This window comes from Mongoliitalea daihaiensis, assembly GCF_021596945.1.
GTDB classification, from domain to species: domain Bacteria; phylum Bacteroidota; class Bacteroidia; order Cytophagales; family Cyclobacteriaceae; genus Mongoliitalea; species Mongoliitalea daihaiensis.
The window spans coordinates 1,107,559-1,222,901 of the sequence record NZ_CP063779.1; the positions used below are offsets into that span (position 1 = coordinate 1,107,559).

At 39.6% G+C, this 115,343-nt stretch carries 99 protein-coding genes (1 of these 99 running past the window's edge); 68 read left to right on the forward strand and 31 right to left on the reverse strand.

The annotated features are described in order from the left end of the window. Positions 1 to 52 precede the first annotated feature (52 nt). Complete coding sequence (locus IPZ59_RS04565; RefSeq protein ID WP_236138699.1) at positions 53 to 2,254, forward strand: alpha/beta hydrolase family protein; 2,202 nt, start codon at positions 53 to 55, stop codon at positions 2,252 to 2,254. A gap of 1,025 nt (positions 2,255 to 3,279) precedes the next feature. Here IPZ59_RS04565 and IPZ59_RS04570 read toward each other — a convergent pair. After that, positions 3,280 to 5,604, reverse strand: a complete 2,325-nt coding sequence (locus IPZ59_RS04570) for an acyl-CoA dehydrogenase family protein (RefSeq protein ID WP_236138700.1) — start codon at positions 5,602 to 5,604, stop codon at positions 3,280 to 3,282. A gap of 333 nt (positions 5,605 to 5,937) precedes the next feature. Beyond that, on the reverse strand, positions 5,938 to 6,468 hold the full coding sequence (locus IPZ59_RS04575) for an ATP-binding domain-containing protein (protein ID WP_236138701.1): 531 nt from the start codon (positions 6,466 to 6,468) through the stop codon (positions 5,938 to 5,940). Positions 6,469 to 6,701: 233 nt separating this feature from the next. Between IPZ59_RS04575 and IPZ59_RS04580 the strand changes: the two genes are divergently transcribed. After that, complete coding sequence (locus tag IPZ59_RS04580; protein WP_236138702.1) at positions 6,702 to 7,664, forward strand: SMP-30/gluconolactonase/LRE family protein; 963 nt, start codon at positions 6,702 to 6,704, stop codon at positions 7,662 to 7,664. Positions 7,665 to 7,703: 39 nt separating this feature from the next. Here the strand turns inward: IPZ59_RS04580 and IPZ59_RS04585 are convergent, their stop codons facing one another. The 12 genes from IPZ59_RS04585 to IPZ59_RS04640 all read right to left on the reverse strand — a co-directional run bounded on the left by IPZ59_RS04585 (position 7,704) and on the right by IPZ59_RS04640 (position 25,426). Beyond that, entirely contained in the window at positions 7,704 to 8,618 is a 915-nt protein-coding gene (locus IPZ59_RS04585) for a hypothetical protein (protein ID WP_236138703.1), read from the reverse strand. Positions 8,619 to 8,846: 228 nt separating this feature from the next. After that, positions 8,847 to 9,038 (reverse strand): hypothetical protein, encoded by a 192-nt coding sequence (locus IPZ59_RS04590; RefSeq protein WP_236138704.1) that lies wholly within the window; start codon positions 9,036 to 9,038, stop codon positions 8,847 to 8,849. A 365-nt stretch (positions 9,039 to 9,403) separates the two neighbouring features. Next, positions 9,404 to 11,827 carry a S9 family peptidase gene (locus tag IPZ59_RS04595; RefSeq protein ID WP_236138705.1) on the reverse strand — a complete coding sequence of 808 codons (2,424 nt, stop codon included), beginning with the start codon at positions 11,825 to 11,827 and terminating at the stop codon, positions 9,404 to 9,406. Positions 11,828 to 11,979: 152 nt separating this feature from the next. Beyond that, positions 11,980 to 12,177, reverse strand: coding sequence for a CsbD family protein (locus IPZ59_RS04600; protein WP_236138706.1), 198 nt, complete (start codon positions 12,175 to 12,177; stop codon positions 11,980 to 11,982). Between the two features lie 203 nt (positions 12,178 to 12,380). After that, complete coding sequence (locus IPZ59_RS04605; protein WP_236138707.1) at positions 12,381 to 14,891, reverse strand: hypothetical protein; 2,511 nt, start codon at positions 14,889 to 14,891, stop codon at positions 12,381 to 12,383. A 69-nt stretch (positions 14,892 to 14,960) separates the two neighbouring features. Continuing rightward, positions 14,961 to 18,155 carry a CHAT domain-containing protein gene (locus IPZ59_RS04610; RefSeq protein WP_236138708.1) on the reverse strand — a complete coding sequence of 1,065 codons (3,195 nt, stop codon included), beginning with the start codon at positions 18,153 to 18,155 and terminating at the stop codon, positions 14,961 to 14,963. After that, the gene (locus IPZ59_RS04615) at positions 18,152 to 18,892 is read right to left on the reverse strand and encodes a tetratricopeptide repeat protein (RefSeq protein WP_236138709.1); all 741 of its coding nucleotides are present in this window, start codon (positions 18,890 to 18,892) and stop codon (positions 18,152 to 18,154) included. The genes IPZ59_RS04610 and IPZ59_RS04615 overlap by 4 nt, the downstream gene beginning before the upstream one ends. Beyond that, positions 18,885 to 19,460 (reverse strand): RNA polymerase sigma factor, encoded by a 576-nt coding sequence (locus IPZ59_RS04620; protein ID WP_236138710.1) that lies wholly within the window; start codon positions 19,458 to 19,460, stop codon positions 18,885 to 18,887. Before IPZ59_RS04620 ends, IPZ59_RS04615 begins: the two co-directional genes overlap by 8 nt. 123 nt (positions 19,461 to 19,583) lie before the next feature. Beyond that, the gene (locus IPZ59_RS04625; protein WP_236138711.1) at positions 19,584 to 21,755 is read right to left on the reverse strand and encodes a hypothetical protein; all 2,172 of its coding nucleotides are present in this window, start codon (positions 21,753 to 21,755) and stop codon (positions 19,584 to 19,586) included. An 11-nt stretch (positions 21,756 to 21,766) separates the two neighbouring features. Then, a complete protein-coding gene (locus IPZ59_RS04630) occupies positions 21,767 to 22,945 on the reverse strand; it encodes a serine hydrolase domain-containing protein (protein WP_236138712.1) in 1,179 nt (392 codons plus the stop codon). A 196-nt stretch (positions 22,946 to 23,141) separates the two neighbouring features. Next, positions 23,142 to 23,762 carry a hypothetical protein gene (locus tag IPZ59_RS04635; protein ID WP_236138713.1) on the reverse strand — a complete coding sequence of 207 codons (621 nt, stop codon included), beginning with the start codon at positions 23,760 to 23,762 and terminating at the stop codon, positions 23,142 to 23,144. Next, a complete protein-coding gene (locus tag IPZ59_RS04640; protein WP_236138714.1) occupies positions 23,759 to 25,426 on the reverse strand; it encodes a hypothetical protein in 1,668 nt (555 codons plus the stop codon). The genes IPZ59_RS04635 and IPZ59_RS04640 overlap by 4 nt, the downstream gene beginning before the upstream one ends. A gap of 185 nt (positions 25,427 to 25,611) precedes the next feature. On the opposite strand from IPZ59_RS04640, the gene recQ reads away from it, so the two are divergent. Next, a complete protein-coding gene (recQ, locus tag IPZ59_RS04645; RefSeq protein WP_236138715.1) occupies positions 25,612 to 27,744 on the forward strand; it encodes a DNA helicase RecQ in 2,133 nt (710 codons plus the stop codon). A gap of 47 nt (positions 27,745 to 27,791) precedes the next feature. On the opposite strand, the gene gldJ is transcribed toward recQ, so the two are convergent. Both gldJ and mfd read right to left on the reverse strand, forming a co-directional pair. Then, on the reverse strand, positions 27,792 to 29,015 hold the full coding sequence (gene gldJ, locus IPZ59_RS04650) for a gliding motility lipoprotein GldJ (RefSeq protein ID WP_236138716.1): 1,224 nt from the start codon (positions 29,013 to 29,015) through the stop codon (positions 27,792 to 27,794). 172 nt (positions 29,016 to 29,187) lie between these two features. After that, positions 29,188 to 32,538, reverse strand: coding sequence for a transcription-repair coupling factor (gene mfd / locus IPZ59_RS04655; RefSeq protein ID WP_236138717.1), 3,351 nt, complete (start codon positions 32,536 to 32,538; stop codon positions 29,188 to 29,190). A gap of 139 nt (positions 32,539 to 32,677) precedes the next feature. On the opposite strand from mfd, the gene IPZ59_RS04660 reads away from it, so the two are divergent. Further along, positions 32,678 to 33,286, forward strand: a complete 609-nt coding sequence (locus IPZ59_RS04660; RefSeq protein ID WP_236138718.1) for a cytochrome c oxidase subunit 3 — start codon at positions 32,678 to 32,680, stop codon at positions 33,284 to 33,286. 7 nt (positions 33,287 to 33,293) lie between these two features. Continuing rightward, positions 33,294 to 33,737, forward strand: coding sequence for an SRPBCC family protein (locus tag IPZ59_RS04665; protein WP_236138719.1), 444 nt, complete (start codon positions 33,294 to 33,296; stop codon positions 33,735 to 33,737). A 10-nt stretch (positions 33,738 to 33,747) separates the two neighbouring features. Here IPZ59_RS04665 and IPZ59_RS04670 read toward each other — a convergent pair whose 3' ends face one another. Further along, complete coding sequence (locus tag IPZ59_RS04670; RefSeq protein WP_236138720.1) at positions 33,748 to 34,218, reverse strand: Fur family transcriptional regulator; 471 nt, start codon at positions 34,216 to 34,218, stop codon at positions 33,748 to 33,750. Positions 34,219 to 34,416: 198 nt separating this feature from the next. On the opposite strand from IPZ59_RS04670, the gene IPZ59_RS04675 reads away from it, so the two are divergent. From IPZ59_RS04675 to IPZ59_RS04695, 5 genes are all read left to right on the forward strand, one after another. Further along, positions 34,417 to 35,664, forward strand: a complete 1,248-nt coding sequence (locus IPZ59_RS04675; RefSeq protein WP_236138721.1) for an aspartyl protease family protein — start codon at positions 34,417 to 34,419, stop codon at positions 35,662 to 35,664. Positions 35,665 to 35,761: 97 nt separating this feature from the next. Then, positions 35,762 to 39,043 (forward strand): PAS domain S-box protein, encoded by a 3,282-nt coding sequence (locus IPZ59_RS04680; RefSeq protein ID WP_236138722.1) that lies wholly within the window; start codon positions 35,762 to 35,764, stop codon positions 39,041 to 39,043. Positions 39,044 to 39,107: 64 nt separating this feature from the next. Then, positions 39,108 to 39,698, forward strand: a complete 591-nt coding sequence (locus tag IPZ59_RS04685) for a LemA family protein (protein ID WP_236138723.1) — start codon at positions 39,108 to 39,110, stop codon at positions 39,696 to 39,698. A 9-nt stretch (positions 39,699 to 39,707) separates the two neighbouring features. Beyond that, positions 39,708 to 40,142 carry a TPM domain-containing protein gene (locus IPZ59_RS04690; protein ID WP_236138724.1) on the forward strand — a complete coding sequence of 145 codons (435 nt, stop codon included), beginning with the start codon at positions 39,708 to 39,710 and terminating at the stop codon, positions 40,140 to 40,142. Positions 40,143 to 40,150: 8 nt separating this feature from the next. Beyond that, on the forward strand, positions 40,151 to 40,942 hold the full coding sequence (locus IPZ59_RS04695) for a TPM domain-containing protein (RefSeq protein WP_236138725.1): 792 nt from the start codon (positions 40,151 to 40,153) through the stop codon (positions 40,940 to 40,942). Here IPZ59_RS04695 and IPZ59_RS04700 read toward each other — a convergent pair whose 3' ends face one another. Then, positions 40,943 to 41,635: a ComF family protein gene (locus IPZ59_RS04700; protein ID WP_236138726.1), complete on the reverse strand. Its 693-nt coding sequence runs from the start codon at positions 41,633 to 41,635 to the stop codon at positions 40,943 to 40,945. Between the two features lie 79 nt (positions 41,636 to 41,714). Between IPZ59_RS04700 and IPZ59_RS04705 the strand changes: the two genes are divergently transcribed. The 32 genes from IPZ59_RS04705 (at position 41,715) to IPZ59_RS04860 (ending at position 76,665) form a co-directional block, all read left to right on the forward strand. After that, positions 41,715 to 42,065: a carboxymuconolactone decarboxylase family protein gene (locus IPZ59_RS04705; RefSeq protein WP_236138727.1), complete on the forward strand. Its 351-nt coding sequence runs from the start codon at positions 41,715 to 41,717 to the stop codon at positions 42,063 to 42,065. 2 nt (positions 42,066 to 42,067) lie between these two features. Then, a complete protein-coding gene (locus tag IPZ59_RS04710; RefSeq protein WP_236138728.1) occupies positions 42,068 to 42,430 on the forward strand; it encodes a hypothetical protein in 363 nt (120 codons plus the stop codon). A 27-nt stretch (positions 42,431 to 42,457) separates the two neighbouring features. Continuing rightward, a complete protein-coding gene (locus tag IPZ59_RS04715; RefSeq protein WP_236138729.1) occupies positions 42,458 to 43,219 on the forward strand; it encodes an exodeoxyribonuclease III in 762 nt (253 codons plus the stop codon). A 35-nt stretch (positions 43,220 to 43,254) separates the two neighbouring features. Beyond that, positions 43,255 to 43,653 (forward strand): ATP-binding protein, encoded by a 399-nt coding sequence (locus IPZ59_RS04720; protein ID WP_236138730.1) that lies wholly within the window; start codon positions 43,255 to 43,257, stop codon positions 43,651 to 43,653. Between the two features lie 4 nt (positions 43,654 to 43,657). Beyond that, on the forward strand, positions 43,658 to 44,089 hold the full coding sequence (gene ybeY / locus IPZ59_RS04725) for an rRNA maturation RNase YbeY (protein WP_236138731.1): 432 nt from the start codon (positions 43,658 to 43,660) through the stop codon (positions 44,087 to 44,089). A 67-nt stretch (positions 44,090 to 44,156) separates the two neighbouring features. Then, complete coding sequence (gene mnmG, locus IPZ59_RS04730; protein ID WP_236138732.1) at positions 44,157 to 46,022, forward strand: tRNA uridine-5-carboxymethylaminomethyl(34) synthesis enzyme MnmG; 1,866 nt, start codon at positions 44,157 to 44,159, stop codon at positions 46,020 to 46,022. After that, a complete protein-coding gene (locus tag IPZ59_RS04735; protein ID WP_236138733.1) occupies positions 46,022 to 46,912 on the forward strand; it encodes a class I SAM-dependent methyltransferase in 891 nt (296 codons plus the stop codon). Before mnmG ends, IPZ59_RS04735 begins: the two co-directional genes overlap by 1 nt. 71 nt (positions 46,913 to 46,983) lie before the next feature. Continuing rightward, positions 46,984 to 48,618: an Ig-like domain-containing domain gene (locus IPZ59_RS04740; RefSeq protein WP_236138734.1), complete on the forward strand. Its 1,635-nt coding sequence runs from the start codon at positions 46,984 to 46,986 to the stop codon at positions 48,616 to 48,618. Positions 48,619 to 49,291: 673 nt separating this feature from the next. After that, positions 49,292 to 51,049, forward strand: coding sequence for an AMP-dependent synthetase/ligase (locus IPZ59_RS04745; protein ID WP_236138735.1), 1,758 nt, complete (start codon positions 49,292 to 49,294; stop codon positions 51,047 to 51,049). 566 nt (positions 51,050 to 51,615) lie between these two features. Continuing rightward, a complete protein-coding gene (locus IPZ59_RS04750) occupies positions 51,616 to 52,092 on the forward strand; it encodes a MarR family winged helix-turn-helix transcriptional regulator (protein ID WP_236138736.1) in 477 nt (158 codons plus the stop codon). 15 nt (positions 52,093 to 52,107) lie between these two features. Beyond that, complete coding sequence (locus IPZ59_RS04755; RefSeq protein WP_236138737.1) at positions 52,108 to 54,513, forward strand: 3-hydroxyacyl-CoA dehydrogenase/enoyl-CoA hydratase family protein; 2,406 nt, start codon at positions 52,108 to 52,110, stop codon at positions 54,511 to 54,513. A 90-nt stretch (positions 54,514 to 54,603) separates the two neighbouring features. Beyond that, positions 54,604 to 54,975 (forward strand): four helix bundle protein, encoded by a 372-nt coding sequence (locus IPZ59_RS04760; RefSeq protein ID WP_236139770.1) that lies wholly within the window; start codon positions 54,604 to 54,606, stop codon positions 54,973 to 54,975. Positions 54,976 to 55,050: 75 nt separating this feature from the next. Continuing rightward, entirely contained in the window at positions 55,051 to 56,226 is a 1,176-nt protein-coding gene (locus IPZ59_RS04765; RefSeq protein ID WP_189581948.1) for an acetyl-CoA C-acyltransferase, read from the forward strand. Positions 56,227 to 56,364: 138 nt separating this feature from the next. Further along, positions 56,365 to 56,721 carry a four helix bundle protein gene (locus IPZ59_RS04770; RefSeq protein ID WP_236138738.1) on the forward strand — a complete coding sequence of 119 codons (357 nt, stop codon included), beginning with the start codon at positions 56,365 to 56,367 and terminating at the stop codon, positions 56,719 to 56,721. A 61-nt stretch (positions 56,722 to 56,782) separates the two neighbouring features. Continuing rightward, positions 56,783 to 58,582, forward strand: a complete 1,800-nt coding sequence (locus IPZ59_RS04775; protein ID WP_236138739.1) for an acyl-CoA dehydrogenase family protein — start codon at positions 56,783 to 56,785, stop codon at positions 58,580 to 58,582. A 427-nt stretch (positions 58,583 to 59,009) separates the two neighbouring features. Continuing rightward, the gene (locus IPZ59_RS04780) at positions 59,010 to 59,555 is read left to right on the forward strand and encodes a hypothetical protein (protein ID WP_236138740.1); all 546 of its coding nucleotides are present in this window, start codon (positions 59,010 to 59,012) and stop codon (positions 59,553 to 59,555) included. Between the two features lie 286 nt (positions 59,556 to 59,841). Next, the gene (locus IPZ59_RS04785) at positions 59,842 to 60,906 is read left to right on the forward strand and encodes a PDDEXK nuclease domain-containing protein (protein ID WP_236138741.1); all 1,065 of its coding nucleotides are present in this window, start codon (positions 59,842 to 59,844) and stop codon (positions 60,904 to 60,906) included. Positions 60,907 to 61,168: 262 nt separating this feature from the next. Further along, a complete protein-coding gene (locus IPZ59_RS04790) occupies positions 61,169 to 61,693 on the forward strand; it encodes a hypothetical protein (RefSeq protein WP_236138742.1) in 525 nt (174 codons plus the stop codon). A gap of 336 nt (positions 61,694 to 62,029) precedes the next feature. After that, complete coding sequence (locus IPZ59_RS04795; RefSeq protein WP_236138743.1) at positions 62,030 to 63,415, forward strand: sensor histidine kinase; 1,386 nt, start codon at positions 62,030 to 62,032, stop codon at positions 63,413 to 63,415. A 38-nt stretch (positions 63,416 to 63,453) separates the two neighbouring features. Then, positions 63,454 to 64,524, forward strand: a complete 1,071-nt coding sequence (locus IPZ59_RS04800) for a methyltransferase (RefSeq protein WP_236138744.1) — start codon at positions 63,454 to 63,456, stop codon at positions 64,522 to 64,524. Between the two features lie 58 nt (positions 64,525 to 64,582). Beyond that, a complete protein-coding gene (locus IPZ59_RS04805; protein WP_236138745.1) occupies positions 64,583 to 65,467 on the forward strand; it encodes a pirin family protein in 885 nt (294 codons plus the stop codon). 301 nt (positions 65,468 to 65,768) lie between these two features. After that, a complete protein-coding gene (locus tag IPZ59_RS04810; protein ID WP_236138746.1) occupies positions 65,769 to 66,026 on the forward strand; it encodes a DUF6364 family protein in 258 nt (85 codons plus the stop codon). Then, positions 66,023 to 66,439: a type II toxin-antitoxin system VapC family toxin gene (locus tag IPZ59_RS04815; protein ID WP_236138747.1), complete on the forward strand. Its 417-nt coding sequence runs from the start codon at positions 66,023 to 66,025 to the stop codon at positions 66,437 to 66,439. Before IPZ59_RS04810 ends, IPZ59_RS04815 begins: the two co-directional genes overlap by 4 nt. An 11-nt stretch (positions 66,440 to 66,450) precedes the next feature. After that, a complete protein-coding gene (locus IPZ59_RS04820) occupies positions 66,451 to 67,800 on the forward strand; it encodes a flavin monoamine oxidase family protein (protein WP_236138748.1) in 1,350 nt (449 codons plus the stop codon). Between the two features lie 216 nt (positions 67,801 to 68,016). Continuing rightward, complete coding sequence (locus IPZ59_RS04825) at positions 68,017 to 68,220, forward strand: hypothetical protein (RefSeq protein WP_236138749.1); 204 nt, start codon at positions 68,017 to 68,019, stop codon at positions 68,218 to 68,220. A gap of 152 nt (positions 68,221 to 68,372) precedes the next feature. Further along, positions 68,373 to 69,494 carry a 6-bladed beta-propeller gene (locus IPZ59_RS04830; RefSeq protein ID WP_236138750.1) on the forward strand — a complete coding sequence of 374 codons (1,122 nt, stop codon included), beginning with the start codon at positions 68,373 to 68,375 and terminating at the stop codon, positions 69,492 to 69,494. Between the two features lie 286 nt (positions 69,495 to 69,780). Then, positions 69,781 to 70,611 carry a hypothetical protein gene (locus IPZ59_RS04835; RefSeq protein ID WP_236138751.1) on the forward strand — a complete coding sequence of 277 codons (831 nt, stop codon included), beginning with the start codon at positions 69,781 to 69,783 and terminating at the stop codon, positions 70,609 to 70,611. 72 nt (positions 70,612 to 70,683) lie between these two features. Then, positions 70,684 to 70,863: a hypothetical protein gene (locus IPZ59_RS04840; RefSeq protein WP_236138752.1), complete on the forward strand. Its 180-nt coding sequence runs from the start codon at positions 70,684 to 70,686 to the stop codon at positions 70,861 to 70,863. Positions 70,864 to 71,024: 161 nt separating this feature from the next. Beyond that, complete coding sequence (locus tag IPZ59_RS04845) at positions 71,025 to 71,861, forward strand: DUF6671 family protein (RefSeq protein ID WP_236138753.1); 837 nt, start codon at positions 71,025 to 71,027, stop codon at positions 71,859 to 71,861. Between the two features lie 85 nt (positions 71,862 to 71,946). Then, positions 71,947 to 72,327, forward strand: a complete 381-nt coding sequence (locus IPZ59_RS04850; protein ID WP_236138754.1) for a PH domain-containing protein — start codon at positions 71,947 to 71,949, stop codon at positions 72,325 to 72,327. A 458-nt stretch (positions 72,328 to 72,785) separates the two neighbouring features. Beyond that, on the forward strand, positions 72,786 to 76,190 hold the full coding sequence (locus IPZ59_RS04855) for a PAS domain S-box protein (protein WP_236138755.1): 3,405 nt from the start codon (positions 72,786 to 72,788) through the stop codon (positions 76,188 to 76,190). 43 nt (positions 76,191 to 76,233) lie between these two features. Next, a complete protein-coding gene (locus tag IPZ59_RS04860; RefSeq protein WP_236138756.1) occupies positions 76,234 to 76,665 on the forward strand; it encodes a response regulator in 432 nt (143 codons plus the stop codon). Positions 76,666 to 77,149: 484 nt separating this feature from the next. Here IPZ59_RS04860 and IPZ59_RS04865 read toward each other — a convergent pair whose 3' ends face one another. Further along, the gene (locus tag IPZ59_RS04865) at positions 77,150 to 78,850 is read right to left on the reverse strand and encodes an amidohydrolase (protein ID WP_236138757.1); all 1,701 of its coding nucleotides are present in this window, start codon (positions 78,848 to 78,850) and stop codon (positions 77,150 to 77,152) included. Between the two features lie 175 nt (positions 78,851 to 79,025). Here IPZ59_RS04865 and IPZ59_RS04870 point away from each other — a divergent pair, with 175 nt between their 5' ends. Together IPZ59_RS04870 and IPZ59_RS04875 are read left to right on the forward strand one after the other, a co-directional pair. Beyond that, the gene (locus IPZ59_RS04870; RefSeq protein ID WP_236138758.1) at positions 79,026 to 79,676 is read left to right on the forward strand and encodes a YdeI/OmpD-associated family protein; all 651 of its coding nucleotides are present in this window, start codon (positions 79,026 to 79,028) and stop codon (positions 79,674 to 79,676) included. Positions 79,677 to 79,694: 18 nt separating this feature from the next. Next, positions 79,695 to 80,060: a DUF2200 domain-containing protein gene (locus IPZ59_RS04875; protein ID WP_236138759.1), complete on the forward strand. Its 366-nt coding sequence runs from the start codon at positions 79,695 to 79,697 to the stop codon at positions 80,058 to 80,060. A gap of 11 nt (positions 80,061 to 80,071) precedes the next feature. Here IPZ59_RS04875 and IPZ59_RS04880 read toward each other — a convergent pair whose 3' ends face one another. Then, positions 80,072 to 80,884, reverse strand: a complete 813-nt coding sequence (locus IPZ59_RS04880; RefSeq protein ID WP_236138760.1) for a hypothetical protein — start codon at positions 80,882 to 80,884, stop codon at positions 80,072 to 80,074. Positions 80,885 to 81,644: 760 nt separating this feature from the next. Then, a complete protein-coding gene (rlmH, locus tag IPZ59_RS04885; protein ID WP_236138761.1) occupies positions 81,645 to 82,118 on the reverse strand; it encodes a 23S rRNA (pseudouridine(1915)-N(3))-methyltransferase RlmH in 474 nt (157 codons plus the stop codon). Positions 82,119 to 82,304: 186 nt separating this feature from the next. On the opposite strand from rlmH, the gene IPZ59_RS04890 reads away from it, so the two are divergent. After that, positions 82,305 to 82,805 (forward strand): fasciclin domain-containing protein, encoded by a 501-nt coding sequence (locus IPZ59_RS04890; protein WP_236138762.1) that lies wholly within the window; start codon positions 82,305 to 82,307, stop codon positions 82,803 to 82,805. A 308-nt stretch (positions 82,806 to 83,113) separates the two neighbouring features. On the opposite strand, the gene IPZ59_RS04895 is transcribed toward IPZ59_RS04890, so the two are convergent. Further along, positions 83,114 to 83,587, reverse strand: a complete 474-nt coding sequence (locus tag IPZ59_RS04895) for a YcxB family protein (RefSeq protein WP_236138763.1) — start codon at positions 83,585 to 83,587, stop codon at positions 83,114 to 83,116. Positions 83,588 to 83,743: 156 nt separating this feature from the next. Here IPZ59_RS04895 and IPZ59_RS04900 point away from each other — a divergent pair, with 156 nt between their 5' ends. Further along, a complete protein-coding gene (locus tag IPZ59_RS04900) occupies positions 83,744 to 83,971 on the forward strand; it encodes a hypothetical protein (RefSeq protein ID WP_236138764.1) in 228 nt (75 codons plus the stop codon). Here the strand turns inward: IPZ59_RS04900 and IPZ59_RS04905 are convergent. Further along, the gene (locus tag IPZ59_RS04905) at positions 83,968 to 84,387 is read right to left on the reverse strand and encodes a Fur family transcriptional regulator (protein WP_236138765.1); all 420 of its coding nucleotides are present in this window, start codon (positions 84,385 to 84,387) and stop codon (positions 83,968 to 83,970) included. The genes IPZ59_RS04900 and IPZ59_RS04905 overlap by 4 nt on opposite strands. Before the next feature lie 99 nt (positions 84,388 to 84,486). Next, positions 84,487 to 87,015, reverse strand: coding sequence for a zinc-dependent metalloprotease (locus IPZ59_RS04910; protein ID WP_236138766.1), 2,529 nt, complete (start codon positions 87,013 to 87,015; stop codon positions 84,487 to 84,489). Positions 87,016 to 87,091: 76 nt separating this feature from the next. On the opposite strand from IPZ59_RS04910, the gene IPZ59_RS04915 reads away from it, so the two are divergent. Further along, positions 87,092 to 88,249 carry an NAD(P)/FAD-dependent oxidoreductase gene (locus tag IPZ59_RS04915; RefSeq protein ID WP_262912280.1) on the forward strand — a complete coding sequence of 386 codons (1,158 nt, stop codon included), beginning with the start codon at positions 87,092 to 87,094 and terminating at the stop codon, positions 88,247 to 88,249. Here the strand turns inward: IPZ59_RS04915 and IPZ59_RS04920 are convergent, their stop codons facing one another. Continuing rightward, a complete protein-coding gene (locus IPZ59_RS04920; RefSeq protein ID WP_236138768.1) occupies positions 88,250 to 89,143 on the reverse strand; it encodes a UbiA family prenyltransferase in 894 nt (297 codons plus the stop codon). It abuts the gene before it with no gap. A gap of 82 nt (positions 89,144 to 89,225) precedes the next feature. Between IPZ59_RS04920 and IPZ59_RS04925 the strand changes: the two genes are divergently transcribed. From IPZ59_RS04925 to IPZ59_RS04935, 3 genes are read left to right on the forward strand one after another with little or no spacing between them, the layout of a single operon-like run. Then, positions 89,226 to 90,302 carry a type III polyketide synthase gene (locus IPZ59_RS04925; RefSeq protein WP_236138769.1) on the forward strand — a complete coding sequence of 359 codons (1,077 nt, stop codon included), beginning with the start codon at positions 89,226 to 89,228 and terminating at the stop codon, positions 90,300 to 90,302. Next, positions 90,299 to 91,012: a methyltransferase domain-containing protein gene (locus IPZ59_RS04930; RefSeq protein ID WP_236138770.1), complete on the forward strand. Its 714-nt coding sequence runs from the start codon at positions 90,299 to 90,301 to the stop codon at positions 91,010 to 91,012. Before IPZ59_RS04925 ends, IPZ59_RS04930 begins: the two co-directional genes overlap by 4 nt. Before the next feature lie 32 nt (positions 91,013 to 91,044). Continuing rightward, positions 91,045 to 91,890 (forward strand): mechanosensitive ion channel family protein, encoded by an 846-nt coding sequence (locus IPZ59_RS04935; protein ID WP_236138771.1) that lies wholly within the window; start codon positions 91,045 to 91,047, stop codon positions 91,888 to 91,890. A gap of 249 nt (positions 91,891 to 92,139) precedes the next feature. Here the strand turns inward: IPZ59_RS04935 and IPZ59_RS04940 are convergent, their stop codons facing one another. Both IPZ59_RS04940 and IPZ59_RS04945 read right to left on the reverse strand, forming a co-directional pair. After that, complete coding sequence (locus tag IPZ59_RS04940) at positions 92,140 to 92,319, reverse strand: hypothetical protein (protein ID WP_236138772.1); 180 nt, start codon at positions 92,317 to 92,319, stop codon at positions 92,140 to 92,142. Between the two features lies 1 nt (position 92,320). Next, positions 92,321 to 92,767 (reverse strand): hypothetical protein, encoded by a 447-nt coding sequence (locus IPZ59_RS04945; RefSeq protein WP_236138773.1) that lies wholly within the window; start codon positions 92,765 to 92,767, stop codon positions 92,321 to 92,323. 180 nt (positions 92,768 to 92,947) lie between these two features. Here IPZ59_RS04945 and IPZ59_RS04950 point away from each other — a divergent pair, with 180 nt between their 5' ends. The 5 genes from IPZ59_RS04950 (at position 92,948) to IPZ59_RS04970 (ending at position 96,990) form a co-directional block, all read left to right on the forward strand. Beyond that, a complete protein-coding gene (locus IPZ59_RS04950; protein WP_236138774.1) occupies positions 92,948 to 94,717 on the forward strand; it encodes a MutS-related protein in 1,770 nt (589 codons plus the stop codon). Positions 94,718 to 94,873: 156 nt separating this feature from the next. Beyond that, complete coding sequence (locus tag IPZ59_RS04955; RefSeq protein WP_236138775.1) at positions 94,874 to 95,026, forward strand: lmo0937 family membrane protein; 153 nt, start codon at positions 94,874 to 94,876, stop codon at positions 95,024 to 95,026. 60 nt (positions 95,027 to 95,086) lie between these two features. Beyond that, positions 95,087 to 96,238: a 5-(carboxyamino)imidazole ribonucleotide synthase gene (locus tag IPZ59_RS04960; RefSeq protein ID WP_236138776.1), complete on the forward strand. Its 1,152-nt coding sequence runs from the start codon at positions 95,087 to 95,089 to the stop codon at positions 96,236 to 96,238. Next, positions 96,235 to 96,750, forward strand: coding sequence for a 5-(carboxyamino)imidazole ribonucleotide mutase (gene purE / locus IPZ59_RS04965; protein ID WP_236138777.1), 516 nt, complete (start codon positions 96,235 to 96,237; stop codon positions 96,748 to 96,750). The genes IPZ59_RS04960 and purE overlap by 4 nt, the downstream gene beginning before the upstream one ends. A gap of 87 nt (positions 96,751 to 96,837) precedes the next feature. Continuing rightward, the gene (locus IPZ59_RS04970; RefSeq protein WP_236138778.1) at positions 96,838 to 96,990 is read left to right on the forward strand and encodes a hypothetical protein; all 153 of its coding nucleotides are present in this window, start codon (positions 96,838 to 96,840) and stop codon (positions 96,988 to 96,990) included. Here the strand turns inward: IPZ59_RS04970 and IPZ59_RS04975 are convergent. After that, positions 96,987 to 97,439, reverse strand: coding sequence for a hypothetical protein (locus IPZ59_RS04975; protein ID WP_236138779.1), 453 nt, complete (start codon positions 97,437 to 97,439; stop codon positions 96,987 to 96,989). The two genes, IPZ59_RS04970 and IPZ59_RS04975, sit on opposite strands and share 4 nt — an antisense overlap. 70 nt (positions 97,440 to 97,509) lie before the next feature. Beyond that, positions 97,510 to 97,869 carry a DUF3127 domain-containing protein gene (locus IPZ59_RS04980; RefSeq protein ID WP_236138780.1) on the reverse strand — a complete coding sequence of 120 codons (360 nt, stop codon included), beginning with the start codon at positions 97,867 to 97,869 and terminating at the stop codon, positions 97,510 to 97,512. A gap of 154 nt (positions 97,870 to 98,023) precedes the next feature. Here IPZ59_RS04980 and IPZ59_RS04985 point away from each other — a divergent pair, with 154 nt between their 5' ends. Next, positions 98,024 to 98,626: an RNA polymerase sigma factor gene (locus IPZ59_RS04985; RefSeq protein WP_236138781.1), complete on the forward strand. Its 603-nt coding sequence runs from the start codon at positions 98,024 to 98,026 to the stop codon at positions 98,624 to 98,626. Further along, positions 98,601 to 98,834, forward strand: coding sequence for a hypothetical protein (locus tag IPZ59_RS04990; RefSeq protein ID WP_236138782.1), 234 nt, complete (start codon positions 98,601 to 98,603; stop codon positions 98,832 to 98,834). The genes IPZ59_RS04985 and IPZ59_RS04990 overlap by 26 nt, the downstream gene beginning before the upstream one ends. 310 nt (positions 98,835 to 99,144) lie before the next feature. On the opposite strand, the gene IPZ59_RS04995 is transcribed toward IPZ59_RS04990, so the two are convergent. Beyond that, positions 99,145 to 100,005, reverse strand: coding sequence for an alpha/beta hydrolase (locus IPZ59_RS04995; protein ID WP_236138783.1), 861 nt, complete (start codon positions 100,003 to 100,005; stop codon positions 99,145 to 99,147). Between the two features lie 92 nt (positions 100,006 to 100,097). Here IPZ59_RS04995 and nth point away from each other — a divergent pair, with 92 nt between their 5' ends. Genes nth through IPZ59_RS05010 form a run of 3 tightly spaced genes read left to right on the forward strand, consistent with a single transcriptional unit; the run spans position 100,098 to position 103,768 of the window. Continuing rightward, positions 100,098 to 100,775 carry an endonuclease III gene (nth, locus tag IPZ59_RS05000; protein ID WP_236138784.1) on the forward strand — a complete coding sequence of 226 codons (678 nt, stop codon included), beginning with the start codon at positions 100,098 to 100,100 and terminating at the stop codon, positions 100,773 to 100,775. Between the two features lies 1 nt (position 100,776). After that, on the forward strand, positions 100,777 to 102,558 hold the full coding sequence (asnB, locus tag IPZ59_RS05005) for an asparagine synthase (glutamine-hydrolyzing) (RefSeq protein ID WP_236138785.1): 1,782 nt from the start codon (positions 100,777 to 100,779) through the stop codon (positions 102,556 to 102,558). A 1-nt stretch (position 102,559) separates the two neighbouring features. Then, positions 102,560 to 103,768, forward strand: a complete 1,209-nt coding sequence (locus IPZ59_RS05010) for a glycosyltransferase family 4 protein (protein WP_236138786.1) — start codon at positions 102,560 to 102,562, stop codon at positions 103,766 to 103,768. Here IPZ59_RS05010 and gldB read toward each other — a convergent pair. Continuing rightward, positions 103,737 to 104,735, reverse strand: coding sequence for a gliding motility lipoprotein GldB (gene gldB / locus IPZ59_RS05015; protein ID WP_236138787.1), 999 nt, complete (start codon positions 104,733 to 104,735; stop codon positions 103,737 to 103,739). The two genes, IPZ59_RS05010 and gldB, sit on opposite strands and share 32 nt — an antisense overlap. A gap of 120 nt (positions 104,736 to 104,855) precedes the next feature. Here gldB and IPZ59_RS05020 point away from each other — a divergent pair, with 120 nt between their 5' ends. From IPZ59_RS05020 to IPZ59_RS05055, 8 genes are all read left to right on the forward strand, one after another. Beyond that, the gene (locus IPZ59_RS05020; RefSeq protein WP_236138788.1) at positions 104,856 to 106,205 is read left to right on the forward strand and encodes a fasciclin domain-containing protein; all 1,350 of its coding nucleotides are present in this window, start codon (positions 104,856 to 104,858) and stop codon (positions 106,203 to 106,205) included. A gap of 4 nt (positions 106,206 to 106,209) precedes the next feature. After that, positions 106,210 to 107,220 carry a radical SAM/SPASM domain-containing protein gene (locus IPZ59_RS05025; RefSeq protein ID WP_236138789.1) on the forward strand — a complete coding sequence of 337 codons (1,011 nt, stop codon included), beginning with the start codon at positions 106,210 to 106,212 and terminating at the stop codon, positions 107,218 to 107,220. A 165-nt stretch (positions 107,221 to 107,385) separates the two neighbouring features. After that, the gene (locus IPZ59_RS05030; protein WP_317208037.1) at positions 107,386 to 110,016 is read left to right on the forward strand and encodes an SLBB domain-containing protein; all 2,631 of its coding nucleotides are present in this window, start codon (positions 107,386 to 107,388) and stop codon (positions 110,014 to 110,016) included. A 2-nt stretch (positions 110,017 to 110,018) separates the two neighbouring features. Then, positions 110,019 to 111,086 (forward strand): GumC domain-containing protein, encoded by a 1,068-nt coding sequence (locus IPZ59_RS05035; RefSeq protein WP_236138790.1) that lies wholly within the window; start codon positions 110,019 to 110,021, stop codon positions 111,084 to 111,086. Between the two features lie 18 nt (positions 111,087 to 111,104). After that, complete coding sequence (locus tag IPZ59_RS05040; protein WP_236138791.1) at positions 111,105 to 112,421, forward strand: oligosaccharide flippase family protein; 1,317 nt, start codon at positions 111,105 to 111,107, stop codon at positions 112,419 to 112,421. Then, positions 112,378 to 113,316 (forward strand): glycosyltransferase family 2 protein, encoded by a 939-nt coding sequence (locus tag IPZ59_RS05045; protein WP_236138792.1) that lies wholly within the window; start codon positions 112,378 to 112,380, stop codon positions 113,314 to 113,316. Before IPZ59_RS05040 ends, IPZ59_RS05045 begins: the two co-directional genes overlap by 44 nt. Continuing rightward, positions 113,307 to 114,704, forward strand: a complete 1,398-nt coding sequence (locus tag IPZ59_RS05050; protein WP_236138793.1) for an O-antigen ligase family protein — start codon at positions 113,307 to 113,309, stop codon at positions 114,702 to 114,704. Before IPZ59_RS05045 ends, IPZ59_RS05050 begins: the two co-directional genes overlap by 10 nt. Beyond that, on the forward strand, positions 114,701 to 115,343 hold the 5' portion of the coding sequence (locus tag IPZ59_RS05055) for a glycosyltransferase family 4 protein (protein WP_236138794.1). 479 nt of this gene lie beyond the right edge of the window; 643 of the gene's 1,122 nt are visible here — the first part of the coding sequence; its start codon is at positions 114,701 to 114,703; its stop codon lies beyond the right edge, outside the window. The genes IPZ59_RS05050 and IPZ59_RS05055 overlap by 4 nt, the downstream gene beginning before the upstream one ends.

Below are 115,343 nucleotides of genomic sequence, written 5' to 3' on the forward strand. Positions count from 1 at the left end.
AAATGCAGTTCTTTGTTGGGATGTATTGAAATTAAAACCAACCAACAATCCCATGCAAAAACGCTCCATCCTTTTCTTCCTTTTTGCCAGCCTCTTCATCACACAACTTGTTTGGGGACAAAAAACCAACTTCACCGTCGAAGATGCAATTAAGGTCAAATCCATCGGCAGTACCACGCTTTCCCATGAGGGGAAGCTATTGGCGGGAGTCATCACGGATGGAAGCGCTCGTTTCGATGTGGATCATTTCCGCTTTCAAGACCCTTCTTACATCAATGTAATCCCTGGACAGTTTGTCATCATCGACACAGAGTCAGGGGCAATGACTTTTCCTTACGACAAACAATCACGAGTAACTTCTTTTGAATGGTCCCCTAATTCAACAGAATTGGCATTTTTGGAGCAAAAAGGAGACAAGCTGCACCTGATGATTTATGATGTCAACAGAAAACGTGTACGAGAGATCAAAATCGTGGGCAATCCTTTATTGGCTAACTCCAACCTGACTTGGACAGCTGATGGGCAAGCCATCTTGCTTCATGCCCGAGCAGAAGATTGGATGGGTAGAGCGATGGAACTCTACAATGCTGCTACCAAAGGACCCGTGGTCGTGTACGATGGCAGTAAACCTTTTCTGAATTGGGATGAAATTCGAAATACCAATGCACTGACACGGGTGATGCGTGTTGACCTATCTAAAGGTGCATCCCAAGAAATCCTCCCCGAAGCAAACTATGGAGGAGTGTACCTTTCAGAAGACAACCAATACCTGATCTTCAATGAAACTTTCCCTCTGAAAACTTCCTACGTGCGCAATGAAGGAACAGAATATCAAGTATCCTACAAAGTTCTGTCCAACCCAGATTCGACCCACATTCTTTACAAACGTAATAAGCAACGCAGAAACTACAATTGGTCCGATTCCAAAGACAAATTTGCTTGGGTAGATTCGGGATATGTATTTATTCAAAGTTTGGGAGACACAGTTATCCACAACCTGACCAAAGGAAAAGCCTATTCGGATGAAGAAAAGAAAAAAGAGGTGAAGTTTTCCATCACTTCCTGGTCCCCTTCCGAAAATCAGCTGCTTTTAAGTTCGGATAAAGGCTATTGGTTGGTAGATGCCAAAGGGGAGTCCTTGGAAATGGTATATGAATTCCCCAAAGACAAAGACAAAGCCCCGAACCTTAGTTTAGTACATTGGTCTTCAGACGAGCAAACACTCTTTTTCTCCTACAGTGAAAAAGAGCGTTGGAGGAGAGGTTTTGTTCGATTTGACCTGAATACCCGTGAAATGAAAGACATCATTGTTGATGAGCGCTTATATACGGGCATTCAGAAAGCCAAAAATTCTGATAGAATAGTCCTCAATCTGTCCGACGGAGATATGCCTTCGGATTTGGTAGCTACGGACTGGTCATTTGCAACTAAGCAGCCATTGACCAACCTCAATCCATGGTTATCAGAAAAGAAAATGACTCGCTCTGAATTGATCACTTACCGCAATGTAGATGGAAAAGAATTGCAAGGAATTCTTTACTATCCGGTGGATTACGAAGAAGGGAAAAAGTATCCTCTGGTATGTGAAGTGTACGAAAGCTTCTTTGCCAACGGCTATAACCGTAACATGAACCTCTTTGCCAATCAGGGCTATTTTGCATTGCGTCCTTCGGTGGATTTGGAAATGGGCTATCCTGGAGAAGCATGGGTCAAAGGCATTACAGCGGCTATCAACAAATTGGTCGATGAAGGGAAGGTTGACAATGATAAAGTTGGGGTACAGGGAGGAAGTTATGGTGGCTATGCTACATCGCTCTTAATCACCCAAACTGACCGCTTTGCAGCAGCTATCAACATCTCTGGAAAAGTTAACATCATCAGTTTCTTAGGCGACAGCCCAAAAATCGGTACGAGAAACTATACCGCCGCAGAGTATGGACAAGACCGCATTGGTGGAACACTTTGGAATGAACCTTTAAAATACTTAGCGACCACGGCCGTGCTTTATGCCGACCGCATCGAAACTCCGCACCTCATCTTAACAGGCGAAGGTGACTGGAATGTCCCGGGCACCAATTCCCGTGAACTCTTCTATGCCATGCGCAGACTCGGCAAAGACGTCACCTGGGTGAATTACCTCAACGGTGGACACGGCGCCGGTGCAGCAAGCAATGAAAGTGACTTCTACGATCATTGGAATCGGGTGTTTGAGTTTTACGAGAAGCATTTTAATAAGAAGGAGGATGGTGATTGATATTGATTGATATTGGATATTGGTGGATATTGGATATTTGTCAGTAATGCGATCGCCGTATGAATTGAAATAAGGTGGAAATAAGGTGGAAATAAATTGAAATATTAGAGAAGGGATTCGAAAACCAATTTTGCGTCAGCAAAAAAATCTGTGAATATCTGTGTTGATCTGTGGTTTAAATTGATTTTGGTAGATATTGGGATATTGATGGATATTGGATATTTGTCAGTAATGCGATCGCCGTATGAATTGAAATAAAGTGGAAATAAGGTGGAAATAAATTGAAATATTGGTGAAGGAGTTCAAATTCCAATTTTGCGTCAGCAAAAAATCTGTGTTGATCTGTGGTTTAAATTGATATTGGTAGATATTGGGATATTGATGGATATTGGATATTTGTCAGTAATGCGATCGCCGTATGAATTGAAATAAAGTGGAAATAAATTGAAATATTAGAGAAGGGATTCGAAAACCAATTTTGCGTCAGCAAAAAAATCTGTGCTTATCTGTGTTGATCTGTGGTTTAAATTGATATTGGTGGATATTGGGATATTGATGGATATTGGATATTTGTCAGTAATGCGATTGCCGATTGAATGGAAATAAAATTGAAATATTGGTGAAGGGGTTCTAATTCCAATTTTGCGTCAGCAAAAAAATCTGTGCATATCTGTGTTGATCTGTGGTTTAAATTGATATTAGTGGATATTGGGATATTGATGGATATTGGATATTTGTCAGTAATGCGATTGCCGATTGAATGGAAATAAAATTGAAATATTGGTGAAGGGGTTCTAATTCCAATTTTGCGTCAGCAAAAAAATCTGTGCATATCTGTGTTGATCTGTGGTTTAAATTGATATTAGTGGATATAGGGATATTGATGGATATTGGATATTTGTCAGTAATCCGATTACCGCTTCAATTGAAATAACGTGGAAATAAGGTGGAAAATCAAATTGAAATATTGGTGAAGGGGCCCCAATTCCAATTTTGCGTCAGCAAAACATCTGTGAAAATCTGTGTTAATCAGTGGCTTTAATAACACTTCCGTGGCTTCTGTGTTTTCTGCGAGCAATAGGAGCGGCGATGCAGCTTTCGGGGATAGCGAAGGCATCGGTGAGCGCTAAGGCATTTTTTCTGATTTCCCAACAAAGCTGATTGGCCTCCTTCCGGATAGCCTTGGTTTTCACTCCTTCCATATAGCCTTGCTCCAAATACCAACCGCTGTTTTTCTCAATGGTGTGTAATGCATATAACTGACAAAGCTGTGTCAAAGCATCTTGCACACCTTTGTCATGTGCTCCAATCACTGCTTTTTGAAACTCCTCCAAAATTACACGCTCAATATATGCTTGGCCCACATTGAGTAGGTGGTGCTGCACGACATTGAACGCATCAAAAGAGTCCATTCCCTCATCGATATGCCTTTTGATTCGTTTGGCGGCACTTGCTAAAATTGCCCGCTCCCGATAGCGGAAGGCACTGAGATGAAAATCAACATCCAATAAATGTGTTTTTTCAGTGCTTCTAATAATCAGTGGATTCTTTTCTGTGATAGTCGTTTTGGCCTGTTTGCTCACATAATTGAAAACAGTAAACAGATTCATATCACTGAATTCCTGTCTGAATTCAGTCAACCTATTTTTTGCTACCAATTGCATCAAGACTACATTATCTCCTTCAAAAGTGGTATACACATCTGTATCATTTTTGAGGGCATCGATTCTGTTTTCTGAAAGGTAACCTTTACCTCCACAGGTCTCTCTGCACTCCTGCAAGGTGGCAGTCGTAAACCAAGTGGTGTAGGCCTTCAAGCCAGCTGCCAGGGCCTCGATCTCCTGCGCATCATCCTCGGACCTTTTCAAAAAACGCTCAGTCAAATACCTCAAGGCAAAATGAAGCGCATAACTTGTCGCCAAAGGTGGCATCAATCTTCTTTGATGCATGCGGTAATTCAAGATTGGAACTTCCTCTCCACCTTCGGGACCAAATTGCTTCCGCTTTTCTCCATGTCTAATAGCTATAGTCAAACCTGTTTTTGAGGCAGCTAAAGCAGATCGAGGAATACCAATTCGACCACCAACCAACGTGCCTAGCATGGTGAAAAACCTTCGGTTGTCCGAGCTGATGGGACTCTCAAACTCACCTGCTTCATTTACCGAAGAAAACCTATCCAACATATCTTCTTGTGGAATTTCCACCTGATCAAAATAGATGACCCCATTGTCCACACCGTTCAAACCCATCTTTCGCCCACAATCTTCTATTCGAACACCTGAAACCAAATTCCCTTCAGCATCCCTCAACGGCACAATAAAAGCATTGACCCCAAAATCCTCCCCATCAATAATTAGCTTCGCAAAAACAGTGGCTTTTTGTCCATGCAAAGCTGCATTGCCGATATATTCCTTTCGTGCATCGGGGTTTGGCGTATGGATGGTAAACGTTTTCTTTTCATGATTGTAAGTAGCTGTGGTTTCTAAGCCTCTCACGTTGGAACCGTGTCCTGTTTCGGTCATGGCAAAACAGCCCGGTAGTTTGAGGCTGCCCACATCTTTCAGATACTTTCGGTGATGCTTTTCAGTACCTAGGAAGAAAATACTCATTCCCCACAAGCCAAACTGTACTCCAAATTTGATGACCATACTCAGGTCATGGTAGGAAAGCGTTTCCATAATGGCAAAATAGCCTTCCATATCATCCTTGCCATCCGCAAACTCTGGAAAAGCCCAAGCCCCAAATCCCTGCTTGGCCAATTCCTGACACCACAAAAGCGTTTGTTCTCGTTGATCGTGTAAACTTTCAAATTCCCTATAAGCAAAAGCGGGGTCAGCAATTACTTTTTTGACTCTATGAATCAGCTCCGCCTGAGAACCATCCAATAGTTTGGTCAACTCCGAAACATTAAAATTCTGTTCAGAATGTTGGATATTGGTAATGGTCTCATGACCTGATTTAAAGCTATAGCTTGCCTCTTTTCCCAAAATCCCTAAAGCCTGCTCCGTTTGTTCAAAATCTGTCATGACATCCTGTGGATAACTCACATCTGACTGATACTTTTGAGCCAACGCAATCCCTATTGCCGTCAAACTTTCTTGCTCGGTAGTTAGGGATATGATTTCTTTTCGCAGGTTTTTTAACACCTTGGGCTTGGGAGGCTTGCTAGAACTAAACTGTTCAAAAAGCCATTCCTTTTCCGTTGTGCTTAGCCAATATTGTCTGTGGATAAGTGCTTCAATTTCCTTTGATTCCGTAGTTGTCAACACACTATCCGCCCAAAGCGTGTAGTAGATGGGTAAAAAAATAGAAAGTTTTGGGTTCTCTTGAATGAAGTCGGATTGTAACATATGGCTAACGTGGGTTATGTTTAAATATACTGAAAAAATCCGTTGGAGGTTTGATAAAAATACTTTTACCATTGATCAAGCAAATTGAAAAGAAATACTATCTACTTAAAAGTCGGCTAAAATTGTAGGCTAAAAAACATTTCTCCCTAGATAGCTACGGGAAAATAACTTCCTCTCTTGGTATAAAGAACCCTTTGATGCAGTTTGGGTTCTTTATACAAATTTGAATATGACTTTTTTCAAATAATCCTGCACCTTCAAAAGCTGGATCACCTTCTGTAAAAACACCCCTAGTCGAGTCAAAAATCCTTGTGTTACTAAAACCATTCAGCTTCAATTACATAATATCAACTCCGGCAAAACAACCAACACCTCTTTTTCTGTTTCGGGATTTTTCCAATAAACCAACCAGTTCACCCGAACCTCTTGGATCACATAGCCTTTTTGTTCATAAGCGAGTAATGCTTGCTGAAATGCTTGCGAGAAACGGAGAACAGCTATTCCCTGACTATTCAAACAGTCTGAATCCACCACTTGAAGTATTTCTCCAGTTCTAAGCGCATGAGTAGCTTTCTGTCTGAATGTGGAAAACCCCAGGTTGACATCCCTCAAACCTAAATGAAGTATCAAAAGCTTTTGATCTTCTGGTATAAGGTCTACCGTAAATTTTTCTAAAGCTGGAGCTGTTACAGGATCTAAGTAATTTCCCCGATAATGAGTAGAAAGCCTAGATTTCGCACGGGTCATCCCCACATACAGCAGTCTTCGCTCAGAGTTATCCACACAGGTAGCATTACTTAACATTAAAAACACCTCATCAAACTCCTTTCCTTTGGCCTTATGGATAGTGGAAACTAGAACCATCAGCTTTTATTGCCCCAAAGTCCAGCAATTTGCCCGTTTGAGGATCTACTTCAACATCTAAGAAACAAATTTGAGGTTGCTGGGAGCTCATTTTTTCGAATTCAAATTAACTGCAACTATTGAGGAATTGACAGCTATTACAAGTATATTTAATTTCTTTGAAATCTCCACTAAATCCATCTCCGAAGATGAACCGTCAACTAATTTTCATCAGTTGTTTACTTATCTTTTCCATGAGCTGTCATTCACAGGACTTAAAAATAAAAGCAGACACATTTATAGAAATCTTAGATGAACGTGTACTAAACTTAATTGATCCTACTGAAGGATTTGAGATTCTGGCCGAAGCCTTCTCGTGGACCGAAGGACCACTTTGGATGGAAAGGGAACAGGCTTTGATTTTTTCAGACATTCCACAAAATTCCATTTTCAAAATAGACAACAAAGGAGCGTTGACCCTCTACCTAAAACCATCTGGTTACACCAAATCAGCAGAAAGAGGTGGAGAAACAGGGTCCAATGCGCTGATACTCGATAAGGAAGGAAACTTGGTGCTTTGTCAACATGGAGATAGAAGGATGGCTCGAATGAGTAGTTCGCTAGATGATCCCAAACCCAACTTCGAAACAATTGTGGATAACTATGAAGGAAAACGGCTCAACAGCCCCAATGATGCTGTGTATGACCGTCAAGGAAACCTGTACTTCACTGATCCTCCTTATGGACTTGAATTTGGTATGGAGGATCCAACCAAGGAATTGACCTTTCACGGAGTGTTTCAATTGAAAACAGATGGAAGTCTCTTACTATTGGATAGCCTAAGCAGGCCTAACGGGATTGCCTGGAGTCCCGATGAAAAATACCTGTATGTAGCCAATTCAGACCCCAACGAAGCAGTATGGTATCGCTATGAACGAAGTGAAGATGGATTTATCCACAATCGAACCGTATTCTTAGATGCTACCGAATTTGTAGGAAAATCCGGTTTTCAAGGACTACCTGATGGATTAAAGGTTCATAGTTCGGGTGTACTATTTGCCACAGGTCCTGGAGGCGTATGGGTGTTTGATTCCGATGGAATTGTTTTGGCAAGATTAAGAACAGGAGAAGCAACTTCCAATTGCGCCTTATCCACCGACGAAAAAACCCTCTACCTCACAGCCAACAGTTTCATCTTAAAGCTAAACTTGAAGTGAGCGATCAATCAGGCGGACCCAAGGGAACAAAAAGGATTTTTATCGAGCTAGACGAAATACCATATCTTCCACCGTGTGGATAACTTCTCCGTCATTCCCCATAGCTGTAAACCGAATGGTTCCTTCAATTACTTGCCTTCCATTCACCATAAACTTTCTATCGATGGTGAACTCCCCCTTTGTTTGAAATTCAAACCATTGATGGGCAGGGGCAATTGGTTGTTGATCTGCCCTGAAAGGACCAATAAACTGTCTTAACACAATCTTGTCCAAGAAATCAGTTTCAGAAAAGGAAGTTCGTCCAATCGGGTAATCCCAAATATCGTCAGCTGTTCTGAATAAAATACGGTAACCATTATTTGAAAAAAACCAGTGATGCTGAACGTTGGTGTCAAACTGTATCAAATGATTATTAATGTTTACAAAATAAAAATCATCTGAACGTACATACATTCGGGCAGGAACAAAACTACAAGGAATACTCAACAAGTTTTCAATTGAAAAACTTCCATTCAGTTCAATAACATTGGAATTATCAAACTCTTCAAAAAGCTTTCCCTCAAACCCGAAAACCAATGTGCCGAGTTGATGATTGTAGGAAAAGTTTTTAATCTCAAAAGTGGAAGCGGGGCTAAACGTTTGAGGCCAGTACATTTTTGGTCTAGAGCTGTTGATTGCATAATCACTCCCGATGAAATGTACCTCTTGCAAATAACCATCTTTGGTGAGGGTTAACCGCAACTTGTACTCTTTTCTTTGGCTATCCAGATAATCCAAACTCAGAAATATACTTTCACAGTTTTCGTTAGCAACAATTGCGCTTTCTGGAACCTTAACAGTCACACCGTCAACAGTAAGGTTAAATTGTTTGAGAGGCAAAGAATCAACTCCCTCGTCCATGCATCCCCAGAAAAAGAGGCCTACAAACACAAACACATATTTCGAAAAACGCATACTCTTTAAATTTTAAGTAAAAGTAAAATGCATTTACCTGTAAACCAACTAAAACCGTTCATAATCAATCAAGTTTCTGTGGATAACTTACTTTTTTGCAAATTATCCACAGAACTCATGGTAGACCTTAAAGTTGTACTTCAAGCAATACTAGTACTGATAAGCCAACTAGCTATTTTTTTATTCATTTAAAACAATCTATATCCTACGTGGCAAATCAATCTCTTGCTATTTTATATTGACAGAGCTTACATTATCTTCAGGGATACGATCGATGAGTTTATTGTACGGATCGATACCTGCCCTTGCTGGAATGCCCCCTGTCACACGGATTTCCAATTGATGACTGCCTGGCTTAAGTTTGTGCTTTTGGATATACAGGGGATTGGTGCGGTTTCTTCCTTTGACTAAAGTCTGCAAAATCGGTCAACTACTTCAAAAAGTGGATTAACTACTTTAAACAAAAAGACCTCCAGCTATGCTTAGCATACATGGAGGTCTTCGGAGCTTAGACCCTAAGGAACTCATCTAATTCAAGTTTCGATATAGATTATTAGAAATAATGCTTCTTTTCTGTCTTCCAAGTTTCTTGTTTATTTCTCGCAACGAGCGCAACGACAAAGCGCCACGCTCGCTACGAAAAACATTCTCAGACTACATCATTTCAACATCTAGTAACCCATTAATCTTGTTTCTTATCTCTTAATTTTAACATTTCATCCTTCATCCTTGGCCTTTGAGTCTCTCTTGCTCCTGCTTGCAGCAGGCAAGTCTAAAATCTAATCTCACTGCCTATTCTTCACATACTTCTCCAACCACTCATGCTGCTCATAAAGGGTGTGTAAAATAGATTCTTTGGCAGCATAGCCATGGCTTTCATGAGGTAAGAACACAAGTCTTGTAGTAGCTCCATGTCCTTTCAAGGCATTGTAATAACGCTCAGATTGGATTGGGAAAGTTCCAGAATTATTATCAGCTTCCCCATGAATCAATAAAATTGGAGTTTTCACTTTGTTGGCATGCATAAATGGAGACATATTGCTGTACACCTCAGGTGCTTCCCAAATCGTACGTTGCTCATATTGGAAGCCAAATGGAGTCAAGGTTCTATTATACGCACCGCTTCGTGCTATACCTGCCGCAAATAAATCAGAGTGTGAAAGTAAATTCGCTGTCATAAAGGCACCATAAGAGTGACCACCCACAGCAATTTTATTTCTATCGCCAATGCCTGTACTTACAATGTAATCAATGGCTGCCTCGGCATTCGCTACCAATTGTTCCAAGAAGAAATCATTTGGTTCATCATCACCTTCGCCTACGATTGGCATTTCTGTTTGGTCCATAATCGCATAGCCTTGCGTTACCCAATAGATAGGAGAACCCCAATTCAATCGAGTAAATGTGTACTGAGAGCCTCTTACTTGTGCAGCTACTGCAGCTGATTTGTATTCGCGCGGATACGCCCACATAACCACTGGAAGTGGTCCATCGGTCGTAGGATCATAACCTTCTGGGGTGTAAACAATGGCAGATAGATCCAGTCCATCGTTTCTCTTATACTTCACCAATTGCTTGTTGATTCCCTTGATGGATTCAAATGGATGTGCAAATTGAGTAATTTGTCTTGGTGCAATTCTTCTTCTGGTATTGACCAACCAGTAATTGGGCTGAATATCGGTGCTCTCCTTTAGGGTTACAAACTCGGTCGCATCAGCATTCAATACTTTCGCTACACGCTCATAAAAAGGAGCCTGTGATCTCCATAGAATCTTTTCTGTTTTGGTTTTTACATTGTAAGCAGAAAGATAAGGCATACTTCCCTGAGGTGAACCGCCATCTGAGGTCATAAAGACATCATCGCCTTTTCTCAAGATGACACTTCGTCCATAATCATTGGTCGTAAACACAGGGCTTCCCGGATCATTGTAAATATCATCCGAAGAACGCTCAATAACAACCGTCCCTTTTTGACCTGGTTTGGAAGGATTGATCAAACTGATTCGCTGCTGACGCGTAGCAGACCAACGCTCACTCAATAGGGCGAAATTATCATCAGACCAAAAAATTCCTCCAAATCTATAGCCAATTTTAGCTAAAACGATTGGTTCTGAGTTAAATGGGGCATCTTGCATATAGACGATCTCCCTGTCTTCCATCTTTACACGACCGTCACCACCATCCTGGGCTTCTACCCAAACCAAGGTCGCCGGCTTATCTGCTCTCCAACTGATACCTCTCTTGCCTGTAGAAACTGCATCGAAACCTGTTGGTCTCACTTCTGCCAAAGGAATCTCTGCAATTGTCGATACTTTGTTTCCTTTGATATCCCAGATTTCAACATCGTAAGGAAATGAACTTACAGGAACTAAATAGGAGAATGGCTTTTTCACGTAATTGATGCGGATATACTGTCCATCAGGAGAAAGGTTCATGGTGGAAATCAGCCCAGCATTAGCCAATGGTGTAGCAGTTCCATTCAAATCCAATAGCATCAATTGAGAACTCATGAAGTACTCAAACACATCTTCATCATAGGCATTGGTTAGCAAATCCTGATACGTTCGGGATGGAGCTGCATTGCCACTCGTCTCCTGTACGGTAGGACCTGCTGGAGCCAAAGGAGCTTTCGGATAGGTGCCTCTTTTTGGATTGATAGCACGATAGACAATCTTGTTATCTGGAGTCCATGACATATCTACACCCCCTACACCATTGACATTTTCTTGTGTCAATTGCTTTGCTTCCATAGTAGTCAAATCGACAAGCCAAAGGGCGATGCCTGTATTGCTGGTGTTCGTAAGGGCAATGTATCTTTCATCATTTGATAAAGAGAAAGAGCCTAATCGAGGATTTTCAGGCAATCCAGAAATACTTCTTTCCTCACCAGTCTTTGTGTTTTTGATAAGTACATTTTCAATAGACCCTCCTCTACTCGGTCCATTGGTCGCAGGATTGATTCGGATACCTGCGAGGCGCAACTCCGGTTGTGCTAATTCTTCGATGGAAGGATTCCCCGAACGCTCCAACACCATCATAAACTCTCCCGAACGGCTAAAGCTGACGGTGGGAGTAGGTGAGGCGTTGACTAAGTCTGCTATTTCTTTTGGCGGAGTTTGATAGGTCAATGCTTGCTGTGCCTGTGCAAGCCCCATGGCTAGAAAGCAAAAACATGCGATCGAAAGCCCTATTTTGTAAATTTTCTTCATGGTAAACGATAGAAATCTGTTTAGCTGTCAATATACACAAATCTGAAAAAATCTAAATTCTCATTTATTTGGATGCTTTGCTTATCTGTTTAAATGGAAAAAGCCAGGCAAAACCTGGCTCAATCGTTATCCATTATCTCAAAAGTCGCTTATTACTTTTCATCCTTTCCAAACAAAAACTTTGATAGTTCTTCCTTGGCTGCACCAGTTTTTTGTTGCAATTTCCCTAAAAGTTGATCCTCTTGACCTTCTGCGTACATCAGATCATCATCCGTTAGGTCCGCATACTTTTCTTTCAATTTTCCCTTCATTTCGTTCCAATTCCCTTTGATTTTTAGTTCTAAAGACATGATAATTTTGGTTTAGTTTAAAATATTATTTATTTAATAAATGCAATTTTTGTTCCAAAATAAATTTTTCATTATTTTTTTTAATTTATTGGGTAAATTTTTAAAGTATGAATTCTAAAAATCATATAATGTTGATTTCTTCGGGAAGTATCTCGAAGTATTTAAACTTGGGGATATACATTTTTCAATAAGGGAAAATCCAACTATTTTAATTTAATTTTGACCTCTATCATCCCTCCAAATGCCTTAAGCGCATTAAGTAAGTTTGGATTATGACCTTTGCCGCCAGCATTATTTAAAACCCAAACGCCAATTCGATTATCAGGGACAGATGTATGTCTACTAAAGTCAATATTTCTAGGTACTTCTTGGTCAGCTTTCCAAGTATGCGTTCTTCCTTCCACGCTGGGGATGGCTGTTTTTTTGAATCCAAAAAATCTCACCGTGTACGATTCATGATTATCCTTTTTAGGAAACGAGGCATTGAGCCAATTTGTAAAGCATCCATCGCAAGGGTTTGATACGGTTGTTGCTTGAAGGGGAACATATATAATTTTCCAGTTTTCATCATTTTCTATCTTCACAATAGCCTTCGCTTCTCCATAAAACTTTTCCTCTGTGGTACCCTTTTCCAATCTATAGACCCTGACAAATATTTCCTCTTCTGCTTTTTCTACCTCCTCATCCAGTGCCACGTACCGCACCAAATTATCCATAGTATTTTCGGTAACACTGTACCCGCCAAACAACCCATAATCTCCTTTGGTGCCCCACTCATAACGGTACTCAAATTCATCTGTGTTTTCAAGTTTCTTGGCTGATCCGGCTGTTTCTACATAGAGCTTGATCTCATTGGTTCCCCCATTTACTGGAGACAATGTTGTTCCATTGGGTTTTATTTCAAGTTTGATGGGCTTTACAATAATACTGACCGAATCCAAACCGATGGATGTCAGGTTTTCACCTTCTCTGATAAATACTTCTGCATATATTTTATCTTCAGCCTCTTCATCAACATTTGAAGGGTTGGATATCGCCCTGTAAAAAATTTTGGTGAAATTGGTCTCGATTTCCTTGCCTGTCCTACCTTCTTTGTCTCTCATGACACCGTATTCTCCTGTTGTCCACCATTTTATCCAATATGTCTGATTGTTGGGCAATTGCCCCAGTTTAGTGATTGTGAGCTCCTTTTGTTCATTGACGGATACGGCCGCATCTTTTGGTTCAAGTTTAAAAGGGATGTCATTGGCCTCAACTTTGAATATCTCTACCATATTTGCCCTGTTGACATCGATGCCCAACCAAGCCGCATTGATTGCCTTAAGCCCAAGATCTGCCACTTTGAGGGCCCTAGCAGCACCTTTTTTGGTGAAATCCTCTAAATCCGGGCCGGAGGTACCGTACTTTATTTTATAAGCTTTGATCAGCAGTTTCTCCAGGTTATCCTTCATGACTTCATCAGCTTTGGTACCAACAATAAAATCAAGCATTTCCAGGGAGAATTTCTTCAAATCTCCATATCTGGAAAACTCGTCTATGCTTTCCATTTTACCGATAAGCCCTCCCAGATGAGAAAAAACTTTTGCCAGTTCCTCACTGTCCTCCTTGATGACATCCGCAAACCCGCCTGTCAATTCAGAAATTGCCGGCCACACCAAGTCATAGAAAGTGGTTTTCCAGGTCAGGTCAATTGCCTTTTTTTCTTCCTCTCTTGTCATGGCAAAAGTAGTCTTGCCCCAAACCGGTCCCACTACGCGGACTTTGTAGATTGCCTGTGATTCGTCAGTTTCCAAGGGGATGTTGATGGGGTCAGTTTCCATGACAGCAAACTTCATCCCCCCCTGTTTGACCACATTTTTTAGTGATCCTAAAAATCCATCTATGTTAATAATAGGGTCTACTTTATGATCCGATTTGGCCTGTAACTGTCCGGAATATTCCGATTGTCTTATAAGGATAGTCTGCTTCCGGTCCCTGTCCTTGAAGGATTCCTTGTAGAGAAAGGCATGGGCGCGTCTCCTGAACCGATTGGTGATTGTGATACTCTGAAAGTCCTTGTCCGATACCTGAAGTCCGCTTTTGATGTCAGGTTCTGTATTTATCACTCTGGCGCGTATATCTACGGTTTCACCGGATTCTCCTAATTTTTCGATCACAGCACGGAGTTCCGGCTCGAACAGACCCTGGTCAAGGGCAAAAGGATTTGTTTTGAGTTTATTTTCCACATCTGATGTGAGCTGAGAAAGTTCCTCGAGAGATCCTGACTCGGTCAGGTACTTTTCCTTGACCTTGTTTCCATACACATAAAGCCCCGCCCCCAAATACAATAGGGCCTCTGCGGTACTTTGGGCTGAAATCTCAGTTTTCCCGTTTCCCAGAAAACCCATCATCATGAGCTTATCCTCGCTATCGGTCAAAAAAGCCAAGGTGAATTCACCATCTTTTACCGTGGCCTTGCTGCTCCCATTCGCCTGAACCGGTTGACCGATGATACCACTGTAAAGCATTGCGCCTTCAAGGTTAGCATTCATGCCTTCCAGAATTTTTACTGTGACAGGCATAGTGGGGAATTCAGATATTCCCGGTTCGGGATCAACAGTGGGGTCTCCCGGATCTTTTGTCACCGGTGGTAGATCAGGTTCTTCCACATCTTTACATGAATTGACGGCTAAGAAAATTGTGCAGAATAAAAAAAGATAAAATTTGGCTTTCATGATGATAAGGTTTTGGTTTACACTTACATCGAAACAGCTTAATTTTGTCATCAAAAAAAATGGAGGTAATTAACTTCGGTATTTAAAAAAGAGAAAAAGTAAAGCAAAAAATAAAGTAAACCCTAAAATCAAGTAAATCCTATTGTGTCCTTTTCTTAAATCTGAAATCGGTGTCACATCCCCTATCAATACCATTCCTGCCCAATATTGGGGAGAAAGTGTTCTTCCTTTTGCCGTGGAGAGGTATTTAAGTTTGGCTTCTTTCAATGCCCTATCCTTTGCCATTCCTTCGGACAGAAACTCCAAAAAGTAATCGGTGATTTCCATACTGGACTTCTCATCTACCTTCCATAGACTGGTCAGTAGACTTTCGGAACCCGCGAATTGGAAAGCATGGGAGAGAGAAACCATTCCTTCTCCTGGCTGAAAAACCGGTTTCCCGGTTTCGCATGCAGTGAGTAACGTCAGGTTTGACTGCATGTCAGTGTTGTAAATTTGATAGGCATAAAGGGCATTGTCTTCTTCCAAGGGATCACCATTTTTGGCAAAAATAAGTTTGGAAAAAACCGGACTTATATTGTTAGATTCGGCATGCGTGCCGATATGGATGATTTTGTTTTTGCCAGCCTTTTCTCGAAATGCTTTAGCCGTGGATTCTTCAAAGGCAAAGATGTTGCCCCCTAATGTTTGTGCGGCTTTGTTGGCCAAGTTGATGGTAAATGGCTGTGGCAAAAGAGAAAGATAGGCGTTATCCAAACTTAGGGAATCACGAACTGATTTGAGGTAATTTTCTTTCATCCTATCCAAAAATCCTGGAGTAAAAGCAACATAGTTGCTACGCATATTTTTCGAACTTTTGGTAAAACCAAACCACATACTATACTGGTAAGAGATATCATGTTTGACAAGCAAGCTATGCAAAAGAAACTCTTCATAAGTTTTGATTTCCTTGTCAGTCAACAAGTCGAAACTCAGATTAAACAACATCCCATCCGGTATGATCACTACATTGGAATCATTCAAATTACTGCCAAAAGGTTGCCAGAGCTGCTGATAAAGTTGGTAAGTAACAGCACCCAAAGCTTTTTGGTCATGCCAGAGGAAAGGAAGTTTTTTGATCAATTCGGGATTGAAATTCAATGAATAAAGTTGCTTTTTACCATTATTGATCACGATGGCTTTGAGATTTTCCTCTACAAAAAGATATCGGACAATTTGCTTTTCCTTTGGAAACACCAAGTCTCCTTCATAAATGTCCCCATACCTGGACTGATAATAGGCAGGGTAATCTGATTTGAGCATTTTTAAATGATTCTCCCATTTGGAAGAAACTGCCATAAATTCCTCGATATTTCCTTCCTCAGCAAGTATATATCCCAATTCATCCCTAATCAGGGAGCCTTCTTCAATGATAGACTCCGGAACACCACTGAATCTAACCTGCCTCTGTTGGTTGAGTTGGGCGCGGATTTTTGCATACACACTGGATTCATGGGTTGCGATCAATTGGTTTAGGTATTTTTCTTGCCCTGTCTTTTCATACAGTTCCAATTCGATCTGTTTGACAAAACTGATGAGTTCCTGATTTTGGGAAAGCAAAACCCCCAAATCTTGGCTGTCAGAAAGCATTGCCTTTCGTTTTTCTAAAAGTTTAATTCCATGCCTCAGTTCCTTTAACATTGATTCGAGGTAAGAAACGGATCGCTCTTGTGTAATTCTGTAATCTGACTTCCACTTGAGCAAATATGCCATAGGCTTTTCATATTCTATTCTCACTGAATCCGTAAGATTGGTGACGGACTCCAAAAGGTGTGTAAGAATTCCCATTCCCTCTTCCGCCTCTGTTTTGGCTGTAGCAAAACTTCCCAAATTGTAGGATACACGGCTTTTGTTGATTACCTGATGAAAGCCTGGCAGGGATTGGATACCATTGGTTTTTTTGGTGTATTCATAGCCCATTTTTGACAATTGCTGCGCCATATCAGGCTCTCCATGAAGAGAGAAAAAATCAGCAGCGTGGCCCAAAAAACCCAAGTAAACAAAATCCAAGGATTCTTGATTGGTCTGTTGAAAGTACTTCAAAGCTGTATGATGATACGTTTTTGCAGCATCAATTTCATTTTCACCTTCTGCGACCAAGGCAAGTGTGTAATAAATATCTGCCAATCGTAAAGGGAATTTTTCTTCCGTTGCATTGAGATCATCAATGGCCCGATTAAGGTATTTTTTTGCTTCTCCATAATTCATTAAATAACTATGGACTTGACCTACCATGATAAGGCTTTCTGTGATTTCGGGATGTCCTGCTGGGAAATATTTTTCTTTCTCCTTCAGGGTATGTTCATGGATATGAAGCGCTTGGAGATAGTTCCCCATGCTTTTATAGGTTATCCCCAAGTTCATCGAACTGTAAAAAATGGATAACATGGCCCGATCCCGCTTGGGATCATCTATTGCCTGATTTGCAAAGGCTTTGCTGTTTGCGATGGATGACTTGACCATTTTCACACTTTCATCCAATTTGCCTTTCACATCATATACAGCTGCCAGATTGCCCTCTATCATTGCCTTTCGGTACAGTTGATTGGTAGGATTATCCTCCATTTGATCCAAGTATGCTATACCCGCTTTCCAATAATATTCCGCAGAATCCCAAATAGAGGCATACCAGTAAGAAACTCCCAAATCATTGAGGATATTAAAGCGGCTTTCAGAACTGGTGTTAGGATCAAGATCAAATACCTCCAAGGCTTTGAGTGTATGAGTGCGGGCAAGTGCAAAATCATTTAATTGGGTAGCAAGCACACCGAGATTGCGTTCTATGATCGCCCATTCGGAAGGAGTATGATCGGGGATTTTATTCGTGAAGTCCAAGGCTCTTTTATTGGCGTCGTATGCCATTTGAATCTTACCTGCAAACATGAAATACCGATGTGATTCCAGGTGAGCTTGTCTTAATACTCTTGGATCCTGAGTTTTTCCGCTAAGAAAATCCAGCCAATATTGGACCCGGTCCATTCCATATTGAATGTCCTTTTGCTTGTTACCAATAAATCCTGCAAGGGGGACAAAATAGCTGAGGTTTAAATAATCAGCATTTTTAATGTAAAGGTTTGTGTATGTATCAAAGAAAATAATCGCACTGTCTAATTTGTCCTCGTTGATCGATTTTTGGACTTGGGCCAATCGCTCATCAATTGTTTGCCCGAGTAGAAGTATGGGCAAAAAAATCCATATGAGACCGATAAAAGTTGTCTTTTTCACTTTTTCGTTAGTTCTTTCAACAATTCAATAGCTTGGGGATCTTGGGTTTGACGCAGAACCTCTACCGCTCTGTCTTCTTTTCCCCCTAGGACATAAGCCAAGGCCAAATACCATACTGCGTCTTTTTGAAATTGTGAATTTTCATTGGTAGCTACAGCATCGAAATAAAAGATGGCAGGATCAGCTTTTTTGAGGGCCAAATGAGAGACCCCCAGAAAATATTGTATAGTGTCGTTTTCAGGTTTGTACTGAATTAAACTTTCCCATCGGGAAATTGCCTCCTGGTAATTACCTGATTTATAATCCACCATTGCTCTATCAAACTCATAATCGCTTTCAGAACTCATAGCTGTTATCAGGCCGGGATCTTCTTGGTAATACATGGCGAAAAGTTTTTCATAATGAGATTCTCGAGGATACAACACCCACCCTGCTGCTAAAATTAACAGCATAATAGCCGCAGCCGCCCCCATAATCCAAGGGCTTAGACTTTTCACTGACTTTTCTATTCCTACATCCGGCTCGATTTCTTGATGAAACTCTTCCAATGAAGCTCTAAAAGCACCCTCCTCTAAAGCCTCCATCAATCCCTTAACCTCCTGAAGCTTTGCTTCAAGGATAGGGTCTGATTGCAGGGCAACTTCGAATAATTCACGATCCTGTTCATTTAGTGTGCCCAGAATATAACTTTCTATTTGCTCAAACTCCTCTTGTGATATATTATATTGCTTATTCAAGTTCCTTATTGGTGTTAGTCTTCCACTTTTCTTTTAACTGCTGAATACAGCGATATTTATTGTTTCGGGCAGTTGCAGCAGTCCAATTGAATGCTAAGGCAATTTGCTCCATCGTTTCCTTCAGAAAATAAAATCGTCTCAGTACTTCTTTACAGTTTTTACCCAAATTATCAAATTCTTTCACAACCCACTGATGCTGTGCCTCCTGATCATGATTAGGTAGATCGTTTTCCAAAGATAGATTTGGATGTATTTCCACAGTAGTTTTATTCTTATTGGCTCTCAGTTTGTCCAACCACTTATTTTTAGCGATCTGATATAAGTAACCCGATATAGCTGTCCCATTTTCAGGTTGAAACCGATCCGATTTGACCTTTTTCCAAAGCACTACAAACGCTTCCTGATAGATATCCTTGGCGTCATCAGATGTTCCGTTATTTGCCAACACATATTGTTCTACCTTTTTGTATTGACTGGAATAGAACACCCTCAGAATCTTTGGATCATTGCTTTTGATCCCATGGATAATTTCCTCTTGGCTATATTTCTCAAAAGTATAGGACTGCATCTTTTTATTTGATGCAGTAATATACAACCTATTGGTATTTTGACCAATCTATAAGATGCTTTTACATTCCCTGTTTTTCATTCACATCGGAAAAAACAGGGAATGTCATCAAAGTAATCTGAGCTATTTTGGAATAACAGTTACTTCCAAAAAGGCATAAGTACCACTCACTGCACTTAGTTGTTCCATATATTTAGCCACTAAAATATCACGCTGTTGAGCATTAACAAAACTTATCGATGGGCTACCGATACTAATACCAAATTCATGCATTCCATTTATTATAGGAATTTGTGAGGGTGTTCTCGTCAAAGGTGCACCTGCTACTCCAGCAGAGTTCACGATTCTCAATTGATAACTTCTAGCATCATCTCTTTCTGGAAATTTTGCAATAAATCTAGGGCCAGCTACTACATATTCTCCTGGAAAAATATTTGAAACTGGAACATGGGGTTCAAATGGTACACTAAACACCCTGAGATTGGTGACACTCACAATTGTCTGTACCGTGCCAACTTTAGTCCGGTTGATTCCCTGCTTGATGTATGCCGTTACCGTCACCGTATCCTTGGCATTTTCAGGTATCCTCAGCCTGTCTGCATTGCAAAAGTAGTAAGCCTCATTCAGCGAACTGCTGAACATAGTCCCTTTATGGTCCCTTTCATCCCAGAGATATCCGTATTTCCCCGTAGTCTCCCATGCATATTCGATTACCTGATCGTCGGCAATGGTTGACAGAATGTTGACTTTCAGCTGTCTTTGGTTAATTGGACTGATCGAGAAGCGCTCCGGTATCATATTCATCGGTATCTCCCGTACCGTTAGCTCCCATTCCTCCCCATGGCTCGAGTTGGCTATGTGATACACCATACGCATGTAATCCGTGCTCTTGATGGCAAGGTCTGCTATCTGCAGCACTCGCAATACCTTCTTATTGATCTTGGAAAGCGAACCGTAATCAGGCAACTTAAACCTGCTCTCCAATACATCCAGCAATACCGAATTCACAACAACACTTAGATCCGATAAGGTCGCTTTCCCCGCTTCGGTCCATAAAAACGTCAGGTATTCCTTCGTAGCTCCGTTATAATCCCCTCGGGAGAGATACGGCTTCACGTTCTGAACTTGATCTATATTCGCAATCAAAAAACTGATGACCTGATCCCAACTCAATGGATCAAGTAAAACCGACCCATCCGATGGAGATATCACTCCCGCCACACTGATTGCATCTGTGATTATGGGTAGCAAAAAATCAAGCGCCATCGATTCCACCCACAACCTGAACAACTGCTTACGCTCATGCTCACTTAGGTTCACTTCCGATGTCGTCCCTGGGCCAATCACTCGCAAAACACTCTTAACCGAACGCTCATCTGACTTTAAAGGCAATACCAAATCATCCGTGTCCACAGATGCAGTCTCACTGATCTTGCCCACTAAAAAATCAACCAACGTGCCCGCAAAATCTTTCACTCCCGAAACAGGAGGTATCGTAATTACCTGATCAGGTGCCGAACTCGCTGAAATATCCTCAATCAATGTATGGCTGACCCCGGACTTATCCACATAGGAGGTCCTGTATAAAAACCCCTTGACCCTCCGACGGGCTCTGTGTGTAATCCTAAACCTGTTCAGCCCCGTATCAAATACCTGAAGATAACTCTTGATGTTAGCATCCACCAATACATCTCCAGCCACCTCTTCCTCTTCTCCCACACGCCCTGCTATACGACCCTCAGGCTGCGCCATGGCATAAATCTCAGAAACTGCCTTTCTAAGTGCATTCACATAGAGCCCCTTATCCAGCGTGTAAGGATCGGTTTTGTACAGCAACTCCAGTTCCGAAAGAAATGTATCAAAAACAGGAAGTTCTGAAACCTCTCGGATAAACTTTTCCCGTGCCATTCCGCCCTCTGCCTGCATATCAAAACCTAGAAACAGCAAATATTCTGCTGTACTCCGAACGGATAACTCTTTGCGGCTATCGGAAAGAAATCCCGCCAGTACCAAACGGTCTGATGTATCAAAAACAAATGCTGTAAAAGGCGCTCCTGGATTGTGTGAAACAGCCGAAACCCCCGATCCAGAAATACTATGGATCTGACCATAGGACATGACCTCTAGTTCAGCTATATCTAAACTCACTCCATCTGCCAGACGAACAGCAACCTCCATCTTGGGCAAAATAGCCTCAACTTCCGGGTCTTCTGCACCCCTTGGACGCTCTGCCTCATCCTTGCAGGATGATACCAACAGAAATACGAGTAAAAGAAATAAAGAATTAATTTTCATAGCTCGGGTTTTTAAAATTGATCAATATCCTGATAAGTAATTGTTGTGGAAGCCATAATTTCAAATATCTGACCTGCGATGGTATTAAGAGATAGGTTATAGTTTTCTGCGTACCCTGAATTCATCACAACGCTAACACAGATATTGTTAGGCAAAGAAATGGTGAGGGATTGAGAACCCACCCAAAACCCATCATGCCAAAAGGCCTGTCCCAAAGTTGGGTGATTGAGTCTGATGATACCTTTACCATAATTGCCTGAATTGCTTAATGGAGTTCTGCGTTGATCATTCAGTGTTGTTCCTAAAATAGATGGCCTATTTGGCTGTGTATCTATACTTGAAAAAATCATAGCAATATCCGCTGGAGTACTTACCCATCCTGCGGTAGCATCACTTCGGCCAATATTGTAGGTAGTATAGGGGTTGAAATTATTTTGACTGTAATACGTTGCTTCATTCAAGTGTTTTTGATTTTGTGCAGTACGCGCGAGAACAGTATTCGTTGCACCAACTTTGTCTAAAATATTTTCCTTTACATAGGTCTCATAACTTTTACCAGTCACCTGCTCGATGATTCTGCCTAATATCAGGTATCCAAAATTGGAATAATGATAGGTAGTTCCAGGGTTGGTTGCCTGCACCACATTATCTAAACCCCAAGAAATCAAATCTTCGGCAGAAAGGTTGATCGGTCCATCAAAAACAGGATCATCCATAAAGTTTCTCCAGCCTCCAGGTAAGTGGTGGAGTAAGTGATTGACGGTGATATTTCGAATGCGATGGGAATATGTATTTGAACCAAATCTGGTACCTAAAATAGCCCCATCTCCAAAGACTCTGTCATTCAAAGCCAATTTTCCTTCTTCTACTAATTGAAGGATTGCAATTCCGGTTATGGTCTTGGCTACAGATGAATACCGAAACTTAGTCTCCGTGTTCACTGACCGATTGCTTCCTTGATCCATCAATCCATAGCCTTTGGCATAGACTAACTTACCGTCCTTGGCAATTGCCAATGAAAGTCCAGGATAATTAAATTCGTCCATAAGAAATGCCATTTTGGAATCTATCTCTGGGATATCGTCTTGCACAATCTGCGGTTCCTGAGGCATCGGGTCCTCATCACTGGAACAAGAAAAAATGATTAGTAAAAGTAGTGCATAAATCGGAAGGTGTCTTAAATGTTTCATAGCTGAATATCTTGGTTTTAACAACACATTGCAGAGGAAGTAAAATGTCATCAAAAAATTTAAAATTTATTTTTAGCAAGTGACTTTTCTTGTGATTCTAAACATCAACACTTACTCAAAAATGAAAAAAACAGCCATAAACCATCGATTTACGGCTGTTGAGTTGCATTGTCACCCTATTCTAATCTCTTGTATCTTATGTTTGCGGCTTCCAATAAACCATGGAAACTACCCCTGCAAGCATCATCAATCCACCAAAAAGATAACGCCAATCTAAACTCTTAGAAGGATCATCAATTTGATAGGTAAAAATTGTCCTGCCAAAGGCATCCTTATCTATTTGGATATTAGAAGCAGATATGGGAAAATCCACGACTGTAGTCTGCTGTAATTGTCCTCCATATTCCATTGGACTATTGACAAACATATATTGTTTATCTCCGATTTTTGTGAGGTTGATATCTTTTTCCCCTGTCTCCAAAATTCTCCGGCCACGCTTATCTACCTTGGTGACACCATAAGCGGTGAGCGAGAGTTCAAAAGACCGCTCCATATCATTTCGATCTAATTTAAAATCGTCTAAGAAAAAACCAGGCATGCCTTTTTGAATTTCCCGTTTCAAAGCATTGGGGTTCGTTCCTGCGGTTGCCAGCCATTGTTGCCATTGAGATGCAGTCATTTTTTGCTGAATAAGCATGGCGGCATTTCCTCGCTCATCTACTTTCATGTTGATATGTTGATTGATAGCTGCCTGTGCAAGTAGCTGCAAACTGCCCAACATGCATAAAATTATCAGGAGAGATTGTTTCGTTTTCATCGGATAGAGTTAAAGATTGATGTAAGCATATTTTGTTGTTGAGCAAATGCGTATTCCGGAGATCCAACGGTAATTATTTCAAAACCAGCACTGGTTCTCCTAGATTTGGCAAACCACATGAAATTCCCATTCATATCAGTAGTCACGCCTGAGATTTGGCCTTGTGTATCACTTTTATAGTTAACCACCCCACCGAGACTTCCTATTTGAGCAGAAAGTATGTTCATGGCATCTCTCAGGTTGGAGGCTGGTAGGACAAATTTGCTAATAGAAATCAGACCATCTGGCGAGGCATGATAGCTCCTCAAACTGCTCAGTCCCGACATACTTGGGTCATATTGGTTCCAACCATTGGGAATCGAAACCATTAAACTAGTTGAAGTAGTGGTATTCCTATCTGGCTGAGCTGGCTCAGTGGGATAATTTGGCGGAGTAGTGTTGTTGGTATTGACAGCAGCTAGTTGTCGCTGCTGAGGTGCTTGGGGAGCATTTATTTGATTTTGTGGTGAAAAATTATCTGCAATTTTATCCACTTTTTGCCGCATAAACTCATCATCTTTCAAGCTCATGGGTGTCACACCAGCCATATTTAACTGATGAATATCCACAATGGTGTAGCGGGGGTCACCTTGCATGGCTTTTTGAAAAAACTCCTCCAACTGCTTCATACCTTGTTCCAATGCTTCTTGGGCAGAAGATATTTTCCCTAATCCTTCTCCTCCAATGCCTGTCGCTTCTATGGCATAGTACTGACCGTTCATCCTAAACCCAGGATAGGCATGTCCAGGAACTAAATAAATGACGGGCTCCAATCCTCCCGCTGACATCATACTTGCATAGAGCAAACTTAACTCCAAACAAAGTCCCGTATTGCCGGTAATAACTTCCCGTGGCAGGCGGTTATGTTGAGAAAGCTTGGAATAATCATTCAGGTTTTCAGGGATCATTTTCGTGCTACTGTACACCATGTGGGACATTAGGGTAGCTTCGTATATACCTGTCATAAAACGAACAGCATCTTTAGGGTCTTTGCTTACTCCAGCTGCATCTCCCTTCAAAATTTTCTCCTGAACTGTCTGCGTATAATATTTTACAATAGGATCATTGGGGGTGACAAAACATGCCAACAAAGCATTATTATCATAGATATCCGCCCAAGAAGCAATTTCTGATTGGGCTACAGAAGTAAACATGTAGGTATTTCTATCGACAATTTTGAAAGCAAATGATTCCTCCACTTTGTCTTTGTTACTTGCACCATCCCAATCAACTTGGATTTCGGCACGTTCCATGGATTCGGTCATTTTTTCCGTGATCTGATCACCAAATTTGGGATAACAAACAACTGATGCCGTCTGACCAGGGATCATTTCTCCAATAGTCTCCAAATCTGTCCAATCAACATATCCTGGAACCCGATAGCGAACTTTAACGCTTTCCAAGGTATTGTTTCCTTCATTGGTCAAAAGTACCTTGAATAGAAAATATTTACCATTGAGCGCTTCTTCATTGGCATATACCTGATGTGCTGCAGGCATAATATACGGAGCTTTTTCTACCTGAATTTTTAGATTTCCTTCCCCAGAATTTCCGAAGAAATTCACAATCAAAATCCCAGCTCCTACCAAAATCAATGTAAAGCCGATTACAATATTTTTTTTCATGCGTATGTGTGGTTAAAATATATCACTACATCGCAGTCCCTAACAGTTTGTCATCAATGTTATCATAAATTTTTTGTGGTGAAAAAAACTGGGTGACATTTAAACGCTTAAATAGTCGACTAGCAGCCGTATTCTTATTGGATTGATTAATTTTATGCCTCAGTTTTGATTAAACTTTTGATGATATGGAGGCAATTATTCAGACAAATGCTCGGGATGTTTTACAGCAATACTTTGGCTATCCAAGCTTTAGAGGAAATCAAGAAGCCATCATCTCCTCTATATTGGCCAAAAAAGACACCATCGTCTTGATGCCTACCGGTGGTGGAAAATCCATTTGCTACCAAGTCCCTGCAATTCTTTCAGAGGGTTTGACCTTGGTAATTTCTCCATTGATATCTCTTATGAAAGATCAAGTGGATGCCTTGAATGCCAATGGGATTTCGGCTGCTTTTTTAAATTCCTCCCAAAGCATCTCCGAACAGCGCCACATCTCCGAACAAATCAAAAAATCTGCAATCAAACTCTTGTATGTGGCACCAGAACGATTGTTTAATGGATCATATCCTTTGATGGATTTCTTGAAGGAAATCACCTTAGGCTTGGTTGCGGTGGATGAGGCTCACTGCGTATCCCAATGGGGACACGATTTCAGACCAGAGTACTTACGTATAGGAGAGCTACGAAGACAATTTCCTAAGGTTCCATTCATTGCCTTGACCGCCACTGCGGATAAACGTACCCGAGCAGATATTGCAGATAAATTGGGGCTTCATACACCCCAATGGTTTATATCCTCCTTTGATCGAAATAATATCACTTACCGAGTGACCACCAAACAAGACGCTATGGGGAAATTGATGGAGTTTTTGGACTTTCATCAAAAAGATTCGGGTATCATATACTGCCTTTCAAGAAAAAATGTAGAAGAAACAGCCGAACAATTACAGGCACGTGGACTTTCTGTGCTCCCTTATCATGCTGGACTAGCACGGGAAATTCGTGAAAAAAACCAAGAACTCTTTATCAAGGACGAGGTCAAAATCATTGTAGCTACTATTGCTTTTGGTATGGGCATCGACAAACCAAACGTTCGGTTTGTGGTACACATGAACATGCCACAAAACATCGAGGGCTATTATCAGGAAACAGGTAGGGCAGGGCGAGATGGGCTGCCAAGTGAAGCTTTGCTATTTTACTCCTACCAGGACTTCATGACCCTCAACCGCATGATGGAGCAAGCAGAAAACAAGGAATTTGTAGAAGTGATGCAAGAAAAACTGCTCCGAATGAATTCTTTTAGCCAAAGTAATATCTGCCGTAGAAAATATTTACTCAACTACTTTGGAGAAAACCATCCTGGAGAATGCGGCAATTGCGATGTCTGCTTTCAAAAAGGAAAACAGCAAGACATGACCATACCTTCCCAGATGCTTCTGTCCACCGTAGCAAGGTTGGGAGAATCTTACGGATTGGGCTATGTGATTTTAGTATTACGAGGCTCTAAGTCAAGTAAAATACAAGCATCTCATCAAGAGCTATCTGTTTACGGAATAGGAAAAGACCGACCGGAAGAGTTTTGGAAAACCCTGGGAGGCAAACTCCAACAGCATGGGTATCTTGCGGAAGCCGGAACAATCTACCCTACGTTCAAACTAACTCAGATGGCGTGGGAAAAATTGAAAGGAAAAGAAAAGATTCTTTTGCCAATGGAGGAAAGCTTAAGCAGTGGTAAGCGCAGTACCGTCGGTCACGAAGAAGGCTTGCTAGATGAATTAAAATCACTTCGCATACAATTGGCTAGAAAAGCAAATATTCCTCCTTATGCCATATTTGGAGACAACTCCTTGATAGAGATGGCCACCTACTTACCCATAGATACAGATGCATTTATGACCATCTCAGGTGTAGGACAAATCAAGGCAGCCAACTATGGCACTACTTTTCTTAAGGTTATCCAAGCATTTGTCAAAAAACATCAACTGCAACCTAAGCGTAAGCTAAGTTCTGCCAAACCCAAAACAACTGCAGGGTCAGGATCCGAAATCATCACTTTAAAACTATTCCAAAGTGGCAAAAAAATATATCAGATAGCCCAAGAGCGAGAACTCAATCATAGTACAATAGAAGACCATCTGATCCGAATGATTGAAGTAGGAAAATTGGAAGTAGATGAAGTTTTGAGCAAAGACGACTTACTAACCATCCGATTAGCATATCGCAGGCAAGGCTCTCATTACCTGAAACCTTTAAAAGAACATTTTGGTGATAGGTTTTCCTATTTTCAATTGAAAGCCGCCTTGGTAGGGGAGCGGTAAAAAAATTGGTTTAAAAAGAAAAAAGGAGCTTAAAAGCTCCTTTTTAGTTATTTTCCTCTTCCTCCAATCGAGATCATCGCACACCTAAAGCCGATGTGATTGGTAGCAGAGTCTTGATGCATAAATCTTCTCGTACCTGGAGCCATCCAGTAAGCCATGTCTCTCCAAGAACCTCCTTTATAGACTCGGAACTCATCTGTAATAAGGGTAGTTCCATACGTATCTTCCGTATCCAATATACCGTCTTTCCTCAATGGGTTCAAATCATCAAAATCCTGAAATGAAAGTGGACGATACACGTCGTTGACCCACTCATTCATATTACCTGCCATGTGATACAAGCCAAAATCATTTGGTGGCATATCATAGACATTGGTTGGAAGAATTTCTCCATCATTGGTTTTGGAACCTGCGATACCTGCATAATCCCCTCTACCTCTTTTAAAATTGACTAAGAAATCACCCTGACGCCCTTTTCTTTTAATATTGTATGGATTTCTCAATCCACGACCATCCCAAGGGTAAATTCTTCCGAATTCTTGATTTTCATCATTATACTGAGTACCGATCATCGCCTTAGCAGCATACTCCCATTCAGCTTCATTCGGTAACCTGTATTCTGCAATACCCACACCTCTTTCAATCAACTGACGCTTATTTAAAGTACTATCGATTTTATTCTTTTCTCTCAATAAGTTGCCCACAAACTCTGTTCTCCATTTAGAGTATGTGTTTGCCTGTACCCAAGAAACTCCTGCTACAGGATAAAAATTAAACCCAGGGAATCGGAAATAGTAAGTGTCATAAACATCATTGTAGGACATTTTATCTGCCCACACTCTGTCTCTTGGTTCTAGCTTTTGTATGGAATCCGCACTAACTTTTCTTGCCATGTAAAACAAGAATTCACGGTAATCCACATTGGTAACCTCTGTTTCATCCATGTAGAAGGATGCAATGGTAACTGTCCTTTCGACATTGTCACGAAAAGCCATGATATCTTGCTCTTGCGATCCCAAAACAGTCCTACCTCCTTGGATGTATTTCAATCTTGGTCCAATTTTTTGATCAGCAAATCTTGCTACAAAGAATTTGGTAGAATCATTCGCATCAAAACTAAAGTTGCCACCAGTAGAGGCACTGGTTTTACCAGGCTTAGCAGCTGTTCTCCGACCATATCCAGGCTGCTTATTGCAAGCTGAAAGAATTAAACCTCCTAACAAAAGGAAGGAAGCCATGGTCAATCCCCATTTTCTTTTTCCAAAAACCATTGTCAATTACTGTTTTTTGTGCACAATCTAAACGCTAATATATAATCTATAATATCTGATTCAAACAATATTTTTTTTGAGTACAACTCATAAAAATTGATTTTGAACCAAAATTCGATGAATACTGCATATTTTTCTAAAGCAAAAGCAATTATCAGGCCATTAAAAATTTTTAAGATTTCAAAATTCCTAACCATTTTTTTGCAACAGTGATGTTCTTAACATCCTCAACGATAAGTATTAACCGGGTTTTGACTTCTTTTATTTTGCAGCGCTTCCCATGACTTTGAATATTTTTGAGAATTGTACCAAAGACTGCGGACTTGTAATACTTCTCTTTGGAGGAAGGAACGAAGTAACATTTCATCTGATTATTTTTAAGCACCATCTTTTCAAATCCTAGATTTTCTGCTTCCCAGCGCAAACGCACTGTCTCAAATAAATCCTCTACTACCTTCGGAACCGGACCAAAGCGATCTCTTATTGTATTCAGGTAATTTTGCAGTTCGGTCTCCTCTTTGATACTATCCAACTTTGAATATAGCTGTAATCGTTCGGAAATATTGGTTACGTATTCCTCCGGAATCAGCAACTCGAAGTCTGTTTCGATGACACAATCCTGTACGAGAATTTCAACCTTTTCTTTTAAGTCCACCTCAAACAAGGCAGCAAACTCATTTTCCTTCAACTCCTGTACTGCTTCATCCAAAATCTTGTGATACATATCAAAGCCCAAGTCAGTAATAAAACCACTCTGCTCAGCACCTAGAAGATTTCCTGCCCCTCTTATATCCAGATCCCGCATAGCCACCTTAAATCCATCTCCTAAATCAGAAAATTCTTCTAAGGTTTGCAATCGCTTGCGAGCCTCTGGAGTCAAGTGTGTAGGATGTGCTGTGAGCAAATAACAGAAAGCCTTTTTATTACTTCTACCCACACGGCCTCGCATCTGATGCAAATCACTCAAACCAAACATATGCGCCCGATTGATGATGATGGTATTGGCATTTGGAATATCTAAACCAGACTCGATGATATTAGTCGAAACCAAAATATCGTATTCTCCTTCAATAAATTTTACCATTATTTTCTCCAGCTGCTTGCCATCCATCTGCCCATGCGCTGCGGCAATTCGTGCATCAGGAACCAACCGGAGAATAAGATTAGCAATAGAATCAATTTCACCCACTCGATTATGGACAAAGAAAACCTGACCACCCCTTCTTAATTCATAGGCGATCGCATCCCGGATAACCTCCTCTTGAAACGCATGGATTTCCGTTGTAACTGGCTGCCTGTTTGGAGGGGGAGTGGCAATCACAGACAAATCCCGTGCTCCCATCAAAGAAAAATGCAAGGTTCGGGGAATAGGTGTTGCGGTTAAGGTTAAAACATCTACATTCAGCTTAATTTCTTTCAACTGATCCTTTACCTTTACTCCAAACTTTTGCTCTTCATCGATGATCAAAAGACCCAAATCTTTAAATTTTACATCTTTGTTCACGATTCGATGGGTACCCACCAAAATATCAATTTCACCAGAAGCTACTTGCTGGGTTATCTGCTTGATTTCTTTGGCTGTACGAAATCTATTGATGTACTCGACTTTTACTGGAAAGTTTCCTATCCGTTCACTAAAGGTTCGAAAATGCTGCATGGCCAAAATCGTAGTAGGCACCAACACGGCGACTTGCTTTCGGTCGTTGACAGCTTTGAAAGCAGCCCTGATAGCAACCTCTGTTTTTCCGAATCCCACATCTCCACAAACAAGTCGGTCCATTGGGTGAGGCTTCTCCATATCCACTTTGACATCAGCAGTGGCCAAAGCCTGATCCGGTGTATCCTCAAAGACGAAGGAACTTTCCAATTCTACTTGCAAAACAGAGTCCGGAGAAAAACGATACCCTGAGGCAGTTCTTCGTTTAGCATACAAAGCAATCAATTCTTTGGCAATATCTTTAACCTGACTTTTGACTTTACGCTTTTTATTTTCCCACTCAGGACTTCCCAATTTGGACATAGATGGGATGGTACCTTCTTGGCCAGAATATTTTGAGATTTTATGCAAAGAATGGATATTGACATAGAGCAAATCATCATCTCTGAAAATCAAGCGGACGGCCTCCTGCTGCTTACCATTGATATCTACTTTTTCCAAGCCTGCAAACCTTCCTACACCGTAATCCACATGGACCACAAAATCTCCCGGGTGTAAGGTTTTCAATTCTCGAAGGGTAAGGGCTTTGGATTTACTTGTTTTACTTTTGGACTTATAGCGGTGAAATCGCTCAAAAATCTGATGGTCTGTGTAGCAAACTATTTTTTGTTTTTTGTCCACAAAGCCCTCTCTTATGCCCATTTGCAACGTTTGGTAGCGAAGTGTGGGATCCAATTCCTGAAAGATATTTTCCAAGCGTGTCAACTGCTTGTCACTTTCTGAACAAATAATATTCAACCAGCCTTCTTTTTCATTTTTTGCGAGATCCTCGACCAATAAATCAAAGTTTTTGTTGAAGGAAGGCTGTGGCTGAGATTGAAAGTCATGTTTAACAGCTCCTTTGAGATGGAAGGTGTGCCCAAACTCTAATCGGATCAAGTTTTCAGTCTTGGCCTCAAAGCTTTTGGCATTGTCAAAAAGATCTGTTGGCTTGAGGAGTAATTTGTCGTTTTGGATAGAACTAACAATCTGGTAAAACTGATTTTCAGCTTTTTTGAAATAATCTTCAATTGTATCCAAAGTAAATCCAAGATCTTTAAACCAGATGCATGTTTGTTCAGGTAAAAACTCCAGAAATGATTGTCGCTGCTCTTGCAATAACCTTGTTTGGACGTTGGGAATAATACTGATATGATCGATTGGATCAATAGAAAGCTGTGTTTCGGGATCAAAAGTTCGAATACTTTCAATTTCCCTCCCAAAAAGCTCTATGCGAAAAGGAATCTCGTTGGCATAAGAAAATACGTCCAAAATTCCACCTCGAATAGAAAACTGCCCGGGTTCATATACAAAATCCGTCTTTTCAAAATCATAGGTCATCAACAGTTCTGAAATAAACGCGATATCTACCTTTTCACCCACTTTCGCAGTAAATGTATGGTCTTTCAACGATCGCTTGTTGATGACTTTTTCATACAAGGCCTCTCCATAGGTCACCACTATTGTTGGTTCATCCGGAGCATCTAGGATTTTATTCAAAATCTCAGCCCTCATAAGGATGTTGGCATTTTCTATTTCGTCAAATTGATATGGACGTTTGTAACTCGAAGGAAACAAATAAACCTGTTGCCCATTGATCAACTCCTGAAGATCATTTGTCAAGTAAGCCGCTTCTTCTTTGTCGTGTGCAATGATCAGATGAAAACCACCCACCTGCTTGATCAAAGACAAAAACACAACCATATCCAAGCTTCCGGATAGGCCCTTCAGCTGAAATTTCTTTTCCTTCTTGTCTTGAATGTGTTGAGAAAGACTTAATATAAAAGGATCATTCTCGTAGAGAGAAAGAAATGCAGACTTTTCCAAAATAGGTGTCGTTGTTATGAAGCCACAAAGGTAAGAAAATGATTTCTTTTAATTCTTTGGGCCTGTAAAAGGAAATTATAAACCAAAAGCTGAACCGTCTACCGTTTAAAATGTTTACTGTAAAAACCAATATTGATATATGACTAAAACGACCGAAAGTTGGTTTAGAAAAATTGAAAAAATGCATCCCTATCAGACACTCATGTATTTAGGCATGTTTGGGAGCGGATTGATATTTCTATTTATGACTACTGCATTTTTGGCTTCCGATACCAGTATGGTAGAAGCAACGAAATTTAGAATGCCCAAATCATTTATATTAAGTACACTAGTGTTGTTGATCAGTGGATATACTGTAAGCAAATTACTTTTGCACTACAGAGAAGACAGTGTACAAAAATTAAAAAACAGTTTATTAATCACCTTCTTTTTAGGGGTTATTTTTACTGTATTGCAATTTATCGGCTGGAAGGAATTATCGCTGATGGGAGTTGATTTTAGAGGGCTTCCCAGTGGAAGTTTTCTTTATGTACTCAGCGGTATTCATATTTTTCACTTAATTGGGGCTATGATTTTTGCATTGATAATGGTCTATCAATACAGCCGTATCGAAAAAGATGAGATCAAAAACTTAGTCTTATTGACCAATCCTTTCGAACGCATGCGTATCGAGTTATTCACTATTTATTGGCATTTCATGGATTTTATCTGGTTGGTATTATTCATGATTTTTGTCTTTGTATTTTAACACATCTATGAAAATCACCATTGAATCGAGCGTTGAACAAAATTATCTTCAAGTGAAAGAAGGGTTTAATGAACAATTATTCACGAAACTCGCTCCCCCCTTCCCTCCTGTCAAATTGTTGCGTTTTGATGGATCCAAAAAAGGAGATGTGGTATCTCTTGAGTTAAATTTTCTTTTTTTTAAACAGCGCTGGACAAGTGATATTGTAGCAGACGAAACAACAGAAGAGGAGTTTTATTTCATTGATCAAGGAGTTGAATTGCCATTTTTTCTTAAAGCATGGGAACATAAACACCGAATTATCAAAAATGGGGAAGGTAGCATCATTCGGGATGAAATTACATACAAGGGACCTTTTGGTCTAATGACGATCCTACTTTACCCCGCATTATACCTTCAATTCCTTTATAGAAAACCAATTTACCGGAAAATCTTTCGCATCAAAAAGTAAAAGCTTGCACTTAGGCAAGCTTTAAATGATCACATTCAGGGATTTGACAATCTCCATAGAGTACCAAGGAGTGAGAAGTTATGCCCGAAAGAAACTCTTTTCCCATAGCTTCCTTGATTGCATTTAATCGCTCATCTGAAAATTCACGTATTTTTCTACATTGATTGCACACATGATGATCATGGTGCTTGTAGGTCAGCGCTTGTTCATACAAAGCAACTTTATCTTTAAATTGGTGTTTGACCGCCAGACCACACTCTACCAATAAATCAAGAGTGTTATAAATAGTTGCCCGGCTGATGCTATAGCCTTTATTGCGCATCATCAAAAAAAGCCCTTCTACGTCAATATGCTCATCTTGGGGAAGCGCATACAACTCATCAATCACTGAAAAGCGTTCGGGAGTTTTTCTGCTTCCTTGTCTTAACAGATAGTTTTCAAATATTTTTTTTGCTTTTTCGACTAAAGATTTCTCGGCCATAAGGAATAATTAAAAAATAAAGATGCAGGAATTTTTGGACTTAATCAAGTTTGTGGACTTGGATTGATGCATGTCAATAATCATGATTAATGGTAAAATTGCTATTTCAACCGATAAACAAATGGTTTATTTCTTCCGTTTTTAAAAGAATATAGCTAGCTTTTGCCTGAGTACGCGTAAGCTTAATCACCTCCCTGTATGAAAATGCGAATTTTCTTTTTTCTTATTTTCTTGAGCTTGCACATACCTGTTAAAGGTCAGGTGCCTGGTTTTTTTATGAAAGACCCATCAAAAAAAGTGGAGTTACCATTCATCTTGTCTGGTAATCTGATCATCATACCTATTTCAGTAAATGGATCAGAACCTGTTAATTTTTTATTAGATACCGGAGTCAAAACCAATATTTTATTTAGTAAAAGCATTGGAGATCAAATGAATCTCCAATACACCAGAAAATTGGAATTGGTCGGGGCAGATGGAAAAGCACTGCTGTCGGCTTCTGTCTCACCCAACAATCCGATGGACCTAGGTCCTGTTGAAGGACAGCTTCAAACATTGTTGGTATTGGATGAAGACTTTTTTGAGCTGGAGGCTGTACTAGGGTTACCAATTTATGGAGTGATAGGCTATGAATTTTTCAAATACAATCCTGTCAAAATTGATTATGATCGCGCAGTGATTACTTTTTACGATACCAATCGGGTCAAATGGAGACCCTTAGGATTTAAAAAATTAACTATTTCTATGGACAACAGCAAGCCTTATGTACAAGGGAAGGTAAAACAACTGTTTGGAGAAGAAGTAAACACCAAGTTATTAGTAGATCTAGGCGCAAATCATGGTCTCTTATTGAATTTGGAAACATCCAAAGATTTACAAATGCCTCCCAGATACTTGGAAAGTGAGCTTGGTAGGTCTTTGGGTGGGGATCTCGTAGGTTATGTAGGTAGAGTGAAGTCCTTGAAACTTTCTGGAATACGGTTTACAGATATCTTAACATCGTATCCTGAGGAAACTGAATTCAGTTACATAATCAAAGAGAGTGGACGCAACGGAAGCATTGGTTCAGAAATTTGGGGCAGGACACGCATGATTATCGATTATAGAAGGGATCGGATCTTTTTCAAGCGGGGAAGTACTTTTGGAAATCCATTTGAGTTTGACATGAGCGGAATCACCCCAAAGATGGTCAGTGCCGAAGACAAACGATTCTATATTGCAGGGGTGCGATATGGTTCACCAGGTTTTATGGCAGGAGTACAAGAGGGCGACGAAATCATCAGCATCAATAAAATTCCGATCGATTTTTGGGAATTATCAGATTTAATCAAGCTTTTTAGATCAGAAGAAGGAAGAGAAGTAAGCTTAGGCCTGAGGCGTTTCGATGAAGAATTAAAAGAGTTTGAAGACCTCACTGCTAATTTTAAGCTAAAAAGACAAATATAATAGTATCTTTAGACGGTAGGAAGATTGTTTTTGATAATTGCTATATTTGATCCTCATCTTAGTAATTTTCGATTTAGCCGTCTCCTTTACATAGCGTATGTCAAATATTGTTGTAGCTTCATCAAAAAACATATTACTTACTTTCAAGAAGCATCTGGACAGTAAGATTGAGCTATTGTACATATCTACGGAAGCGCGAAGTTATGCCGAAGAAGGCGAAAAGTTTTATAAAATAGAATTCATTGAATCGTTATTTCCTACCTTCAATGGTAGTTTTTTTTATACAATTTTTGATGAACTTGGAAAAGGAGATAAACCGACAGCTCCTATTTTAATTGGTAAAAATCACTATCAATTTGTAGAAATAGAAGGCTACGTAATTGCTATGGAGGATGGGTCATACTTGGTAAATGCCCTGATATCTCCTTTACGTTTCCCATCAGAAAATAAGTATGCATGGATCTTTCAAAACGATCAAAATAAAGTTTATAACGCATTAATCAACAAAGAAAAAGTTGAAGATGTCATTGGTTGGAAAAACTTTATAAAAGAATCTTTTGATTTTTTATCAGCCGATTCAATTGCACAGTTTGAAAAAGGCAATGAAGATGCTGTCATAACCTTGTTCCCTGGCTATCTCTATTTGACAAAAAAGAAGATATCAGCCAGCCATTGTTTGGTCAAGATAGAATACTCCAAAGAAAGAAATGTTCCTCAAGCGATCGATGAAGGTGCTGACAACTTTTATTATTATGAGTTAGATCAAGAATCCTTTCAATACAACTGGTCTGGACCTATTCATAAGCTACTCGGTTACACAGATGAATTTTTACGAATGATCAGTATTTCAGATTGGAAAAAACTGATTCATCCAGATGACCATCATATCTACGAAATGGGGCAAAGCCATGCAATCAACATGGTCTACAGAATTTTACATAATGACGGACACTATATTTTTATTAAAGATGATTTAAAAAAATTTACCAATTATAATACCAACAAAACGCTCGGAACGGTATCAGATATTACTACGCTTAAAAAAATAGAAAACGATCTGCTACAGAATAAAACTGTTTTGGAGGAATTAACGGGTGTAGTTCCTGGGATGGTTTATCTAATGAAAACTTTTCAAGATCTAACACATCAATTTATTTTTGTCAGTGAAGGATGCAAACAGTTGACAGAAATAGATGCAAACAACTTTATAGATCACGAAAGTACCTTATTTAAAATTATACATCCGGATGATTTAGAAATCTTATTGGAAGCTGATAGAGCTGCTTTTGAAAAAGATCAAAGCTTTGAATGCTACTTTAGAATTATTACGCCTAGTGGGAAAATAAAATGGATTTATGGCGCATCTGACCGATTGAAACAATATGAAAATGACTCCATTTGGGCAGGAATTTTTGTGGATGTAACACAATCTAAAGATAAAGAAGAGGAGGCTAATCTTCTGATGAATAGGTATCGGTTGCTTTTTGATGAAAGCCCACTTCCAATATTTCGGTTTACTAAAGAAGGCATCATCCAAGATGTCAACAAGAGCTTCACTGAAAAGATTGACATCACGGACAAAGAAATACTAATCGGAAAAAATATTTTTGACTTGATTGGAGATAATCCCATCAAACAGGCATATTTGGACTGTATAAACAAAGGCTTTGGTTTCTTTGAAGGGCCATACCTCAGTTACTTTAACCAAAAGCTTTTTCACCTGCGTGCAACTGCAAAGCCCATTGATAATGGAGAAAACTTTCAGGCAATCCTAGAAGATATTTCTGAGCAAGAATATGTTCATAATATCATATCAAAATTGACCGAACGAACATCTAAATTTAGTGGCCAAGAATTTTTTGATGCCTTAACTGAGTTTTTTTCACTAAACCTCCAAATGAGTGATTGCTTTATCGCAGAGATTGATAGCACAAAAAATGCTGCAAAAGTAATTTCTTATCACCAAAACGGGAAAAAACAAAAGAACTTTATTTACGATTTAGAACACACCCCTTGCAAGGAATGCCTATCATCAGGTACACCTTTAATTATCCCTAATCAAGCATATAAAAAATATCCATTGGATACATATTTGGTTGATCGGCAGGTCAATAGCTACATGGCATCACCCATTCATGATGCAGAAGGAAATCAACTAGGTCTATTGGTTATGTTTGATTGTGATAGTAAAGTTTATGGGGCAGGAAAAAAAGAATTTTTGAATGTACTTTCGGATCGAATTGGGGCGGAGCTCAATCGAATAAATTTTGAAAACAGACTCATTGAATCCGAGCAGCTCTTTAGAAGTATTGCTGAAAACTTTCCTAAAGGCATCGTAGAAGTGTTGGATAATAAACTCTTCTATGTGTACACCGATGGCAAAGAATACCATGATATGGGAATTGATCCGAACCAATTGGTTGGTACAGCCCACCTGTCTAAGTACGAAAGTTATATTTCAAATGAAGTTCGTAAACAACTCGATAAAGTACTTCAAGGAGAGTCTGTCATGTTTGAAGTTATCATTGGTGATCGATACTATCTAAAAAGCGGCGTTCCCTTGTACAATAAACAAGGGAAAATAGATAGAATCCTTTTGGTAACTCAAAACATCACTGAAACCAAAATAGCCGAGGAAGAACGAGAACAATTGATCCGTGATTTAAAATCGCAAAATGAAGAGCTTCAACGCTTTGCATACATTATTTCACATAATTTGCGCGCACCTATTGTAAATATTTCCTCCCTACTAGAACTCTACAATACAAAAAACCCATCAGATGTAGAAAACGAAGAAGTAATCCACAACCTAAAAATATCCACTGATATACTCAATGATACCTTGAAAGACTTGATTGAGGTGGTGTCCATCAAAAAAAATAAGGTACCCAAGATTGAAAATATTCAATTCAAAGATCTAACAACACGGGTCTTGACTTCGTTGGCAAACCAAATCAAGGAATCCGGTGCTATCATCACCAAGGATTTTTCGGAATGTAGTAACATTAGCTATATTTTTGCACATCTTGAAAATTTCCTTATGAACTTGACTACCAATTCTTTAAAATATAAACACCCTGATAGAAAACCAGAAATTTTTATTCGAACCTTTAAAGACTCAGAAGGTTTTGTGGTTTTGGAATTTAAAGATAACGGGATAGGAATAGACCTAGAACGATATGGAGATAGACTCTTCGGGTTGTATCAACGTTTTCATTCACATGTGGAAGGGAAAGGGTTGGGTCTATACCTAGTGAGAGAACAAATCAGGGCACATGACGGAAATCTAAAAATCAAAAGTAAAGTAGGGGAAGGTACCGTATTCCATATTTTCCTCAGAAACCTAAAACCTACAACCACAACCGTCGCGGTCAATTAATTGCAAAGCCCAACAATTAATCTTTATATTCGTACAAGCAATCATCAAATTACAGCATCAAACTATGAAAAAAGCGCTTATTCCTATTGTAGTCATCGCCATTTTAGGATTATTTCTCTACACAAAAGCCGTAGGTGTATATAACATGTTTGTTCAAAACGAGGAAACTGTCAATGGTACTTGGGCAGAAGTGGAAACCCAATACCAACGAAGAGCCGATTTGATTCCAAATTTGGTCAATACGGTCAAAGGGTATGCTGACTTTGAACAGTCAACTTTGACTGGGGTGATCGAAGCACGTTCCAAAGCTACCGGCATTACCCTTCAGGCAGATGACCTAAGCCCTGAGAAAATTGCTCAATTCCAACAAGCACAAGATCAATTGAGTGGGGCTCTAAGCAGATTATTAGTTGCTGTAGAACGCTATCCGGACCTAAAGGCCAACCAAAACTTCCTAGAATTACAGGCACAACTAGAAGGTACAGAAAATAGAATTGCTGTTGCCCGTAGAAACTTTAACCAAAATGTACAGTCTTACAATTCTAATCTGAGAACATTTCCCAACAATGTCTTTGCTGGTTGGTATGGCTTTGAGCGTAAAGGATATTTTGAAGCATCAGAAGGTGCAGAAAATGCACCTACAGTACAGTTTTAAATAAAAATCATGCCCAAGAGTTTATTTTCAGAAGAGGACAGAGGTTTAATTGTTAATAGCATACAAGCCGCTGAGCTAGTAACATCAGGAGAAATTCAGGTACATATTGAAAATCATTGTGCCGATGATGTGATGGACCGTGCAGCTGAAGTATTTGAGCTGTTAAAAATGCATCAAACCAGGCAGCGAAATGCTGTCCTTTTCTATTTGGCTGTTGAAGACCATAAATTTGCCGTTCTTGGAGACTGTGGTATCAATGCAGTGGTACCTCCTGACTTTTGGGAAAATATCAAAGAACTGATGATTACGGAATTCAAAGAAGGTAATTTCACCCAAGGATTAATAGCAGGAATTGACCAATGCGGATTACAGCTCAAAGCACACTTTCCTTTTGACAAAGAAAACGACACCAATGAATTGTCAGACGACATATCCTTTGGCTAAATCTACCCATGTATAAATCCATTTTAACCCTTTTCCTTGCAACACTCTTAAGCCTTGACATGTGGGCTCAAGGAGATTTTCCAGCGCCACCCAATCCACCAAAATTGGTTAATGATTTTTCCGAGTCTTTGAATGCAAACGAGGTACATGCATTGGAGCAGAAGCTCCGCGCCTACAACGATAGCACTTCTTCCCAGGTTAGTATCGTCTTGATACAATCAGTAGGTCCTTACGACATAAGTGACTACGCCTTTCAATTAGGAGATCAGTGGGGTATTGGACGAAAAGATAAGGACAATGGAATTTTGATCTTAGCTGCTATGCAGGACCGAAAGGTATTTATTGCTACTGGTTATGGCATGGAAGGAGTTGTCCCTGATATTTTAGCCAAAAGGATTGTAGAACAGCTGATTGTACCAAATTTTCGTATGGAACAATACTATGTTGGGCTAGACAAAGCTACCGATATGATTTTCAAATTGGCTAGTGGAGAGTATCAAGCTGATAAGGTAGCTTCCGGTGCAAATGATGGAGGTGCTATTCTCTTCTTCTTATTTTTCTTTTTACTGATTTTCATCATCGCTTCCAAAAATAAAAAGGATAATAACAACCACATGGGAGGCAGAGGAGGAAATGTAGACTTATTCACTACGATCATGCTTGCAAATATGCTCAAAGGAGGGAATAGAGGAAAGTTTGGAGATTTCTCATCCGGACGAGGTGGATTTGGAGGAGGTTCTTCATTTGGGGGATTCGGAGGAGGTTCTTTTGGGGGAGGAGGAGCCGGAGGCAGCTGGTAATCACCCCATTTTTCCAGCAGCAATCACGGCCAAATCCACCATGGAAGCCTTTGCTTCTAGAAGACTGTTAGCACAAGCAACCAACGTAGCTCCTGTAGTCATCACATCATCCACCAATAAAACCCGCTTGTTTTCAACCGAATTGACGACCTGAAATACATTTTCAACATTATCTAATCGCTGCGAGCGGGACTTTCTCGTCTGAGTTTCAGTATTTACAGATCGAATAAGAGAATTTACCAAAGGAATTTGAAGGCTATCAGCAAGGCCTTTTCCAAATTGCTCGCTTTGGTTGTAACCCCTCCTTTTTTGCTTGGAAGGGTGTAAAGGTACGGGAGTAATTTGATCCCAAGCATCTGCAAACGAATGTTGTATTAATAACTGACCATAGAGCTTACCCAAGGTTACTCCGATATCCGGTTTATTTTTATACTTGAGTTGATGCAATAGCCGCTGACTCATTCCCTTTTTCGTAAATCTCAAAAAAGACATGACACGGTAAACGGGCATTAGGCCAGTAACTTTGATAACTAAGTCATTGTTCTGCGGACGGAGGTGATAATCAGTGATCGGAAGGGCTCCTTCGCATACTTTACATAGTACATGCTCAAAATCAAATAAACTCCTGCTACAACCTGCACAGGTTCTAGGAAAGACCAAAGACAAAAAATCTTCTACAATGTTGAAACGCATTCGCAAAAAGGCTTGTTAGGACTGATTGACAGGAAAATACCTGCTATATTTGTCACTTGTAATTGATACCTAAAATTTAATGAATTTAATAGAAGAATTCAATAGCTATAGAGCCCAGATGAATGAGAAAATCATGGACTCTGACAATAAAGTAATCAAACGTTTCTTCAACTTGGATACGAACACGTATGCTGATGGAGCTGTGGATGTAAAAACCAAAGAAATGATCGGTTTGGCCTGTTCTATGGTCTTAAGATGTGATGATTGCATCAAGTATCATTTGGGCAAGTGCTATGAAGTAGGGTTGACAAAAACGGAGATCTTCGAGGTGTTCTCCATTGCCACTGTGATTGGAGGGTCTATCGTCATTCCACACTTAAGAAGAGCCGTGGAATATTGGGAATTATTGGAACAGGAGGCAAGTAAATAACCATGTTGAAACGAGACCTAGAGCTGGAGAGAAAGTGGAGTAAACTCTTGGGAGGACTGGAGGAGTTGATCGGAAAAAAACCAAAAGACCTCAATGGTGTTTTATTTTTGATTGGTGTACAGGAGCTGGGACAAGGCAATAAAAACTTTTCTAAGGAAGAAAAACAAGACTTGATGCACATCGCGATCTGTAAAGTCTTGAGTTTAGCTGGTTTTTATGAGTTGGATTATATCGATCAAGAAGGTTGGCCTCATTGGAAATTAATCAAGAAACTACCACACTTTGATATTTTAGAACAGGAAAAGCTCTTGAAAATACAGGTGATGGAATACTTTGAACAAGAATTTCAGATTGAAATCAAATAAATTTAGTCAATCATAGCACTTTCAGCAATGAAAATCGTATCCTACAATGTGAATGGTATTCGTGCAGCCCTCAACAAAGGTTTTGCAGACTGGTTACAGGCTGTAAATGCCGATGTAATTGGCCTACAGGAAATCAAAGCAGAAATCCATCAATTTGACCGCCGAATATTTGAAGACATGGGTTATGAACTCATTTGGTACCCAGCAGTCAAAAAAGGATATTCGGGTGTAGCCATTTTGACAAAGCTAAAACCACTAAATATTGTCTATGGAATGGATATGAGTGTTTACGATGATGAAGGAAGAATGGTACGAGCGGATTTCGAAGATTTCTCTTTTATATCGGCTTATTTCCCATCCGGCACCACAGGAGACGTCCGACAAGACTTTAAATACAAGTTTTTAGACGACATCTACGGGTATTCGCAGGATTTAAAGAAAAATATTCCTAATTTGATCATTAGTGGGGATTATAACATTTGTCATAAGGCAATTGATATCCATAATCCAATTTCTAACAAAAATTCATCTGGTTTTCTTCCAGAAGAACGTGCTTGGATGGATAAGTTTACTGAAAGTGGTTTTATTGATAGTTTCAGAGCATTCAATTCCGAAGCGCATCAATATACTTGGTGGAGTTACCGTGCCAATTCAAGAGCTAAAAATCTTGGATGGAGAATTGACTATCATATGGCCACAGCGGGAGCAATGCAAAAAATTAAAGGAGCAAGCATCTTAGCAGATGCACAGCATTCGGATCATTGTCCCATCATGATAGAATTAGAATAGGAAAAAATTATCTAAGTAAAATTAATTAAAGCTTGATGAAATCTATTAAAATTTCAATCCCTTCTCTGATCGACAACATTAAAGTCGTAGAAAGTTTTATTGATAACGCACGGGAACAATTTCCAATAGACGAAGATATCTATGGAAATATCATGATTTCAGTAACTGAATGCGTTACCAATGCTATTCTACACGGAAACAAAAAAGATAAAGAGAAGACAGTCGACTTGGAACTTCAATTTGATGAAGAGCAAGTAACTTTCATCATCAAGGACCAAGGACCAGGCTTTGATTACGAACATTTAGAGGATCCTACGTCACCTGAAAATTTAGAAAAATCAGGTGGGAGAGGAATATACATCATCAAACATTTATGCGATGAAGTAAAGTTTGAAGATAAAGGAAGTAGAACGCTTTTAACATTCTACATGTAAGTCTATGGCTATTCACTTTTTTGAAGAAGATATACAATTCAATTTAAAACCTAAGGCCACGTACAAAAAGTGGTTAAAAGAACTTGCACAAACTCACCAAAAGAAGATTGGTGAATTAAATTACATCTTCTGTTCAGACGAGTACCTCTACTCCATAAATGTTGAATACTTAAATCATCACACGTACACTGACATCATCACATTTGATAATTCAGAGTTGGATACTACAATAGAGGGAGATATTTTTATCAGCATTGATCGAATTAAGGATAATGCAAATAAGTTAAATATTCCATTTGAGACAGAATTACAACGCGTACTAAGTCATGGAATTTTACATTTACTCGGATACAAAGACAAAAAAGAAGAGGATCAAAAAATCATGAGAGCCATGGAAGAACAATCCATCGCTCTATTTCCAATATGTTCCACGTGAAACACTGGAATAAAAACAAAGAGAAAACAAGAACTGTTCCACGTGGAACACCAAACAAAAAAAAGATATGTTTCCACAATATGATGTGATTGTAGTAGGAGCAGGGCATGCAGGTTGTGAAGCCGCACATGCTGCTGCAAAGATGGGAGCAAAGGTACTCTTATGTACCATGAATATGAATACCATCGCACAAATGTCTTGCAACCCTGCAATGGGTGGAGTTGCCAAGGGTCAAATCGTGCGAGAAATTGATGCACTTGGAGGGCTATCGGGAATCATCTCAGATAAATCCATGATCCAATTTCGCATGCTCAATCGTTCCAAAGGTCCCGCCATGTGGTCTCCTAGAACTCAAAATGATCGCATGCGTTTTGCAGAAGAATGGAGATTAGCATTGGAGCAAACACCCAATGTGGACTTTTGGCAAGAAATGATTGCTGGATTAGTGGTGAAAGAGGGAAGGGTTACAGGTGTACGAACAGGAATAGGTATAGAAATAGAAGGTAAATCCGTTGTTTTAACCAATGGGACATTCCTTAATGGAATTATACATATTGGTGAAAAACAATTTGGCGGTGGACGAACAGGAGAATCCGCAGCTAAAGGAATCACCGAACAACTGGTACAACTAGGCTTCGAAGCTGGAAGAATGAAGACAGGAACACCACCACGTGTAGATGGAAGAAGCTTGGATTATAGCAAAATGGAAATTCAATATGGTGATGAAAATCCTGAAAAATTTTCCTATTCCGACGAAACAAGCCCACTCAAGGAACAACACAACTGTTGGATAACATATACCAATAAATCAGTACATGAAACTTTAGAAACAGGATTTGATCGATCGCCTATGTTTAATGGGAGGATCCAAGGCCTGGGTCCACGATACTGTCCCTCCATAGAAGATAAAATCAATCGGTTTGCAGAACGAGAACGGCATCAAATATTTGTAGAACCAGAGGGATGGAATACCGTAGAAATTTATGTCAATGGATTCTCTACATCCTTACCAGAAGATGTACAGTATAAAGCGATGAGATTAATTCCCGGATTCGAACATGCAAAAATGTTCAGGCCAGGATATGCGATCGAATATGATTTCTTCCCACCCACACAACTCAAACTAACACTCGAGACCCACTTGATCGAAAACCTTTTCTTCGCGGGTCAGATCAATGGTACCACAGGATACGAAGAAGCAGCATCCCAAGGGTTGATGGCAGGAATAAATGCCGCTTTAAAGGTTAAGGAACAAGATCCATTCATTCTCAAAAGATCCGATGCATATATCGGGGTATTAATTGACGATTTGATCAATAAGGGTACAGAAGAACCTTATCGAATGTTTACATCCAGAGCAGAATTTAGACTCTTACTGAGACAGGACAATGCAGATTTAAGATTAACAGAACAAGGATATAAAATCGGTTTAGCAGATGAGGTACGCTACCAAAAGATGCTTCACAAAAAATCAGAAACAGCTAAACTTATCAATGATCTTCGACAAAAAAGAGTAGCTCCAGAAGAGGTTAACACGGGTCTTGAATTTATTGGATCTGCCACCATAAAGGAAAAAGTTACTGTTGAAAAACTCTTAAAGCGTCCACAAATAGGAATGGAAGAACTGAAAAGCTTACATACCGACATAGCAGAGTACTTAAAGAAATATGCGAAAGATGTTCTTGAACAGGCAGAAGTACAAATCAAGTACGATAGCTATATTGATAAAGAACAGCAAATGGTAGAAAAATTAACCAATATGGAAAATTTCAGAATACCATTGCAATTTGACTATATGAAGATTCCCGCATTATCTGCAGAAGGGAAACAAAAGCTTCATAAAATCAAACCCGAAACCCTAGGCCAAGCATCCAGAATTTCAGGTGTATCTCCAGCAGATCTTTCCATTTTGACCGTTTACTTGGGTAGATAATGAGTTTAGAACGATTAAATAAATGCCCACTTTGTAAAAGTGGGCTTTTTCTTAATCACAGAGAGATCAAAGATCATAGCGTCAGCAAAGAATCTTTCATCTTGTGTGAATGTGCATCCTGTAACTTGGTATTTACAAATCCCCGTCCAAATCAAGAATCTATTCACACATATTACCAATCCGATGCATACATTTCACATCAGGATAAAATAACAAGTATCACGGATATCCTATACAAACTAGTACGAAAATATACACTACGAACAAAAATAAATTTACTCAACTCATTAAAACCCTCACAAGGATCACTTTTAGATATTGGCTGTGGGACTGGTTATTTATTAGAAGCAGCAAATAAAAAAGGATGGATTTGTGAAGGAATAGAACCTGGAAAGGATGCTAGGAAATTAGCAAAAAAGAAAGGCTTACGAGTAAATAAAAGTTTAGACGATTTAAAGGAAAAACAATTCGATTGCATAAGTCTCTTTCATGTACTAGAACACATACATCTACTTAGAAAAGATACCAAAAAAATACTTAGGCTTTTAAAAGAAACTGGATATTTAATCATCGCAGTTCCAAACAGAAATTCACTGGATGCAAACAAATATCAAGCTAATTGGGCTGCCTGGGATGTACCAAGACATCTCTATCACTTCGATCAACGCAGTTTCCAGAAATTCACAGAAGAGTTTGGACTAGAGATAATTGACCAAAAACCTATGATTTTTGATAGCTACTATGTTTCTATGCTATCTGAAAAGATTGTAGGATCCTCACCAACAAAAACACTTTGGAAAGGCTTAGTCAATGGGTATACTTCTAATAAATGGGCAGCCAATAATCAAGGAGATTATTCAAGTATTTTATTCATTTTAAAGAAAAAATGAGATATTTAATTCAAATATTTAGCATCTTATCAGTTTTTATAGTTTTATCATGTGCTAAACAAAGCACACCTATGGGCGGACCAAAAGATGAGGAACCCCCTGTTTTACTTTCTATAAACCCAGAAAATGAAAGTAGAAATGTCAGTCCAAGCATCATAGAATTGGTATTCAATGAATTTATATCTGTAGACAATCCAAATAAAAATATTCTCATAACTCCAAGAATCGACAAAGATGAAATGGAAGTGATTGCCAATAAAAAAACAGTAACTATTAAACTCAATCAAGATCTAGAAGAAAATACAACCTATGTATTCAACTTTCAAAAATCTATTCAAGACATCACCGAAAAGAATACACCAGAAAACCTTAAACTCGTTTTCTCTACAGGACCTGATATTGATAGCTTACGATTCAGCGGGAATGTCAAGTATATTTTCCCACAGAAAGAAAAAAACATCAAAGATGTATTAGTAGGATTATATGAGGTAAATGACACAACAAATGTTTTAACGGCACCACCTTATTACACCATCCAAACAGACAGTGCTGGAAATTTTAGGTTTAGCAATCTTAAAGTAGGTAAATACTTCACCTATGCATGGTTTGATGGTAACAATACACTAAAAGCAGAGGATAAAACAGAACCTTATGGTTTTATCTTAGATACATTGGTTTTGGACAGAGATATTTCAGAAGCTCAATTATACTTAAGTCTAGCTGACTTATCTGAATTAAAGATCAACCGAGCATCTAGCATAGGATCAAACTTTGATGTGATTCTTAGTAAAAATCCTGCTGAATTAATGGTAGAACATTCAGATTTAAATCAAGACCTCTATTATCGATTGAATGAAAAAAATGTTCGCTTTTACTCTAAAAAGTTTGTCAACGACAGTACAGAAATCCGATTGACAGTTAAGGATTCTGTAGGCTTTAAAATTGATACTACCTTCTACGCAAAATTTGTGGAAAGTGATAGGGCTAAAGAGAAGCTAGAAGTAACCACCAGTAATAAACCTTTCATTAAAAGAATTCAAGGTGAATTTAATTTCAACAAACCACTATTAAATGTAAAGTTTGATTCCTTGTATTTAGCATATGATTCAGCCTCAGTGATCCCCATAGACGCAAGTATGCTATCATTTCAAGATAGTTTAACGAGACGCAAGCTAGTAATTACCTATACACCTGTAGATACCATGCAGATTGAGAGTTATCAATTGATAGCAAAAGATTCTACTTTTTTTGATATAGATGGGATGACCAATGAAAAAGAACTTACTATAAACTTCCGAAAAGTTAAACCTGATGTACTAGCGGACGGTTTTACAATTACAGTAAATACGGAAGAATTGCCCATCATTCTACAAATTTTAAGTACCAGAGGGGAAGTTGTACATGAACGCTATTTAGAAGAGACAAATAAGACCACTTTTACACAAATAGAAGCAGGAACCTATAATATAAGAGCCATCATAGATCGAAACAAAAATAGACGCTGGGATACCTCCAATTATCTAGAAGGCAGACAAGCCGAACCTGTATACTATATGAAATCCCCTGATCCAGAAAAACCATTGGACATTTTAATCAAAGCTGGATGGGAACTTGATTTACCAATTGAACCAATAAAGGACGTAGGGATAGGTAAAGGAAAAAAGACTGAAGAGGAGGGAGAAGAAGCTTTAGAAGAAGGGCAATAGTAATGTAGCATGAGAAATGAAGAATTTAAAATGAGCAGTGAACAATTTACCAATGTGTACCGTGATACACAAAGCAATGACCAAATGAGTAGACAATGTGAAGTGGGAAGTTGCAAATCATTCTTCTACTCCAAAATTTCCAGTGAATTCTGCGCATTATGTGAGAAGCAAATCTAAAATATACCTTCTAAAATCGTAAATTTCTGTAGACAACTAGGTGATAAGCTGTGGATAATCATTGATTAACATGGGGACAAACAAACAATTTTCCCCACTTTAAAATCAATAAAAGAAATCAACAGATTCAGCAGGGGATAACAACTGAATCATACACAGTAATCCACAATTACACACACAGAAACTTGTATACAGTTATCTTAAAATTCTTACACACATTCTAACTGTTTTGAGCACAAATTGTCTTATAAATCAAAGCATTAAATAAATTATAAAAGTGAATAACTGGTGGATAAGAAATGGAAAAAGTATAATAACCGTGTGAAGAAATAAAAGTGATTTTTTTGTCCACAAATCCACAGTATAATAAGGACAACAAAAACTTTTTAAAAAATTAACCTATTTATACTATTAACGTGTGGGAAAAGTATTTGTACGTTAGTTGCATAGATAAAAGGTTTTAGCTATTTTCAACGGCTATTAAACCCGAATAACCATGCAAATCAACAGACTCTTTGACTTAATCCCCCATCAAATTGCAACTTATGATAAAGAAGTTGCCTTAGCCCAAAAATTAAACGGTACTTGGGTCACTTATTCTTCCAGAAAACTGAAAGAAATCGTAGACAATCTAAGTTTGGCTTTTTTGGCAGCTGGCATCGATAAGGATGATAAAGTTGCCATCATTTCTAATAACAGGCCGGAATGGAATTTTATTGATCTGGCTTTGCAGCAAATAGGAGCCATTTCCGTTCCAATGTATCCAACGATTTCTGCAGATGATTACAAGTATATTTTTGAACACGCCGAAGTCAAAAAAGCGTTTGTAGGAGATGCTGAAATCCATGAGAAAGCAATGGAAGCTTCCAAAGGCACATCTATACAGCTGGTATCTTTTGATAAAATATCAGGTTGTGATTATTGGGAAGATTTCATGGCTACAGGTGAATCAGGTGATGTAGCCTTATTGGAAGAAAAAAAGGAAAAAGTCAGCATGTCTGATTTATTTACGATCATCTATACATCCGGGACTACTGGAAGACCAAAAGGTGTGATGCTGACCCATGCCAATGTAATTCATAATCTCCATGCAGTAGAAGATCGAATTGTGGTGGAAAAAGGGATTGGAAAATCACTTAGCTTTTTACCACTTTGTCATATCTATGAGCGGACTGGTTCTTTTTGCTTCATGTATATGGGGATATCCATTTACTATGCAGAAAGTATGGAAAGTATCGGCGATAATTTAAAAGAAATCCAGCCTCATATATTCAATACCGTTCCGCGATTGTTGGAAAAGGTCTATGATAAAATTGTTTCCAAAGGCTATGAATTGACAGGAGTTAAAAAATCCTTGTTTTTTTGGGCGTTGAATTTGGGTTTGACATATGAACCTACCAAAGATCAGGGTGCCTGGTACAATTTCCAACTCAAAATGGCCAATAAGATTATCTTTAGCAAGTGGAGAGAGGCTTTGGGAGGAAATGTGGTACAGATTAATTCTGGAGCTTCTGCATTGCAGCCACGTTTAGCTAGAGTATTCTGGGCAGCACAGATTCCAGTGTGTGAAGGTTATGGTTTGACAGAAACTTCTCCTGTGGTATCTGCATCTGTTTGTAATCTTCAAGACATTCGTATCGGTATGGTAGGTAAGATCGTCAAAGAAGTAGAAGTTAAAATTGCAGCAGATGGTGAAGTCCTAGTGAAAGGTCCAAATGTCATGCAAGGGTACTACAAACAACCGGATTTGACTGCTGAGGTCATTGATTCGGAGGGTTGGTTCCATACAGGAGATATTGGTGAATTGCATGAAAAACATTTTCTAAAGATTACTGATCGTAAAAAGGAGATGTTTAAAACATCCGGTGGTAAATACATTGCTCCGCAGCCTATGGAGAATAAATTCAAGGAATCACCATTAATTGAGCAAATCATTGTGGTGGGGGAAAATAAGAATTATCCGGCTGCATTGATTGTACCTAGTTTGACTGGTTTAGCAGATTGGTGTAAGCATAAGGATATTCCTTATACCACCGATGCAGAGATGTTGGCCAAGCCGGAAATCATTGAAAAATTCCAAAAGGAGATGGATAATCTCAATAAGTATTTTGGTAAGTGGGAGCAAGTAAAGCGATTCAAGGTGTTGAATACTCAATGGGGTATCGAAACAGGTGAATTGACTCCAACAATGAAGTTGAAGAGAAAAGTGGTTCACACAAAGTTTGCGAAGGAAATAGAGGAGTTGTATTCTTAAGCTCTCGCAGAAAGCGCTGAATTCGCGGAAAAACTAAGAGAATAAACCTTTGAGGTCTTTCAGACCTCGAAGGTTTGTTTGTCCACGAATTTACACGAATGGGCACGAAAGTTTATGTTTTTCAAGTTGGATAGTAGGCAATAAGCACTGGAAACTTTAATCTGATCAAAGCTAGGTGCTCGCAAAGAATGCAACGGTAACGCGCAACGAGCGCAGAGTTTGATTCTCCTCAGATCAACAGTAGATTTCTATAAGGAGATTGCAAATCCCCTTTTATCCACTGACCGAGAATGTAAATCTCGGGCAGCCAACTATTTTTCTGCATTTTCTGAGAATTCTGCGAGAAACAAAAATCTAAAATCCCTCTCAAAATATTCTTCCAAAAAATCCGTGCTAAATCCGAATAAATCTCCTAAATCTACGAGAACCCCTCCGTATTTGAAATAAAATTTTTTGTTTCTCTAGTATCCCAACTTTAAATTTCCTCTGCATGCATAACTTTTTTTAAAAATAGTATGCATGCATACAATCTTTTTACTAAATTGGGCGTACTAATTATAATGCCAATGAAGAGAGAAGAGACAGTTGACTATCATATCAAGAGCGCTTGGCATGCTATCTCGCGGATGTACAACCAAAAAGCGGTGCTGGAAGACTTCACTACGGCTATCGGTTTTGTATTGATCAATATCAATTCCAAAGAAGGCACGCCAGCGACAAAAATTGCCCCTCTCATGGGATTGGAAGCAAGAAGCCTTACCCGCATGCTCAAAAGCATGGAAGAGAAAGGATTTATCTATAGAAAAGCAGATACCCAAGATAAGAGGAGTGTTCGAATCTATCTCACAGCAGAGGGTAAGCGCAAAAAAGAAATCTCCGTAGGTACGATCAAAGATTTCAATCTCCAAGTGAGAGAACTGGTGAGTGAGGAGGAGTTGGATACCTTTTTCACTGTTTTCAAGAAAATTAATCAAGTCATAGATCACATAAATTCAGAAACTGTAAACCCGGATACGTACGAAGACCAATTGTACGAACTCTAAAAACCAAAAAACTTTATGAAAAGAACAATCAAGAAAGTTGCCATTTTGGGTTCAGGGGTCATGGGATCGAGGATTGCCTGTCACTTTGCCAATATTGGCGTGCAGGTACTCTTACTCGATATTGTGCCATCAGAACCAACAGAGGATGAGAAAAAGAAAGGATTGACCTTGGAAAGCAAACAGGTTCGTAACAGACCTGTGAATACTGCCTTGGAAAATACCTTGAAATCCAAGCCTGCATCTTTGTATGATGCTGCTTCCATTTCACGCATTACTACTGGTAATTTTGACGACGATCTTCCAAAAATCAAAGACTACGACTGGATCATGGAAGTCGTGGTGGAGCGATTGGATATCAAAAAGTCATTGTTTGACAAGGTAGAAAAATACCGTAAACCCGGTACTTTGATTACTTCCAACACTTCTGGTATTCCTATGCATTTGATGTGCGAAGGAAGATCAGAAGATTTCCAAACACATTTTGTAGGAACTCACTTTTTCAACCCACCAAGATATTTGCGTCTATTGGAAATTATCCCTGGTCCCAAAACCAATCCAGAGATAGTCGACTTTTTGATGGATTACGGAGATAGATTCTTGGGTAAAGAAACCGTCTTATGTAAAGATACTCCAGCATTCATCGCTAATAGAATTGGTGTCTATGCCATCATCTCAGGGATGCATGCTATCGAGAAAATGGGTATGGGCGTATCTGAAGTGGATAAATTGACGGGTACCATCATCGGTCGTGCTAAGTCTGCTACCTTCCGTACCATGGATGTGGTAGGTTTGGATACCACCGTCAATGTATCTAATAACCTTTACAAAACACTGACCCACGACGAATCTCGTGATAAATTCCAATTACCGAATATCGTCAAGGTATTGTATGACAATAAATGGTGGGGAGATAAAACAGGTCAAGGGTACTTCAAAATGATCCGTCATAAGGATGGCAGCAAAGAGTTGAAGGAATTGGATCTGAAAACTTTTGAATACAAAGATGTAGAAAAACCAAAATTCAAGGCTTTAGAGGCTTCCAAGGAAATTGATGATTTGAAAAAGAGAATCAAGTTCTTGGTAAACTTCGATGATAGAGCTGGTGAATTCTACAGAGCTTCTTTTTACGATTTATTCAAATACTGCTCTAACCGTATTCCAGAGATTGCAGACGAATTATACAGAATCGATCAGGCAGTTTCCGCTGGTTTCGGTTGGGAACTCGGTCCTTTTGAGACTTGGGACGTGCTAGGTGTCAAAGAAACGGTGGAAAAAATGGAAGCAGCAGGCGAAAAAGCAGCAGCCTGGGTGCATGAGATGTTGGCAGCTGGACATGAGTCATTCTACAAGGTAGAAGGTGGCGTTCGCAAGTACTACGACATTCCATCCAAATCCTACCAAGCTATTCCAGGTACAGATGAATTCATTTTGTTGGATACCTTAAAAGGCGCGAATAAGAAATTGTGGGGCAATGCCGGTACGACCATCTACGATTTGGGAGATGATGTGATTGGTTTGGAATTCCATACCAAGATGAATTCCATTGGTCAGGAAGTGATCGAAGGAATCAACACGGCAATTGCCATGGCTGAAAAATCCTACAAAGGTTTGGTCATTGGTAACGAAGGAGGCAACTTCTCCGCCGGTGCTAACCTAGCCATGTTGTTCATGTTTGCTGGTGATCAGGAATTTGATGAGATCAACCTGATGATTGCAGGCTTCCAAAACACCATGATGCGGGCCCGCTATTCTTCTGTTCCGGTGGTAGTAGCACCGCATAACATGGCTTTGGGTGGTGGATGTGAACTTTCCTTGCATGCAGATGCCGTACAGGCACACGCAGAATTGTACATGGGATTGGTAGAATTCGGTGTAGGATTGATTCCTGCCGGTGGTGGTACCAAGGAAATGACCTTGAGATTTTCTAATGAAATCAAAAATGGTGATGTGGAATTGAACCGCTTGCAAGAGTACTTCATGAACATTGCCACGGCAAAAGTGTCCATGTCAGCGGCAGAGGCCAAAAACTTAGGGTATTTGCAGGCGAAAGACTCCATTTCCTTAAATAGAAAACGTGTATTGGCAGATGCAAAAGCGAAAGTTTTGGCATTGCATGAGGCAGGTTATACACAACCGGTGCAGCAGACCAATATCAAAGTTTTAGGAAAAACTTCCCTAGCCCTATTTGAAGCAGGAATCACAGGCATGTTGTACGGAAATTACATTTCCCAGCACGATGCCAAAATTGCCCGCAAGTTAGGTTGGGTAATGTCTGGTGGTGACCTTTCTTCTGCCACAGAAGTCAGTGAGCAATATCTACTCGATCTCGAGCGCGAAGCTTTCTTGAGTCTCACCGGTGAGAAAAAGACCTTGGAGAGAATACATAGTATTTTGTTTAAAGGTAAACCTTTGAGGAATTAGAGGTTAGATGCGAGAGACGAGAAGCGAGAGACGAGAAGCGAGAGACGAGACTTAGATTCAAGAAGACAATTAACCTTAAGATTTAGAATGATGAGAAGAAAGCATAATTTTAAGAATTTGAGAGTGTGGGAAAAATCTGTTGACTTGTCTGTAAAAGTGTACGAAGTAACAGCTGAATTCCCTGCTGAAGAAAAATTTGGAATTACTTCTCAAATGAGAAGATCCAGTGTTTCAATACCTTCAAACATCGCCGAAGGGAGTGCCAAAAATTCTTCAAAGGCTTTCTTAAACTCATTGGACATTAGTCTAGGTGAAAGCTTCGAACTCGAAACTCAAGCTATCATCGCTCAACGCGTAGGTATTTTAAATGATCAGGATTTTAAGTCACTTGAGTCCGAGTTATCTGAAGTTCAACGGATGATTAACGGATTTATTCAAAACATTGACGCTAATCCGTACTAGTAACCTAAGTCTTGATTCTTGCATCTTTATTCTTGAGTCTATTAACACAACAATTTCAAAAGAAAACACACAACAATGGAAGCATACATCATAAACGGATATAGATCAGCGGTGGGGAAGGCCAAAAAAGGAGGCTTTCGATTCTATCGCCCGGATGACTTGGCAGCGGATGTCATCAAACACTTAGTAGCAAGTACGCCTGGATTAGAGGCGAAGATGGTGGACGATTTGATCGTCGGAAATGCCATTCCCGAAGCGGAACAAGGCATGCAAATGGGACGAATGATTTCACTTTTGGCTTTGGGCATTGATAATCCGGGCTTTATCATCAACCGTTACTGTGGCTCTGGCTTGGAAGCCATTGCACTAGCAGTAGGTAAAATCAAGGCAGGAATGGCAGATTGTATCATCGCTGGTGGTACAGAGTCCATGTCCATGTTGCCAATGATGGGCTACAAGACTGTCCTTAACTGGAAAATTGCCTCCCAAACACCTGATTATTACTTAAGCATGGGTTTGACAGCTGAAGAGCTTGCCAAAGAATATGAAATCACCCGTGAGCAAGCGGATCAGTTTTCTGTACGAAGTCACGAGAAAGCTTTGGCAGCTATTGCAGCCGGCAAGTTTAAGGATGAAATCGTGCCTGTAGAAGTAGAGGAAACCTACTTGGATGAGAAAGGGAAAAGAAAAACCAGAAAATACATAGTAGATACAGACGAAGGACCTCGAGCAGGTACATCCTTGGAAGGCTTGTCCAACTTGAAAGCTGCCTTTAAAATGGGTGGCCAAGTGACAGCGGGTAACTCTTCCCAAACATCCGATGGAGCTGCCTTTGTGGTGGTGATGTCTGAGCGTTTGGTCAAAGAATTGAATTTGGAGCCGATAGCACGCATGATGTCCTATTCCGTAGCTGGTGTGGAGCCGCGTATTATGGGTATAGGTCCTAAGGAAGCTGTGCCAAAAGCGTTGAAGCAAGCAGGTTTGACCTTGGATAAAATCGATTTGATCGAGCTGAATGAGGCCTTTGCGGCCCAGGGTTTGGCTGTGATGAAGTCCTTGGATATGAATCCGGATATCGTCAATGTCAATGGTGGTGCCGTGGCCCTAGGTCACCCACTGGGATGTACTGGGGCAAAACTATCCGTGCAGCTCTTCAACGAGCTTCGCAGACAGAACAAGAAGTACGGTATGGTAACAGCCTGCGTCGGTGGAGGACAAGGCGTAGCGGGAGTATTTGAACTGTTAAAGTAAGACGTAAGACATAAGACGCAAGACGTAAGATTGGTTTCATGCTAATACTTACGTTTTGCTGAAAATGTCGCGTTTCACAAAGAAGTTATTTTCAAGAGTAAATCGTAAATCTTTTTATAAAACCAAAAATTTCACGCTATGCACAACTACAAAGAATTACAAGTTTGGAAAAGAGGAATTAAGCTAACAACTGAAATTTATAAGATTTCACAACTTTTCCCTTATGAAGAACGCTTTGGGCTTACTTCACAAATGAGAAGGAGCGCTGTATCGGTTCCCTCAAATGTAGCTGAAGGAGCAGGTAGAAGAACTGATGGTGAATTTGCAAATTTCTTGGGCATTGCTCACGGCTCAATTTGTGAATTGGAAACTCAATTGTATGTAGCATATGATTTAGGTTTTATAGAAGATCAGAGATTTATGGATGTTACTTCTGAGATAACTGAAATTCAAAAGATGCTTTACTCATTAATAATAAAATTCGAAAAAAAATAACGCAGAGATGTAGGGATGAGCGAGTCTTGTGTCTTACGTCTAGTGTCTAAAGTCTCAAATTATGTCAACAATCACAAAACAATCAATCAACGGCGGGGAGTTTCTGGTGAAGGAAACTGAAGCCCAGGATATCTTCATTTTTGAAGAATTCAATGAAGAGCAAAAAATGATGGCTCAGGCTTGTCAGGATTTTATCGACACGGAGATTCATCCACGTGTGGAAGAGATCGATAGCATGAAGCATCCAGAATTGGTACCGTCTATTTTTAAGAAGGCCGGTGAATTAGGTTTATTGGGTATCTCTGTACCGGAAGAATTTGGCGGTATGGGCATGAGTTTCAATACTTCCATGTTGATTGCCGATATCATCGGTGGAGCAGGTTCTTTCTCCACGACTTATGGAGCGCATACGGGTATCGGAACATTGCCAATTTTATACTATGGCAACGAGGAGCAAAAAGCCAAATACCTTCCTAAGTTGGCGAGCGGTGAGTGGGCAGCTTGCTACTGCTTGACTGAGCCGGATGCAGGTTCGGATGCGAACAGCGGTAAGACAAAAGCTGTCTTGACCGAAGATGGCAAGCATTACATCATCAATGGGCAGAAGATGTGGATTTCCAATGCAGGATTTGCGGATATCTTCATCGTATTTGCCAAAATTGAGGATGATAAAAACTTGACTGCATTTATTGTAGAAAAAGATTTCGGTGGTATCACCATGAATGAGGAAGAGAAAAAGATGGGTATCAAAGGTTCGTCCACTCGTCAGGTATTCTTCAATGATTGCAAGGTGCCAGTAGAAAACATGTTGTCGGATAGACAAAATGGATTTAAAATCGCTGTAAACATCTTAAACATTGGCCGTATTAAGTTGGGTGCAGGTGTGTTGGGTGGTTGTAGATCAGTGGCATCATTGGCCATTAAGTATTCATCCGAGCGTAAGCAGTTTGGTGTAGCGATCAATTCTTTTGGGGCGATCAAGCAAAAATTAGCGGAGATGGCCGTGCGTATCTATGCTTGTGAGTCGCTATGCTACAGAGCAGGTCAAGATATCGAAGACCGAATGAATGCCTTGGCAGCTGAGGGTTTGGAAGATACCGAAGCTAAATTGAAGGCATTGGAGCAGTTTGCGATCGAGGCCGCAATTGCTAAGATCCATGGTTCTGAAGTATTGGATTATGTAGTCGATCAGGGTGTACAAGTCTATGGTGGTATGGGCTATTCTGCCGATGCGCCTATGGAGAGAGCGTACAGAGATGCCCGTATTTCCAGAATTTACGAAGGTACCAATGAGATCAACCGTATGTTGATGGTAGGGATGTTATTGAAGCGAGCAATGAAGGGCGAGATTGCCTTGTTTGAGCCCGCGATGGCTGTTGCCAATGAATTGACATCTGTTCCAAGCTTTGATACTGTTGATACTTCTGAGTTGTTTGCATCGGAGAAAGAGGTGATCAAGAAACTGAAGAAGGTATTCTTGATGGTCGGTGGTAAAGCTGCTATGGCTTTGGCTGACAAGATTGAATCTGAGCAAGAAGTGATGATGAACTTGGCGGATGTGATGATCGAAATCTATGCTTCCGAGTCAGCCATCTTGAGAACTGAGAAGTTGGTATCCTTGAGAGGTGAGGAAGCTTGTGCGCAGCAGATTGCGATGACGCAGGTATATTTGTTTGAGGCTGTAGAAAAAATTCAGTCAGCAGCCAAAGAAGCGATTGCAGCCTTTACCAAAGGTGATGAGCAGAAGGTGATGTTGATGGGCTTGAAGCGCTTTACCAAAGCTGACTTGGTCAATGTCAAAGAATTGAGAAGACAGATTGCTGATTATATGATTGAGAAAGGGAAGTATCCGTTTTCTTGATAATAAGGCCACAAAGGCGCTAAGGCACAAAGATTAGTAAATACAGATTGAAAAAGTGATTTTCACGGATTGACACAGATGTGTTTGCTGACGCAAAGGTGTTCTCGCGGAAATCGCGGAATACGCGGAAAAGAAGGGCAAAAAACCTTTGAGGATTTCTAGACCTCGAAGGTTTTTGCTGGACACTTAGAAACTAAACCTCTTCTGAAAATAAAAGCCCCTGAGGAATCAGGGGCTTTTTTGTTGAAGGGATAGAAGTGGATTTTGCTTCATGTAAATCTAGGGAATTTGAAAAATTAGATTTAGTTTTAGGTAGTGGGGAAATAGCTGTAATTTATTGCGCTGTGGATGCCATATGGAATACATAGCGTAATAGGTTTCGGATAGCAAACCGTTAGCGGTCAGTGTAAAACGAAAACGAACAGAAATGAAAAGACAGAATTTAAATATCGTAATTGGACTTTTATTATTAGTGTTGACTTCCTGTAAGACGACACAAACAAGTATGATTATCGCAGACAGTTATGACGAAAAGAAAAATCAAACGACTTTGACTTTGTTACCTTATGGCAATATTGTTTTTCCAGACAAATGGACAAAGACAAGTTACAACCAAGTAAGCAAACAGCATTTCTTTACAAACAACGACTCGACAACTGTTGCTGTAACTAAAAATCCAAAAGACAAATATCCGTTTTATAAAACCAATCAAACAGACAATGAATTCGTAACTGACTTTGTAAAATGGGACGCAGAATATTGGGAAAAACAAGGTTTGACGGTTACTACTGTTGAAAACCAAGCAGACAAGGGTTACATTTTATGGCAAGCAAAAAGTGACGAAAAGAACGTGAATACAATTTTTCTTTTTGGCTCTAAGAATGGCTTGGCTTACAACTTTTCAGGAAGTTCAAAAACTTGGACAGAAGTAAAAATTAAAGACTTTTTAGTGCAACTATTCAATGACAATTAAGGCGAAAGAGAAAGAACACCGAACCGCTAACAGGCGTTTGGCAAAAAAGCGGGTTCTGTGCTTAAATGAAGCTTTGTGCTTCGGATCAAGTTCAGTGCTGGCAGACAGTTTAGTGCTTCGAAATCCGCTTCTTCGCCAAGCGCCCAAACGTTACCATTTATTTAAAACAAGTGCTATTTCAGTTATTAAGAAAAATAAATAATGCCTAAACTAAAACTCGCACAGCTGTGCGAGTTTTAGTAATTTAGACATCTATCACAAGTGTGCGAGAATTAAGATACATTAAATGAACGGTTTAGAACAATATAATAGCTTTTTCAATGAAATAATCCAGACCATTAATTCTGCGAGATATGAAGCATATAAATCGCTGAATAAACACCATATAGGATTGAACTTTAAGATTGGGAAACTGATAGTTAAAAATCAAGAAGTCAACGATTGGGGCAAATCAATTGTTGACACACTTTCATTAGACATTAACAAACAAATTGACGGAATAAAAGGGTATTCTCCTCAAAATTTGTGGAGGATGAGACAGTTTTACCTTGAATATAAAGATGAACAAGAGCTTTTTGAATTGGCGACCAAAATTCCTTGGGGTCAGAATTTGTTGATAATGCACCAAATTAAAGACAGTGAAGAAAGAAAATATTACTTAACTGCAACCGATAAATTAGCTTGGAGTAGGTCGGTTTTATTGAACCAAATAAAAGCAAATGCGTACCAAAACCATTTGGCAAACCCGAAACAACATAATTTTGAAAACACACTTCCTGTTCATTTATCGGAACAAGCTAATGAAGCCTTAAAAAGTGAATACAATCTTGATTTTCTTGGAATAAATAAGCCTGTTTTGGAAAGAGAATTGGAAAACCGACTTATAGAAAACATAAGAGATTTACTTTTGGAACTCGGTTATGGATTTAGTTTCATAGGTAATCAATATCGCTTGAAACTCAACCAAAAAGAATATTTCATTGATTTGCTTTTCTATCACAGATTTTTAAAGTGCTTGGTAGCAATAGAACTGAAAACAGTAGAATTTGAACCCGAATTTGCAGGGAAAATGAATTTCTACCTCGAATTATTGGACGAACAAGAAAAACAACCAGACGACAATCCTTCAATCGGAATCATCCTTTGTCCTACCAAAGACCATATTGAAGTAGAATATAGTTTGAGAACCAATACAAAACCAATCGGAGTTTCAGAATACAAACTGACACACGAACTACCAAAACAATTAAAAGGAAAAGTACCAACCTCGAAAGAATTAAAACAAATGCTAACATTGGCTATACGTAATGCGGGGAAGGATGCTAAAGATGAAAGTAAGAGCAATGAATAAGCTTTGTTCTAGACCGAAAGCGAGTTCCTTGAAGCCCGCACTACGCATATCCTTAACGTTATAGTGCAATTTATAGCTCTTTTCATTGAATTTTTAAAAAAGCTTCTGATAATTACTAGCCCCTGAGGAATCAGGGGCTTTTTTGTTTATTTAATAGTTGAGAATATTTGGCCAGAGAAAAATTTAAAAAACTTTTTGATCCTCTAAATCCAAGCTAAAGGATGTGCTCGTATATCCCCCAAAGAAATAAACAAAAAACAATATGAAAAATTTAAAACTTTCGATGTTCGCTTTGATGGGTATGATGGTCCTTTTGTTCTCTTGCAATGATTCGGACGATCAAGCACCCATGTTAAGAATGCAAACATTTGAGTACAATTTCAACGAAGGACAGCTAGTTGGTGCAGCTACGGCTTATGTTGGGGAGCATCCTAGGAATTTAACTGCACGAATGGTAGTAGAGGAGCAAGCGGGAGGGATGGCAAAAATTACTGTAACTCTTAACAATACTTTGTCCGGAAGAATGTACATGATTCATGCCCACGATGCGGCAGATCCTGCTACGACACCTAATGGTACACCATACAATGAGGCACCTAATAGCAATGTGTTGTCTGCCATGGTTACTCCACAAGGTAGCACTGCAATGGTCGAGCATCAATCAACCCTATCCTATGAACAGATAATCAATAACTATGAAGGTTTCTTGGTAGTCCACGATCCAACTCAGGATATCAGTACTACCGATTTGACGACCTATTTGATTTTAGGTTTGTTTGCAAGATAAGTTTAGGTTTGTTTAAACATGTAGAATAAGGATGCCTGAAAGGGCATCTTTTTTTTTAACTATTCATTACTGCCTTATTGTTTGGAAGAAACCATGCGTTTTACCATTTTTAGGTGCTTGAGAGCGTAATTAACCATACTAAGAAAACTGATTTTTTTTAATTAGTCTTCCCAACTAGAACGCTGAGGCAATAGCCAATTCAAAAAGAATTGTATATTTAACAAAGGAATTTATTGAGCTAATCAAAACTGACAAGAAAAATCTAATCAAAAATCAATTAGTAGAACTCGCCCTATGAAAACCGGAGAATAATGAACATTAATTTACCGTCAGTTTATGACTTCAACCTTGGATAAAAACCGGATTAACAGGAAAGTTTTACAAGAAAATTTAAAACGCTTTTTTTACATTCCTTTTATTGCAATTCCCATCAGTTTAGGTCATATTTTATTTTTCTATTTCAGTTTGACCGAATCTGACGGTTCAGAGCTCATCTGGCGTTGGGGCATCATGTATATACATACGTTGATAATCATCCTTTCTTTGTTCATCGGTCTATTGGTTTATCTTAGGCGCAAACATCAAGTGCTGCCAGATAACATTACAGCAGGATTGATAAATATATTCATTTTGCTAATTATCTTGGTTGGCGTCGCTATCACCATATTTGATCAGTTGGTTACCCCTGCCATTACGCCATATTTGGTGATCTGTACAACAGTTGCTGTTGTATTTTTGATTCATCCGATCAAGGCATTGTTCATGTATGTCACTTCCTACTGTTTCTTCTTTTTTCTACTTCCTTTCACCCAGTCAGACCCAGATATACTGTTGTCAAACAGGGTAAATGGCCTTACGTTTATTGGGATAGGATTTCTTATTTCGTTGATTCTTTGGAGAAATAATTGGTCTGATTTCCAGCAAAAAATTGTTATCGAAGAGCAAAATAAGGCTCTGGAGCGCAATAACATCGAATTGAAAGCCCAGCAAGCGCAATTGTTGGAACTGAATGCTACCAAGGACAAATTTTTCTCCATTATTGCCCATGACTTGAGAAGCCCATTCAATGCAATTATGGGTTTGAGTGACTTGCTCGTTGAACAGGTTAAGCAAAAGGACTACAGCAGTATTGAACAATACGCTGGTATTATCCGGCGATCATCCCAAAAGGCGGTTAACTTACTGATGAATCTTATGGAATGGTCTCGCTCTCAAACTGGCAGGATGGAATTCAACCCCAAGCGATTCGATTTAATTGAATCTATTCTGGAAACCATCGCGTTGTTTGATGAGGTCGCTAGCAAAAAAGGAATAGTAATATTAGACAAATTGCCCCCCAAAGCCACTGTTTTCGCAGATTTAGCTATGATAAACACCGTTTTAAGAAACCTGATATCCAATGCAATCAAGTTTACTAGGCAGGAGGGTGAAATTACAGTGGCAGTGGTAGCAAAAAACGAACATGAACTCACGGTTTCGGTAACCGATAATGGCACAGGAATAGGGAAAAATAGGCTTGAAAAGCTCTTTCAGATTGATGCAAGCCAATCCACTCTTGGTACTGCCAATGAGCATGGAACCGGATTGGGATTAATCTTGTGCAAAGAGTTTGTTGAAATGCATGGAGGAATGATTTGGGTGGAAAGCGAAGAATTGAAAGGTTCATCATTTTATTTTACCCTACCTTTGAAAAAAGAATCCGTTATAGAAAAGACAGCCTGACTGCTCAGTATTTAGTTTGGCAAAAAATAAGTTTAAAAATGTCTCCTAATCCATTACAAGTCCATAGACCTGAACCTATCCACGAAGGGGATGAGATTCTTTCCTATACAAGAAAATCCGATATTCAGGAAACCATCCAAATTTTGCTGTCAGGTAAACAGGTATTAGTAGAGGAATATTATAGCAATGGATTAGATTTGCTCAAAGAATTGTCATCCTATCTAAAAAAGTCACTACCCAACCAATCCTTTCTCGAACAGCGAGCATATCGGACGGAATTCAGAAATTTGTCCAATCGCATTTTGCTGAGAATAAAAGAACATCAATTACAGGTAAAGAAAGCCCCAGAGATAGGATGGTTGGCCAAACTCTATCCTGAATTGAGCGATTTTTACCTGCCTTTTCCACAAGTTCAGGGGCTCAATAGCGCTTGGCAGTGGTATACAAACGGTATTCAAATCCCCGGACTCCGCAATAAAATCCACCCGTATTATGGGGTATATTTTCCTACCCGGTTTGAGCATGTGCTCGTGTTTGATAATTGGCTGAAACGTTACCAAGGTCCAAAAAAATCAGCCATCGATGTAGGTGTTGGAAGTGGCATTCTTTCCTTGCTCATGGTGCAGCATGGCTTTCAAAAAGTTTTTGGGACGGATATCAATGCCAATGCGATCATCGGTTTAACCGAATCCATGGGTGACACCAAGTTATCCAGGAAAATTGAGCTTGATTTTGGGCATTTATTCGGGAAATGGGTAAAGCCAACAGAGTTGATTGTCTTCAATCCACCTTGGCTCCCCACTTCGAAGGAATCTAATAAATTGGATGAGGCGATTTATTATAACGAACAGCTTTTCCCGGACTTTTTTGCAGGAGCTCATGAACGCTTATTATCTGAAGGACACTTGCTGATTATTTTCTCCAATCTGGCCCAAATCACCGGAGTTACTGATAAGCATCCAATAGAGCAAGAGTTGCTAATAGGTGGTCGTTTTGTATTGGAGAGATGCCTTAAAAAGTCAGTCAAAGAAGCCTCTCAAAAGACCCAACGCAACCAACATTGGAGAGGTGAGGAAGTTGTCGAGCTGTGGGTGTTGAAAAAATTATAAAAGATTTATAATCAAACACGTAAAATAATGGACAATTAACCACTAACCTATACAACGCATGTCAAACATCGATTTAATCATAGAAGAACGCGGAGCTGATATCGGAAAATTTCTGGTTGGAAGGCTGCTTCCTTTTCGCCAAAAGCGAATGGTAGGACCATTTATCTACATTGATCATATGGGACCTGTCAAGTTGAATGAGCGAAGCAATTTTGACATTTTACCACATCCCCATATAGGCCTATCCACACTCACCTTTTTGTTTGAAGGAAGCATCACCCATCGGGATACCTTAGGCAATGAAGTCGATATCAATCCCGGTGCGGTCAATTGGATGACGGCAGGAAAGGGTATCGTGCACAGTGAACGAACACCTGAACACCTGCGTAATTCTGAGCTTTTGATGCATGGTTTGCAGATTTGGGTTGCACTGCCCAAGCACTTGGAGCAAATGGAGCCTGAATTTTTTCATGTAACAGCAGAGGAAATACCCGCTTGGGAACAGGATGGTATTCAATTTAGATTAGTGGCAGGAGAAGCATTTGACCGCAAGTCTCCTGTACCTGTGTATAGCAAGTTGTATATGCTGGAAATCAAGAGTTCTTCCCGTCAGCAAGTTACAATTGGAGAGCATTTGTACGGTGAGTCGGGTTTGTACATTTTGGAAGGCGGTGTGGAAAGTGATGGCAATGAATACGGACCCAAGCAAATGTTGGTGACCAAGGATAGTACCCTTTGTGAGTTTACCATACAGGCTGATAGTACGATTTACATTTTTGGAGGTGAACCACTACCGGAACAACGATTCATTGATTGGAATTTTGTTGCATCCGATAAAGCCTTAATTGCTGAAGCCAAACAAAAATGGATAGATCAGAAATTTGAAAAGATTAAAGGTGAAGAGGATGAGTTTGTACCTTATCCTTCTTTTCCTAAAAAATGAAAGATGATTATCCGGAATTACCAGTGGATGAAAAATAGCGCGTATTGCGGATAATCGACCTTAGTCAACGGTCTTCAGTCAGCATGCCTCCTCATGAAATTGGTTGACAGGTCATTGACCGATGACCGAATGATATCGATAATCAGAAAATGAAATCTTTTTTACTCGCAAACGACCATCCTTCGTTAATAAATTTAAGAGTTCAAGAAAAGGTGTTTGATTTGGCTATTACTATACCCAAAATCAATTTTTTTATTTGTACGCCCAAAATTTTTATATTTGTACGTGTAAAGGTATTGCTATGGACAAAAAACTAACATTGAAACTGGATAGTCATGTGATTGAGAAGGCTAAGGAGTATGCCGCTTCACAAAACAGGAGTTTGTCAGGATTGATTGAATCTTATCTGATGAAATTAATTTCTGAAGGCAGTTCAGATACCAGCAAAAAAATAGAGATTTCTCCCTTTGTAAAGAGTCTGAGAACTGGAGTAAAGGTTCCTTTGGATTATGATTACAAAAAAGCACACCTTGATTTTTTAGAGGAAAAGCACAAATGATGGACAAATTATTCCTTGACACCAATGTAGTTATTGATTTATTAGGTGAACGTGAACCGTTTTATGAATCTATAGCTCAGATTGCGACGCTTTCAGACAAAGAAGAACTTTGTATAGTTGTATCAGCTTTAACTTATTCCACAGTTTTCTACATTCTTTCAAGATTTGAAGGCTCTGAAATTGTTAAAGAAAAAATCAGAAAGTTTAAGGTTATTTCCGAAACCTCAGATTTGACAAATCAAGTAATTGATAAAGCGCTAACTTCAAACTTTAGAGATTTTGAAGATGCCTTACAGTATTTTTGTGCATTAAATTCAGGAGCTGGTGTAATCATTACTAGAAATGGTAAGGATTTTAAAGATTCGGAATTACCAGTGATGAGTCCAGATGAATACCTTACTAGCTTTATGTAAATATCTCCCCCATGAACCGACGTGATTTTCTGATTCAAACAGGAATAGTCTCTTTGGGCACAGGGTTGCTTTCTCCAGAAGTTTTAGCTCAACAATCCATGCATGCCAAGCGTAATGAATCCATGGATCAGAAAGTTTTAATCATTGGTGCAGGGGTGGCTGGTCTTTATGCTGTATATATCTTGAAAGCTAAGGGAGTCGATGTGCAATTGCTCGAGGCAACAGATACCTATGGTGGCCGGCTTGCCAAATTATCGGGATTTGCAGACTATCCTTTGGATTTGGGGGCCCAGTGGTTGCATGGCAAAAATAACTTGATTGGCGAATGGATAAAAAAATCATCGACCAAAATCGTCCAAGACGCCATGTCCCCTCAGTATTGGTTCAGAGATCAACTCTTGACCAAATTGCCGAAGTCTTTGGATATTTTTCAAGGGAAACAATTACCAGATGTTTCCTATGCAGCATTTGCCCGCATGAAGGGATTTGGCCAAGAGTATGCTGACATTGTTGAAGGTATAGCAGGGGATTATGGAGCAGCAGCTGATAGACTTTCGGTTTATTATACAAACAAGGAGTTTGAAACTTGGACTTCAGGAGAGCAGGATTATAGATTTCGGGAAACATTTTTTGATTTTATTGATCAGGAGATTGCCTCCAAAGTCAAGGACAAGATCACGTTCAATGCTCCTGTCGCTTCTATTGATTATTCTGGTAAAGATATTCGGGTGATGACCAAGGATAATCAAGTCTTTGATGTGCAAAAACTACTGATCACGGTACCTATTACCATTCTTCAGTCGAAGGACATTCAATTTTATCCACCCTTGCCAAAGGAAAAAACAGAAGCCTTTCAGAAAATTGGCATGGATGCAGGGATGAAAGTATTTCTAAAGTTTTCAAAGAAATTTTATGGGAAATATATTTTGGGGGGCAAGATTAGTGCTGCTTATATTGATGATAGCGTAGCTAAAAATACCCAAGAACATGTACTCTTTGCTTTTGTCATGGGAAAACAAGCAGCATATCTGACTAACCTTGGGAATGATGATGCGATCGTGCAGGAGTTACTCGTCGACTTAGATAGCATGTATCAGGGACAAGCCTCTGCCAGCTTTATTCAAGCGCATGTACAAAATTGGAGTACGCAACCCTATATTAGAGGCGCCTATTCTTACAGCACTGTTGGTATGGGCAATGCCAGAAAACTATCCGCTGCTCCTATTGATAATAGAATATTTTTTGCTGGAGAGGCCATGAATACTAACGGGCATCATCAATCCGTTCATGGAGCTGCAGAGACAGGTTTACAGGCAGCGGAAGCAATTATCCATGGTAAAGCATCTAATAGTATTTGGTGATTAAGAGAGGAGGAGTACACTTTGCCAAATACTATACCAATTGCATTCGACCTTATTTATTACCGTTTAAAAAAAAAAAACCTTCCAAGGAAAACATTTTATAATTAATTATCTAGTCATTGTTTGGATTGAATGTTTAATTTAATTTAGTTTTAGCTTCAAAATGAAGTCGTTTTTGGCCAAAAGCTTTTATTCAATTCAAACTGTTTAATAACTATGAAAAAACTGTTTATTGGGCTGGCTTTTTTAGGATCAGTCCTGATGTTCAATAAAGGTGTGAGAGCTGACGAATCTTTACCTGAGAATCAATGCCTATGGAAAAGACAAAGTTGTGGGCTATTTCAAGGTAGTTTTGAAGCTTGTTTAGTTAATGGGGATGGTATGCCATGTTCCTGTGGAGAAGTGACAAGAAATTGTTAAATTTCTTTTGGTAGGGAGGTTTAGTCTTCCCTACCATCTTGATCAAACAAGTGAAGTTTGGTTTGCACAATAAAATTTTAAAAATCTTCTAATTATAAAAAGTAATTTGGCTTCAAAATCTTTTTTTGAAGGATTAAAAATAATTGTTTACTATGAAAACTAACATAAATAAAGCTATTCCTCTGCTGTCACTTCTTTTTGCTTCAACTATTCTTTTCTCCTGTAGCAGTGAAAGCAAAGTAGACTTGGATGCACTTGAATCTTGGAAAATCCTTGTATCAGAAAGTTCTGAAAAGAAGGTAAGTAACCTTATCAAGGATGATTATTTTTTAGTGCCCTTAGCAACGAATGTTTCATCACTCATTGTGAAAATGGAAAAGGTCACTTTGCATAATGATCGAATTTTTGTTTTGGATCCTTTGAGTCCTCAACCTGTTAAAGTATTTGATTCTTCAGGGAAACATGTAAGAAATATTGGAAAAAAAGGGGATGGACCAGGAGAGTTTAACAATCCCATTGATTTGTTTATTGACGGGAATTATGTTTACGTCTATGACAATCCTGAAAATCTGTTGCGGTTTGATTTCGAAGGGAATTTTGTCAACTCCCAAAAAACCGGGGTTGCAGGTTTTAGAATTGAAAAAAGCATGGATAAGGGATATGTATTTATCAATGGTGGAACGGAGTCCAACTTATTGACAACTGATGGTAATTTTAAAGTTCCTAAAAGTTTTTTCCCTTACCAAAACAGAATAGTTGATCAATTGATTTTGTCACCGTTATTAAAACTAAATGATGGATCAGTACTTTATCGGCGCTACTTGAATGATACTATTTTTTCCATCAATGCTCAGGGAACCCCTATTCCACATTTGTTTATTGACCATGGCGATAAGGCATTTAAGTTTGACTCAAAAATGAATCCTGATCAATTGGAAGAAAAAACGGTGGAGTACGCTATCAACCAATTGTTTTTGGAAAATTCAGAACATCAGCTGCTTTACTTCTTGCAATCAATGAATCCCTATTTTTCACTTCGAAACAAGAAAAATCTAAACACCTATTTAATCAACTTTATGAATCTGGAAAATGACATCACTTTTACAAATCCATTGGCGTTTACCTTTTGCACAGCCGATTGGTTTGTGGCGGCTATTGACCCGGCTCAATTGCCGGGCGATCGATCAAATTTCCCTGAAAAGGCTAAAGCAGCAACTGCAAACATAACAAACAATGATAATCCAGTTTTATTGTTTTGTAAGTTCAAGTTTTAGTTTTCCTAATCAAAAGATGTGCTCCTTTGGTTTAAAAGGAAACATCATATTAGTTTAAAAATCAATTTAAAATCTTTGCCAATGAGCTAGGGATTTTTATTTTACCTAATCAAGATTCCTTTCCAATTGCGTATCTACAGGAGCGTAATTTAAGTTTTTATACCATCCAAAAAAGAGCTGGAAGAAGAGCTTGAAACTAGTGGAATAAGTGAAGTTTAACTTAAATTTGGCCTTCTTACTTGGAAAAGGCTATCTTTAAATCTGGATTGAAACAAATGTATCATTTATGAAATTCAGTTTATTTTTCTTATTTCTGTTATCGGGCAGTTTGTTGGCGCAGCAGATACCCCCACTGTTAACTCAGGAAAGACTTGCTTTTTGTGAAGCAAACCTATCTTTTGAAGAAGCAAACCAATTACGTCTAGAGTTAGTGGCACTGGAAGACTATTTTATTGAAAGAGGACTGTTAATTGATAAATCTGGAGTTGCTTACAAAGCGCTCTTTCAGAAGATAGTCAATGAAAATGATTTAACCTTCTCCATAGACACTACTTTTCAACTATTGAGTTCTGTGGATATAGAGGTGTTTCGATCTTGTTATTTTAAAATGCTGACTCCGGAAGAACTTTCGCAAGCCACTATCCAACATTACGAAGCATTTAAAAGTATTTCTGAGGATTCTGGTGCTGAGATCACCCCTAGTATCGTTGCCCAACGCATCATCGATAATTTATCAGAAGTAGATTTTGAATTGGCGTTTTTAAGAATATCCAGTCTTTATGCGTTTTATATCATAGCTTCTCCAGCTATTCCAAGTTTGTTTGATGTTTTGGGTTCTGATGTGATTAAAGACATTAAAACAATTGCTGTTTCTTTAACCGAAGATGATCAGGTTTTGCTCGACAATCAGCCTTTGAAAACAAAGGATTTGGAACAGGCCTTATACGATTTCTTAATCAAAGATCCTGAACATCGAGGAATTGAGTTTAGCACTAAGCGAAAGACCTCGTATCAATTCTATCTTGAAATAAACAAGATCTTTGACAAAGTTTATGAACGATTGAAGAGTGATCGTGGAGTCGTTCGAAAACACATATTTTATCAAGAACCAGATTAAGCATTTACATAACATAGGCTACTAATTTCAACATTTCTAATCCGACTGAAGTTAGTAGAAAAAGTACCCGCTATGCCCAAGAGAACATCCATCAACGATATCCAAGAAATGGAGGACCTCAATGATTTGGATAAAATAGTCAAAGATAAACGCAATCATAAGCGTGCAGATGCCAAAAAAGAGCGTAGAAATAGGCATTACGTCAAGCTACTGATCAAACAGCAATTGAAAGGGAGTGATTTTGAGGAGTAGGTTGATGCCATTTTCTTTTATTTTTGGGGAATTAGGTCAACTTTTCCAAAGTTTAGCCAAGAATTGCTGTTTCATTTAGATTTTTGACAACTTTGGAAAAGTTTGGGAATACTATGCTCCACGACTAAATCAAATTTCTTTTCTAGCGCTTATCCAAGTTTATGTTTGAAGGAAGAAAGCTACTCATCGTAACCAAACACGGCAAAGAACAGGTCATTGCTTCTGTGTTTGAAAAGGCTTTGGGTGTTAGGTGTGTACTTGACAATGGTTTTGATACTGACCAACTGGGTACTTTTTCTGGAGAAGTTGATCGCACCTTGGATCCAATGAGTGCGGCTAAACAGAAGTGTTTGGAAGGAATGCGGCAATCAGGATGCGACTTGGCCATTGCCAATGAAGGTTCCTTTGGTCCTCACCCTACACTATTTTTTGTTCCAGCAGATGAAGAATTGTTGGTATTGATTGATTCTAAAAATAAGCTTGAGCTTGTCGTGCGTGAACTCAGTACAGCTACCAATTTTGATGCGCGAAAGATTACCACTGTGGAGGAATTAGTAGCCTTTGCCAAGCATGCCCAATTTCCTTCCCATGCACTCATCCTTCGTCCAGCGAAAGACAACTTCCATGGCATGGTCAAAGGAATTCATGAAGAAGCTCAATTAATTGAGGTATTTGAATCCTTGAAATCTCAGCATCCATCCGTCTATGTCGAAACAGATATGCGGGCCATGCATAACCCAAGCCGGATGCAGGTGATTGCAGCTGCTGCTGAAAAAATGCTTGCCTTGATTCATTCTGCTTGCCCACAATGCCAGACTCCTGGATTTACCGTTTCTGATTACATTCGTGGACTTCCTTGCAGTCTATGCGGAAGACCTACTCGCTCGCTTTTAGCTCAAATTTATACCTGTAAGCATTGCAATTACCAAGAGGAAAAATCTAATCCCGAAAACAAAGATTTTGAGGATCCCATGTATTGTGATTATTGCAACCCCTAGTCAGCGTTTGCGTTTCAATGATGATTCAATTTCGGAGTTTTGACTCTATAGGATTTTGTATGAACATTAGAAAAAAAGAAACACTATGGGATTATTTTCAGCACTCTTGGGAAATGCAGGCATGGTCAGCCCGGAGGAATTAAACAAAAAATTTGGCAAATTACTGGTTGAAGGAGAGACCATCGATCTTGGATTTAAACTCCTTCGGGACACGTTTATTTTTACCAATAAACGTTTGATTTTGGTGGATATACAAGGAATAACAGGAAGCAAAACCGAATATAAGTCCATCATGTACAAATCCATCAGCAGGTTTAGCGTGGAGACTGCTGGCACCTTTGATTTGGATGCAGAGTTAAAGATTTGGATTTCATCAGAGACCCACCCCAGCATCGTCAAGCAATTCAACAAATCCGTCAACGTCTACGAAGTTCAGAAAGTATTAGCTTTCCATGTCTTGAAGTAGAGGGCAGTGAACAGTGCGAAGTGAACAGTGAGCAATTAACAATTGGCAGTGAACAATGAATGGTGAACAGTTAGCAAATTAACAGTTGACATTGAAACAGCACTACCGGTTTCTATTACCTGCCTCCCTACTTGGTTCTTTGTACTTCGTACTTGGTACATCATTAGTACCTAGTGATCAGTGACCGCCCAAAGTCAATGTCAATTGAAAAGAGGTTCACGTCCATCTCCTTCCATCTGCGATTTAACGGTTGGTATCCTGACGATTAGTCGTTTCTATTACCTAAATCCCTACTTGGTATCCCGATACTCGGGACAGGCTATGGTACTTCGTACTTGGTACAATGCTAGTGCTTGCTATTAGATCCCATTTCAATAGGTTAATCTTTATTAATTTAAAATCACAAAAGATCATATGCTTTAAAATTATTATCTTAACATTTAAAAGCTAATCCAAGTATGAACGAGCCTCACTACTTAAAACAAGAGTTGTATGATTTGATTAAAAAGGACGAAAGTATTTTTGACTTTATCCAAGAGGTTTGTACTGATGGCATGTGGTTTTGGGATATTGAAAACCCTGAGAATGAATGGATGAATGCCAGGTTTTGGCATATTTTGGGATATAATCCTGATGAAATGCCCCATTCCCCTAGTGCTTGGCAGAATATTATCAACGAAGATGACCTGGAGGTAGCGACAGAAAACTTCTATAAGCACCTAGCTGACATAGATTACCCCTATGATCAAACGGTGCGGTATACCCATAAATCTGGAAGAACTATTTGGATCCGCTGTTTTGGAAAAGCGATACGCAACGATTATGGCAAACCTTTGCGCATGCTAGGTATTCATCAAGATGTTACCCTTATAAAGGAGGAACAGCTTAAGCTTGAAACAGTACTTCAAGATACAGGCGTTGGGTTTTGGGATTTAGAAATAGCAACCGGGAAAACAAGCTGGAGTGAGTTGGTTTATAAAATTCATGAAGTTCCGTTGAGTTTTGACCACAATAAGGTTAAAGGGATTGAATTTTATCATCCTGATTACCAACAGAAAGTCATAGATTCCTTAAATGAATGTATTCAACATGGTAAATCGTTTAGCTTTGAGTGCATACTGAATAGTGCAAAAGGAAACCAAAAGTGGGTAAGGTCTTCTGGCCGTAGAGTAGGTGAAAAAATTCTCGGGAGTTTTCAAGATATAACCGAATCCAAAAAGAAGGAGCTTTTATTTAAAGGCATATTTAATTCTACCATCTCGTTTATTGGATTTTTAGACACAAATGGAATTTTGCTCGAGGTCAATGATACTGCTGTGAATTTGGCAGGGGTCAAGCATAGCGATGTCATCGGCAAATACTTTTGGGATTGCTATTGGTGGCAGATATCTATACAAGCACAGGAAGAGCTTAAAGCTAATTTTCAGAAAGCACTGGCAGGTGAAGCTGTTGAATATGAAGTCGCGGTTTGGATTGCTAACCACACGCCGATTACTATTCTTTTTACGCTGAAACCGATTTTTGACGACAAAGGAAAAGTGATATACATCATACCAGAAGGCCGCCCTGTACAAGAACTTGTAGATGCAAGACGCAGGTACAAATCAGTATTGGAAGGCACAAATGTAGGTACCTGGGAGTGGAATGTACAAACTGGGGAAACCGTGTTCGACGAAAATTCGGCGGGAATAATTGGCTATAGCTTAGAGGAACTTGCCCCAACTTCTATACATACATGGCAGACACTTGTGCACCCAGAGGATTTGGTAGAATCCGGAAGAAGACTCAATGATTGTTTTGAAAGGAAAACATATTTTTATGAATTGGAGACCCGGATGAAACACAAGGATGGTCATTGGGTATGGGTGTATGATAGAGGCAAAGTACTGGAATGGACTGATGATGGTAAGCCCCTGATGATGTATGGAACCCACCAGGATATCAGCAAAAGAAAAAATGCAGAGGAAATCAAAAATAGGGTCTTAGATAGGTTTGAATTGATCAGTGAACATATACCAGGAGTGATTTATCAATATCAGCTAAACCCTGATGGCACTTCGTTTTTTCCATATGCAAGTTCGGGGCTTAAAAGAATTTATGGTATTTCTCCAAGTCAAGTTGAAAAAGAAGCAAGCTTAGTTTTCGAATCCATCTTTCAAGAAGATTTAGAACAGGTAAAGACCAGTATCCAAAATTCCGCAGAAAATTTAACTCAATGGCAAGGTAGTTACCGAACGGTTTTACCTTCGGGAGAAGTCAAATGGGTAGAGGGAAATGCTACACCACGTAAAAATCCAGATGGTAGTATTATTTGGCATGGCTATATTCGAGATATCACTGAGAGAAAACAAAAAGAAGAAGCACTCAGAATCAGTGAAGAGGCTTTCAGAGGTAACTTTGAAAATGCAGCCGTTGGGATGGCCATCATTAGCCCTCAAGGGCAATGGCAAAAGGTAAATAGAAAAATATGTGAAATTGTTGGGTATACAGAAGAGGAGTTGATGCAACTTACCTTTCAGGATATCACGCATCCAGATGACCTACATATAGACTTAGGCTTACTCAATGAACTGGTTGAGGGTAAGCGCGACCATTACCAAATGGAGAAGCGTTATTTTCATAAGGATGGCCATATTGTCTATATTATTCTTGCCGTGTCGATGGTAAAGAATGAAAATGACGAGGTACTATACTTTATTTCACAAATCATAGATATTTCACCGCTAAAGCAAGCTGAATTTAAACTGAAGAATCTTCTGGCAGAAAATCAGGCATTGATAGAAGCTACTACTGAAGTGGCATTGATATCAACCGATATTGCTGGAGAAATCACTAACGTAAATAGTGGTACTGAAAAGTTATTAGGCTTCACAAATCAAACCGCTAAAGCCCAACATATAAAAGATATAATTTTCATAGCCAAAGAGTGGCAGGAAGTCTCAAAAAAGCTACTTCAGGATGATTCTGAGAATATTGAAACAAGTGAATTTTTATATGCATTAGCCAATGATAGCAGGTACCAAAGTAGGGAGTTTACGCTTAAGAAAAGAAACGGAGCCACGATAGAAGTATTGCTGTCTGTGACAGAAATCAAGTTAGAGGACAAAACCACGGGATATTTAATTGCTGCTACAGATATCAGTCATATCAAATCAATCCAACAACAGCTTGAGCAGAAAAATGAAGAACTGGAGCAGTTTGCATACATAGCTGCCCATGATTTGAAAGAACCGTTAAGAGGAATCACCACCTATCTATCCATCCTCCAGAAAAAATATAGCAAATTATTGGATGAAAAAGCAATCGCTTATATCGAACATGCATACACTAGTGCGAACCGGATGAAATCACTGATTACTGATATTTTGGATTTCTCTAAAACTGGGGTAATTGATGAAGAACCAATTGATCTCAATAAACTGGTAGATTCAGTTATTAATAATTACACCCATGACCAAGAAAGTCGAAAAATCAATTTTATCAAATCAGACTTACCCATGATCAAAGGCGATCTCAGTTCTTTCATACAGCTTTTTACCAATTTTATTGAAAATGGGATTAAGTACCAGCCAAAAGAACAAATACCCGAGATCACCATTGCTTATGAAGAAGATGAAAAGGAATGGCTATTCATGATTTCAGATAATGGTATAGGTATCGCATCCGAACATCAGGATAAAGTATTTGAAATATTCAAGCGATTGCATATAAACTCAGAGTACAGTGGCACAGGCATAGGTTTGGCAAGCTGTAAAAAGATTGTCACTGCTTATGGGGGAAAAATTTGGTATGAGCCTAATAGTCCTCAAGGAACAATATTTAAATTCACATTACCAAAGAAATACTCCGCCAGCGCAAAATGAAGTTTGAACGAAAAAAATATTCTATTGAATCAATTTAACCATAATGAAAAAACTACATATCCTACTGGTAGATGACAGTGAACACGATGCTTTTTTAATTAAAGAAGCGCTTGAAGAACAAGAGTTCTTAAGTAATTTTAGTCACGTCATCAATGGACAAGAAGCTATCAATTTCTTACAAAAATTGTCGCCATTTGAAAATGTAGAAACTCCTGATTTGATATTGATGGATATCAATATGCCTGTTATGGATGGTCATGAATCTTTAAAAAGAATTAAGGAAATGGATGCGTTCAAAGATATTCCCATTTTGATGCTCTCCACATCTTCTAGAAAAGAGGATATAATTAGAGCATATAGGGGACAGTCCAGTTCTTACATTGTTAAACCAGATGATATTTATGATCTGGAAAATCTAGCTCAGGCACTCAAAACCTATTGGAGCAATATTGTCAAACTTCCTCCTAGGGAGTAATCGAAAGCATACGAGTTCAAAAAAAGATGCTGGTTTCAAAAACTGTGAATTTTTGGGTCCAAAGCTCACTGCCAACTGTCTGAAAACAGTTGGCAGTGAGCTTTGGTGTTTGTCAATGCGATTTTTGTTTTCGCTACCTGCCTCCCTACTTGGTTCTTTGTACTTTGTACTTGGTACATCCAAAGTGCATAGTGATTAGTAGAGTCCTAACGACCAATCTTTTCTATTACCATAAACCCTACTTGGTTCCTTGTACTTCGTACTTGGTACATCATTAGTGCCTAGTGATTAGTTGATTTAGTGATTAGTGACCGTCAAAAGTCAATGTCAATTGAAAAGAGGTTCACGTCCATCTCCTTCCATCTGCGATTTAACGGTTGGTATCCTGACGATTAGTTGTTTCTATTACCATAACCCCTACTTGGTATCCCGATACTCGGGACAGGCTATGGTACTTCGTACTTTGTACAATAATACCCACTCCTTACTTCCGAAACACAACCTTCCCTCCCACTACAGTCATCGTCACTTGAGTATCCAATAACTGATTTTCAGGTACCTCCATCAAGTTTTGATTGAATACCGTAAAGTCAGCGGCTTTGCCTACTTGAATGGAGCCTTTGAAATTCTCTTCAAATTCCGCATAGGCACCATCCAAGGTATAGGATTTCAACGCCTGCTCACGGGTCATTTTTTGATCAGGTTCATAGCCACCTTCCGGAGTCATTTTCAAGGTTTTTCTGGTGACTGAGGCATAGAACGAAGGAATCGGATCCAGTGGTTCTACAGGAGCATCTGTGCCATTGGAAATCACCGCCCCAGATTGTAACAATTTTTGCCATACATAGGCACCATCCTTAATTCGCTTTGCTCCTAAACGGCCAATAGCCCAAGGTCTATCCGAACTCAAGTGAATGGCCTGTATAGCGGCAATCACACCCAAGCCTCCAAAGCGGTCAATATCATCTGGATGCAAGTGCTGCGCATGTTCAATTCTAAAACGGTGATCCGTTACTCCAGGGAATTTGGCAAATGCAGCTTCGTACCTATCCAATACTTCCCGGTTGGTACGGTCACCAATGGCATGGGAACAAACTTGGAAACCTAACTCTAGGCCTTTTTCGGATACCTGTGATACCAAGTCAATCGGCATGGTTTCATGGCCTCTGTGACCTGGCTTGTCTTCATAATCTTCCAGCAACCAAGCCCCCCATGGACCTAAAGCACCATCCATGTTTAACTTGATTGAGCGGATCGTCACCATATGATCAGGGTCAATGTGTGGACCTTTTTTATACCAAGCTTCTAAAAGTTCAGGCTGACGGCTTGTCAACATCACATACATGCGGGAGGTTAATTTTCCTTCTGCTTTGAATTTTTCCAATAAATCAATCACCTCTTGTCCGCTTCCCGCATCATGAAAGGAAGTAATGCCCTTTTCTGCCAATTCTTGCAATGCCAATTCCATGGCTTTTTCTGCACGTTCTGGAGTATCTTGAGGGATCATTTTGCTCACCAAATACGATGCCCTCTCTACCAATACACCAGTAGGATTTCCCAATTCATCACGGATGATTTCACCACCTTCTACTTCCTGCTGTGGCTTTTCTCCTCTCAAAGGTGTGATTCCTGCCAATTCCATAGCCTTTTGGTTGACAAAAGACGCATGTCCTGAAGCATGGGCTAGGTATACAGGATTATTTGGAGTGATGGAGCTAAGGGCATCATGGGTTTGAAAGCCTTTGACTGTATTTGCCGGCATTTCTATCCATTTATCTTGGTGCCATCCTCTGCCGGTAATCCACTCTCCCGGTTCAGCATTGCTTGCAGCTTCGGCTACTTTCTCTACGAGTTCGTCGAAGGTTTTGACATACATCAAGTCTATATCTAGTTTGTTGTAACCGATGCCCATGATGTGTGCATGGGATTCGATCAATCCCGGAGTCATGGTCATACCCTCCAAATCGATGGTTTCAGTCGACTTCCCTACAAATGCTTGAATTTCGGCTGTAGTTCCAACAGCGATGATTAATCCATCTTTGACGGCGACTGCTTCCACTGTGGGGTTGTTTTCATCCACGGTGTAAATGATGCCGTTGATAAAAATTTTGTCTGCTACAGGGTTTCCTCCTCCGCAAGCGTAAAGAAAGAAAACCAGTAAGCTGTATAGTAGTATGTTTTTCATAAGTATAGTGTTCTCATTCAAAACTAGGAAAAACTCCTTGCTTTGGCCAAACCATCCTTGTAATTCCCTTCGAAAACTGCACGTGTTTACCATAGTTTTGAAATAATCTTCTTAATTTCATTCGGTAATCCTCAATTTCAAAATTTTCATTTGGCAATGAGTAGCCAGTATTCCTATGAATAAATCCACACATACCAATCCGAAAGTGGACACCTACCTGATTCAAGGATGTATGCGCTGTCCTTATGGAGCTACTGAGCGCTGCATGGTGATTCCTTGGAGGGCAATTTTGGAGGAATTGAGGCAATTGCTGCTAGAGTCAGGATTGGAGGAAGAAGTAAAATGGGGCGTGCCTTGTTATACCCGTAATGGTAAAAATGTGGTGATTGTGGCGGCTCTTAAAGCGTATGCTACATTGAGTTTTTTTAAAGGCTCCTTATTGGAAGATAAAAGCCAAGTGCTTGAAAAGGAGGGATCGAGTTCTCAGGCTGGCCGATCATGGAGATTTACCAAGGTGGAGGAAGTTCAGAAGCACAAAGAGTTGATTATGGATTATATCGATGAGGCCATCGCCATAGAGGATTCGGGGAAAAAAGTTATTTTAGAGAAGGTTTCAGAGCCAATTCCAGAGGAGTTATTGGATGCATTTGCCGAAGATCAAGCATTAGAACATGCTTTTTTCAGACTAACGCCGGGGAGACAACGGGGCTACATCATCCATTTTTCTCAGCCTAAGCAATCACAAACCAGAAAATCAAGAATTACCAAATTGGCCGAGCAGATCAAATTAGGAATTGGATTACATGACAAGTACAAAAAACAATAAGCAAAAACTTTCAACAAGATGACTGATACCAGCAAACACGATGAGCGTATAGCTCAAATGTCGGTGGCTTCTGTATTTCCACATTATGTCACCAAAGTGGAGAAAAAGGGAAGAACCAAGGAGGAACTGATGCAAGTAATCGAATGGCTTACAGGATATGATGCCAATCAGTTGCAGGAATTGCTGGATAAGAACGTTACTTTTCAGGAATTTTTTGCTGCTTGTAATCTCAATTCCCGTGCACATCTAATTACTGGAGTAATCTGTGGGTATCGAGTGGAGGAAATTACCAATCCTTTGACGCAACAGGTGCGGTATTTGGATAAACTAGTAGATGAATTGGCTAAAGGGAAAAAAATGGAAAAAATCTTGAGAGTCGGATAAGTAGCATTGGATCATTTTTCTGCTAGGATCAAGGCTTCCATGAGTACTTTAAACTGTTGAATTCTTGGAGAAGGGTAAAGAAGTTCGGCTTTGATGAGTTGCACATAGGCTTCATCAAATGTGCCAGATTCAAATTTTCTGATAGCATCGTTATAGTATTGAAGACCGCCCAATTCTTTTAAGCCAATTTCAGCTATTTTCAATTGTTTCTTAGAATTCCCACGCTGACCAATGCGTTCGTTGAGTGTTTCGAGTGTAGGATCGGATACTGTTTGGCTTATTTTCTTCTCAAAATTTCTAACTCTGCGCGTCCCAATCAGTAATCCGTTGATGGGCTGGGTACTTTCCATGACGAAAGGGACATCTTCTACTATTCCTCGGATGTATACATGTCCTTGTAATTCGATGATGGTATATGCTATTCCATAGCGCTCCAGTAAAAGCCCCATAACAGCAGTCCCTGTCACACAATCATACGCACCAGTAGCAAGCGTGCTAGCAAAGGAGGCGAAGGTCGTGTAGTTTTTGAGCATGCGGTTATGGGTATCAAAGAAAATGTCCGACAGCAATTGAACATTTGATTTCTTTTTTTCAGCGAGTTTATCCAATTGCATAACCAAACTTTCCCAATTATCATGGTAAATGTTGGTTCCCGCATCTAACGATTGTAACAGGAAAAATGGCTGAGACTCAAATTGGGTGATGAGTTGCCGTTCGAGTTTGCTTTGGAAAATCGGGAGTACTTTGACATCAGAAGAATCCTGTGCTTGGACTTGATATCCAACCAATAAAAATGCGATCCATATGATGCATGCAGTTCTCAATGCTTATTTTGTGAGGTGTGTTAATATTTAGGACATATAAAGTTAACAATTTGTTAACATTAAAACCAATAAAAAGTTTCATTCGTAACATTGGCTTAACACTAAAAATATTTTCATGCTATGCTTGTAAAAATTTAACCATGATCGCGTGAATAGCGATCCCCTTAGGTGAAGGCAGTGAGCAGTGGTGACAGACCTGGCAGGTTTTTGAAACCTGCCAGGTCTATACTTGACTATGGAAAATGATAATAAAGTAACAATTAGGATTGGGGAACTTTTCCACTTTATTTCAAAACAAACCGCAATCGAAATACCTACCAGTAAACATCAATATCCCAATATCCAATATCCACCAATATCAATTTAAACCACAGATCAACACAGATATTCACAGATTTTTTGCTGACGCAAAATTGGAATTAAAACCCCATCACCAATATTTCAATTTTATTTCCCTTTATTTCCACCATATTTCAATTCATACGGCAATCGTATTACTGACAAATATCCAAATCAATCAATATCCCAATATCCAACAATATCAATTTAAGCCACAGACCATCACAGATATCCACAGATTTTTTGCTGACGCAAAATTGGAATTAAGACCCCATCACCAATATTTCAATTTTATTTCCACGTTATTTCCACCATATTTCAATTCAAGCGGTAATCGTATTACTGGCTGCTATCTCAATATCAATCAATATCCCAATATCCCAATATCAACCAATATCCCAATATCAACCAATATCCCCACCTACTGATGATGATAAGGCTCATTCCTCAAAATTGTGTGGGCTCGGTAAATTTGTTCTACGAAAAATAGACGAACCATCTGATGAGAAAAAGTCATGGCAGAGAGTGAAAGTTTGCCATTGGCTCGTTTGTATACTTCTTCTGAAAAACCGTAGGGACCACCAATGACAAAAATCAAGTTTTTGAGTCCGGCATTCATTTTCTTCTGAAGGTAATCAGCAAAAGCCATAGAAGCATACTGTTTGCCTTGTTCGTCTAGTAAGACAAGGTCATCGGATGCCTGTACTTTTTTTAGAATTAATTCCCCCTCTTTTTCCTTTTGTGCGGCTTCACTGAGGTTTTTAGCATTTTTGATATCGGGGATAATATCCAATTCAAATTTGGTGTAGAAGCTCAATCGTTTGATATAGTCCTGTATCAATTTCTCCAGTTCTTTGTTGTCTGTTTTCCCGATTGCGATGAGTTTGATCTGCATAAGGCAAAGGTACAATTTACCAGTTATATAAAAAGAAAACCCAAAACATGAAACAAACACCCTTTTTATGAGTATCAATGTTTGCTGATCGTAGATTAAAATTGGAGGGTTGATTTTTATAAATTATTGATAAACAAAGTTCTATCTTTTTGACTTTATACCTCACTAACCAAAACTATATTTAACATGAAAAAATTATTATCCATTGTGGCTCTTGTTACATTTTTTGTGACTTCCGCATTCACTGTTAACCAAAATTCATCCATTTATGCAGATGAAGACATTGTTGATCTAGCGATCAAAACCGAATTTTTATCAACTTTAGTGGCAGCTGTACAAGCTGGAGAATTGGTAGATGTACTGAAAGGAGATGGACCATTTACAGTTTTTGCACCTACCAATGAGGCTTTTGCAAAACTACCAGCAGGTACTGTTGAGACTTTATTGAAGCCAGAAAATAAAGCACAGTTACAAGCAGTCTTAACTTACCATGTAGTTCCTGGAAAAGTATATTCTAAGGATTTGAAAAATGGCATGAAGGCTAAAACTGCTCAAGGATCTGATGTTACAATTACATTGAAAGATGGAAAAGCAATGGTCAACAATGCAACTGTGACAGCTGCTGACATTGAAGCTAGCAATGGGGTTGTACACGTAATTGATACGGTAATTTTACCTGGGATGTAATTGTTTGTTTGTCTATTTTGATATCAAAGCCTCAGAAATTTTCTGGGGCTTTTTTATTGCTCACAGATTTAACAGATTGGTTTTGAAGTAAGAAGCGAGAGACTAGAGGCGAGAAACGGTGACACTCAATTCCCACTGTCTTACCCTCACTGTTCCCTCCTCCTTTCTGAACTGTGGACTGTCGACAGTTAGCCGTGGACCCAACTGTTGTTACTGCCAACTGTTCACTTCGCACTGTTCACTATTCACCGTTCATTGTTTCCTAAAAGAAAAGTCCCTTCAAAATTGAAGAGACTTTCTTGGAGAATTTATTTAAGGTACCCTTTTCTTTTAAGGATTGTTTCTACAAACTTGATATCATTGTCAGAATTGAATATCGTAAAAGGTAAGTGTATGAATTGTGCTTTGGAGAGTGTCAAGATGAATGCATCTTTTTTAATCTCAGCACTTTTGATCATCCCCCAATTAATGGGCATACCTTGTTTTGCGTTGAGTTTCATCAACACCTGCCTACTATCTATTTCATAAGCCATTTTTTCAAAAATGACTTTATTTTGCTCCATTTGTGTGACGCCGGCAAATTGAATGACCCAAAAAAGAAGGTATAAAACGTAGGCTAAAATAGCCATGCTAATCCACCACCAAGAAGGAATCCAAAAATATCCACACGCAATGGCTACAGCAATCAGTACTACCCACCACTGTTCTTTCAATACATTGACAAGACCCATTTTGATATAGGTGCCAGTATCTAACTTGTATTTTTTTGTTTTTACTATCATTCGCTTGATTTTTCAGGACGCAAATATCCGATTATAAGTCCTATTTCACAAATTCTTAGGTTTTTTGGGTGATATTTCAACAAAAAAAAATAAACAGTGTTAAAAAAATTGATATCCTTTTGAATTGTCCTTAAATTAAAGGTAAAATTTCAGATTATGAGTAGTTTAGTAGTAGACCTGATGTTATGTGGAATGGCTTATGTGGTGTTGATTTACTTCATCGCTACTCTGACAAAAGCAAGAATTCCCCGAGATCGAGATAATGGTGATGATGGAGACGGAGGTGTAGAAGATCTGACTCCACCCAAAATTGATTTGCCTCCTGGTATTATTTGGCCATCTGATGGCCCAGTGAAGCGTATCAAAGACCCTGTCGATTTTTAATTGCATTTATCACAGACCCCTTGTACAAGTAAAGAAACTTCTTTTTTCGAAAATCCTTCAGGTAGGGTGATCATTGGTAAACTGATTTCATCAATACAGATGGTATTTCCACATTTTTCACATTTAAAATGTACGTGATCATGGTGATGGGAAGTACTTCCTTCATGGGAATGCGTGCATAAAGCATATTTGGTTGCTCCACTATCATCAAGAACTTTGTGAACAACATCAGCATCCAAAAAAGTTTTCAATGTGCGATAGATGGTGACGCGGTCAAAATCGTCTTTTAACTCTTCTTCCAAATCTCCATGAGTAAGCGCAACCTGTCTATTCAAAAATGTTTTCAAAACATCTTTTCTACACTTGGTAATGCGCAGCTGATGCTGCTGTAAAATTTGTAATGGTGACTTTCCCATGGGTGATTTCTTCAGCTATGATGTCAAAAATAGGAAAGAATTTAGTGAAGACAAAAAAGCCAGCCCTTTTCGAGGCTGGCTTTGTTAAGTGATGTACTATTATTTTGGATCTAGTATTTTCTTGATGCGTGCTAAAGCATCTTCCAAGTGAACTTTACTTGCCCTGTCGGAAGTTCTGCCGATAGCAGCTGAAATTTGTCTTTCCAAGGTCTTCAGTTCACCTCTTGCCATTGGTCTGATATCTGACTGGGATGCATTGATCTGCGGTCCAGCAAAGGCTCTGAACTGAGCTGGTAAGGCAGGCTCATTTCCTGTCAATAACAATTCCAGACGTTCGATGTGTGCACGCTGTAAACTTCTTCTATGTACGTCGATTGCTCTTCCTGCACTTAGTTCTGTCCATATACCCGCTCTCAAATCATCGAACAATTCGAACATGGAGTAAGCATCTTTGCCGTTCAAAGCTTCATTTTCGATCATTCTACCCAAGCGACCCCATTCCAAAATGCCATTTAAAGTTCCTACTTGTACGCCTCGGATTCTTTCCAATGCGCCAAAGTCACCTACACGTGAAATGATTTTTTCATCCATCAACCATTTAGGAGTAGCAAAAAGCTCTTTGTTGATGAATTGTACAGCTCTTTTCTGCTTTTCTTTATCTACGTGTACATACACTTCTTCCCCTTGGCCGGAAGACTTATAAAATTCATATACGCCTCCCACATTTGTTCTCACGTGACCCATGTATCGGTTGTATTGACCGATTACCTGACCGTACATTTCATTAAGGTCTGCATAGTCTTTAAATGGTTTGTCTTCTTCTGCAGTCCATTCCATCAAATTAGGAAGGATTATTTTAAGATTTTTGATTCCATAATCCGAAGCTTTCATGGCATCATCTCCCAAGTCTTCACTTTGCGTACTTGGATCGTAGTTGTTGCCTTGTCTCCCGAATCTATAAATTGGATCATCTGCTTTTTCTAATATCCACTGATTCAAGATAGGCTGCTCGTCTTCAGGCGTCTTTGCATCTAAAATAGGTTTGTAACCCCACATGATGGAATATTTGTCATAAGGACCTACATCTGGCATCAAACTTACATCTTGATCACCTGGTTGTGCGATGTAATTGAAACGAGCATAATCCATGATAGATGGAGCTGTACCAAATTTGGAAGTAAAGGTTGCAGAACGTAAAGAATCTACCGGATATGCATGTGAGGAGGCAAAGTTGTGTGGTAAACCTAAGGTATGGCCTACTTCGTGGGCTGACACAAAGCGGATCAATCGACCCATCACTTCTTCTCTAAACTTCACACCTCTTGCTTCTGGGTTGACAGCAGCAGTTTGGATAAAAAACCAGTTTCTCAATAAGTTCATCACATTGTGATACCATCCGATATCAGATTCGATGATCTCTCCCGAACGTGGATCAGATACGTGAGGACCGTAAGCATTTTGAATATCTGAAGCAAAGTAACGAATCACTGAATAACGCGCATCTTCCGGAGTCCAATCAGGATCTTCTTCTGGACTCGGTGGATCCATGGCTATAATGGCATTTTTAAAGCCAGCTTCTTCAAAGGCCTTTTGCCAATCTTCAACTCCCTGCTTCAAATATGGTCTCCATCTGTCTGGAGTAGCGGGGTCAATATAGAATACGATTGGTTTTTTTGGCTCTACTAATTCTCCTCTTCTAAACTTATCGTAATCTTCTTCTTTTACTTCCAATCTCCATCTGTCTAGGAAGGTTCTGCTGGTCGCTTTTTGTTCATCTAATCCAAAATCAACCACCGAACGGCTAAACCAGCCTACTCTTCTATCGGATAAACGCTGCATCATCGGCTCCTTTGGCAGTAAGACCATAGAAGAATTCATCTCTAAGGTTATCAATCCCGTACTTGAGTTGGAAGGAGGGTTGGTAGCTGCATAGGTCATTACATAGCGTGCTTCAATATTGATTGGATAGGGAGAAATTCGATCAATGTACGAACGCTCATTATCCAATCGTGTCACGCGGAATTGCTCTCTTCGATTTCTTGGTAGGCCAATAGCCTGTACATCTTTGGCGAAAAGATCTGTAACCTCTATTACCACTCCACTGCTATCTTTTGCAAGCGCTTTGATATCAAATTTTTGAAGGATAGGTTCTAGGTTGGAAGCTTTCACCGCAGTAAATATTGGCAAAGAATCAGCGGCAGTATTGCTATAGGATACTACTTTCAAGAGGATATCGTTCATGTTCTTGTCCCAGCGAACCAAAAGCGTGTTTGTACGCTCACCTCCGTAACCAATACCATCGGCAGTTTTTGCAATGGTCGTGACTACCAACATTTCTCTACCTAAGAGGGAATCAGGAATTTCGTAGAAATACTTTCCTTCAATCTCATGAACCTTGAAAAGACCTTCTTTGGTCTTGGCTTTGTCCGTGATGATTTCGGCATAGGGTTTTGGGCCCGGCTTACTTGCTTGAGGCCTTGGTGCAGGTGCCGGTGCTGCTGCTGCAGGAGCATTTTTAGAGTTTTTCTTCTTTTTTTGTGCGAACGCATCATCTGCAAAGAAAAATGCGGTCAACACCAAAAGCAAAGAAAGCCCTTTTCGGCATTGATTGATTGTAAACTTCTTCATGTAAATATTGGTTGACTAAATAATAAGCTATGAATTAACTCACTTCACGGCTATTTTCTTAAATTTCCTGATTACAATTTTACAAGCGGTTACACATACAAATAAAAGGTTTAACAAAACGATGCAGCACAGGGAGATAATCATCATTGGTGGAGGATTGGGGGGATTGATTGCTGCATACCTTTTAGCAAAGCATGGGCGTCAGGTTTTACTCATCGAAAAAAAGACCTATCCATTTCACAGAGTGTGCGGTGAATATATATCCAACGAGGTAAAGGATTTCTTGATAAGGGAAGGCCTTTTTCCTACTGATTTAGATCCGGCAGATATTCATACATTCCAACTTTCAGCCATAGATGGGAAGATTGCTAATTTGCCTTTAGAAATGGGAGGGTTTGGTATCAGCAGATATGCTTTGGATTTGTTTTTATATCAAAAAGCAAAATCAATCGGAGCTGAATTTTTACTGCAAACGCAAGCAGAGCAGGTGAATTTTAAAGCGGAACAAGAAAAATTTGAAATCCATTTGCTGCATGGAGAGGTATTTACAGCTGACTATGTGATTGGGGCATTTGGTAAGCGCTCTAAAATTGACAAATCCATGGGACGGTCATTTATGGAGCAGCGTTCACCTTATATCGGTGTCAAATATCATATACGCACTGAAATGGATCCGCATACAGTTGCTTTACATAATTTTGAAGGAGGGTACTGCGGAGTCAATAAAGTAGAAGGTGAGACGTATAACCTCTGTTATCTAGGTTCTCGTCATTCATTGAAAAAATATGGCAGTGTTCCTGCCATGGAAGCTGCTGTGCTGCATCAAAATCCTCATTTAAAACGAATTTTTAAAGATTCGGAGTTTCTTTTTGATAAAGCAGAAGTGATTAATGAAATTAATTTTGAACCAAAACTACCAGTTGAAAACCGTGTCTTGATGGTAGGAGATGCTGCTGGTCTTATCACTCCCCTTTGTGGCAATGGGATGGCTATTGCAATGCATACAGGTAAGTTGGCAGCGGAGCAAATTTTGAGTGGAAAATCCAGAAGGGAGATAGAAAAGGCGTACATGACTGAATGGAATGCCCTATTTAAACAACGACTTTGGGTAGGAAGGACTGTTCAAAAACTATTTGGAGCCAAGTGGGCATCCTCCTTTTCGGTGGGGTTGATCAATAGCTCATCCATGATTGGGAGACAGATTGTTCGCCAAACCCACGGCATTCCTTTTTAATTAATAAAACACTTGCATGATCTGTGTATTTTCTAAAAAGTACCAAATGAAAAACGCATTCAAGCAAATTCCCGAAATTCTATTCATCCACATAGCCCAATCATAATTCACATATCTTTCAACGGATTTGGTTGCAAAAGTAAACCAAACCAAGAAATAAAGGATTACTGGTGATAGGGAACCAAGAAAAACAAACAAGGCTTGTTCCTGTCCTTTGTCTAAGAAATACCAACTAAAAGCAGACCCGGCAACCAAAAACCATAAGGCGGCAAAAGTAAATGTACCTTTAATACCCAGTTTTAAGCTCAATGTTTGATCACCTCTTTTAGAATCCTCCTCATGTTGATAAATTTGAGTTAAAGGATATGAACCCCACAACATCAGAGATGTCAAAATACCTGGGATAAATACGTGACTTTTGGCGAATACATCCCAGCCAAAATCGCTCAATCCCGCGTAAGCCATGCAAAATGTAAAGCAACCTTGGAAAAAGCCTGCAACGATCCAGCTAGCCACTGCATATTTTTTTAGTCGAATGGATGGGTGGGAGTAAGCCATTGATATCAAGCTATACACCAGTAGCATACTTCCAACCTGCCAGTTGACCATGGCACCCAACATAACGCTGATTAGCGTAAACAGTAATGCCAAATAATAAAGACCTTTGTTGACTTTGGGTGGATTTCTTAATCCTCCAATACTTTTTTCATCTTTGTCAAAATAAGAATTGTAGCCATTGCTTGCAGGGTACAAAAATAAGTGCAAACCCATAAATATCAGCAACAAACGCTCAGGGTTATGATTGGGTGTTAAGGCCAAAGCGAAGAAAAATACGGGCATTAAATAAAAAGAAAAAGGAATTCGAAGATGTTTCCAGCTTGCTAAAGTAAACATAAGTGTATTTTTATTCTTAACTTTTGTCCGATGCTCTTGTTTTAACTGAGTTGTCGAAGATAACGATAAAAAACGATTTTGGATGAATAATAGTATAGTGAGCATAGGAACGGCCAATCCTGGTACTGCAATCCCTCAAATGAGGATTGCTGATTTTATGAAATTGGCTCACGGATTGGATCCGACAGATGCTCGCAAGTTGCAGTTTGTCTATCGTCAATCAGGGATTGAGAAGAGATACAGTGTGTTGGATGATTTTAATCATACAGATCCTGAAAATTTCACTTTTTTTCCAAAAAACGAACACTTACTTCCATTTCCAGGCACAAAGGCTAGGATGACTGTATTCCAGCAGCAAGCTTTACCCCTTGCCCAAAAAGCTATCAGCACTTGCTTGATCGATGGAGAAACCTACCCTGATGAAATTACTCACTTAATACTCGTATCCTGTACGGGCATGTATGCCCCTGGATTGGAAATTGATATCATTCAACAACTTGGTTTGAGGTCCTCCGTAGAGCGGTATGCCATTCATTTTATGGGATGTTATGCTTCTTTTAATGCTATTCGTTTAGCAGATCGTCTATGTGATGCAACAGCGGATGCTAAAGTATTGATAGTATCGGTGGAGTTATGTACCATTCATTTTCAACGGGAGTTTACGGAAGATAATTTATTGGCAAACGCAATTTTTGCTGACGGTGCTGCCGCCGCTCTTGTTTGCAGATCGGATGATGGTCTGAAAATAAAAGGCTTTGACTCTGCCTTATTTCCAGAGGGTGCATCTGATATGGCTTGGAGTATTGGAGATGTAGGTTTTGAAATGCGGTTGAGTAAGTATGTACCGGAATTATTGGGAAAAGGACTTCATCAAAGCCATGCGTACTTAGAAACAAAGTTTAACTTGTCCAGTATTTCTAATTTTGCGATTCATCCGGGCGGTAAACAAATTCTTCAAAAAGTAGAGGAGGCATTTGGTATTGGGGCTACTCAAAATCTTTTTTCTCACGAGGTGCTGAGGGCTTATGGGAATATGTCTTCTACTACTATTTTGTTTGTGTTGGACCGATGGCTACAAGATCAAAAATCCTCCGGTGATATCTTAGCGATGGGTTTTGGCCCTGGTTTGACTTTGGAAACCCTTTTGTTAGAAAAATGAGCAAGGGTTTCAAACATAGAAGCATCGAAAAGGAAATCATGGACGATCTTGAGATTGGTGGAGCTGTTTTGGACCAAACACTGCATGAACTTCGAATCATCAACCGGCTTTTGGGTGGTAATTATGTCAGTACGTCTGGATTGGATCAATTGATGCAAAAAGTTCCTCAAGCAGCTTACAGCATTGCCGATTTAGGATGTGGTGGTGGAGATATGATTAGAGTCATGAGTAATTGGGCTGCTACACATAATAGAAAGTGTTCTTTTATCGGGATAGATGCCAATGCTCATACGATTGCTTTTGCCAAAGAAAATTTGAAAGATTTACCTGATGTAAATTTTCAAGTGCAAAACGTCTTTGAAACCAGCTTTTTAGAAGATCCAGTTGACCTGATTACATGCACATTGTTTACACATCATTTTACCGATGAGGAACTAATTCAACTTTTCAAGGCTTGTTTAAAGAAAGCCAAAATAGGAATCGTAATCAATGACTTGCATCGTCATCCAGTAGCATACAAGAGTATTCAACTGTTGACAAAATTATTTTCCAAGTCCGATATGGTCAAAAACGATGGTCCATTATCTGTAAAAAGGTCTTTTGTAAAAGAAGATTGGGCCCGAATTTTGCGCGATTCCAATATCTCCACCTATGACTTGTCGTGGCACTGGGCTTTTCGGTGGAGATTAGTTATTCCTTGTGCCGACTAGGAATTGTATCAACCAAATTTTATTATCTATATATGGAAACTACTTTAGATCTACAAGAAATCAACGTTTGGAAAGACAAGGCAATTGATATGGCCTTTCAGTTGGGGCCAGTGTTATTTAAAGCATTAATTCTACTCATTATTGGTAGACAAGTAATTAAGTTTTTACTCGGATTGTTAGGGAAAACGTTGGATAAGTATGAAATCGATGCATCCTTAGCTACCTTTTTCAAAAGTTTTTTATCAGCCGTTCTGTGGGTTGTATTGCTGATTAGTGTTGCTACAACACTGGGAATGCAGATGACCTCATTCGTAGCTATTCTTGGTGCTGCAGGTTTGGCTGTAGGTTTAGCCTTGCAGGGATCTCTTTCAAATTTTGCTGGGGGAGTTCTGATTTTGGTATTTAAACCATTTCGTGTAGGAGATACTATTGAAGCTCAAGGACATTTAGGCTCTGTTGAAAGTATTGATATTCTGTATACAAAAATTCGGGTTTTTGATAATCGGGTGGTGACTGTACCCAATGGGGCTCTGGCAAATAACAGCATTATCAACCTTTCACAAAAGCCTACACGTAGAGTTGAAATGAAGGTAGGGGTAGCTTATGGTACGGATTTGAAAAAGACAAAACAAGTGATCTTAGACGTATTAACTAAAGATGAGCGCGTTCATGAAGATCCTGCACCTAGTGTTCATTTCATGAGTTTTGGGGATAGTTCTTTGGATTTGACCATTCGCTGTTGGTCAGATTCTGCAGATTTGTGGCCCGTGTATTGGGACAATATGGAGGCGATCAAAGAGGCGTTTGAAGAGCATGATATTGAAATTCCTTTTCCTCAGAGAGATGTTAATCATTATTATCCAGAAGGGAAAAAATAAAAAGAGGAGGCTGTTTTATAAATAGAAACTCAGAATTGTTGCCCAAACATAATGCTGTTTAAGAATCTATCCATTTGTGACTTACTGTCTTTGTGGCTAAATATGCCACGAAGGCTTTAAGACACAAAGGTTCGCTGAATGAACATTAAATAAATTGGGGTAATATTTTAAAGCATTGACGTATGAGACAGCCTCTTTTTTTGCATTAAATTTATTTCCGTTTGCTTCTTTTAGTTTGTCACGTATAATTTATTCAGCCTCTTTCCACTTTTTTTCTTTTGCTTTTGGATTTCCATCAGATGCACACCCGATATTTTTGGTCAATGATATTCCACTGGGAAAGCCACCAAAATCCTGTTCTTGGTCTTCCAATAGGGGTCTTTCAGGGATTTCTTCGGACAAACGTTCTTTTTTTGACGTTTTTTTCATGTCAATTTACAAGTTCAGCATCGACTAGAATAAAGTTAAGTTCCTCAATGTCTTCTTCATTGAGCTTTAATTTACCCCGAATTTTAACGATTTCATCTGTTTTGATCCGTTTGTTAGGTTTACTTTTTAAGTAACCCACGACAATACTTTCAGGACCTGCTCCCCCGCAAAAAAAACATTCCGCCATAGGAAATTTGGATACAATAGCAATATTGGCGTTGTTCATGTCCAAAGGAATATAAAACCCACTAACCGTAACTATTTTTCCTTCATATGCTTTTAGTTCATCCGGAAACTTCGGATATAAAAAGTACATTCCAAACTCACGGTTGAGTTTTTCTATAAACCTCGTCTTAGAGAAGAGGCTCCACATATCGGGATCTTGATTAACTGTTGCTCCCATTAAAAGCACCGAAGCAAGCATGGCTATCAGTAATTTTCTCATCATTTTATGTTTAAAGAACAAAGACTCCGCAATATACGGAGTCTTGTTGTCAACCACCATCATTCAGATGAAGAGAACACTACGTGAATGATATAGTTCAAATGTAAGATGAAATTTTATTAAATGCAATATTGTTGCATAAAAATTACTCAGATGCCGCCCAGGCTTGTTTATCTTTGTCTTATGATTCCATCTTTTGAGCCATCCGAATTACTATCACTCAAGAAAAAAAGTCAGCAAAAAATTGCTGGGTTAGCTATTTTGAGATTGATCTTCTTTTTGTTATTAATAACTACGCTGATTTTAGCATTTGCAGAGGATTCGTTCTATATACTGGCATTTATTGCAGTTGCATTTGCTTTTGTTTATCTCATACAGCTTTTTAATCAAGAGCAAGATTTGCAGCGTCTGATTCGGGCTTTGCTTCAGATGCAAGAAGAGCAAAAACTTAGAGCAGCACGGAATCTTCAAAGCTTAGATGATGGGGAAGAATTTTTGAATAAGGATCATCCGTTTGCCAGTGATCTAGATTTGTTTGGCAAACATTCGCTCTTTCAGCTACTTAACCATACTGTCACAAAAAGTGCTCGAACTTTGTTGGCAAAGCGTCTTCAAATGCTTCAGCCTGACCAAGACTCAGAAACTTTTCAGACAGTTATTCAGGAATTGAGTCAAAAGCTATCCTTTCTCCAATTGTTCGAAGGCTTGGGTAAAGCCCACCATCAAGAAACCCGTGACTTGACGGCATTAGAAACTTGGTTGAAGGAGCAAGAGTTATGGAAACCAATCTATTGGGTCCCCCTTTTTCTCGGACCTTTGGGAGGTACGGCAGTATTGTTGGCCACACTTGTAGGTTGGATTCCCGCTGCTTTGGTGGGTATTTGGATTGTGCTCGGAGTAGGGATGATGGCCATTTCGCATCGGTATTTAAAGCATGTGGCTGAAATTTTACCCACTTTTTCTCAGACCAAGATGTATCGATTATGGTCGCAGCAAATCCAACAAGAGCATTTTGAAGACCCCTATTTGCAAAAACTTTCTAAGGACTACAGGGATCAACAGCATCCGGTATCTAAGGGGCTTTTTTCCTTGGAGCAATTGACCTTCCTTATTCAAAATCGTTTCAACTTGATGTACGTTGTCTTAAATGCTTTTTTTTGGCTTGATTTTATTTTGGTAAGACGATTTGTTACTTGGAAGCATGTGTATGCTAAAAGTTTGGGAGGACTAAAGGATAATTTGGATCATTGGCAAGTATTGGTTTCTTACGCAACATTTGTGAATGAGGAAGCTTTAACCTGTTTGCCCGTTTGGAAATCTAAAAAAATTCTTCGTGCCGTGCGAATAACGCACCCTTTGATAGAGCCTAAGCTGGCTGTGGGGAATGATTTTTTTATAGAAGAGTCTACCCAAACTATTTTGCTTACAGGAGCTAACATGTCAGGAAAAACAACTTTTATGCGGACTTTGGGGATCAACTGGGTACTAGCAAATCAAGGCTTGCCAGTTTTTGCGACAAGTTTCGAATCCTATCCATTCCAATTGTTTACCAGCATGCGCAATTCAGATAATTTGGGAGAAAGTGTGAGTTCATTTTATGCAGAGTTGGCCCGCATCAAAAAAATTCTTTTCGAAAGTGAGCAGGGGGAGTCGGTATTTTTCCTCATGGATGAAATTCTAAAAGGGACCAACACCACCGACCGAATTATGGGTTCAGAGGCCTTGATCGTGCAATTGGCTGCTACTGCTGCCAAAGGTATTATCTCTACTCATGATATAGAATTAAGTTCCTTGGAGCATAAACATGCCTATCTTAAAAATTATAGTTTTCATAGTGACATTCAGGAAGACACGATTCAATTTGATTATACGATCAAATCAGGCCCTTGCCCATCCTTCAATGCACAAAAATTGATGCAGCTGATGGGGATAAAATTGAACTTATCAAAATAGGAAGAGTGAGAAGTGAGGTGTACTTCATCGTCTCTCTAGGAGTTTCTCCTATTGGTTTTTTTAATCCAGCTACACTTGACTTTTCAGTTTGAAAGGTGGCATGATGATTGCATGTAACTAATTGAAAATCAATTTATTTACTAAACCAATTAACTTATGAACTCTTTATTGTATTTGCTCGCAGTTGTATTAATCATAGGTTGGATCTTTGGTTTTTTTGTTTACAGCCTAGGTGGTCTCATTCACGTATTGTTAGTACTTGCCGTTATATCTATTTTGTTTCAAGTGATACGAGGAAGACGTGTTTGATAAAATCAAATCTCTGCTCTAACGGAAATTTATTGTATTTTTGGGCTTTCAAACCTGTCCATGAATCAGCAAAATTATCAGCAGCAGACGCTCGGAATACTTGGGGGAGGCCAATTAGGTCGGATGGTCATTCAATCTGCGATTTCATACAATCTTGATGTGCACATTTTGGATCCAGACGCCAATGCTCCCTGTAAAAGTATTTGTCAGAAATTTGTACAAGGCAATCTGAAAGATTACGATACAGTATATGCTTTTGGTAAGGACTGTGATGTCATTACGATAGAAATCGAGCATGTCAATACGGAAGCCTTGCAGCAGTTGGTGGCTGAGGGTAAAAAGGTTTATCCCCAGCCAGAGCTGATACGTCTGATTCAGGACAAACGCGTACAGAAGACATTTTACCATGAGCATGGGATTCCTACGGCTGCGTTTATTTTGACTGATACCAAGGAGGATGTGTACGCACAATCAGATTTTTTGCCTGCTGTCAATAAATTGGGAAAAGAGGGCTATGATGGTAAGGGTGTACAAATACTCAGAACAAAGGAAGATCTCTCGAAAGCATTCGAGGCGCCTAGTTTACTGGAAAAATTAATTCCTTTTGAGCAAGAGTTAGCCGTTATCGTCGCTAGGAATGAACGCGGAGAGCTAGTTGCATATCCACCTGTGGAATGTGCCTTTCACCCTACTGCCAACTTGGTGGAGTTTTTATTTGCACCTGCTTCTATTTCTGATGTCATAGCTGAAAAAGCGAAAGAAGTGGCTATTCAGGTAATTGAGGCTTTGGGTTTGATTGGTATATTAGCAGTGGAACTTTTTGTCACGAAGGAAGGCGAGGTACTTGTCAACGAAATAGCTCCTCGTCCCCACAACAGCGGTCATCATACCATTGAAGCTAATTATACTTCTCAATTTGAACAACACATGCGAGCGGTGATGAATATGCCCCTAGGTAATCCCGATTTGCGCATGCCTGCTGCCATGGTCAATCTATTGGGAGAAGAGGGTCATGTAGGTGATGTATGGGTGGAAGGCTTGGATCAAGCGATGGCAGAAAAAGGGGTATATATACATTTATATGGAAAAAAGGTTACCAAACCATTCCGGAAAATGGGACATGTGACCATTTTGGACGAGTCCGTAGAACATTTAAAAACCCGTGCAATAGCAATTAAGGAATTGATAAAAATAAAATCAACATCAGCATGAAACCTCAGGTTGGAATAATTATGGGAAGTCAATCAGATTTACCTGTTATGGCCGAAGCGGCTGCTTTTTTGGAAGAAATTGGCGTAGCATTTGAGTTGAGCGTGGTCTCTGCTCACCGTACTCCAGAGCGGATGGTAGATTATGCCACTACTGCTAGATCAAGAGGCTTGAAGGTAATTATCGCGGGAGCGGGGGGAGCAGCTCATTTGCCGGGGATGGTGGCATCCATGACTTCATTGCCTGTAATTGGTGTACCAGTTAAATCCTCCAACTCTATTGACGGGTGGGATAGTATTTTATCTATCTTACAAATGCCAGCAGGAATACCGGTTGCTACAGTAGCATTGAATGGAGCAAAAAATGCAGGAATCTTAGCAGCTTCCATTGTAGGTGCTTTTGATCAGGAAGTAGGTACAAAAATGGATGCATTTAAGCAGGGTCTCAAGAAAAAAGTCGAAGATTCTGCCGTAGAAATTGAAACCAAAGGCTGGAAGGCTTCGTTAAGCTCATAAGATTGTAAAGAAAGTTTACTAGATTGATTGGTATGGCGGATCTCTTCGGAGTCCGCTTTTATTTTTTAACTTTACAAAACGTACATCATGGATCTCAAAAAAAACATCAAATTTAAAATCGGTTCTGAAGATTGGGAAATGCCATTAGGAGTGGTACTCTTATTGGGAGGAATTACACTTGTATTGATGATAGGAGGAGCCTATTTGGGATTCAAGTTTGGAGAAAGCTTGCAGCCTTAATCTTCAAAAATTCCCCAGCCATCTGGATATTTTTCAAACGATTCAAAGCTTTTGATCCAAGGAAGAAATAGTAACCGGATTTCTTCGATACCATCTCTCAAAAGTTCTAAGTGATCTTCGGTATCTGTTTTGTTTAAAACCAATTTGAAAGATAAGGCGTACATTTTTTTCGCAGTGATTTTAAAAAGTACAGCGAGGTCCATCTTTTCCACATAATTTTCATTAGCTTCTACCTCTATGTATGTTTTTTCCAATAAGTCACAGCAATCTAGCATTTCAATTCCATAGAGCTCCGTTCTTGCTTTATCCAAGAGGCTCACCAAAAACTTGGTGAGTATTTTGACCTCTTGGATTTTTGATGGGAGTGCCTCCATGGCCACCCCCTGTATAGGGTCTACAGAAATTGGCGTAGATGTCTTTTTGTCCAAAGCGTTAGATTTCTCTTCCATAGCAATCTAATTTAAACAATAGATATTTTTACTCAAAATTTTAAAACAGAAACGTAACGTTCAGCAGACCTTAGAAAGGTAATACATCATCTGCACTATCATCCGAAAAGGATGTCACATCAGGAACAGTACTTTTTGCACTTGCCGGGGTAGATGTCGTTGCAGCTCCATCTTTTTGGACCTTCCAAGCTTTTACGTCGGTATACCATTTCCCATTATACTCTCTACTTTCCACATCGATAGAGACGGTTACCTGTTCACCACTTTGCAAGCCAAACGAATCTATATTATCTCCCCAAACAGTTAAGCAAACTTTTTTAGGATACTGTGCATTCGTTTCCAAAATATAATCTTGTTTTTTCCAAACGCCGTTTTTGCCATTGCCGCTTTGTAGGGGCATTATTTGAATGATTTTTCCAGTAAGTTCCATTGAATAGTTTTATTTATCTACGAAATTAATAAAAAAATCGCTGAACTATTGCACGTAGTGTTGGGATTCGATACATTTGGTTTTAATCTTTTCACCTTTTACACAAAAATTATACTATGGCATAAACCTCTACGTTAATTAACAGTCATTACGTATGAATAAGAGGATTAGTCCCAAAGACTCTGATTTGATCAGCCAGTATAGAAACGGTTCTGAACAAGCATTTGAACAATTAGTAGACAAATATAAGTCAAGAGTTTTCACCACCATTTTCCTGATTGTTAAAGATCAGGCAATTGCTGAAGACCTCTTACAGGATGTGTTTATTAAGGTCGTGCAGACCGTCTTATCGGATGGATACAATGAGGAAGGGAAGTTTCAGCCATGGTTAATGCGCATCGCGCATAATCTAGCAATAGATCATTTCCGCAAACGCAAACGTTACCCTACCATCTTGATGGAAGACGGTAGTAATGTGTTTAACACAATTGAATTTGCCGAACGGACAGTGGAGGATATACAGATTCAGGAAGATACCACACAATTAGTGCGTCGCTTAATAGATGAGTTGCCAGAAACACAAAAGGAGGTACTAATCATGAGGCACTACATGGATATGAGTTTTCAGGAGATTGCGGAACAGACAGGCGTAAGCATCAACACGGCATTGGGTAGAATGCGCTATGCCTTAATGAACTTGAGAAAAATGATGAAAAAACTAAACGTTGCCTATGATAAAACCTTTTACCCACGATGACTTGATACGATATATCTATCAAGAAATGACCGAGGGGGAAACAGAATTGCTAGTGCAGGCCTTACACAGAGATGAGTTACTGATGGAAGCGTATATGGAATTGCTGAGCACAATGCAACAATTAGATCAAGTAATGATCAATCCCTCGGAAACTGTAGTAAAGGCTATTCTTAAGAAAGCCAAATCTACCAGACTTGAAAAAGTTTAACTAATTTAAACATTGGTAGGGAGCAAGCAAAAGGACTCCTTTAAATCAAATGGTTAGTCAATTTGACTAACCATTTTTTAATTTTCGATGCGATGTCTTCTGCGGTCTTTCATGTACCTAAACGTCCTAGACCTCGGTTTATTAGTAGCGCCTAAATAGATCAAGATGCCAAAAATCGGAAGACCAAGTATTACCCAAAGCCAAAATAATTCATGTTTTTGAAGATCACCTCTTTTGATGGATAAAAGAAGATGACCGACAGCATATAGTGTACCCGAAAAGTATATAATTAAAATGATTGATGCAGGATTCATGGTAAATGCTGTCTGATAAATGTTTCAGTATCTCTTAAGAGTGCAAGATAGGTTTGATCACTGAATCCATGACCCTTCCCGGGGAAATATTGTACGAGTTTGGATACATTGTTTTCACCTAACACCCGCTCCAATTCCTGACTTTGGGACACTGGGACAACCGTATCAATTGTTCCATGGAAAAAAGCAGTGGGTACTGAATTGTTTGTAATAAAATTAAGCGGGGAGCTATCAATATATAATTGTTGTTGAGAATTTATGTCTCCGATCATGCTATTTAGCAATATCCCTGCAAATGCATTGGTCTGAGCTAACATGATCAAATCGGTTGGGGGAAAGAGTGCTACACAAACGTCCACAAAATTGTCATCGTTTTTATAACTGTGAAGCAAAGCCAAGTGACCACCTGCGCTGGCACCTGCCAATACTACTTTATCCGATACATTCCATTCACTCAGTTTGGATCGGATAAATTTAATAGCTGCTTTTACATCATCTTCTTGGGACGGAAATTTATTGAGATTGCCAACGAGATTAAACAACCTATAATTAATCGATATGTAAGCATAATCCTCCTGTACGGATTCGAATAGTGGCTTGAAATCCCTAAATTCAGATTTATCCCCATCAATCCACGCCCCTCCATGAATCCAGATCAATACTTTAGTCCGTTCAGAACTTCGGTTGGCCGGTAAGAACACATCCATCCGCTTTCGATCACTCATCCCGTAGGAAAGATCTGTAAGTTCTAATGCTACAGATGGGTCTAAAGGAACTTCTGCATCCTCTTGGCAGCTACTGAAAAGAAATACAAGAATTAAGATAGCAAAACTGAATCGTGAGCGTAAGTTTTTCATTGATATGGAATTTAAAAACTACAATTTACAAACGTTGACGGATAAAACATGTTATTTAAATTGATAATTTGCTATCCAAAATTTGAAATCCCATGTTAAAAAAAGAAAGATACTCCGCCTTTATCTCTTATTTTTCTGAAAATATGCCTGTTGCCGAAACTGAACTGGAGTACGAAAATCCTTTTCAGTTGCTCGTAGCAGTTGTTTTGAGTGCTCAGTGCACGGATAAGCGGGTGAATATCGTCACACGCAAGCTTTTTCCATTTTTTCCTACCCCCGAGCATTTGGCTTCATCCAACTTTGATGAACTTTTCCCCTATATCCGCTCCGTATCTTATCCGAATAATAAGACGAAACATCTGTTAGGTTTGGGAAAAATGCTCGTCGAGGAGTTTAATAGCGAAGTTCCTTCCACTGTGGAGGAGTTAATCAAATTGCCTGGTGTGGGGAGAAAAACAGCCAACGTCATTACTTCGGTGGTTTTTAATCAGCCCAACATGGCAGTAGATACACATGTGTTTCGTGTCTCCAAGCGATTAGGATTGGTGCCCCAAAAATCTAAAACCCCACTTGAGGTTGAAAAACAGTTGGTGAAATTTATCCCCAAACAACACATCCATATAGCACATCATTGGTTGATTTTGCAAGGGCGCTATGTTTGCCTCGCTCGAAAGCCGAAATGTGAGGAATGCAAGATCACGCACTTTTGTAGGTATTACGAGAAAAATGTTTTGCCCCATAGTGTAGAAAACCCAGAAAAGCAGGGTTGACATGTGTGGAATTAATCTCTTGATCCGAAAAGACGACTTAACGAGTGGCATACAGCAGATGATGCAGGCAACTGCTCATCGTGGCCCCGATCATTCAGATTTTTATGTTCATAAAGAACACATTGCTTTTGCTGGCAACCGTTTAAAAATTCTCGACATGAGCGATGCCTCCAATCAGCCTTTTTGGTCTGACGATCGACAGCAGGTATTGATTTGGAATGGTGCACTCTATAATTATCAGGATTTAAGAAATCATCTATTGGATGCTGGCTTTGTCTTTAAAACGAACTCTGACACGGAGGTTTTACTTTATTGGTTGATTCACAAAGGTGTAGATGGCCTTCAGGATTGTAGAGGAATGTTTGCCTTAGCATTCATTGATTTTTCTATCGAGAGGGTTATTATTTTAAGAGATTTTTCAGGTGAAAAGCCACTGTATTACTGGAATCAAGGAAATGAGTGGATATTCTCATCCGAGCAGCGAGGGATTTTAGCTGCAATGACGAAGAAACCTATGATTGACGCTACGCAAGTGGAGGCTTTTCTTACTCTGCGGCATACATTACCCAATCATGGTTTTTTTGATGGTATCGCTCAAGTTTTGCCGGGGTGCGGATTGGTAATTACCTTTGAAGGCAATATTCACAAATGGATCGAGCTTCCCAAGCAATCGTATACCGAGGAGCGTAATCAATCTACTTTTGAGGATCTCTTGAAAGATTCCATCTTGCATAATTTTCACACAGAGCGGGCCGTTGGAATGGTCCTCAGCGGGGGTATAGACTCTTCCCTTTTGTATGCACTTTGGTATGAGGAAACCATGCAACCCATGCCAACTTTTACTGCGACATTTGAACAACGCTATCAGCGAAAGTACAGGGATCCAGTGTATGTGGAAAAGTTGCAAAGTAGCTACCCAAGTTTACATCATCCCATCCTCATTACCCTTTCCAAGGTACAGGAAGCTTGGAATGATTACATTACACAATTGGATATGCCGATAGGCGACAGCGCAAGTCTGCTGACTTGGATGATTGCAAAAGAGGCTAGCAAAGATGTTCAGGTATTGATTTCAGGTGCTGGAGCGGACGAATTATTTGGGGGATATACCAGACATGCCGCATTTATCCGTTACCTCAAACGCCCCAAGCTCTATCTTGCGATGAAACGCTTTCTACCTGTTTTCGGAAATTTTAGACTGGTGAATAAGTTCTTCACAGCTTTGGATCCGAGTGCTGTTAAAACATTTATCCATATGGCTGCGGTAGAAAAACCATCGGATAATTTAATGAAAAAACTGATTTCAAGCTACCCAGAAGGTCCCGATGTGTATAAGTCTGCCTTGGACTGGGACCGTCAAGTGTATTTAGTAAACGATATATTGAAAATTCATGACAATGCCTGCATGGCTCATGGGATTGAGGGAAGGGCTCCTTACCTCTCTCAAGAATTAATCAGTTTAAGCCAATCCATGACTGAGCAGGAGCATCTTCAGCAAGTAGGAAAAGTTTGGCTCAAAGAAGCCTTGAATAAACGAGGTTTGCGGGTAATTGCTAACCGAAAAAAGCTGGGGTTTGGTCTACCTTTGCAAGAATGGATGCAGAATAAAGAGTTTCAACATTGGGTTTTTTCCGAAATCCGAACTTTGGGAGCATTGTGGGAACCCTTTTTTCCCGAACAATTTCGTAGGTTTGTTGTACAACCGGAACAAATTCCAAATCACCAATTTCTGACAGTTTGGAATCTATTTACCCTGCTTTCTTGGCTCCATAAACATGCCTGATATGCATATCTTTTACATTCATCAATATTTTGTCACCCCCAGTCAAGGGGGAGCTACCCGATCATACCATTTGGCTAAGGGAATGGTTGCGAAGGGCCTGATGGTAGATATGATTACTGCTCATCAAGAAAGTTTTTATGACTTTAAAATTATCGATGGCATAAGGGTTCATTATTTACCTGTCAATTATTCTCAGACAATGGGTTTTTTAAGGAGGATTTGGGCTTTTTTACGCTTTGTGGTGATGGCCAAGCGGTTGATCCGCAAACTTCCAAGACCTGACTATCTCTATGTGACATCTACCCCACTTACCACGGGATTGATTGCACTATGGGCAAAGAAAAAGTTTGCCATTCCATATATTTTTGAAGTACGTGATCTTTGGCCTGATGCCCCTATTGAGATTGGTGTCATTCAAAATCCCTTGTTGCAGAACTACCTGTGGGCTCTGGAAAAAAAAATCTATAGACAGGCCTTAAAAACAGTAGCACTTTCCCCTGGAATAGCCAATGCCATCCGACAAAAGGTACCTTCGGCCGAAGTCCATGTTGTTCCCAATTTTGCTGATTTAAACATTTTTCATCCGCAGCCAAAATGTCCTAAGCTCCTACAAAAATTTGGACTGAAAGACACATTTACCATAATTTATGCAGGTGCTATAGGTAAAGTCAATGCTTTACATGAGTTATTGGATTTGGCAGAAGCCACCCCTTATCAATTTTTAATTATGGGAGAAGGCTCGGAGCTACCAACTCTTCAAAACGAAGCAAGGCAGCGAAGGCTTTCTAACCTTCGGTTTATTCCTTTTGGCCCAAAGACTACTGTGAATAAAGTCATGTCTTGTGCAGATATGGCTTGTATTTTATTTGAGCGCTCGCCCATTTTCAAAACAAACAGTCCCAATAAATTTTTTGATGCATTGGCTATGGGAAAAGCTATTTTGACCAACCAAAAAGGCTGGATTGGGGAGCTGGTCCATAATCAAGAGCTGGGTATTTACCATGATTGCACTAAACTTGAAAGAACGCTACAACAGCTTGAAGAAATAGCTCAGGAACCGAAAGCCTTAAAAAAAATGCAATATAATTCTAGGCAATTGGCAGAACGCTATTTTAACGCTGAAAATGCGGTATCTAAAATCCTACACGTGATCGATCCTGACCGATTTACTGCTTCTTTCAACGACGAGGTTTATATCCGGACTGCCTAAAGATTTTATTTTTATCTGATTCCTTCATCAAATCGCGTAGGGAGAGCGTATGGTTAAAACGGTAGTCGTCGACAATATTCCACCCTAACCAACGGCCAATTCTACCGGGGGCATCCGGGCTTATTTCGTCCGTAAACGGTGCTTCACCTGTGTATTTCCTGATCTCAAATGGATTGGTTTCAAAGAAAAGCTCATTTTCCACAAAGTGTGCCCATACAAACTCCTCATTTGCCCAACAAGCAGCTATTTCCTCAGGTGTGTAGCCAATAATAAACGCGTCAGATGTACAGGGTAGGATACTTTTGGTAAAGTGATAGGCTTTTCCATAGAATATCATTTCTGCCAATAATGAATTTTGATTCAAATCTGTCTCATTAAAAAAAGAGGAGATCGCAGTTACAATATTTGGCACGATATAGTCCCGATCATAGCGTTTACTGATGTATTGCGGAAGATCCGGTGGTTGAAAGCGGTGGGTAGGTGGGAGGTAGTAATCTAGGCCAATGACTATGATATCCTCAGTAACCACGATATCTGAGCTGAAACCACTGACAAAGGTGTATATTTTTGGAATTTTAAATTCGGGGAAATAATAGCTGATATGTGCAAAGGCATTTTCTAACTCCTCTCTGAGACTATCGATGTTTGGGTATTCATTCTTGACCTCCTCATACAGTTCTACCATGATGCTATCCTGGTGAATTATCCATAATTCTTCTGCCAATTCTTCCTTGGAAGCGTAACTGTTGACCAAGAGGTATTTTTCTGCGAACAAGGGATGCGCCTCCAACAAATATAAAATCTCTGCCTGATCTGCTGCTTCAAAAAAAGCATCTTCTAATCGTTCAATCGTAAGGGTTGGTCTAACTGCCAAAATTTCCTCATCAAGTTCACAAGGTTTCTGTTCTTGTTTGCAGGAATAAAGAAAGAAGAAAAAAAACAGTGGCCAAATCCAAGTATCTTTCATATTATTTACTTTTCTATTCAAATTTACGGTTAAACTGTGAAAATTCATCAAATAGGTTAGAAGTGTACAAATTTATCGTGATTTTTGTTGGCTACATTCATCTGATGAACTATCAAAGTCATGAAAAATTTTAGTGTAATCGTTCGCTTTTTGTGCTTTATAAGTGTGTTAGCGATATTTTTATGCTGTAATTCTGAAGATATGCCAACTTCACAAGAAGGCTCTCTTTGGGAAATCATTGAAGCTGAACCAGATTTTTCATTGTTGCGTACAGCAGTGAGACGTGCAGGCTTAGATTCTGCTTTGAGGGCTGTTGGGCCGATTACTCTTTTTGCTCCTACCAATGCAGGTGTTGAAAGGACTCTGCAGGAGTTGGGGGTCAGTAATATCAATCAGGTTCCTGTTGATTTCTTACAAGCGGTCTTACTTTACCATATCCTTCCTGGAAGAAATTTGAGTTCGTTGTTATCAACTGGCACCAAAGAAACCCTACTTCCTGGGTTTATTTTGAACATTCAAGTAGGGGGAAATGTGATTCGGTTAAATGAGGAATACCAAGTTACCACTGCAAATGTGGATGCTCGTAATGGGGTTTTGCATATCATTGACGGAATGATGATTCCCCCCACCAATACCTTGTTAGATGTAGCACAAGAAAACGGATATACTACTTTTGTAGCTGCAGTTGTAGCTGCGGGATTAGAAGAGCAATTAGTTCAGGAAGGTCCCTTCACACTGATGGTTCCTAGCAACGCAGCTTTTGCAGCATATTTTACGGCGAATAATTTATCAGTGAATGAATTTCTTAATTCACCGAATTTACAGGAAATTTTAGGTTACCATATGATCCCTGGTCTTTTGCAGTCTTCTGCGTTTCAGCGGGATGAGCGCAATACACTGTTGGATATTCCGATGTATTTCAGTCAAGCTCCCAACGGTAACTTTTTCCTAAATGGACTTTCCCGTATTACCCAAACTAATCAGGCTGCTGATAATGGACTCATCCATGAGATTGATCAGGTGATTATCCAACCCACGCAAAATATTGCTGAATATTTATTGGCCCAGACACTTTCTGCCAATCCTGAGTTTTCAATGTTGGTAAAAGCATTGAACCGAGCAGCCTTATTGGAAGTATTTGTTGGCAGATTTGAGGATAATTTCACTTTGTTAGCCCCCACCGACCAAGCATTTCAAGCATTATTAGAATCATTGGATGTTTCAAGCGTAGATGATATTCCTGTAGAGACTCTTACTTCAGTTTTATTGTATCATGTAATTGATGAACGATTCTTTGTACCTGATTTGCGCGAAGGTGCGAGCATTCCTACCTTACTTGAAGGTGCTTCAGTACAGGTAAATTTGGCTGATAACAAAATCAATAATGCTCTTTTAATTCCTGCTAAGAGAAATATTTTGACTGAAAATGGTGTAATTCACGGAATTGATCAAGTACTTATTCCAGAATAAAACCATGTATTTTTCTAAGAAAAGAATCCAATTGCTCGGTTATTGGCAGCATCTTAATGTTGCTAAAGTCTGGAATTTATTTCGGTTGTATGTTTCTTTTCAAATTTCCCGTTTGATTCAAAAACCATGGATATGGGGAGTACCGGCTACTTTATCCATTGAACCAACTACAAGCTGCAACCTGAGGTGCCCGGAATGTCCCAGCGGACTCCGGAGTTTTACCCGACCCACAGGGATGATTGATTTGAGCTTGTTTGAAAAGATCATTCAGGAAAACCACAAGCATCTCCACTATTTGCACGTTTACTTTCAAGGGGAGCCTTTTTTGCACCCTTATTTTACTAAGCTGATTGAAATAGCGCAAGCATATCAGGTGTATACTGCTACATCCACCAATGCGCATTATTTGACAGAAGCCAATGTGGATAAAACATTGAATTCAGGTCTTAGACAGTTGATCGTTTCGGTGGATGGAATTACTCAAGAAATCTATCAAAATTACCGTATTAGGGGAAAGCTTCAGAAAGTTGAAGAGGGAATTCGCCGATTGATGCAAACCAGAAATAATCAAAAGCTTAGGTACCCCTATGTCATCCTTCAGTTTTTGGTGACAGGAGTCAATGAGCATCAAATCCCTGCGTTATTGGAATGGAGCAAAGGACTAGGGATAGATGAATTGCAGTTGAAGAGTACCCAAATTTATAACTTTGAAAATGGCTCTCCCCTGATACCCACCCAACAAGCATATTCTCGATATGTTGCTGATGGACAGGGAAAATGGAAATTGAAACATGAGCCTGAGAATAAATGCTGGAGAATGTGGCAAGGCGCTGTGATCACTTGGGATGGCAGGGTGGTTCCTTGTTGCTTTGATAAGGACGCCAAGCATGTTTTTGGTACCGTTCAAGAGGAATCTTTAGAGTCTATCTGGAACAACTCCTTGTACCATGCTTTTCGTACCCAGCTATTGGCAGACCGCAGTCAGATTGATATTTGCAGTAATTGTACTGAGTGATTGCTTGAGATGTACATTTCCAAGATAAAGAGGCATTTTTAACCAAGTATGCAGGCTAATCTTTATATTTACGGCTGTTTTAAGAGGTTTTTTCGGAATTTGGCAAGGTAGCTGCATTCTGAAATTGCTTTTTCTGCCAAAGTTTTGCGAAAAAAGCAAGTAATCATGGGATTGATCGATAGACCAAATACGTTCATGCGTTTGAATAAACTAGTACTTAGCCTTGTATTTTTAATAGGTTTTTGGATGCTGCCGCCGCAAGTCAGTCAGGCACAGTCTATGGCAGATATTGCCAACATCAAAGTGGATGAATTATCCGATGATCAACTGCAGGAGCTTGTCCGAAGGGCTTCTGAAGCAGGTCTTTCCGAGTCTCAGCTCTTGCAAATGGCTCGTTTGAGAGGTGTGCCAGTGCCAGAACTTGAAAAATTGAAGAGGCGATTGGAGCAATTGGATACGGCAGTATCAAGTAGAACTTCAGCGACAGCTTCCAAGCGGGATCCCCGCAGGCAAATGGATTTCAATGAAATCACACAAGGATTATTCAAGTATCAAGAGGATATCGATGAGCTTGCTGCTTCCACTTCGGTATCTCCTATTTTTGGGATTGACTTATTTTACAACAAAAATAGAAGGCTTACCTTTGAGCCAAATATCAATTTGCCCACGCCTAAAAGCTATATCCTTGGTCCAGGGGATATGATTTACATTGATATTTACGGGCAATCGGAGCAGTATTACGAAGCAGTGGTCAATCCGGACGGCTTTGTTTTGTTGGATAATATTGGACCTATCAGTGTTTCGGGTAAAAGCATTGAGGAGGCAACAGGCATCATCAAAAGCCGTGTTGGTAATTTTTACACGGGTCTGAGAGGAAATAATCCCAATACATTTTTGCAAGTGACTTTGGGTAACGTACGGACCATTAAGGTTCATTTGGTAGGCGAGCTTCGTTTGCCAGGGACTTTTACCCTTAGTGCGTTTTCCTCAGTTTTCAACGCCCTATTTGCAGCCGGTGGTCCAAGTGAAAATGGAACCTTTCGAAACATAAAAGTGATGCGGTCCGGCAGGCAGGTTGCTGTAATTGACGTATATGAATTTTTGGTTCAAGGAAAAGCCAACCTGGATTTTCAATTGCAAGATCAGGATGTGATTTTGGTTGAACCTTTCTTAGGAAGAGTTCAGGTCAAAGGAGAAGTTAAACGTCCAAAAATATTTGAAATTAAGAATGGAGAAACCTTTGAAGATGTCTTAACCTTTGCCGGAGGATTTACCGATGAAGCCTATAAAGATCGGATTTCAGTCAGCAGAGTCTCAGGTAAAGAGCGTGCCGTTTCCGATATCTTTTTGAATCAAATGGGCATGTTTATAGCCAAAGGAGGGGATGAATACGAGATTGGGAAAATTTTGGGAAGGTATCAAAATAGAGTTCAGATCAAAGGGGCAGTTTTCAGGGAAGGAAATTTTGCTTTGCAGGAAGGGATGACTTTGAAGCAATTGATTGCTTTAGCAGATGGGTTGAGGGGAGATGCATTTATGGGTAGAGCGAGTATCCTTCGAACGTTCGATGACCTTAGTACAGAAGTTTTGACAGTAAATTTGCAAGGAGTATTGGCGGGCACTGCTCAAGACATACCATTAAAAAGAGAAGATGTAATCCGGATATCATCCTTGTATGACTTGCAGGATGAGTTCTATGTGCAGATCAATGGAGAAGTGAAAAACCCTGGAACTTATCCTTTTTCTAAAGGGATGAGTGTAGAAGAATTGATCGTAATGGCCGGAGGATTAAGGGAGGCTGCGAATGTGAATACTGTAGAGATTGCTCGGAGGTCTGAGCAAACTGGGGCAGGAACATTCGCTGATTTGATACAGGTAAGAGTCAATCCTACGCTTGGTATTTCGGAAAATGGTGAAGTCTTGCAGCCATTTGACCGGGTGATTGTCCGAAGAAAACCAAATTTCAATCTCGACAAAGTAGTTCAGGTGGAGGGACAGGTGAACTCTCCTGGTTATTTTGCTGTGGAATCAGCAGAAGAACGCATCTCAGACTTGGTTTCAAGGGCGGGTGGTTTGACAGCTTTTGCCTATGCTGAGGGAGCTACATTGATTCGACGTACGGAGTTTTTTGAAACAGAGTCCGAGCAAATTCGACGAAACCGAAACCTTCAAGATTTACAAGACCGCTTACTTGCGGACCCCAACAATACCGAGGCGCAGGAATTGTTGGTAGAGCGTTTGTTTAGGGACTTGGGAAATAGGCCGCTAGATTTGACGGAAGGAAGTAAAGCGGCAGAATCTAAGAGAGAATCCATTACGTCCATTTCTGAGACTAAAGCAGATGTAGCGCCCATCCGGATTCGTCAGACCGAAGCAGTTGCTATTGATTTGGCAGCAATTATGCGAAATCCAGGTTCAGATTTAGATTTGATTTTGGAAGAAGGGGATATTCTTTCCATACCTAAGCAGCTCCAGACAGTGCGAATGAGAGGGGATGTCGTCTATCCGGCGACTGTTCGTTTTCAAAAAGAGCGCGGCGCGACCTATTATATCAATCGTGCAGGCGGGTTTGACATTCGTGCGAATAGAAAAAGAACTTATGTAGTCTATGCCAATGGAGAAGTTGCTCGAACAAGAAGTTTCCTGGGAATCAGAGCCTATCCACAAGTTCGCCCAGGAGCCGAAATAATCATACCAACCAAAGGTCCTCGAATACCTGTCAGACCAGGTGAATTGGTAGGTATTGCTACAGGCTTGGCGACCCTGGTATTGGTAGTGACTCAAATCAATCCTTAATTATGGCATCCAATAATCACTTTGTAGACGATAAAATCACCTTGCGGGAATTGGTTCTCCGGTTAAAATTTTGGATAGGATATTTCATTAGTCAGTGGAAGCTTTTATTCTTAGCAGCTTTCATTGGGGGTGCTCTTGGTGCTGTGGCCTCTTGGATCAAAAAACCGGTGTATCATGCAAGTACGTCCTTCGTATTGGAAGAGTCTGATACGGGAGGCTTGGGTCAAATGTCTGGTTTAGCTTCTTTGGTTGGTGTCAATTTGGGTCCATTGGGAGGCTCTTCCGGGCTTTTTCAAGGAGACAATATCATGGAGCTCTATAAGTCCGACAATATGTTGGGTAAAACACTCCTCAGCCCATTTGATGACGATCAATTATTAATTGACCGTTTCATTGACTTCAATGAGTTGACGCCAAAGTGGGAAAAAAAGGTTGATTTATCCCAATTGGATTTCCGAATACCGAGGGAATCCTTTAGCATTCAGCAAGATTCCGTAGTCAAAGTGATATCCAAAATGATTCGGGAAAGACAGCTTTCTGTGGAAAAACCAAACCGTAAGCTTACCATCATCCAAGTGAACGTCTCTTCCAAAGATGAGAAGTTTGCGAAGGTCTTCAATGAGCGTTTGGTAGAAAATGTCAACAGTTTTTACTTTGAGACTAAAACAAAGAAGACTGCCGAAAATTTACAGATTCTCCAAGTTCAGGCAGACTCTGTCCGGAAAATTTTGGATGATAACTTGGTTCAATATGCTTCTTTCTCAGACCGTGTTCCCAATGCGAACCCCTTGATGCAGTCTGGTACAGTAGAGGGGAGAAAAAGACAAATTGATATACAGGCAACTTCCGCGATTTATGCAGAGGTAGTGAAGAATTTAGAGATTGCTAAAGTTAATCACCGCAATAATTCCCCTTTGATTCAGCTAGTGGATGAGGCCCGTTATCCCATTCCTCGTTCCGAACTGAAGTTAAGCAAAGGCGTGGTTTTGGGAGGCTTGATTGCTGTGTTTTTGGTCTTCATTTTGCTTTATGTGCGTAAAATCTACGAATTGCATGTGCAACCTAGATGAACCCAATAACCGCTAAGCATGCTGGAGAAACTCTCTTCCTTCCCTGTTGGGTCTTATATCCGAAATAAATCCATTCAGAATTTTATTTTTCTGGTGGTGATCCAAGCATCCAATATGCTGATCTCCATCATGTCTATGCCCTTATTGCTACGCTCCATCGGGGTAGATCAATTTGGTTTGGTTAACCTTGCCTTATCCGTGATTATATTTACCAATATTATCGTTGGCTTCGGTTTTAATATCAGTGCACCGAGGGAGGTTGCAATTTTTCAGGATGAGTCCAAAAAATTATCAAGTATTGCCTCACAAGTGCTTTTTACGCGCTTGGCCTTGGCTGCTGTTACCGCCTTATCTCTTTGGATTGCTGCTTATGCCCTTAATTTTTTCAAAGATTATAAAGAAATCCTGATGTTTTCTACCGTTCTTCTTTTTTCAGAAGCTACCCTCCCATTGTGGTTTTTTCAGGGGATGGAGAAAATGAAATTGATTTCTGTAACCAATATCTTTAGTAAGCTGCTTTTTTTGTTTGGAATTGTATTATTTATCCAAGCTCCAGAACATGCGAAGTGGGTGAATTTAATTCTAGGATCTTCCGCCTTGCTCTTGAATATCTTTTTGTTGATATACATGCGCTTTGCTATGCAGATTCATTTTTTTTGGCCAACAATACAAACCATCTGGCATTCCCTTCGGGATAATGTGTACCTCTTTCTGTCCAATATTGCTTCTCATATTTCCGTTAATGGGGGATTGATTATATTAAGTTTCTTTGGAAATGATACCACCTTGGGGATGTTTAGCTTGGCTGAAAAAATCACTATGGTATTGCGATTGCTACCCACCTTGATCATTCAGGCGGTCTATCCCAATGCCTCCAAGTTGTATGAAGTCGATCAGGAAGCCTTTATCAAGTTTGTTTCAAAAGCTTATGTGATTGGGATAGGATTGGCATTAATAGTCTCAACGGCCACATTTTTCTCCGCAGGATTTATAGTTGAATTATTGGCAAAAAATCGCCTCGAGGAATCTGTGATGTACCTTAAAATTCTATCCTTTATACCATTTTTAGCTTCTCTGAATATCATCAATGGGGTCATCCTTTTTGTAGCTAACCAAAAAGAGCTACTCTTTAAAGCTTCTTGGTTGATGTGTGCGTACATGGTGGTGATAGCCTCACTCTTGACCGCACAATATGGCGGTATTGGGCTTTGTTTTGCGCTTCTATCATCAGAAGTTATTATTTTCATCGTATATTCTTATCTCATCTATACCCGTAATCAATCTTTAGTACATGCCTTTGCACAACGAATCCTCCGTCGCGATAATCATTCTTAATTGGAATGGGTATGAGCACTCGCGGAACTGTCTGGATTCCTTGGCTAAGCTCACCTACTCTAACTTTCAAGTCTTGTTGGTGGACAATGCTTCCGTTGATGGTTCCGGAACCCGTCTGAAAGAAGAGTTTCCATCGGTTATATTCCTCCAAAATGAGCAGAATTTGGGCTTCACAGGTGGTAATAATGTAGGGATTACCTATGCGTTGGAGCATGGGTTTAGCTATGTGATGCTTTTGAATAATGACACGCTCGTAGCGCCCGATTTTTTAAAACACATGGTAGATATGTTAGCTAATGATGCTTCTATCGGGATTGTGCAGCCGTTGATTTTATGGATGGAAGATCCAGAAAAAATCTGGAGTGCAGGTGGGGAGTTTCAGCCATGGCTTGGAATTTCCAAGACTAAAGGAGATCGAGCTGCTTTGGAATCGTATAGGTTTTCTTCCCAAGCATTGGATTGGGTGACTGGGTGTTGTATGCTCGTACCAAGTAAGGTTATCCAAGAGCTTGGACCTTTGCAGGCATCCTTCTTTGCCTATTTTGAAGACGTGGATTGGTCTTTGAGAATCCGTAAAGCAGGCTATCAACTGCTTTTGTCCAACGAAAGCATCATTTACCATGAAGGAAATGCCTCTTCCAAGAAAGCAAGCAAAGAAGGAACCCTTAGTCCTACGGTATTTTATCTACATGCCAGAAATCAATTGTTTTTGATTCGTAGGCATCTCTTCTTTCCAGCGATTCTACTTGCTTTTGGTTACCACCTGATCAAGTATTCAGCTTGGATCATGTATTTTTGTTTTCGAGGAAGATTCAAAAAAGCCAAAGCTGTCATCAAAGGAATGAAAGATGGATTGCTTTTGGATCATCACGTTAACCGACCGCTATGTCCTTGATCGTTTTTCTTCTGATTTCTATCCTAACCGTTATCCTGACTACTTGGATTCTGCGGAAGATCCTCTTGGAAGGGAAATATGAGTATGCTATTTTCTTTGTCTTGTATTATTTGCCCTTTTATGTGACGGGTTTGGGGTTGGTGTATTTGCCCACACGATCCATTTTGATAGTAAATATTTTTCAATATTTGAAAGAGTTGGTGCTGGTTACGGGCGTGCTAAGTTTCGTTTTTTATCATAAAAGCTTTTTTCAATATCCTTTCCGGCTACATAAAGTGGACATGCTATTTTTAGCATTCATTGGTTTAGGGTTTTTGTATATGGTTTTGCCACTGGGTGAAGCGAGCACAGTCAGTAAGGTGGTGTACTTCAAAAATCTACTCATGCCAGGTCTCGTGTATTTTTTGGCCAGAAATACACAATTTGATGAACAAGATGCAAGAGATTTATTCAAGGGAATCTTCATCATTGCCCTCTTAGCTTTTATTGTAAATATTGGGGAAAAGCTGGCTGCTACTCACCTCCAATCACACACTGGTTTTGCCATCTTCCTGCAAGAAGTTCGCGATATGGAACCATCAGGCAATTATGGCTTAGCTTGGACATTTGAGACACAATCTACCAGCCGTCGCTTAGCATCTTTTTTTGCAGATCCTTTGGAACTTGCTAGCTCGGTTTTATTGGGTTTTTCAGCGGGTTTGATTTGGTATTTGACAAGTAAGCGAGAAGATTGGACGGTATATGCAATCGTCATGGGAGCCTCTTTTGCGAGTTTATTGTTTTCTTCTTCCCGAGCAGCTTTTGCCTCGTTCTTTGTGATGCTTTTGTTTATTGCTGTTATTTTCCGTTTGTACAAACTCCTCCTTTTTGGTGGGGCTGTGTTTCTGTTATTCGTAGTTTATGTGCTGTTTTTTGCCTCAGAGGATTTTTATTTTTTTGTGATTGATACGATCACCTTTGAAAATACCTCTTCAGTGGGGCACGTGGTGGAGTGGTTATTAGCCTTGGAATCCATGGTTGCCAATCCATTGGGCATTGGTTTGGCTATGAGTGGCAATGTAGGAGTAGTGGATGAGGAGCTCCGTGTAGGTGGAGAAAATCAATACCTGATTTATGGCGTGCAGTTGGGTTGGATTGGGATGTTTTTGTACATCTTGATTTTGGCCTATGGCATCAAAACCTGCATACAAGTATTTCGATTGTCAGACAATGTTATGACTGCACGCATTGCTTTTGTCGGTGCTGCGGTAAAAGTAGGCTTGTTATTACCATTATTTACTGCCAATGCAGAGTTGTACAGCTACGTAGCTTGGATGTCCTGGTGGATGGTGGGTTATTCTGTTAATGCTTTTCAGCAAATCAAATACTCCTCAATTCAATTGTCATGAAGCGCAGAATCTATGTAGATTTATTTTACTTGAATACTGCCTTAACAGGTATTCAGACCTATATGTTGGAGTTTTGTGAGGCGGTGTCAACTTATCCACATTCGGACATTGAGTGGGTATTTTCGCATGACCCAAAGAAGCAGGCTTCTGCGTCATATTTTCGAGGGAAGCAACCGAAGTGGAAAACTCTTTTATATCATGCCTATTATTTCCTTTGGAAGCAGGTGATCTTACCTTATCGGGCGAAGAAAGCCCAAACAGACAGTATTTTAAATTTTGATTTTGTAGGTCCTGCATTTACTCGAAGAAAAAATTACACGGTAATCCACGATGCTTTTTTTTGGCAAATGCCCCAAAATTACAGCGGCTTGTGGAGAACGTATTTTATTCAGTCCATACTTTCAGGCCTGCGAAGGGATTCCTGTGTGATTACCACCTCTCGGGTCGCTAAAAAGGCTTTGGAGAAGAACACCCCGATTTTTCAAATTCCACAGGTGATTTATCAATGTCCCAAACTGTATGAAGGCGATGCTGACACTTTTACGTTGAAACGCTTGGGTATTTCGAAGAACACGTATTTTTTTCATCTGGGTAGTTTTGACAAACGCAAAAATCTCCCGCTTCTAGTGGAGGCTTTTG

Bases quoted from the DNA above. Each gene is read 5' to 3' on its own strand.
- IPZ59_RS04565 (WP_236138699.1), top strand. From the start codon at position 53: ATGCAAAAACGCTCCATCCTTTTCTTCCTTTTTGCCAGCCTCTTCATC.
- IPZ59_RS04570 (WP_236138700.1), bottom strand. From the start codon at position 5,604: ATGTTACAATCCGACTTCATTCAAGAGAACCCAAAACTTTCTATTTTT.
- IPZ59_RS04575 (WP_236138701.1), bottom strand. From the start codon at position 6,468: ATGGTTCTAGTTTCCACTATCCATAAGGCCAAAGGAAAGGAGTTTGAT.
- IPZ59_RS04580 (WP_236138702.1), top strand. From the start codon at position 6,702: ATGAGCTGTCATTCACAGGACTTAAAAATAAAAGCAGACACATTTATA.
- IPZ59_RS04585 (WP_236138703.1), bottom strand. From the start codon at position 8,618: ATGCGTTTTTCGAAATATGTGTTTGTGTTTGTAGGCCTCTTTTTCTGG.
- IPZ59_RS04595 (WP_236138705.1), bottom strand. From the start codon at position 11,827: ATGAAGAAAATTTACAAAATAGGGCTTTCGATCGCATGTTTTTGCTTT.
- IPZ59_RS04600 (WP_236138706.1), bottom strand. From the start codon at position 12,177: ATGTCTTTAGAACTAAAAATCAAAGGGAATTGGAACGAAATGAAGGGA.
- IPZ59_RS04605 (WP_236138707.1), bottom strand. From the start codon at position 14,891: ATGAAAGCCAAATTTTATCTTTTTTTATTCTGCACAATTTTCTTAGCC.
- IPZ59_RS04620 (WP_236138710.1), bottom strand. From the start codon at position 19,460: ATGCAGTCCTATACTTTTGAGAAATATAGCCAAGAGGAAATTATCCAT.
- IPZ59_RS04625 (WP_236138711.1), bottom strand. From the start codon at position 21,755: ATGAAAATTAATTCTTTATTTCTTTTACTCGTATTTCTGTTGGTATCA.
- IPZ59_RS04630 (WP_236138712.1), bottom strand. From the start codon at position 22,945: ATGAAACATTTAAGACACCTTCCGATTTATGCACTACTTTTACTAATC.
- IPZ59_RS04635 (WP_236138713.1), bottom strand. From the start codon at position 23,762: ATGAAAACGAAACAATCTCTCCTGATAATTTTATGCATGTTGGGCAGT.
- IPZ59_RS04640 (WP_236138714.1), bottom strand. From the start codon at position 25,426: ATGAAAAAAAATATTGTAATCGGCTTTACATTGATTTTGGTAGGAGCT.
- recQ (WP_236138715.1), top strand. From the start codon at position 25,612: ATGGAGGCAATTATTCAGACAAATGCTCGGGATGTTTTACAGCAATAC.
- gldJ (WP_236138716.1), bottom strand. From the start codon at position 29,015: ATGGTTTTTGGAAAAAGAAAATGGGGATTGACCATGGCTTCCTTCCTT.
- IPZ59_RS04660 (WP_236138718.1), top strand. From the start codon at position 32,678: ATGACTAAAACGACCGAAAGTTGGTTTAGAAAAATTGAAAAAATGCAT.
- IPZ59_RS04665 (WP_236138719.1), top strand. From the start codon at position 33,294: ATGAAAATCACCATTGAATCGAGCGTTGAACAAAATTATCTTCAAGTG.
- IPZ59_RS04670 (WP_236138720.1), bottom strand. From the start codon at position 34,218: ATGGCCGAGAAATCTTTAGTCGAAAAAGCAAAAAAAATATTTGAAAAC.
- IPZ59_RS04675 (WP_236138721.1), top strand. From the start codon at position 34,417: ATGAAAATGCGAATTTTCTTTTTTCTTATTTTCTTGAGCTTGCACATA.
- IPZ59_RS04680 (WP_236138722.1), top strand. From the start codon at position 35,762: ATGTCAAATATTGTTGTAGCTTCATCAAAAAACATATTACTTACTTTC.
- IPZ59_RS04685 (WP_236138723.1), top strand. From the start codon at position 39,108: ATGAAAAAAGCGCTTATTCCTATTGTAGTCATCGCCATTTTAGGATTA.
- IPZ59_RS04690 (WP_236138724.1), top strand. From the start codon at position 39,708: ATGCCCAAGAGTTTATTTTCAGAAGAGGACAGAGGTTTAATTGTTAAT.
- IPZ59_RS04695 (WP_236138725.1), top strand. From the start codon at position 40,151: ATGTATAAATCCATTTTAACCCTTTTCCTTGCAACACTCTTAAGCCTT.
- IPZ59_RS04700 (WP_236138726.1), bottom strand. From the start codon at position 41,635: ATGCGTTTCAACATTGTAGAAGATTTTTTGTCTTTGGTCTTTCCTAGA.
- IPZ59_RS04705 (WP_236138727.1), top strand. From the start codon at position 41,715: ATGAATTTAATAGAAGAATTCAATAGCTATAGAGCCCAGATGAATGAG.
- IPZ59_RS04710 (WP_236138728.1), top strand. From the start codon at position 42,068: ATGTTGAAACGAGACCTAGAGCTGGAGAGAAAGTGGAGTAAACTCTTG.
- IPZ59_RS04715 (WP_236138729.1), top strand. From the start codon at position 42,458: ATGAAAATCGTATCCTACAATGTGAATGGTATTCGTGCAGCCCTCAAC.
- IPZ59_RS04720 (WP_236138730.1), top strand. From the start codon at position 43,255: ATGAAATCTATTAAAATTTCAATCCCTTCTCTGATCGACAACATTAAA.
- ybeY (WP_236138731.1), top strand. From the start codon at position 43,658: ATGGCTATTCACTTTTTTGAAGAAGATATACAATTCAATTTAAAACCT.
- mnmG (WP_236138732.1), top strand. From the start codon at position 44,157: ATGTTTCCACAATATGATGTGATTGTAGTAGGAGCAGGGCATGCAGGT.
- IPZ59_RS04735 (WP_236138733.1), top strand. From the start codon at position 46,022: ATGAGTTTAGAACGATTAAATAAATGCCCACTTTGTAAAAGTGGGCTT.
- IPZ59_RS04740 (WP_236138734.1), top strand. From the start codon at position 46,984: ATGGGCGGACCAAAAGATGAGGAACCCCCTGTTTTACTTTCTATAAAC.
- IPZ59_RS04745 (WP_236138735.1), top strand. From the start codon at position 49,292: ATGCAAATCAACAGACTCTTTGACTTAATCCCCCATCAAATTGCAACT.
- IPZ59_RS04750 (WP_236138736.1), top strand. From the start codon at position 51,616: ATGAAGAGAGAAGAGACAGTTGACTATCATATCAAGAGCGCTTGGCAT.
- IPZ59_RS04755 (WP_236138737.1), top strand. From the start codon at position 52,108: ATGAAAAGAACAATCAAGAAAGTTGCCATTTTGGGTTCAGGGGTCATG.
- IPZ59_RS04760 (WP_236139770.1), top strand. From the start codon at position 54,604: ATGAGAAGAAAGCATAATTTTAAGAATTTGAGAGTGTGGGAAAAATCT.
- IPZ59_RS04765 (WP_189581948.1), top strand. From the start codon at position 55,051: ATGGAAGCATACATCATAAACGGATATAGATCAGCGGTGGGGAAGGCC.
- IPZ59_RS04770 (WP_236138738.1), top strand. From the start codon at position 56,365: ATGCACAACTACAAAGAATTACAAGTTTGGAAAAGAGGAATTAAGCTA.
- IPZ59_RS04775 (WP_236138739.1), top strand. From the start codon at position 56,783: ATGTCAACAATCACAAAACAATCAATCAACGGCGGGGAGTTTCTGGTG.
- IPZ59_RS04780 (WP_236138740.1), top strand. From the start codon at position 59,010: ATGAAAAGACAGAATTTAAATATCGTAATTGGACTTTTATTATTAGTG.
- IPZ59_RS04785 (WP_236138741.1), top strand. From the start codon at position 59,842: ATGAACGGTTTAGAACAATATAATAGCTTTTTCAATGAAATAATCCAG.
- IPZ59_RS04790 (WP_236138742.1), top strand. From the start codon at position 61,169: ATGAAAAATTTAAAACTTTCGATGTTCGCTTTGATGGGTATGATGGTC.
- IPZ59_RS04795 (WP_236138743.1), top strand. From the start codon at position 62,030: ATGACTTCAACCTTGGATAAAAACCGGATTAACAGGAAAGTTTTACAA.
- IPZ59_RS04800 (WP_236138744.1), top strand. From the start codon at position 63,454: ATGTCTCCTAATCCATTACAAGTCCATAGACCTGAACCTATCCACGAA.
- IPZ59_RS04805 (WP_236138745.1), top strand. From the start codon at position 64,583: ATGTCAAACATCGATTTAATCATAGAAGAACGCGGAGCTGATATCGGA.
- IPZ59_RS04810 (WP_236138746.1), top strand. From the start codon at position 65,769: ATGGACAAAAAACTAACATTGAAACTGGATAGTCATGTGATTGAGAAG.
- IPZ59_RS04815 (WP_236138747.1), top strand. From the start codon at position 66,023: ATGATGGACAAATTATTCCTTGACACCAATGTAGTTATTGATTTATTA.
- IPZ59_RS04820 (WP_236138748.1), top strand. From the start codon at position 66,451: ATGAACCGACGTGATTTTCTGATTCAAACAGGAATAGTCTCTTTGGGC.
- IPZ59_RS04825 (WP_236138749.1), top strand. From the start codon at position 68,017: ATGAAAAAACTGTTTATTGGGCTGGCTTTTTTAGGATCAGTCCTGATG.
- IPZ59_RS04830 (WP_236138750.1), top strand. From the start codon at position 68,373: ATGAAAACTAACATAAATAAAGCTATTCCTCTGCTGTCACTTCTTTTT.
- IPZ59_RS04835 (WP_236138751.1), top strand. From the start codon at position 69,781: ATGAAATTCAGTTTATTTTTCTTATTTCTGTTATCGGGCAGTTTGTTG.
- IPZ59_RS04840 (WP_236138752.1), top strand. From the start codon at position 70,684: ATGCCCAAGAGAACATCCATCAACGATATCCAAGAAATGGAGGACCTC.
- IPZ59_RS04845 (WP_236138753.1), top strand. From the start codon at position 71,025: ATGTTTGAAGGAAGAAAGCTACTCATCGTAACCAAACACGGCAAAGAA.
- IPZ59_RS04850 (WP_236138754.1), top strand. From the start codon at position 71,947: ATGGGATTATTTTCAGCACTCTTGGGAAATGCAGGCATGGTCAGCCCG.
- IPZ59_RS04855 (WP_236138755.1), top strand. From the start codon at position 72,786: ATGAACGAGCCTCACTACTTAAAACAAGAGTTGTATGATTTGATTAAA.
- IPZ59_RS04860 (WP_236138756.1), top strand. From the start codon at position 76,234: ATGAAAAAACTACATATCCTACTGGTAGATGACAGTGAACACGATGCT.
- IPZ59_RS04865 (WP_236138757.1), bottom strand. From the start codon at position 78,850: ATGAAAAACATACTACTATACAGCTTACTGGTTTTCTTTCTTTACGCT.
- IPZ59_RS04870 (WP_236138758.1), top strand. From the start codon at position 79,026: ATGAATAAATCCACACATACCAATCCGAAAGTGGACACCTACCTGATT.
- IPZ59_RS04875 (WP_236138759.1), top strand. From the start codon at position 79,695: ATGACTGATACCAGCAAACACGATGAGCGTATAGCTCAAATGTCGGTG.
- rlmH (WP_236138761.1), bottom strand. From the start codon at position 82,118: ATGCAGATCAAACTCATCGCAATCGGGAAAACAGACAACAAAGAACTG.
- IPZ59_RS04890 (WP_236138762.1), top strand. From the start codon at position 82,305: ATGAAAAAATTATTATCCATTGTGGCTCTTGTTACATTTTTTGTGACT.
- IPZ59_RS04895 (WP_236138763.1), bottom strand. From the start codon at position 83,587: ATGATAGTAAAAACAAAAAAATACAAGTTAGATACTGGCACCTATATC.
- IPZ59_RS04900 (WP_236138764.1), top strand. From the start codon at position 83,744: ATGAGTAGTTTAGTAGTAGACCTGATGTTATGTGGAATGGCTTATGTG.
- IPZ59_RS04905 (WP_236138765.1), bottom strand. From the start codon at position 84,387: ATGGGAAAGTCACCATTACAAATTTTACAGCAGCATCAGCTGCGCATT.
- IPZ59_RS04910 (WP_236138766.1), bottom strand. From the start codon at position 87,015: ATGAAGAAGTTTACAATCAATCAATGCCGAAAAGGGCTTTCTTTGCTT.
- IPZ59_RS04920 (WP_236138768.1), bottom strand. From the start codon at position 89,143: ATGTTTACTTTAGCAAGCTGGAAACATCTTCGAATTCCTTTTTCTTTT.
- IPZ59_RS04925 (WP_236138769.1), top strand. From the start codon at position 89,226: ATGAATAATAGTATAGTGAGCATAGGAACGGCCAATCCTGGTACTGCA.
- IPZ59_RS04930 (WP_236138770.1), top strand. From the start codon at position 90,299: ATGAGCAAGGGTTTCAAACATAGAAGCATCGAAAAGGAAATCATGGAC.
- IPZ59_RS04935 (WP_236138771.1), top strand. From the start codon at position 91,045: ATGGAAACTACTTTAGATCTACAAGAAATCAACGTTTGGAAAGACAAG.
- IPZ59_RS04940 (WP_236138772.1), bottom strand. From the start codon at position 92,319: ATGAAAAAAACGTCAAAAAAAGAACGTTTGTCCGAAGAAATCCCTGAA.
- IPZ59_RS04945 (WP_236138773.1), bottom strand. From the start codon at position 92,767: ATGATGAGAAAATTACTGATAGCCATGCTTGCTTCGGTGCTTTTAATG.
- IPZ59_RS04950 (WP_236138774.1), top strand. From the start codon at position 92,948: ATGATTCCATCTTTTGAGCCATCCGAATTACTATCACTCAAGAAAAAA.
- IPZ59_RS04955 (WP_236138775.1), top strand. From the start codon at position 94,874: ATGAACTCTTTATTGTATTTGCTCGCAGTTGTATTAATCATAGGTTGG.
- IPZ59_RS04960 (WP_236138776.1), top strand. From the start codon at position 95,087: ATGAATCAGCAAAATTATCAGCAGCAGACGCTCGGAATACTTGGGGGA.
- purE (WP_236138777.1), top strand. From the start codon at position 96,235: ATGAAACCTCAGGTTGGAATAATTATGGGAAGTCAATCAGATTTACCT.
- IPZ59_RS04970 (WP_236138778.1), top strand. From the start codon at position 96,838: ATGGATCTCAAAAAAAACATCAAATTTAAAATCGGTTCTGAAGATTGG.
- IPZ59_RS04975 (WP_236138779.1), bottom strand. From the start codon at position 97,439: ATGGAAGAGAAATCTAACGCTTTGGACAAAAAGACATCTACGCCAATT.
- IPZ59_RS04980 (WP_236138780.1), bottom strand. From the start codon at position 97,869: ATGGAACTTACTGGAAAAATCATTCAAATAATGCCCCTACAAAGCGGC.
- IPZ59_RS04985 (WP_236138781.1), top strand. From the start codon at position 98,024: ATGAATAAGAGGATTAGTCCCAAAGACTCTGATTTGATCAGCCAGTAT.
- IPZ59_RS04990 (WP_236138782.1), top strand. From the start codon at position 98,601: ATGATAAAACCTTTTACCCACGATGACTTGATACGATATATCTATCAA.
- IPZ59_RS04995 (WP_236138783.1), bottom strand. From the start codon at position 100,005: ATGAAAAACTTACGCTCACGATTCAGTTTTGCTATCTTAATTCTTGTA.
- nth (WP_236138784.1), top strand. From the start codon at position 100,098: ATGTTAAAAAAAGAAAGATACTCCGCCTTTATCTCTTATTTTTCTGAA.
- asnB (WP_236138785.1), top strand. From the start codon at position 100,777: ATGTGTGGAATTAATCTCTTGATCCGAAAAGACGACTTAACGAGTGGC.
- IPZ59_RS05010 (WP_236138786.1), top strand. From the start codon at position 102,560: ATGCATATCTTTTACATTCATCAATATTTTGTCACCCCCAGTCAAGGG.
- gldB (WP_236138787.1), bottom strand. From the start codon at position 104,735: ATGAAAGATACTTGGATTTGGCCACTGTTTTTTTTCTTCTTTCTTTAT.
- IPZ59_RS05020 (WP_236138788.1), top strand. From the start codon at position 104,856: ATGAAAAATTTTAGTGTAATCGTTCGCTTTTTGTGCTTTATAAGTGTG.
- IPZ59_RS05025 (WP_236138789.1), top strand. From the start codon at position 106,210: ATGTATTTTTCTAAGAAAAGAATCCAATTGCTCGGTTATTGGCAGCAT.
- IPZ59_RS05030 (WP_317208037.1), top strand. From the start codon at position 107,386: ATGGGATTGATCGATAGACCAAATACGTTCATGCGTTTGAATAAACTA.
- IPZ59_RS05035 (WP_236138790.1), top strand. From the start codon at position 110,019: ATGGCATCCAATAATCACTTTGTAGACGATAAAATCACCTTGCGGGAA.
- IPZ59_RS05040 (WP_236138791.1), top strand. From the start codon at position 111,105: ATGCTGGAGAAACTCTCTTCCTTCCCTGTTGGGTCTTATATCCGAAAT.
- IPZ59_RS05045 (WP_236138792.1), top strand. From the start codon at position 112,378: ATGCCTTTGCACAACGAATCCTCCGTCGCGATAATCATTCTTAATTGG.
- IPZ59_RS05050 (WP_236138793.1), top strand. From the start codon at position 113,307: ATGTCCTTGATCGTTTTTCTTCTGATTTCTATCCTAACCGTTATCCTG.